This is a genomic window from Halomarina pelagica, assembly GCF_024228315.1.
In the GTDB taxonomy this organism is placed as follows: Archaea; Halobacteriota; Halobacteria; order Halobacteriales; family Haloarculaceae; genus Halomarina; species Halomarina pelagica.
Map to the genome: position 1 here is coordinate 1 of NZ_CP100459.1, position 95,860 is coordinate 95,860.

The 95,860-nt window shown below is 66.0% G+C and carries 94 protein-coding genes and 2 pseudogenes; 50 read left to right on the forward strand and 46 right to left on the reverse strand.

Annotated features, from left to right (window positions below):
- The first annotated feature begins 115 nt into the window (after positions 1–115).
- The 3 genes from NKI68_RS22930 (at position 116) to NKI68_RS22940 (ending at position 2,216) form a co-directional block, all read left to right on the forward strand.
- The gene (locus NKI68_RS22930) at positions 116–925 is read left to right on the forward strand and encodes a ParA family protein (RefSeq protein ID WP_254547436.1); all 810 of its coding nucleotides are present in this window, start codon (positions 116–118) and stop codon (positions 923–925) included.
- The gene (locus NKI68_RS22935) at positions 922–1,548 is read left to right on the forward strand and encodes a DUF8160 family protein (RefSeq protein ID WP_254547437.1); all 627 of its coding nucleotides are present in this window, start codon (positions 922–924) and stop codon (positions 1,546–1,548) included. Before NKI68_RS22930 ends, NKI68_RS22935 begins: the two co-directional genes overlap by 4 nt.
- A 458-nt stretch (positions 1,549–2,006) precedes the next feature.
- Positions 2,007–2,216, forward strand: coding sequence for a hypothetical protein (locus tag NKI68_RS22940; RefSeq protein ID WP_254547438.1), 210 nt, complete (start codon positions 2,007–2,009; stop codon positions 2,214–2,216).
- Between the two features lie 498 nt (positions 2,217–2,714).
- Here NKI68_RS22940 and NKI68_RS22945 read toward each other — a convergent pair whose 3' ends face one another.
- Positions 2,715–2,879: a hypothetical protein gene (locus tag NKI68_RS22945; protein ID WP_254547439.1), complete on the reverse strand. Its 165-nt coding sequence runs from the start codon at positions 2,877–2,879 to the stop codon at positions 2,715–2,717.
- Between the two features lie 197 nt (positions 2,880–3,076).
- Between NKI68_RS22945 and NKI68_RS22950 the strand changes: the two genes are divergently transcribed.
- From NKI68_RS22950 to NKI68_RS22975, 6 genes are all read left to right on the forward strand, one after another.
- Positions 3,077–4,276, forward strand: a complete 1,200-nt coding sequence (locus tag NKI68_RS22950; RefSeq protein WP_254547440.1) for a Cdc6/Cdc18 family protein — start codon at positions 3,077–3,079, stop codon at positions 4,274–4,276.
- 1,151 nt (positions 4,277–5,427) lie between these two features.
- A complete protein-coding gene (locus NKI68_RS22955; RefSeq protein WP_254547441.1) occupies positions 5,428–5,994 on the forward strand; it encodes a DUF7344 domain-containing protein in 567 nt (188 codons plus the stop codon).
- A gap of 377 nt (positions 5,995–6,371) precedes the next feature.
- Complete coding sequence (locus tag NKI68_RS24025; protein ID WP_254547442.1) at positions 6,372–6,563, forward strand: DUF7563 family protein; 192 nt, start codon at positions 6,372–6,374, stop codon at positions 6,561–6,563.
- Between the two features lie 210 nt (positions 6,564–6,773).
- Entirely contained in the window at positions 6,774–7,037 is a 264-nt protein-coding gene (locus NKI68_RS22965; RefSeq protein ID WP_254547443.1) for a hypothetical protein, read from the forward strand.
- A gap of 819 nt (positions 7,038–7,856) precedes the next feature.
- Entirely contained in the window at positions 7,857–8,144 is a 288-nt protein-coding gene (locus NKI68_RS22970) for a HalOD1 output domain-containing protein (RefSeq protein WP_254547444.1), read from the forward strand.
- Positions 8,145–8,290: 146 nt separating this feature from the next.
- Positions 8,291–8,512 (forward strand): DUF7511 domain-containing protein, encoded by a 222-nt coding sequence (locus tag NKI68_RS22975; RefSeq protein WP_254547445.1) that lies wholly within the window; start codon positions 8,291–8,293, stop codon positions 8,510–8,512.
- 71 nt (positions 8,513–8,583) lie between these two features.
- Here the strand turns inward: NKI68_RS22975 and NKI68_RS22980 are convergent, their stop codons facing one another.
- On the reverse strand, positions 8,584–9,132 hold the full coding sequence (locus NKI68_RS22980; RefSeq protein ID WP_254547446.1) for a DUF7344 domain-containing protein: 549 nt from the start codon (positions 9,130–9,132) through the stop codon (positions 8,584–8,586).
- 350 nt (positions 9,133–9,482) lie between these two features.
- On the opposite strand from NKI68_RS22980, the gene NKI68_RS22985 reads away from it, so the two are divergent.
- The 5 genes from NKI68_RS22985 to NKI68_RS23005 all read left to right on the forward strand — a co-directional run bounded on the left by NKI68_RS22985 (position 9,483) and on the right by NKI68_RS23005 (position 15,531).
- The gene (locus NKI68_RS22985; protein ID WP_254547478.1) at positions 9,483–9,758 is read left to right on the forward strand and encodes a PadR family transcriptional regulator; all 276 of its coding nucleotides are present in this window, start codon (positions 9,483–9,485) and stop codon (positions 9,756–9,758) included.
- Between the two features lie 139 nt (positions 9,759–9,897).
- Positions 9,898–11,019, forward strand: a complete 1,122-nt coding sequence (locus NKI68_RS22990) for a DUF1616 domain-containing protein (RefSeq protein WP_254547447.1) — start codon at positions 9,898–9,900, stop codon at positions 11,017–11,019.
- A gap of 1 nt (position 11,020) precedes the next feature.
- Positions 11,021–11,599, forward strand: a complete 579-nt coding sequence (locus tag NKI68_RS22995) for a metal-dependent hydrolase (protein ID WP_254547448.1) — start codon at positions 11,021–11,023, stop codon at positions 11,597–11,599.
- A 417-nt stretch (positions 11,600–12,016) separates the two neighbouring features.
- Positions 12,017–13,018, forward strand: coding sequence for a glycosyltransferase family 2 protein (locus NKI68_RS23000; RefSeq protein ID WP_254547449.1), 1,002 nt, complete (start codon positions 12,017–12,019; stop codon positions 13,016–13,018).
- Between the two features lie 131 nt (positions 13,019–13,149).
- Complete coding sequence (locus tag NKI68_RS23005; RefSeq protein ID WP_254547450.1) at positions 13,150–15,531, forward strand: hypothetical protein; 2,382 nt, start codon at positions 13,150–13,152, stop codon at positions 15,529–15,531.
- Between the two features lie 221 nt (positions 15,532–15,752).
- Here NKI68_RS23005 and NKI68_RS23010 read toward each other — a convergent pair whose 3' ends face one another.
- The gene (locus NKI68_RS23010) at positions 15,753–16,658 is read right to left on the reverse strand and encodes an alkaline phosphatase family protein (protein ID WP_254547451.1); all 906 of its coding nucleotides are present in this window, start codon (positions 16,656–16,658) and stop codon (positions 15,753–15,755) included.
- Between the two features lie 538 nt (positions 16,659–17,196).
- Here NKI68_RS23010 and NKI68_RS23015 point away from each other — a divergent pair.
- From NKI68_RS23015 to NKI68_RS23050, 8 genes are all read left to right on the forward strand, one after another.
- Positions 17,197–19,602 carry a right-handed parallel beta-helix repeat-containing protein gene (locus tag NKI68_RS23015; protein WP_254547452.1) on the forward strand — a complete coding sequence of 802 codons (2,406 nt, stop codon included), beginning with the start codon at positions 17,197–17,199 and terminating at the stop codon, positions 19,600–19,602.
- A gap of 563 nt (positions 19,603–20,165) precedes the next feature.
- Complete coding sequence (locus tag NKI68_RS23020) at positions 20,166–21,464, forward strand: nucleotide sugar dehydrogenase (protein ID WP_254547453.1); 1,299 nt, start codon at positions 20,166–20,168, stop codon at positions 21,462–21,464.
- Positions 21,465–21,472: 8 nt separating this feature from the next.
- Complete coding sequence (locus NKI68_RS23025; protein ID WP_254547454.1) at positions 21,473–22,525, forward strand: DUF354 domain-containing protein; 1,053 nt, start codon at positions 21,473–21,475, stop codon at positions 22,523–22,525.
- Between the two features lie 341 nt (positions 22,526–22,866).
- Positions 22,867–24,066, forward strand: coding sequence for a prenyltransferase/squalene oxidase repeat-containing protein (locus NKI68_RS23030; RefSeq protein WP_254547455.1), 1,200 nt, complete (start codon positions 22,867–22,869; stop codon positions 24,064–24,066).
- 161 nt (positions 24,067–24,227) lie between these two features.
- Positions 24,228–25,454, forward strand: coding sequence for a glycoside hydrolase family protein (locus tag NKI68_RS23035; protein ID WP_254547456.1), 1,227 nt, complete (start codon positions 24,228–24,230; stop codon positions 25,452–25,454).
- Position 25,455: 1 nt separating this feature from the next.
- Entirely contained in the window at positions 25,456–26,430 is a 975-nt protein-coding gene (locus NKI68_RS23040; protein ID WP_254547457.1) for a hypothetical protein, read from the forward strand.
- Positions 26,431–26,542: 112 nt separating this feature from the next.
- The gene (locus tag NKI68_RS23045; protein ID WP_254547458.1) at positions 26,543–26,815 is read left to right on the forward strand and encodes a toxin-antitoxin system TumE family protein; all 273 of its coding nucleotides are present in this window, start codon (positions 26,543–26,545) and stop codon (positions 26,813–26,815) included.
- Between the two features lie 7 nt (positions 26,816–26,822).
- The gene (locus NKI68_RS23050) at positions 26,823–27,263 is read left to right on the forward strand and encodes an HVO_A0114 family putative DNA-binding protein (protein WP_254547459.1); all 441 of its coding nucleotides are present in this window, start codon (positions 26,823–26,825) and stop codon (positions 27,261–27,263) included.
- 374 nt (positions 27,264–27,637) lie between these two features.
- On the opposite strand, the gene NKI68_RS23055 is transcribed toward NKI68_RS23050, so the two are convergent.
- The 3 genes from NKI68_RS23055 to NKI68_RS23065 all read right to left on the reverse strand — a co-directional run bounded on the left by NKI68_RS23055 (position 27,638) and on the right by NKI68_RS23065 (position 30,647).
- Positions 27,638–28,768 (reverse strand): glycosyltransferase, encoded by a 1,131-nt coding sequence (locus NKI68_RS23055; RefSeq protein ID WP_254547460.1) that lies wholly within the window; start codon positions 28,766–28,768, stop codon positions 27,638–27,640.
- Positions 28,769–28,886: 118 nt separating this feature from the next.
- Positions 28,887–29,639 carry a UTP--glucose-1-phosphate uridylyltransferase AglF gene (gene aglF / locus NKI68_RS23060; protein ID WP_254547461.1) on the reverse strand — a complete coding sequence of 251 codons (753 nt, stop codon included), beginning with the start codon at positions 29,637–29,639 and terminating at the stop codon, positions 28,887–28,889.
- Between the two features lie 54 nt (positions 29,640–29,693).
- Positions 29,694–30,647 carry a glycosyltransferase family 2 protein gene (locus NKI68_RS23065; protein ID WP_254547462.1) on the reverse strand — a complete coding sequence of 318 codons (954 nt, stop codon included), beginning with the start codon at positions 30,645–30,647 and terminating at the stop codon, positions 29,694–29,696.
- Positions 30,648–30,866: 219 nt separating this feature from the next.
- Here NKI68_RS23065 and NKI68_RS23070 point away from each other — a divergent pair, with 219 nt between their 5' ends.
- Positions 30,867–32,423 carry a lipopolysaccharide biosynthesis protein gene (locus NKI68_RS23070; protein WP_254547463.1) on the forward strand — a complete coding sequence of 519 codons (1,557 nt, stop codon included), beginning with the start codon at positions 30,867–30,869 and terminating at the stop codon, positions 32,421–32,423.
- A gap of 51 nt (positions 32,424–32,474) precedes the next feature.
- On the opposite strand, the gene NKI68_RS23075 is transcribed toward NKI68_RS23070, so the two are convergent.
- The gene (locus tag NKI68_RS23075; RefSeq protein ID WP_254547464.1) at positions 32,475–32,705 is read right to left on the reverse strand and encodes a hypothetical protein; all 231 of its coding nucleotides are present in this window, start codon (positions 32,703–32,705) and stop codon (positions 32,475–32,477) included.
- Between the two features lie 292 nt (positions 32,706–32,997).
- On the opposite strand from NKI68_RS23075, the gene NKI68_RS23080 reads away from it, so the two are divergent.
- The 6 genes from NKI68_RS23080 (at position 32,998) to NKI68_RS23105 (ending at position 39,813) form a co-directional block, all read left to right on the forward strand.
- Complete coding sequence (locus tag NKI68_RS23080; protein WP_254547465.1) at positions 32,998–33,915, forward strand: sugar phosphate isomerase/epimerase family protein; 918 nt, start codon at positions 32,998–33,000, stop codon at positions 33,913–33,915.
- Positions 33,916–34,044: 129 nt separating this feature from the next.
- Positions 34,045–35,565: a glycosyltransferase family 39 protein gene (locus tag NKI68_RS23085; RefSeq protein ID WP_254547466.1), complete on the forward strand. Its 1,521-nt coding sequence runs from the start codon at positions 34,045–34,047 to the stop codon at positions 35,563–35,565.
- A gap of 255 nt (positions 35,566–35,820) precedes the next feature.
- Entirely contained in the window at positions 35,821–36,774 is a 954-nt protein-coding gene (locus NKI68_RS23090) for a glycosyltransferase family 2 protein (RefSeq protein WP_254547467.1), read from the forward strand.
- A 147-nt stretch (positions 36,775–36,921) separates the two neighbouring features.
- Positions 36,922–37,980 carry a Gfo/Idh/MocA family protein gene (locus NKI68_RS23095; protein WP_254547468.1) on the forward strand — a complete coding sequence of 353 codons (1,059 nt, stop codon included), beginning with the start codon at positions 36,922–36,924 and terminating at the stop codon, positions 37,978–37,980.
- Positions 37,977–38,855, forward strand: coding sequence for a DUF362 domain-containing protein (locus tag NKI68_RS23100; protein WP_254547469.1), 879 nt, complete (start codon positions 37,977–37,979; stop codon positions 38,853–38,855). Before NKI68_RS23095 ends, NKI68_RS23100 begins: the two co-directional genes overlap by 4 nt.
- The gene (locus tag NKI68_RS23105; RefSeq protein ID WP_254547470.1) at positions 38,848–39,813 is read left to right on the forward strand and encodes an NAD-dependent epimerase/dehydratase family protein; all 966 of its coding nucleotides are present in this window, start codon (positions 38,848–38,850) and stop codon (positions 39,811–39,813) included. Before NKI68_RS23100 ends, NKI68_RS23105 begins: the two co-directional genes overlap by 8 nt.
- Before the next feature lie 233 nt (positions 39,814–40,046).
- Here NKI68_RS23105 and NKI68_RS23110 read toward each other — a convergent pair whose 3' ends face one another.
- The 5 genes from NKI68_RS23110 to NKI68_RS23130 all read right to left on the reverse strand — a co-directional run bounded on the left by NKI68_RS23110 (position 40,047) and on the right by NKI68_RS23130 (position 45,728).
- Positions 40,047–40,364: a hypothetical protein gene (locus tag NKI68_RS23110; RefSeq protein ID WP_254547471.1), complete on the reverse strand. Its 318-nt coding sequence runs from the start codon at positions 40,362–40,364 to the stop codon at positions 40,047–40,049.
- A 37-nt stretch (positions 40,365–40,401) separates the two neighbouring features.
- Positions 40,402–40,956 carry an ArsR/SmtB family transcription factor gene (locus NKI68_RS23115; RefSeq protein ID WP_254547472.1) on the reverse strand — a complete coding sequence of 185 codons (555 nt, stop codon included), beginning with the start codon at positions 40,954–40,956 and terminating at the stop codon, positions 40,402–40,404.
- Positions 40,957–41,426: 470 nt separating this feature from the next.
- A complete protein-coding gene (gene glmS / locus NKI68_RS23120; protein WP_254547473.1) occupies positions 41,427–43,244 on the reverse strand; it encodes a glutamine--fructose-6-phosphate transaminase (isomerizing) in 1,818 nt (605 codons plus the stop codon).
- Between the two features lie 356 nt (positions 43,245–43,600).
- Entirely contained in the window at positions 43,601–44,221 is a 621-nt protein-coding gene (locus tag NKI68_RS23125; protein WP_254547474.1) for a DUF7344 domain-containing protein, read from the reverse strand.
- 565 nt (positions 44,222–44,786) lie between these two features.
- Positions 44,787–45,728, reverse strand: coding sequence for an NAD-dependent epimerase/dehydratase family protein (locus NKI68_RS23130; RefSeq protein ID WP_254547475.1), 942 nt, complete (start codon positions 45,726–45,728; stop codon positions 44,787–44,789).
- 312 nt (positions 45,729–46,040) lie between these two features.
- On the opposite strand from NKI68_RS23130, the gene NKI68_RS23135 reads away from it, so the two are divergent.
- Positions 46,041–47,186: an FG-GAP repeat domain-containing protein gene (locus NKI68_RS23135; protein ID WP_254547476.1), complete on the forward strand. Its 1,146-nt coding sequence runs from the start codon at positions 46,041–46,043 to the stop codon at positions 47,184–47,186.
- 209 nt (positions 47,187–47,395) lie between these two features.
- On the opposite strand, the gene NKI68_RS23140 is transcribed toward NKI68_RS23135, so the two are convergent.
- Positions 47,396–47,704 (reverse strand): hypothetical protein, encoded by a 309-nt coding sequence (locus NKI68_RS23140; RefSeq protein WP_254547477.1) that lies wholly within the window; start codon positions 47,702–47,704, stop codon positions 47,396–47,398.
- Between the two features lie 253 nt (positions 47,705–47,957).
- Between NKI68_RS23140 and NKI68_RS23145 the strand changes: the two genes are divergently transcribed.
- The 4 genes from NKI68_RS23145 (at position 47,958) to NKI68_RS23160 (ending at position 51,288) form a co-directional block, all read left to right on the forward strand.
- Complete coding sequence (locus NKI68_RS23145; protein ID WP_254547388.1) at positions 47,958–48,893, forward strand: ArsA family ATPase; 936 nt, start codon at positions 47,958–47,960, stop codon at positions 48,891–48,893.
- A 64-nt stretch (positions 48,894–48,957) separates the two neighbouring features.
- Positions 48,958–50,310: an MFS transporter gene (locus NKI68_RS23150; protein WP_254547389.1), complete on the forward strand. Its 1,353-nt coding sequence runs from the start codon at positions 48,958–48,960 to the stop codon at positions 50,308–50,310.
- 334 nt (positions 50,311–50,644) lie between these two features.
- Positions 50,645–51,013, forward strand: coding sequence for a winged helix-turn-helix domain-containing protein (locus NKI68_RS23155; RefSeq protein WP_254547390.1), 369 nt, complete (start codon positions 50,645–50,647; stop codon positions 51,011–51,013).
- Positions 51,010–51,288: a DUF7521 family protein gene (locus tag NKI68_RS23160; protein ID WP_254547391.1), complete on the forward strand. Its 279-nt coding sequence runs from the start codon at positions 51,010–51,012 to the stop codon at positions 51,286–51,288. The genes NKI68_RS23155 and NKI68_RS23160 overlap by 4 nt, the downstream gene beginning before the upstream one ends.
- Positions 51,289–51,303: 15 nt before the next feature.
- On the opposite strand, the gene NKI68_RS23165 is transcribed toward NKI68_RS23160, so the two are convergent.
- Positions 51,304–51,714, reverse strand: a complete 411-nt coding sequence (locus tag NKI68_RS23165) for a universal stress protein (protein ID WP_254547392.1) — start codon at positions 51,712–51,714, stop codon at positions 51,304–51,306.
- Between the two features lie 47 nt (positions 51,715–51,761).
- Positions 51,762–51,956, reverse strand: a complete 195-nt coding sequence (locus tag NKI68_RS23170; RefSeq protein WP_254547393.1) for a DUF7501 family protein — start codon at positions 51,954–51,956, stop codon at positions 51,762–51,764.
- Positions 51,957–52,141: 185 nt separating this feature from the next.
- Here NKI68_RS23170 and NKI68_RS23175 point away from each other — a divergent pair, with 185 nt between their 5' ends.
- The gene (locus NKI68_RS23175; RefSeq protein WP_254547394.1) at positions 52,142–52,582 is read left to right on the forward strand and encodes a universal stress protein; all 441 of its coding nucleotides are present in this window, start codon (positions 52,142–52,144) and stop codon (positions 52,580–52,582) included.
- Between the two features lie 38 nt (positions 52,583–52,620).
- Here NKI68_RS23175 and NKI68_RS23180 read toward each other — a convergent pair whose 3' ends face one another.
- The 6 genes from NKI68_RS23180 to NKI68_RS23205 form a co-directional block, all read right to left on the reverse strand.
- Positions 52,621–52,905 carry a HalOD1 output domain-containing protein gene (locus tag NKI68_RS23180; protein ID WP_254547395.1) on the reverse strand — a complete coding sequence of 95 codons (285 nt, stop codon included), beginning with the start codon at positions 52,903–52,905 and terminating at the stop codon, positions 52,621–52,623.
- Between the two features lie 154 nt (positions 52,906–53,059).
- The gene (locus NKI68_RS23185) at positions 53,060–53,389 is read right to left on the reverse strand and encodes a hypothetical protein (RefSeq protein WP_254547396.1); all 330 of its coding nucleotides are present in this window, start codon (positions 53,387–53,389) and stop codon (positions 53,060–53,062) included.
- A 66-nt stretch (positions 53,390–53,455) separates the two neighbouring features.
- Positions 53,456–53,869 carry a PIN domain-containing protein gene (locus NKI68_RS23190; RefSeq protein ID WP_254547397.1) on the reverse strand — a complete coding sequence of 138 codons (414 nt, stop codon included), beginning with the start codon at positions 53,867–53,869 and terminating at the stop codon, positions 53,456–53,458.
- A complete protein-coding gene (locus NKI68_RS23195; protein WP_254547398.1) occupies positions 53,859–54,083 on the reverse strand; it encodes a ribbon-helix-helix domain-containing protein in 225 nt (74 codons plus the stop codon). Before NKI68_RS23195 ends, NKI68_RS23190 begins: the two co-directional genes overlap by 11 nt.
- 265 nt (positions 54,084–54,348) lie before the next feature.
- Complete coding sequence (locus tag NKI68_RS23200) at positions 54,349–55,485, reverse strand: S1C family serine protease (RefSeq protein WP_254547399.1); 1,137 nt, start codon at positions 55,483–55,485, stop codon at positions 54,349–54,351.
- 137 nt (positions 55,486–55,622) lie between these two features.
- Positions 55,623–56,423 (reverse strand): enoyl-CoA hydratase/isomerase family protein, encoded by an 801-nt coding sequence (locus NKI68_RS23205; RefSeq protein ID WP_254547400.1) that lies wholly within the window; start codon positions 56,421–56,423, stop codon positions 55,623–55,625.
- A gap of 148 nt (positions 56,424–56,571) precedes the next feature.
- Here NKI68_RS23205 and NKI68_RS23210 point away from each other — a divergent pair, with 148 nt between their 5' ends.
- Together NKI68_RS23210 and NKI68_RS23215 are read left to right on the forward strand one after the other, a co-directional pair.
- A complete protein-coding gene (locus NKI68_RS23210) occupies positions 56,572–56,793 on the forward strand; it encodes an AbrB/MazE/SpoVT family DNA-binding domain-containing protein (protein ID WP_254547401.1) in 222 nt (73 codons plus the stop codon).
- Positions 56,790–57,275, forward strand: coding sequence for a PIN domain-containing protein (locus NKI68_RS23215; protein WP_254547402.1), 486 nt, complete (start codon positions 56,790–56,792; stop codon positions 57,273–57,275). Before NKI68_RS23210 ends, NKI68_RS23215 begins: the two co-directional genes overlap by 4 nt.
- 6 nt (positions 57,276–57,281) lie before the next feature.
- Here the strand turns inward: NKI68_RS23215 and NKI68_RS23220 are convergent, their stop codons facing one another.
- Positions 57,282–58,922 (reverse strand): class I adenylate-forming enzyme family protein, encoded by a 1,641-nt coding sequence (locus tag NKI68_RS23220; RefSeq protein ID WP_254547403.1) that lies wholly within the window; start codon positions 58,920–58,922, stop codon positions 57,282–57,284.
- A gap of 174 nt (positions 58,923–59,096) precedes the next feature.
- Here NKI68_RS23220 and NKI68_RS23225 point away from each other — a divergent pair, with 174 nt between their 5' ends.
- A complete protein-coding gene (locus tag NKI68_RS23225; protein WP_254547404.1) occupies positions 59,097–60,044 on the forward strand; it encodes a ferritin family protein in 948 nt (315 codons plus the stop codon).
- Positions 60,045–60,130: 86 nt separating this feature from the next.
- Here the strand turns inward: NKI68_RS23225 and NKI68_RS23230 are convergent, their stop codons facing one another.
- Both NKI68_RS23230 and NKI68_RS23235 read right to left on the reverse strand, forming a co-directional pair.
- Positions 60,131–60,580: a MaoC family dehydratase gene (locus NKI68_RS23230; protein WP_254547405.1), complete on the reverse strand. Its 450-nt coding sequence runs from the start codon at positions 60,578–60,580 to the stop codon at positions 60,131–60,133.
- A gap of 112 nt (positions 60,581–60,692) precedes the next feature.
- Entirely contained in the window at positions 60,693–62,081 is a 1,389-nt protein-coding gene (locus NKI68_RS23235; RefSeq protein ID WP_254547406.1) for an ATP-binding protein, read from the reverse strand.
- 346 nt (positions 62,082–62,427) lie between these two features.
- Here NKI68_RS23235 and NKI68_RS23240 point away from each other — a divergent pair, with 346 nt between their 5' ends.
- The 5 genes from NKI68_RS23240 (at position 62,428) to NKI68_RS23260 (ending at position 66,120) form a co-directional block, all read left to right on the forward strand.
- Positions 62,428–62,790 carry an antitoxin VapB family protein gene (locus tag NKI68_RS23240; protein ID WP_254547407.1) on the forward strand — a complete coding sequence of 121 codons (363 nt, stop codon included), beginning with the start codon at positions 62,428–62,430 and terminating at the stop codon, positions 62,788–62,790.
- Positions 62,787–63,170, forward strand: coding sequence for a PIN domain-containing protein (locus NKI68_RS23245; RefSeq protein WP_254547408.1), 384 nt, complete (start codon positions 62,787–62,789; stop codon positions 63,168–63,170). Before NKI68_RS23240 ends, NKI68_RS23245 begins: the two co-directional genes overlap by 4 nt.
- Before the next feature lie 183 nt (positions 63,171–63,353).
- Positions 63,354–64,436 carry a hypothetical protein gene (locus NKI68_RS23250; protein ID WP_254547409.1) on the forward strand — a complete coding sequence of 361 codons (1,083 nt, stop codon included), beginning with the start codon at positions 63,354–63,356 and terminating at the stop codon, positions 64,434–64,436.
- The gene (locus NKI68_RS23255) at positions 64,433–64,963 is read left to right on the forward strand and encodes a Zn-ribbon domain-containing OB-fold protein (protein WP_254547410.1); all 531 of its coding nucleotides are present in this window, start codon (positions 64,433–64,435) and stop codon (positions 64,961–64,963) included. Before NKI68_RS23250 ends, NKI68_RS23255 begins: the two co-directional genes overlap by 4 nt.
- Positions 64,960–66,120, forward strand: coding sequence for a thiolase C-terminal domain-containing protein (locus tag NKI68_RS23260; protein ID WP_254547411.1), 1,161 nt, complete (start codon positions 64,960–64,962; stop codon positions 66,118–66,120). The genes NKI68_RS23255 and NKI68_RS23260 overlap by 4 nt, the downstream gene beginning before the upstream one ends.
- Before the next feature lie 56 nt (positions 66,121–66,176).
- On the opposite strand, the gene NKI68_RS23265 is transcribed toward NKI68_RS23260, so the two are convergent.
- The 9 genes and pseudogenes from NKI68_RS23265 to NKI68_RS23665 all read right to left on the reverse strand — a co-directional run bounded on the left by NKI68_RS23265 (position 66,177) and on the right by NKI68_RS23665 (position 75,109).
- On the reverse strand, positions 66,177–66,713 hold the full coding sequence (locus NKI68_RS23265) for a DUF7344 domain-containing protein (protein ID WP_254547412.1): 537 nt from the start codon (positions 66,711–66,713) through the stop codon (positions 66,177–66,179).
- 308 nt (positions 66,714–67,021) lie between these two features.
- Positions 67,022–67,426 (reverse strand): hypothetical protein, encoded by a 405-nt coding sequence (locus NKI68_RS23270; protein ID WP_254547413.1) that lies wholly within the window; start codon positions 67,424–67,426, stop codon positions 67,022–67,024.
- Between the two features lie 39 nt (positions 67,427–67,465).
- Positions 67,466–67,690 carry a hypothetical protein gene (locus tag NKI68_RS23275; protein ID WP_254547414.1) on the reverse strand — a complete coding sequence of 75 codons (225 nt, stop codon included), beginning with the start codon at positions 67,688–67,690 and terminating at the stop codon, positions 67,466–67,468.
- A 756-nt stretch (positions 67,691–68,446) separates the two neighbouring features.
- Positions 68,447–68,614 (reverse strand): hypothetical protein, encoded by a 168-nt coding sequence (locus tag NKI68_RS23280; RefSeq protein WP_254547415.1) that lies wholly within the window; start codon positions 68,612–68,614, stop codon positions 68,447–68,449.
- Between the two features lie 20 nt (positions 68,615–68,634).
- A pseudogene (locus NKI68_RS23285) lies at positions 68,635–69,171 on the reverse strand (AAA family ATPase); the annotation flags it as partial.
- A 914-nt stretch (positions 69,172–70,085) separates the two neighbouring features.
- Positions 70,086–71,129: a lipid II:glycine glycyltransferase FemX gene (locus NKI68_RS23290; RefSeq protein ID WP_254547417.1), complete on the reverse strand. Its 1,044-nt coding sequence runs from the start codon at positions 71,127–71,129 to the stop codon at positions 70,086–70,088.
- Between the two features lie 26 nt (positions 71,130–71,155).
- Positions 71,156–72,802 (reverse strand): alkaline phosphatase family protein, encoded by a 1,647-nt coding sequence (locus tag NKI68_RS23295; RefSeq protein WP_254547418.1) that lies wholly within the window; start codon positions 72,800–72,802, stop codon positions 71,156–71,158.
- Complete coding sequence (locus NKI68_RS23300) at positions 72,799–74,769, reverse strand: asparagine synthase-related protein (protein WP_254547419.1); 1,971 nt, start codon at positions 74,767–74,769, stop codon at positions 72,799–72,801. Before NKI68_RS23300 ends, NKI68_RS23295 begins: the two co-directional genes overlap by 4 nt.
- Before the next feature lie 208 nt (positions 74,770–74,977).
- Entirely contained in the window at positions 74,978–75,109 is a 132-nt protein-coding gene (locus tag NKI68_RS23665) for a hypothetical protein (RefSeq protein ID WP_256562737.1), read from the reverse strand.
- Between the two features lie 819 nt (positions 75,110–75,928).
- Between NKI68_RS23665 and NKI68_RS23305 the strand changes: the two genes are divergently transcribed.
- On the forward strand, positions 75,929–77,170 hold the full coding sequence (locus tag NKI68_RS23305) for an orc1/cdc6 family replication initiation protein (protein WP_254547420.1): 1,242 nt from the start codon (positions 75,929–75,931) through the stop codon (positions 77,168–77,170).
- 468 nt (positions 77,171–77,638) lie between these two features.
- Positions 77,639–78,001: an Ig-like domain-containing protein gene (locus NKI68_RS23310; RefSeq protein WP_254547421.1), complete on the forward strand. Its 363-nt coding sequence runs from the start codon at positions 77,639–77,641 to the stop codon at positions 77,999–78,001.
- Positions 78,002–78,007: 6 nt separating this feature from the next.
- Here NKI68_RS23310 and NKI68_RS23315 read toward each other — a convergent pair whose 3' ends face one another.
- The 4 genes from NKI68_RS23315 to NKI68_RS23330 all read right to left on the reverse strand — a co-directional run bounded on the left by NKI68_RS23315 (position 78,008) and on the right by NKI68_RS23330 (position 83,163).
- Positions 78,008–78,805, reverse strand: a complete 798-nt coding sequence (locus NKI68_RS23315) for a hypothetical protein (protein ID WP_254547422.1) — start codon at positions 78,803–78,805, stop codon at positions 78,008–78,010.
- Positions 78,806–79,085: 280 nt separating this feature from the next.
- Positions 79,086–80,513, reverse strand: coding sequence for an oligosaccharide flippase family protein (locus NKI68_RS23320; protein ID WP_254547423.1), 1,428 nt, complete (start codon positions 80,511–80,513; stop codon positions 79,086–79,088).
- A 27-nt stretch (positions 80,514–80,540) separates the two neighbouring features.
- The gene (locus NKI68_RS23325; protein WP_254547424.1) at positions 80,541–81,656 is read right to left on the reverse strand and encodes a DegT/DnrJ/EryC1/StrS family aminotransferase; all 1,116 of its coding nucleotides are present in this window, start codon (positions 81,654–81,656) and stop codon (positions 80,541–80,543) included.
- A 202-nt stretch (positions 81,657–81,858) separates the two neighbouring features.
- Positions 81,859–83,163 (reverse strand): MFS transporter, encoded by a 1,305-nt coding sequence (locus NKI68_RS23330; RefSeq protein ID WP_254547425.1) that lies wholly within the window; start codon positions 83,161–83,163, stop codon positions 81,859–81,861.
- 189 nt (positions 83,164–83,352) lie between these two features.
- Between NKI68_RS23330 and NKI68_RS23335 the strand changes: the two genes are divergently transcribed.
- Entirely contained in the window at positions 83,353–84,219 is an 867-nt protein-coding gene (locus NKI68_RS23335; protein ID WP_254547426.1) for a helix-turn-helix transcriptional regulator, read from the forward strand.
- A gap of 448 nt (positions 84,220–84,667) precedes the next feature.
- Here NKI68_RS23335 and NKI68_RS23340 read toward each other — a convergent pair whose 3' ends face one another.
- From NKI68_RS23340 to NKI68_RS23375, 9 genes are all read right to left on the reverse strand, one after another.
- Complete coding sequence (locus tag NKI68_RS23340) at positions 84,668–86,002, reverse strand: Cdc6/Cdc18 family protein (RefSeq protein WP_254547427.1); 1,335 nt, start codon at positions 86,000–86,002, stop codon at positions 84,668–84,670.
- Between the two features lie 673 nt (positions 86,003–86,675).
- Positions 86,676–86,942, reverse strand: a complete 267-nt coding sequence (locus NKI68_RS23345; protein ID WP_497007294.1) for a DUF8121 family protein — start codon at positions 86,940–86,942, stop codon at positions 86,676–86,678.
- On the reverse strand, positions 86,873–87,244 hold the full coding sequence (locus NKI68_RS24065; RefSeq protein ID WP_497007295.1) for a DUF8121 family protein: 372 nt from the start codon (positions 87,242–87,244) through the stop codon (positions 86,873–86,875). The genes NKI68_RS23345 and NKI68_RS24065 overlap by 70 nt, the downstream gene beginning before the upstream one ends.
- Before the next feature lie 297 nt (positions 87,245–87,541).
- Positions 87,542–87,958, reverse strand: coding sequence for a hypothetical protein (locus tag NKI68_RS23350; RefSeq protein ID WP_254547429.1), 417 nt, complete (start codon positions 87,956–87,958; stop codon positions 87,542–87,544).
- Positions 87,955–88,245: a hypothetical protein gene (locus NKI68_RS23355; RefSeq protein WP_254547430.1), complete on the reverse strand. Its 291-nt coding sequence runs from the start codon at positions 88,243–88,245 to the stop codon at positions 87,955–87,957. Before NKI68_RS23355 ends, NKI68_RS23350 begins: the two co-directional genes overlap by 4 nt.
- 129 nt (positions 88,246–88,374) lie before the next feature.
- The gene (gene msrA, locus NKI68_RS23360; RefSeq protein ID WP_254547431.1) at positions 88,375–88,920 is read right to left on the reverse strand and encodes a peptide-methionine (S)-S-oxide reductase MsrA; all 546 of its coding nucleotides are present in this window, start codon (positions 88,918–88,920) and stop codon (positions 88,375–88,377) included.
- Between the two features lie 319 nt (positions 88,921–89,239).
- Positions 89,240–90,046: an arsenite methyltransferase gene (locus tag NKI68_RS23365; protein ID WP_254547432.1), complete on the reverse strand. Its 807-nt coding sequence runs from the start codon at positions 90,044–90,046 to the stop codon at positions 89,240–89,242.
- On the reverse strand, positions 90,039–90,425 hold the full coding sequence (locus tag NKI68_RS23370) for an ArsR/SmtB family transcription factor (RefSeq protein ID WP_254547433.1): 387 nt from the start codon (positions 90,423–90,425) through the stop codon (positions 90,039–90,041). Before NKI68_RS23370 ends, NKI68_RS23365 begins: the two co-directional genes overlap by 8 nt.
- 504 nt (positions 90,426–90,929) lie before the next feature.
- On the reverse strand, positions 90,930–91,757 hold the full coding sequence (locus NKI68_RS23375) for a TrmB family transcriptional regulator (protein ID WP_256562738.1): 828 nt from the start codon (positions 91,755–91,757) through the stop codon (positions 90,930–90,932).
- 236 nt (positions 91,758–91,993) lie between these two features.
- Between NKI68_RS23375 and NKI68_RS23385 the strand changes: the two genes are divergently transcribed.
- The 4 genes and pseudogenes from NKI68_RS23385 to NKI68_RS23670 all read left to right on the forward strand — a co-directional run bounded on the left by NKI68_RS23385 (position 91,994) and on the right by NKI68_RS23670 (position 95,588).
- A complete protein-coding gene (locus tag NKI68_RS23385; RefSeq protein WP_254547434.1) occupies positions 91,994–92,701 on the forward strand; it encodes a GAP family protein in 708 nt (235 codons plus the stop codon).
- A 173-nt stretch (positions 92,702–92,874) separates the two neighbouring features.
- Positions 92,875–93,749: pseudogene (locus tag NKI68_RS23390) on the forward strand (transposase); the annotation flags it as partial.
- A gap of 364 nt (positions 93,750–94,113) precedes the next feature.
- Positions 94,114–95,304: a tyrosine-type recombinase/integrase gene (locus NKI68_RS23395; RefSeq protein ID WP_254547435.1), complete on the forward strand. Its 1,191-nt coding sequence runs from the start codon at positions 94,114–94,116 to the stop codon at positions 95,302–95,304.
- A 149-nt stretch (positions 95,305–95,453) separates the two neighbouring features.
- Entirely contained in the window at positions 95,454–95,588 is a 135-nt protein-coding gene (locus NKI68_RS23670; RefSeq protein ID WP_256562739.1) for a hypothetical protein, read from the forward strand.
- Positions 95,589–95,860: the final 272 nt, after the last annotated feature.

Consider the following 95,860-nt stretch of genomic DNA (forward strand, 5'->3'; position numbering starts at 1 on the left):
GTCCGTCCGACCCACGTCTGACGTACCATTAAGATCGGCGCTCCGAACAGGTAACTATGACCGTGAGAGGAGAGCGAACGGGGTCGCGGACGGCCGGGCGGCCGGGAGGTCGGTGATGCCAGCGCGACTGGCCGTGTCGAACCAGAAGGGCGGCGTGGGGAAGACGACCGTCGCGATCAACGTCGCCGGGGCGCTCAACGCCCGCGGCCGCGACGTGCTGTTCGTCGACCTCGACCCGCAGGGGAACGCGAGCGAGGGGCTCGGCTTCCGGGACGCGTACGACGCCGAGCCGCCGAGCCTGTTCGACGTGCTGACCGACTCGGAAGCGCGCGAGGACATTCGCGACCTCGTCCGCGAACACCCCGCGATGGACGTCATCCCGAGCAACATCGACATGACCGCCGCCGAGCCGGAGTTGACGCTCTCGCGACGCGGCGGGGAGCAGCTCGCGCTCGCGCTGGAGCACGTCGAGGACGACTACGACTACGTGATCGTCGACTGCCCGCCCCACCTCGGCTACCTCACCGACAACGCGCTCCATGCGACGCGGAACGTGCTGATCCCGGCACTGGCGGAGTCGACGAGCAAGCGCGCCCTCGAACTGCTGTTCGATCACATAGAGGCGCTCGAACTGGACTACGACATCACCGTCCACGAGCGCGGCGTCGTCGCGAACCGCGTCGAGACGACCAACGAGGCGCGATCGATGCTCGAGTGGTTCGACGACGCGTTCCCCGACATCCCGGTCTGGGAGATCAGAAAACGCGTCGCGCTCCAGCGGGCGTTCAGCGCCGGGGTCTCGCTGTTCGAGTACGAGCAGGAGGTGGACATGGCGGCGGAGTTCCTCGCGATCGCGGCGGACCTCGACGAGCAGTTCGACGTGTCGACGCGGGACGGGGGAGACGGCGTAGAGGTGGCGCGATGAGCGACGGGGAGAGCCGCGCCGATCGACTCCGTAACCGGCGAGGACGAGCGCGGCGACGGGTCGAACGCGCGGAGGAAGCGTCCGAGTCCGATCGAGCGAACGAGGGGACCGAGCGAGCGGACGAGAGGACCGAGCGAGCGGACGACCGGGTCGGAGGGAACGATCCGGACGAGGACCGAGGGAGCGACGGGAGCGACGACGAGGGGGAGAGCGAACCCGGAGAGGCGAGTGAACGCGAAGAGCAGGACGGAGGTGAAGGGGAAAACGAAGGCGGAGAGCAGGACGGAGGCGAAGGGGAAAACGAAGCTGAGTCGACCGAGGCGGATCCCGACGACCGGGGGATGGGAGGCTCCAGTGGAGTAGAGAAAGAGGGACGCGGCGGTGAGAGCGACGAGCGATCGAGCGTCAAGGCCGAGCGGGTCGGCACCTACATGTACCTTCCGGAGGCACAGAAGCGCGAACTCGATCGCGTCTACGGGACGCTCAAAGTGGCGTACGAATACGAGTTCGACGAGGAGTTCGAGAAGAACCGACACTTCTTCCCGCTCGTCGTGAAACACGGCTTCGAGACGCTCGACGCGGCGGATCCGCAGACGGTCGACTCGCTCCTGGACGAACTGTGACCGGGCGACGGAGCGACGGGGCGAGATCCTGGCGGCCGGCACACCGCGTTTCCGGTGGAAATCGGATCGCGTCCTCAATCGCGGCATCGGCGTCCTCAGTCGCGGCATCGACCGCACCGACCGTTCTGATCGCGCTCGATCGTACGGATCAGTCGGCGGGCTCGTCGAGGACGCTCGTCGACGAGTCCGCCGATGAGGAGAGGGCATCGTCACCTACTGTACGACCGATCACCCCGTGTGCGGGGACACCGTGTTTCCGGTGAATTGAGACGAGTTGCTGAACAGGGGTGGGTCGACCGATGGACGGACAGACCCGACGGATGGGGGACGGAGCACAGATCGACGGACAGACGGACGGACGGACGGACCGACAGGTGGCGACACCGCGTTTCCGGTGAAACAGGACGGAGGGACGATACCGGGAACGACGAGGCGAGACACACCACGTTTCCGGTGAAATGACCGAGCACGTTGAAACGACGAGCGGCGGACACGAAGAGCCGGGAGGCTCGCGCGGACTCGGTGGTCGAGACGAACACCCGCAGGAGAAGGAGAAGGAGAAGGAGAAGGAGAAGGAGCGAGGGCGAAAGGAGGAGGAGGAGGAGGAAAAAGAGGGGGAGGAAAAAGAGGAGGGGAAAACGGACAGGGACACACCGCGTTTCCGGTGAAACAGTCGGCGGAACGAGTGGATGAACTGGGTTGCACCCGAAGCACTGGAAACGGACCTTTGTGGATGCCAGATCGCTCGAGACACACACACCGCGTTTCCGGTGAAACGGGGTGAGAGAGGGGGGTAGCGGGGAAGGATCCGGCGTATATTGCCGAAGGTGGTACCGCCGATTTTTAATTCATAACTCGGTTAGGATAGCGTAACGATATATCTAGAGATGGTAAAACTCTACATACGACGTACACGTCTAGTACTCCACTCTAATTAGAATTATTTATATGGTATAGCTGAGAATAGTCCATTAACTTACTCGCTGAGATGGCAGAAAGAGCGAGATATCGCTCTTGAAAGCGTTCGTTCGAGGTGAACTGGACGTTGCTTCGACCGCGTTTGCTTTAATTGTGTTTGGTGGAGTGTGGCGTGGTGTGGCGTGGTGTGGTGTGGTCTTGGTCTAGTGGGGTCGGTCTGTTCCGATCTAGTCTGGTATTGTCACGCTTCACGTCCTCTCTCTCTCTGCCTCTCCCTCTCCCTCTCCCTCTCCCTCTCCCTCTCCCTCTCCCTCTCCCTCTCCCTCTTTCTCCCCTGCGTTCGGTCGGATGCGTCCTCCGACCGCGTCGAGATCGAGTCTCGCTCCCGAACCCAACCCCCGCTTCAACTCCACCCCACCCCCCTTCGCACCCCGTTTCACCGGAAACGCGGTGTGTGTGTCTCGACTGTTGATCTACGTAACTTACTCATCTAAATCTGGCTGTTTGCCGCCAATCTACTCCCTTCCCAACGAATATCTAATATTATTACTTTCACCGGGCTGTATGGGAAACAGTCAAGCGGTTTCACCGGAAACGTGGTGTCCAACGAATGACCGACGCGGACGACCTCTTCATTCGCGAGGATCCTATCTTCGTGAACAAGGAACTTCTCGAGATCAACCACCTGCCCGACGAGGGTCGCATCGTCGGTCGGGACGAGGAAATCGGCCAGCTCGCGAACGCGGTGAACCCCGCCATCTTCGGCCAGAGTCCGAGTAACGTGCTCATCTACGGCAAGACGGGGACCGGCAAGTCCCTCTGCGCGAAGTACGTCTCCGGTCGCCTCATCCAGACCGCCGAGGAGGAGGGGATCACGACGGCGTACGCCTACGTCGACTGCGCGCAGGACTCGACGGAGACCCAGGCGGTCCAGACCATCGCGAGCGCGCTGAACGATCCCGATTTGACAGACATCAACATCCCGGACAAGGGGATCAGTACGGCGACCTACTACAAGCGCCTCTGGAAGATCCTCGACATGCGCTACGACGTCGTGCTCGTCATCCTCGACGAGATCGACAAGCTCGACAGCGACGACATCCTGATGCAACTCTCGCGTGCGGGCGAGGCGGGGAAACTCACCGAGTGCAAGGTAGGCGTCATCGGCATCAGTAACAAGATCAAGTACAAGGACCGGATGGACGAGCGCGTCAAGTCGAGCCTCTGCGAACGCGAGTTCGTCTTCCCCCCGTACGACGCCCAGCAGCTGGGCGACATCATGCAGGCGCGCAGCGACGCCTTCCGCGAGGGCGTGCTCGACGACTCCGTCATACCGCGGGCGGCCGCCCTCGCCGCCCGGGAACACGGGGACGCCCGCAAGGCGATCGACATCCTGCGTTACGCCGGCGAGATCGCCCAGTCTATCGGCGCGAACACCGTCCGGGAGGAGTTCGTCGTCCAGGCCCGCCAGCGCGCGGAGACCGATCGGTTTCGCGAACTGATACGCGGATCGACGCCGCACTCGCGGTACGTCCTCCAGGCGCTCACGGTGCTCTCGCTGAACGAGCAGGAGGACGAAGCCTTTCGCACGACCCGCATCTACGAACTCTACCAGCAGGTGTGTCGGCAGGAGGGTTCCGAGTCCCTCTCGCTCCGCCGCGTGCGCGACCTCCTGAAAGAACACGCGTTCCTGGACGTTATCGAACAGTCGCGGTACAGCGGCGGGAGCGCCGAGGGGAGCTACACCGAGCACCGCCTGCTCGAGGACCCGGAGGTCGTGCGGAGCGTCCTCGCCGACACGATCGACTGAGTCGCACTCGAGCGTGTGCGTCGCGTCCCTCCACTCCCCGTCCCCGGTCCCTCAACCCCCCGTCCCGGTTTCACCGGAAGCGCGGTGTGCCCGAACCCCTCGATGACGCACCTCCCGACGGTGACTCCCGTGGTGGGGATGACCCTGACGGCTAGCCAGCCGGGTCGGCGGGACCGTTCCGGCGTTCCGGCGTTCCTGCCGACTCCTCGGCCCCCGTCGCCGGTCGACTCCGGGGAACCGATTCACCGGAAACGCGGTGTCCGGTCCCCCGGCCGACCGCCGCCCCATCCCCGGTCGACCGCCGCCCATCCCCGGCCGACGATCGTCGACCGCCGCGGTACCTCCTTTAGCCCGGCATGTGTTACTAGGTGCCATACTGGTCGAAGTTTTTGACTTATAGATGTCCGAGTCAAAACATTTGGCCGTGTAGTCTTTTAACCCCGACCTCCATTAGGCGGACGATATGGCGCAGCACGTAGCCGAGACCACTCGTCGACTCATCGACGCCGGAGGGACGATGGGGGGGTCTACCGACCCTGCCTCCGGATTCGCGTCGATGGACGACCCGTCAGGCGTCCCCGCAGGCGGGTGTCGACAGCGGGCTCCGGCACACTTACTGGCACGCGACGGCGTCGCGTGCGACCGTCCCCGTCGAACGAGCGAGGGGGACGCCGCGGTACGCGACGCCGGGCGGATGGCACGTACACTCAGCCGCGTTCACTCCCCGAAGCTCGACGGCGTGGGATCCGTCGAGCCCGACGCGGGGAGGGCCGGGACCGGACACAGCGGCGGAGGACACCGCGCCGGTCGCCCCCCAGCGTGGATCGAGCGATGAACCGGCGATACCTCGTGGGTGCGGGAGGCGGTAGTGCCCACTCGACGTCGGCGCAGATCGCGTCGTCGACACGGAGCGTGACGTCGGCGCGGACTGTGAGATCGACGCGGTGGATCGACGCCCCGTCGTCGATCGACGCTCTTCCGACGGTACGAGCGCCTTCGATGGCGCGCCTCCCTACGGTACGAGGTACCGATCGGGGTGTGGGCGGACGGCGACCGCGCACGTCGAGCGGCGAATCGGACCCGATTCTTCGGGCGGCAGGTTCATTAGCACTGCGAGTTTCAAACGCGATGAAGGTCAAGGTGACCTAGACATGGATGCAACGGCAGTCACGACTGGTGACGATATGGCGGTGGTCGAGAACAGCGCGGAGAGCGAAGTCGGTCCCCTACCGAAGGACGACCTCTTCCATCTCCTGCAGAACCAGCGGCGTCGGCGGGTCCTCCGCTACCTCCGAAACGAGGAGGAGAAGGTCGACATGCGGGACATCGCGGAACACATCGCGGCGCTCGAGAACGACGTCGAGGTGTCTGCGCTCTCCTCGGCGCAGCGCAAGCGCGTCTACGTCGGGCTCTATCAGTGCCACCTCCCGAAACTCGACGAGGTCGGCGTCATCAAGTACGATCAGAGTCGGGGGTTCGTCGAACGTACCGGACTCACCGAACAGCTCTTTCCCTATCTCGAAGTCGACGGAGGAGAGGAGGCCGCCGGCGAGGACATCACCGCGCTCGTCCTCCGCTACCACGGGGTCGCGACGGTCCTCGGCGTGGTGCTGACGCTCGCGGCGTGGGCGAGCGTCATCCCGGTCGCCGGTCTCTGGCTGGCGACGTTCGTGACGGCGCTCTTCGCTACGGCGACGCTCGCGGTCGTCTACCGCTAGCGCGTCACCTTCTCTCGACCGTACGCCCGTCTGGTCGGTAGCGGGGCCACTGCCGGCCAAACTACCGACGGAGGGATCACCGACGGAGGGATCACCGACGGAGGGACCACCGACGGACGAGGTCGCGCGCCGGACCGTCCGGCGCGCCGAACGGGATCGACGTATCGCAGATCCGGTTCGCCCGTCGTGAGGCCGAAGTCTCGGCCGGGCGAGCCGGCGGTAGGGTCCGTCGCTCCGTCTATCCTCGAGAAATGCACGAATTCCTCGACGGTGGGTGCGTGTGAAAATCCCCCGCCGGGGGATAAGAGCCACATAACGGCGATTATGAGGGGGATAGCAAAGCACACTCCTTCGTATTGACCAATCGGTGTCGAGCAATGGACTGGGTCAATAGTGCACATTCGGCCGACTCACAGCGCCGGTGTAGTGCGTGCGGAGCGTTCGTCACACAGCAGTTCGTTCGGGTCTTCGGCGACAACCACGACGAAGTCCACGGCTGCTTGAGCTGCCTCACCGCGAGGGACCTCCGCGACGGCAAGCACATTCAGGACCCACGATCGGCACCGTAGCGGGCTCTCCCGCGTTCGCGGGAGACCTCACGCGTGTACCTGTCACCCCTTGTGTCCGGTGGCCGGCCGTCACACCCCGGCCGCCGGACGATACCCTCGATCGACGCGGAGCGCCGTCTCGGTTCGCGCCCGTCGGGGGGTTCTCCGGCCGCCTCCCCTGATCTCACGGTCGCGACCGAGAGTTAACCGCGTCTATCCCCTGTGACCGATATGGATCGCGTAGACGACCACTCCGACGATCCCGGCGACGTCGACGAACTCGTACGGACGGTGGTTCGGACGGTCGCCTCGGACACGACCGAGCCACGACCGGGCGTGATGGAGCCGCGCGACGTGCGCTCGGTCCTGTGCGACGACGGCGATCAGGACGTCGATGCGGTGAACCGAGCGATCGAACGCACGATCGACCGCGGCCTCCTGGTGACGGCGACGGGGGGCGGCCTCGCCCCGGCGGACGCCGCCGAACGCCCCTGAAGCCCGGGCCCCCTCTCCTCTCGATCTGGCTCCCTTCGCTGCGTCGCGCGCGCACGCGAGAAGCACAAACATTCGTCCGACGGACCGAAGGATTTCGCACGCGACCGTCAATCATGTCTCCGTGAAATAATTTTGTGCCGACGGTAGGCACTGCTAACGCGCCTGTAATCCCGACGTTATCCACCCTCCGAGTGTTTAGAAGGCTGATAACTAAGGTCACGTGACTACCATTTAGACCTGCGCCCCCTCCCATCGGGGGGTGTCGAGCCGCATGGGCCGAGTCGGGGGTCCCACGTGCCATCGTCACTGCCAGCCATATCCCACCCCCGTCCGCTCCCACGCGCGTTCCTTTATAAAAAAACCGGACGCTACTTTCTTCTACTTCGAAGAGCGTTCGAAACGAACGAGCAGAGCGAGGGAGAGCCACGATCGACGTACGGTCGGCAGTACGCGCCGTCGAGATCCGTTTCGGTACGCAATAATACCTGGATACCCTGAACTGTGACCCATGGAGGGATTTGCGTGAGTGTACTCGGTGCCCTCGTCCGTCGGTTCGGAGATACCCCCGTGCGAATCTACGAGTGCCGCCGGTGCAGCACCACGCTCGATGCGGACGACGACGCCTGCCCGCACTGTGAGAGCACGTCGATCGTCTGCTACGAACTTTGAGCGCCGACCCTCCGAGACGGCGCTCTCTCGCGAAACGGCCGATCGGCGATCGAACGGGACCGTATCGGTCGATCGCCGATCGGTACACGTCGAAGAGCGCTACATCTAACAGTCACGCTTATGCCTTCCCTGTTCGACGGTGCTACAGTGATGGTTACGAGTGACGGGGGAACGCACGAGACCTCACTCAGCACCGTGATCGTCGAGGCGATCGCCTCGGAGTTGCGGACCGACCCGGTCCGGCTCGACCCGCCGTTACACGACGTCGTCGACCCGGACGCGCTCGACGCACTCTTCTCCGGGCCGATCTCCGCGTCGGGATTCGTCGCCTTCGAGTACGAGGGCTACTGGATCGAAGCCTACAGCGACGGCCGCGTCACGGTCTCTCCGACCAGCGAGTCGGCGGAGGCGACGACGGCGGTCTCGTCCGAAAACTGACTGGTTTCTCGCCGTTCCGTCCGTTTCACTGCCGTCTCCCCCATTCTCCATACGTGAGAGCGACGAAATCTGGTCGAGCAGTGTATTAATCGATTTGTAACTATACATCCGTCAGGCGATCCTCGATACACCCTTCGGGGCTGACCATGAGCAAGAACGTCGATACGCCGCGGACGTACGAACCCGAGCAGACCCAAGGCTCGCTGTTCGCGTGGCCGCAGTTCGATATCGAGTACACCGTCGAACCGTACGAGGACACCCCCGACCTCTACACGTTTTACCCGTGCGGAGCGACGGACGAGGAGATCATCACGAGCTGGGTGTCCGCGACCGAGAACGCCGTCGTGGACGTGACGTCCATCCGATAGCACGACGGACTTCCTTCGATACCGCGACGCGCGGTTTTCTCCGCCGGACGGCGGCGCGGCCGACGTGTCGTTCACTCGAGGTCTTCGAGTTTCATGAGGTCACCCTCCTCGGCCTGGCGGGTGACCGCGTACTGGTAGACGACGAGCGCGACGAGCGCGACGGCGAAGACGAGGGCGATGATCGTGCCCGAGACGGCGTCGAACGGGGGGAGGCTGAAGGCGGTGGCGAGGAGCGCGACGATCGCCGCGGCGCTCAACGCGACGTAATACCAGCTGAACTGCGGCGTCTCGCGCTCCTCGACGGGGAGGTAGCGGACGATCTCCTCGGCCTTCTCCGTCAGCTCGACGGTCCCCTCGTCGCGATCGTAGACGGCGATGCCGAAGTCGTCGAGTTTCGGGAGGTGCGTCTGATAGAGCGAGACGTAGACGCGGCGACGGGCGGTATCGTCGAGTTCGTCGACGGGAATGTCGTTCTCCCAGGCGGCGATCTGGCTCGCCAACTCCTCGATGGTCGCCGGTTCGTCCTGCATGTACAGGTAGTAGAGGATGTACCGGCGACGTGAGTTACTGAGGATGTTGAACGCGTCGTCGAGCGCCAACTCTGACGATTCCTTAGACATTAACTGGTCCTGTTGCATTTATATTGGGTCGAACATCGAGATGCCAGCGGCTCTGCGGAGGGTTCACGCCCGAATCACCGCAAACTCCGAGCACCCGTGACGATACCAACATCAACATGAACATTACTCCATCACACGCTATCTTTGTTACCGTGTGGCTATCACGTCTCAACAGTGCTGATGAATGGTAGCCGGCGTCCCCGCGCTTCCGGCAGAGCGCCCCGATACGTGTCAAACGCGCGTGCGCTTTACGGTGTTCTCGCCCCGAATCGTCCCCGAACCTCAGATTACTGACCGGTTACACGGCAACTAACAAAATCGATTATCCGATGAGTTCACGTGTCATGCAGATATTCGACCTGACGGGGTTCCAACGCGATCTCCTGTACGTCATCGCAGGACTGGATCGCGCGTCGGGGCAATCGGTGAAAGAGGAGCTTGAAGCACATACCGGTCGAGAAATCACGCATGGCCGGCTCTATCCGAACCTCGACGTCCTCGTGAATCGCGGTCTCGTCGAGAAGGGACAGATCGACCGCCGAACGAACTACTACGTCGTCGCCGACGAGGGAATCGAGGCGCTCCGGCAGCGTCGGGAGTGGGAAGACCAGTACGTCCCGTTCTGATCGACGGATTCTGCCCTGTTAGGGGCTTCCACGGTAATAGCCGTATAACAATGCCCGCACGTCGCTTCCCCCGACCCAGTAGCATGCAGACTACCGTCGCGTCGAGCCGCGCCCTCCGTTCTGACCAGGAGGGCCGGTCATGAGCAGTCCTCGCGGGCGTTCGGCGGGACCCGTTCCGCTCGATCTCGTGGTGGCGCTCGTCTACCTCGGTGTCGTCGACTTCCTCCTCGTCACCGGAGCGATCGTCGGGTCGGGGAACCCCAACCCGTTACGCATCCTCCTCACCCTCCCGGTCATGCTGTTCCTGCCGGGATACGCGCTGGCCGCCGCGGCGTTCCCGCGTCGTATCCTGCGAAAGCGGGATCGGCGCTCGCGCGCCCGCGGATCGCTCCTGGGGCGGATCTCGGGGCGCTCACAGGCGGGGATCGACAACGTCGAGCGGCTCGGGCTCGCCTTCGGACTCAGCGTCGCGTTGATGCCGATGCTGGGTCTCGTCGTCGCCGCCGACCCCGGCCCGATGACGGCGACGACCGCCGCCGTCGTCATCACCGTGCTGGTCGCCGTGCTGTCCCTCGTGGCCGCGCTCCGCCGACTGCGCGTCGCGCCCGAGGAGCGATACGGCCTCCCGATCGGCGCGTGGGCCGCCGCCGTCGACGACGCGACCGCCGGGTCGGGGCTGGACACGGCCCTCTCGGTCGCGCTCGCGCTGTCCGTCCTGCTCGCCGCGGGCGCGTTCGCCGTCGGCCTCGCCGCGCCGAAGGACGGGACGCACTACACCGACTTCACCGTCGGAGCCGAGACCGAAGACGGTACCCTCGTCCACGCCGGATACCCGACCGACATGGCCCCCGGCGACTCCGCGGAACTCTCGTTCCTCGTCGACAACAACGAGAACCGCACGGTCGAGTACACCGTGGTCGTAGAGCAGCAGGCGATCGACGCGAACGGCGAGGTGACGCGATCGGTCGAACTCGACCGCTTCAGCGAGACCGTCGGACCTGAGGAGTCGTGGCAGCAGCGTCACGTGCTCACCTCGCAGTTCGGCGGCGAGCGCGTCCAGATCGCCTACCTCCTCTACAGGGGCGACGTCCCGGGCAACCCGACGCGGGCGAACGCGGACGAGGTCGTCTACGTCGAGGTGCAGAGCCCGCCGCCGCAGACGGGCAGCGGCGGTAGCGGTTCTAACGGTTCCGGCGGTGGGTCCGGCGGTGGACCGTCGGGCAACGGTTCTGCGGCGCTCCTCGCGCCGGGGATCCCCTGAGATGTGGCCCTGGGAACACCTCGCCGTCGGCTACATCGCCGCGTCGTTGGTCGTCCACCTCGTCTGGCGGCGGTCGCCGGACGCCGCCACGGCGGTCGCCATCGCCATCGGGTCGCAGTTTCCCGACCTGATCGACAAGCCCCTGGCGTGGGAGTTCGGCGTCCTGTCGAGCGGGATCTCGCTCGCGCACTCGGTGTTCACCGTCGCCGTCCTGTGCGTCGCCGTCGCGTCGCTCGCGTGGTGGCGCGGCTACCCCAGGGTTGGCGTCGGTTTCGCCGTCGCCTACGCGCTGCACCCGCCGATGGACGCCGTCTATCCGATCGTCTACGGCGAGTCGCCGAGCTTCGAGGTGCTGCTCTGGCCGCTCGTCACGCACGTGAACGACTCCGGGACGGGGTTCTTCGAGAACTTCACGTACTTCCTCTCCCGGACGGTCGAACTCGCGTCGAGTCCGCAGGGGCAGGCCTACGTGGCCTTCGAGGTCCTCCTCCTCGGTGTCGCGTTCGCCCTGTGGCTCTACGACGGCGCTCCGGGACTCCCGCGACCGCATCGACGGACGTACCTCCTCGACGACCCATGAACGGAGTCGGTGAACGGTTTTAGATCGTTCATATCCTCTCTCGGGTTCGCTCTGCGGCGTTCCGGCGGCCCTCGCGGCGAGGACGGATCCGGCGGTAATTATACATTTCCAGTCACTTTCTTGATTGTCCTGAGGTGGCCACCGACCGTTTGGCACTGCCTGAATTCTTCCCGCTAAAGCGTTCTCGAACCGAAGGTACAGCATAACAAAGCACGACTGACTACATTTCTTTCATAATTGAGTGCACCTGGCAGCCGCCGGGGCATCGACCGTCAACCAATGTACGTACCGATACCATCGACGAACGTGAGAACGAGTCGCCACTGCGTAGGCCGGTACAACCGCCTTCGGGTCGGAGGGACCCGATGACGCGGCTGTCCGGACAGCGACCCCCCCGAACGGACGGGGTGCGGTGAGATGTACCGGAACCACTCCGTCGGCGTCGTCGTTCCCGCGTACAACGAACAGGGTCTCATCGGTCGCGTCATCGACACCGTACCGGGGTTCGTCGATCACGTCTACGTCATCGACGACGGATCGACCGACGGTACCTGGGAGGAGATCCAGGCGCACGCGACCGCCGTGAATCGTCAGCGTGAGGTCGAGCAGGTGCTCGCCGACGGTGGTCACCAGGCGATCGTCCTCCCGTTCCGAAACGAGGAGAACCTCGGCCGCGGCGGGAGCGTCAAGTTCGGCTACCGCGAGGCGCTCGAGGACGGGATGGACATCGTCGCGGTGATGGACGGCGACGGGCAGATGGACCCGTCGATCCTGGACCGGATGCTCGATCCGATCGTCGAGGGCCGCGCGGACTACGTGAAGGGAAACCGCCTGTCGAGTCGCAAGTCCTGGCAGGGGATGTCCCGCTTTCGCCTGTTCGGGAACGTCATGCTGACGTTCCTGACCAAGATCTCGACCGGGTACTGGGGGGTGTCGGACTCGCAGAACGGGTACACCGCCATCTCGCGGCAGGCGCTCGAACGCATCCCCATCGACGAACTCTACGACGACTACGGCTTCCTCAACGACATCCTCTCTAAGTGTAACCTCAAGGACCTGCGCGTCGCCGACGTTCCTCATTCCGCGATCTACGGCGAAGAGCAGAGCACGATCCGCTACGGGTCGTTCATCCCGCGGGTGTCGCTCCTGCTCCTGCGTAACTTCCGGGATCGAATCAAGTTCAAGTACCTCCTACTCGACTTCCATCCGGTCGTCTTCTGTTACGTACTGGCGCTCGTCGCCATGCTCGTCGGTCTGTTCGGCGGTGCCTACACCGTCGCCACGTGGACGCAGGGTGCGTTCGTCCGCGGCATGCTCTCGACGCTCGTGTTCCTCGTCGGCGCGCTCTTTCTCGTCCTCGCGCTGGCGTACGACGTCGAACTCAACGCCCACCTGATGGCGGACGCGGAGCGCAACTGATACCCGCAACGGACGGGAACGACCGGCGACGGACAGTAATACCACCGTAACAAAGGCCCACTGAACTCGTATGGATCGATGACTGATGTCAGAGGCTGTAACGGGGCAGAACGCACCCGGTTCGAGGGGCAATGTTAGTTGACGACGACCGCGGTCAGCGCGCCGTCAAGGCGGCGCTGACCGTCGGCTTCCTCGCGCTCGCCTACGCGATCCTCCGCGCTCGCGCGGCCCCCGCGAGTAACTACGAACTCTCGATCTACGGGGCGACGCCGGCCACCGTCTGGGTCGGTATCGGCGTCGCGTTCCTCGTCGCGGTCGGCGTGGTGACCTGGGGCGGCTCCAGGCAACGCGGGTGGCTGGTCCCGGCGGCGCTCTCGCTCGTCACCGGCGGGATCGTCGTCATCGTCGCGCTGCCGCTCATCCGCAGCTATCGCGCCTACGGCGTCGCCGACGCGCTGACCCACCTCGGGTGGGCGCGCGGCATCGCCAACGGCACGCAGAGCGTCCTCCTGCTCGTCTACCCGGGGACCCACGCCTTCGCCGGCACGATCAGCGCCCTGACCGGGATGACCGTCTCGCGGTCGATGCTCCTCATCATCCTGCTCTGCGTGACTATCTTCCTCGTGTTCATCCCGCTGTGCGTCCGGACGCTCGTCGGCGACCGGATGGCGACGGTCATCGCCACCTTCTCGGCGGCGTTTCTCCTGCCGATCACCAACATCTCGACGTTCATCGACTTTCACCCCTACACGCTGACGACGTTCTTCTTCCCGCTCGTGCTGTTCCTGCTGTTCAAGTACCTCGCCGACGCGCGGCGCGGATCGGGCCTCCGGAACGCCACCTCCGCGACCGGCCTGATTCTCATCGTCGCCATCATGACCTCCATCCTGTTTCACCCGCAGGTGGCGCTCAACGTGCTCATCTTCTTCTCCACCATCGTGGTCGTCCAGCGGACGTACCGCTGGCTGCCGAGCGGGAGCGTCATCAGCGAGGCGCGCTCCGCGCTCGCGCCGACGCTCGCCGGGTTTGCCTTCTTCGCGATCTGGATCCTCCGGCAGCCGAAGGTGTACGTGTTCCTCGGGAACCTCGCCACGTCGGTCGCCGGGTTCGTGGGTATCGGTCCGGCGGCCACCGGGAGCGGTGCCGCACAGGCCGTCACCAGCCAGACCGGCTCTATCAGCGGGATCGGCGCGAGCCTCCCGGAACTGTTCGCCAAGTTGTTCCTCGTGCACGCGGTGTTCGCGGCGCTGGCCGCGGTGCTCGTCCTCGTGGCGCTCTCGGGCCGCCTGGGCGAGCGCAATCCCGACCGCAACGCGGCGGTCACGTACTTCGCCTACAGCGGCCTGACGCTGACGCCGTTCTTCCTCATCCAGTTCGTCGGGAGCATCTCGTCGTACTTCTTCCGCCACTTCGGCTTCGGGATGGTCATCGTGACGATCCTCGGAGCCATCACGCTCCACGCGATCTACACCGCGACCCGGGGCGGTCGGAGTTCGGGCGTCCTGAAGACGCTCGCGGTGGCGGGCGTGCTCGTCGCGCTGCTGCTCTCGACGCTCGTCATCTTCCCGTCGCCGTACATCTACAAACCGACCCAGCACGTCTCCGACCAGATGATGAGCGGCCACGAGATGGCGTTCGAGCACCGGGCCGCGGACGTCCCGTTCGCGGGTATTCGCAAGGGACCGAACCGATTCGCCGACGCAGAGCAGGTGTCGGTCCCGACCCTCGCGTCCCCGAAGAACGGCTGGTTGATGAACGAGAGCCTCAGGACGTATCACAACCAGTCGTACTACCTGATAGTGACCGAGTACAACAAAAAACTCGAGATGGGTGCGTACAACGGGTTACGCTACAACGAGTCCGGCTTCGAGGGCATCAAGACCGCGCCGGGCGTCAGCCTCGTCCAGGCGAGCAACGGCATGAACGTCTACTACGTCGAGGGCGTCGGCGACAGGGTGGCACCCGGCGGGGCCGTCACCGAGCCGGACGACGGCACCTTCGTCGGCGGTCCGCCGACCCCGAACGCGAGCGACAACGCCACCGGCAGCGCCCCGACGAGCGGTAACTTCGGTGGCGGCGGTGGCGGCGGTGCGCCCGCCAACGGGAGCGGCGACGCCCCGTCGAGCGGTAACTTCGGCGGTGGCGGCGGTGCCGGTACCGGGGACGGGGGTGTCGGTACCGGTGGCGGCGGTGCGGCCACCAACGGAACCGGTGACAACGCGACCGGCGGCGCTCCCTCCGGCAGTGACTTCGGTGGCGGTGGCGGTGCCGGCGACGGTGCCGGTACCGGCGGCGGTAACGGTACCGGGGGCACCGGGGGCGCTGGTACGGCCGACAACACCACCGCGGGCGGTGGCGGCGGTGGAACTACCGGCGGTACCGGGGGCACCGGTGGCGACAACACCACCGGCGGTGGCGGTGGTGACAACGACACGCTCTTCGGCGGCGGCGGTGGCGGCGGAAACGAGACCGGCGGCGGGAACTCGTCGGACGACGACGGGTTCTTCTTCTAACCGCCCTCGACGCTCTCCGTCCTTCTCTCTGTACCCGCCCCGAATCCGTCCGCCGGTCGCCAGGCGCTCCTGACGCTCCCTCAGGCCGTTACCGCCGAGCCGACGGCGATCGCCGTGACCGGGTCGAACCGTCGCGTCCGTCGAGCGCCTCGCACGCGCATCAAAAAGAGTGTCCGTCCGCGCTCGCCGTCCGAAGTTGCGCCCGCCCGCGCCGCCCCCGATTACTTGTAGCCGAGTTGTTCGAGTCGCTCGGCGACGACGCCGTAGTCGATGTCGTCGTCGGTCTCCCGCGGCGCTTCGCTCGTGATGGTGCGTCGCTCGCCGCTGTCGTAGACCAGCCACGGCACGCGCACCAGCTCGTCCATGTAGATGCCGATGGGGTGGCCGTACTCCCGGACGGGGATCGGATAGCAGCGCTCGCCGATGACCTGTCCGTGGTCGGACGTGACGACCGTCCGCCCCCGTAGCACGTCCATCAGTTCCTCGACGTGCGGGAGGGCTACGTCGAGGTTCTCGCGGAACGCACGCCAGAGGATCTCGTCGGGGATCTCGAGGTCGCCCTCCTTGATGTCGTTCCACAGCGCGAGCGTGTCGAGCGAGAAGTGCTCCTCACCGGTCGGGCCGAGGAACGGATAGTGCGGCTGGAGGTAGTGGACGAGGAGTCGTTTGTTCGGGTACTGCTCCGCGGCCCGCTTGGCGTACTCGGTCGTCGTCTCCGGCAGGACGGTGCGGTACCGCTCGTCCCACCCTTCCTCCCGCCAGACGTTCACCACGGCGTGCAGCCGGGTGTTGAGCGCGTCGGCGTTCCGGTGTAGCATCGGACTCGCCGTCACGTAGACCGTGTCCTCGAGGGCGCGGTTCGCGAAGTTCGCCTGCAGGAACTCCCAGGTGGCAGAGCCACGAGAGATGCGCGACTCGAGCCGCCCCGGCAGGTAGTGCTGCTCTGCGAACATGTCGTAGCGGCAGGCGTCGAGGATGACCAGGTTGTCCCAGTCCTCGGCGAAGATGTCCGTTCCTCGTTCGTTGTACGACCACCGCTTGAACCGCCGGTGAGCGACCCGATTCGCCTCCTCGGCGAAGAGCGTCGGCGTCTCGAGGGCGCGTTTCAATTGCGCGAGCGTGTACATGGTAGATTACACCGGCCGACATCCGTATTGTTACGAATCACGTATCTAGGTACTGTCGTCCCGACAGTTATTCTCCCCTTTCGAGCAAATAGTTAGCGGCCCCAGTCACCGTTCGACTGCCGTCACCGTCACGCTATCGTGCCGCTTTATCGCTACCCTCTCCTCCGTGCCGCTTCGACGATAGACACCGTTTCGAGACCGTCCGTGAGAGGCGTCGCTCTCCGTCCTGCCCCTCCTCCACGACTCACTGTTCGTGATGACTCTCACTATGTAAGAAATCATAAATTAACGGCACGATTCGTGGTCGGTTTTTTGCACGTACGCGGTTCCGAGTACGTTAGGGAACCGTGAGGGATCGAACGGTATCGCCGGTATATGGTCTCTGGAGCCCGAAAAGACGGTTTAATGTGATCGTTATCGGACCAGTGCGGTTCCCTGACGTTCAACCGCACTCTGGTAATGGACTCAGACAGTCATGTATCTGTACTTATGTAAGACACACAACACTTATTAGCTCGAGACGGAAGCTACGAGATGCATGGCACACGATTCGGCACGCGACCCGGATAGTCATCCGGAAGCGTTGACGGACTCGACAGCGAACGACGAACGTAAATCCCTGCTTAACCGGCGGCAGTACCTGAAGCTCGGTGCCGCCACCGCGGCGACCGTCGCCGTCGGGAGCGCGACGGCGGGCGCGGCGACCGAGCGCCACGGCATCTCGTTCGACCGCGTGCTGAACGCGGTCGACGACCTCGGCATGGATCCGAACGGCGGACGACCGATCGACGACGCGTTCTACGGGGCGATGGAGAATGGCACGCTCATCGAGTTCCCCGAGGGCACGTACGCGTTCGACGGCGACAAGCCGCAGAACGGCCTGCGGCGCTTCGGCGTCCGCGGTCTCGGCGACAGCAAGGGCGACGTGGTGTTCCGCACGTCCAACGGGCAGTCGGCGTTCTTCCTGTCGATGCGCGGCGGGAGCGACATCCTCCTCGAGAACGTCACGTTCGACCAGGGCACCGACTGGAACGGCGGCGACATCGGGAACCTTTTCGTCATCGAGGGCGGCCTCCAGGTCCACGACATCGAGGTCACGGGTTACAACTCCCGGAACGACGACCGTCCCTCGATCATGCCGAAGATGACCGACCCGAACGGCGAGGCGGTCATCGATGGCTTCGTCCAGACCGGCCCCTCGGTGTTCATCGGCCACGGCGCGAACGACGGCGCGGGCGGCGTCTACAGCGGCCACAAGGGGACGAACACGTTCAGGAATTGCCACATCGAGAACGCGGCGGGCGACGGCGGTCTCTACACGGGGAAGCACGAGGGTTCGACGAACTTCGAGAACTGCTTCTTCAAGAACAACGACATGGCGATCATCCGCATGGGCGCGGGGTCCTACATCCGGGACTCGACGATCGTCGCCGACTTCGATAACGCCCACCCGAAGAACCGCGGCGAACCCGGCGGCACGATCGGGATCTACTTCTCCAGCGCCCAGCACGGCAAGTCCGGCGGCGGCGTCTACAACTGCGACGTCATCGTCAAGTCCATGTCCGGGGGGAGCCAGGGTGCGATCTCCATCAACTCCTCCGACGGCGACGTGACGATCAAGGACACGCGCATCCGCTGTGACGTGGACATGCCCGCGATCCGGGCCTGGGAACCGGGGAGCCGCTTCCCGAACCAGCACGAGACGCCGGAGCGAGTGAACGTCACCATCGAGAACGTCTCGATCACCGGGTCGGGGAGCCCCCGCCAGGGGGCCATCTGGCTCGACTCGCGGCCGGGTTCGGTCATCAAGAACTCGTGCGTCCACATGACCGGCGACACGGACGGTATCGTCCTCGACGACTCCTCGAACAGCGAGATCGTCAACACCAACGTCAGCGTGCCCGGTCGGGCGACCGTCTTCAACGGGTCGCGGGTCGCGACGAGCGGCATCACGAGCAAGGCTTCCTGTCCCGCCCCGAACGCGACGTGGAACAAGAGCGGCGGCGGCAAACAGGGATCAACGGAGCCGTCAACGGGCGATCGGACGGCGACGGACGACGCGTCCGCCGACGGCAGCGCCGCGGCCTCGTCCGACGAGGCGGCGAACGAGACGGACTCGGCGGGCGAGGAGACGGAGACGGAGACGGAGGACGAGTCGCGACCGAAGCCGAAGGCGGAGGGGGGACACGTCCTCACCGTCCGCGGTACCGGTCAGCGCGCGGACTACGAGTTCAGCGTCTCGGGCTCGATCGAGGCTAACGACGCGGACGGAACGATCGACGAGGAGGAGAGCCTCACGAAGACCACGGCCACGGGCGCCGTCGCCGCGGACGGCTCCGACAGCTACCGATTCACCGGCGGCATCACGGACTTCGCGCTCGACGGCGACGCCGACGTCCTCCTCGACGGCGAGACGGTCGCCCCCGAGGAACTGCTCCCGACGGACGTCATCGAGGTCGTCGGGAGCGACGACGCCACGGTCGCCTCCTACAGCTTCACCGTCGACGGGGCCATCGCCCCCGATCCGGACGGGACGGTCGACAGCGAGGACAACATCTCCGGCGGGAGCGCCGAGGGTGCCGTCTCCGGCGGCGTCGACCGGTACCGCTTCTCGGGGACCGTGACGAGCCTCGACATCGAGGGCGACGCGACGGTCCGCGTCAACGGGACCGAGGTCACCCCCGACCAGTTCGGCGACGACCCCCTGCCCAACCTCGTGGTCGTCACGGGCGACGGCGAGAAGAGTACCTACCGCTTCGAGACCGACGGGACGGTCCAGAAGTACGCCGACGTGGGAACGGTCGACCCCGACGACAGCGTCGAGGGCGGCGCGGTCTCCGGGACCGTCTCCGACGGGTCCGACGCCTACCGCTTCTCGGGCGACCTGACGAGTTTCTACGTCGACGGCACGGCGAACGTCACCTTCGGCGAGCGCGCCGACTGACCCCCTCGAACCGTACTCCGACCGCACCCGATCCGATTTTTTGCGGCGTTTCACCCGAACGACGCGCGATACTGTCGACACCGTCGGTACCGTCCTTGAGTAATGTCCTGATTTCGTCGTCCGCCGACGCTGTCGGCCGACACCGCGGTCCCGCGCTCCGACTCGCGGAACGTGTCTCTGACGTTGCCTCCGGGGCTCTCTCGAACCGAATTCTCGTCGCTTCGTCCCCGCTACCGCCGGTTACGATCCGCATAACGCGCGTCGGGTCTCGGGTAGCGACCCCTGCGGACGCTCCCCCCTGCGCGCACGTCTCCGGCTACGTTTCGAACCGTTTCGATGACATAGATCGGTGGATATACGGCTTCTACCTCGAGAATACGGCGAATTCGCTGGCCGACAGGCGACTCATAACAAAGGGCCTGGCTGTCCGTTTTCCGATAGCGACTCAGTATGATGGCATCAGGAGGCTGTATCGCGCAGCGTGGTTTCGCTGGCGTGACTCGATCTGCAGGAGGGGTAGTACCGGCCGCGGCTGAGCGATCCGCGGCGGAGGGACAGCGTTGATGGCGACGGTCTGCGTCCACGGTCTCGGGTACGTCGGACTCCCGACCGCGGCGCTGCTGGCCCACAACGGCCACGAGGTCACCGGCTACGACGTCGACGAGGCGGTCATCGACCGGTTGACCCGCGGCGAGGTCCGGACCGGCGAGGCGGAACTCCGCGAGTACATCGCGGCCGTCATCGACGACGGCGCGCTCGTGCCCTCGAACGAGATCGAGCCGGCGTCGTATCACCTCATCTGCGTCCCGACGCCGCTCGACGCCGAGGCCGAGCGGGCGGAACTCGCCTACGTGTCGAGCGCCGCCGAGGGCATCGCGGGCGTCCTCCGGGAGGGCGACACAGTGATCCTCGAATCGACCGTCCCCCCGGGAACGACGGAGGGACCGCTCCGCGAGACGCTGGAGGAGGAGTCGGGCCTGCGCGCCGGCGAGGACTTCCACCTCGCGCACAGCCCCGAGACCGTCCTCCCCGGGAACATCCTCTACGAACTCCGCGCCAACGACCGCTTCGTCGGCGGCGTCGATCGCGACTCGACCGAGATCGCGGCCAGCCTCTACGAGCCGTGCATCGACGGGACGGTCCACCGCGCCCCCGACGCGAGCACCGCGGAGTTCGTGAAGCTCGTCCAGAACGCCTACCGCGACACGAACATCGGCTTCGCGAACGAACTCGCCAGGGTCGCCCGCGACTACGGCATCGACACCCGCGAGGCGATCGAACTGGCGAACCGCCACGCCCGCGTCGACATCCTCCAGCCGGGACCGGGTGTCGGCGGCCACTGCCTGCCGGTCGATCCGCTGTTTCTCGCTCACGGCTCCGACGCCGTCGATCTCATCCGACACGCCCGCCGGGTGAACGACAGCATGGCGGGCTACGTCGTCGATCTCGTCTCCCACTACTTCGGCGGTCTGGACGGCAAGCGCCTCGCCGTCCTCGGCGTCGCCTACAAGGGCAACGTCGACGACACGCGCAACAGCCCCGGCCTCCGCGTCGCGCAGATGCTCCGGGCGGCCGAGCAGGAGCGCCCCGCCGTCGCCGACGGCGGCGAGCACCAGGGCGTCGAGACGCGCCTGCACGACCCGCACGTCTCCGACGACGACGGGTCGCTGGGACTCGTCTCGCTCGAGACGGCGCTCGACGGCGCGGACGCGATCGTCGTCACGACCGACCACGACGAGTTCCGATCTCTCTCCCCGGCGAAGGCGGCCGAGCGGATGCGGGGTCGCCTGCTGGTCGACACGAAGGGGCTACTCGACGAGAACGCGTGGCGCGACGCCGGCTTCGACGTACTCACGCTATGAAAGCCCCCATGCGAAGCACTCTCGCCCAGCCGACGGTCTGGATCGACCTCGCCAGCCCGTCGCACCCGTTCTTCTTCAAGGCCATCGCGGACGGCCTCGACCTGCCGACGGTCGTGACGGCCCGCGAGAAGACCGAGACGGTACCGCTCGCTCGCGAGGCGGGGTTCGACTGCTCGGTCGTCGGCAAGGACTTCGACAACCAGCTCGCCCGCACGTTCGGCGTCCCGCTCCGGACCGTCCAGCTGTCGCTCAAGGCCCCGAAGGCGGACGTCTCGCTGTCGGCGCGCAACGCCATGTGCGTGCTCGCCTCGAAGGTCCACGGCATCCCCTCGATCCACTACACCGACAACGACATCACCTACTATCAGGACGCGCCGCTCGTCGAGGAGGCGTTCAACTACTTCCGGGCGATGGCGACCCACCACGTCGTCCCGGCGGCCTTCCAGACGGCCGAACTCACCGACTACGGCGCGGCCCCCGAGACCGTCCACACGTACGACGGCTACAAGGAGGACGTCGCGATCGCCTACTTCGAGCCCGACGACGACTTCACCGACAGGCTCCCGTTCGAGGACTTCATCGTCGTCCGTCCGGAGGCGATGGGCGCGGCCTACATCGACATCGAGGAGTCGCTCGTCCCGGGCCTGCTCGAACGGGCGGTCGACGCCGGGTTCAACGTCGTCTACCTGCCCCGCCGCCCGCGCGACCGCCGGTACGCCGCCGAGTACCCCGACGATCGGGTGTACGCTCCCGAGCGACCCCTCCAGGGCCTCCAGCTGGCGTGGCACGCCCAGTGCGTGCTCACCGGCTCGGGCACCATGGCCCGCGAGGCGGCCTCGATGGGCAAACCCGCGGTGTCGTTCTTCCCGCACACGATGCTCTCGGTCGACCAGCAACTGGTGAAGGAGGGGCGCGTGTTCCACTCGCGCGACGTCGGCGAGATCGTCGACTACCTCACCGGTCTCGACGGCGGCGACGTCGAACCGGACCTCGCCAGGGCGCGCGAGGTGCACGCCGAGGTCGTCGAGATCACCGACTCGATCATCGAGGGGTGCACGTGACGGTGACACCGACCGGCGCGCGTCGGCCGCCGGCGGCCGCGATCGATCCCGGCCCCCCCCGGTAGAAGCCGAGCGCCGTCGCCACCGCCGCGAGTCGCGCGCGTGCTCGATCGGTCACACGATGCTGGAACGACCAGTCTGGGACACGGACGGTGTTTTATATATGTCAGTGTGGGATTAACGTATCGTCCCCGGTCGTCCATCGGCGACTCGGGACGGTACGTAGGATCTAGCTACGACGTCCGGTACCTCACTCTTCGACGACACTACCCCGTCGACGACAGTGGGAGGCCGCGGAAGCTACCTACTACTGAAGTGTTCGCGACCGCTCACGGAGGACGATGCAAACGCAGCGGCTCCAGCGGACCCCCTCTCACGACATCGACCGCGAGCGGGTCCGCGACCGCCTCGACGACGCGCTCCGGTACGCCCGCGAGCGCGACTACGCGGGGTGGGATCCGTACGACGGCCTGAACAGTCCCGTGCTCGAACCGGTCGCGCGCAACTGGTTCCTGCGCCTCGTCTGCATGCACGGCGTCCACAAGGCCCCGGTGAACCTCCGGCCGCTCCTTCGAATTCCGAAGGAGCGCAACGCCAAGGGGATCGCGCTGTTCGCCACGGCGTCCCTCGACGCCTACGAGCGGACGGGCGACCGCGAGTACCTCGCGGAGGCGGAGGACCTCCTGACGTGGCTCCGGGAGAACCAGTCTGCCGAGTCCGCCCGGGCGGCGTGGGGGTACAACTTCGACTGGCAGAACTCGAACAAGTTCTTCCTCCCGGCGGAGTACCCCTCGATCGTCGCGAGCGTCTTCTGCGCGCAGGCGTTCGTCCGACACTACGAGGTCACGGGCGAGGAGTCCTCGCTGGCGGTCGCCGAGGACACCTGCCGGTTCATCAGGGAGGAGATCAACACCGTCGAGTGCGGCGAGCACGACGCCCTCGCCTACACCCCCTACGACGAGTACGTGGTCGTGAACGCGAACGCCCTCGGCGCGAGCCTGCTGGCCGTCGTCGGCGACGCGACCGACGACGAGGCGTCCCTCGAGCGGGCCGACGAGATCGTCGACCTCGTGCTCGACGTGCAGGACGAGAAGGGCGCGTGGTACTACTCGGTGCCGTCGAACGGCTCGCACCTCTCGCACGACAACTTCCACACGGGGTTCGTCCTCGAGTCGCTCCACGACTACCTGGCGGTGCGTCCCGACGAGCGCGTCCGCGAGGCGTACGAGAAGGGCCTCGACTTCTACCGCCGCCGCCTCTTCGAGGACGACGGCGCGCCGAAGTTCGAACACGACTCCTCGTATCCCCGGGACGTCCACGCCTCCGCGCAGGCCATCCGCACGTTCGTGAAGGACGGCTCGGCGGCCAGCCTGGACCGCGCGGCGCAGGTCCTCGAGTGGACGACCGACAACCTCTACGACGACGACGGGTACTTCTACCGGCGGCGGGGCCGGGTGCTGAGCGACACCACGCCGTACATGCGCTGGAACCAGGCGTGGATGTGCTACGCCCTCGGTTCGGTCCTCCGACACGTTCCCTAGTTCCGTAGTCGGATCGTCGGCACCGCTCCGCACCGCCCTCCGTGCCGTCTCGTCTTCGTGCCGCCCTCCGTGCCCCCGCTCCACGGCTCTCGTTTCGGCGTTCGACGGCGTAGTAGTAACCTAACTTAGTGCTCGGGTGTCGAATCGACACCGAGACTGCGATGACCAAAGGTAGACTTGACTCGACTGGGAACGATACCGGTCGCGTTTCGAGTACGAGACCGGCCGGGCGGGATTTCCTGACGGGCCTACTCGAGGACACGCTCCGGTACGCTCGCGAACGCGACTACACTGGCTGGGATTACTTCGACGGGATGAGCAGCCGACTGCTCCGCGCCGCGCCCGTGGACAACAAGTGGCTCAACATCGCCGTACAGGAGGGCATCAAGCGCGCGCCGATCAACCTGCGCCCGCTGTTCCTCGTCGAGAAGCGCCGGAACTTCAAGGGGACGGCGCTGTTCTCGATGGCGAACGACACCGCCTACGACCTCACGGGCGACGACCTGTACCGCGCTGAGGCGCGTCAGCTCGCCGACTGGCTCATCGAGAACGCGCCCGAAGGCTACAGCGGGTTCTGCGGGGGGCACACCCACGAGATGCAACTGCTCGACGAGCGCCGCGGGGCCTACGTCCCGAACGCCATCCCGACCTCCTACGCGGTGAAGGCGCTGCTCCGCGCCGCCGAATCGACCGGCGAGGAGCGCTACGCCGACGTCGCCCGCACGGCGACGAACTTCGTCTACGACGAACTGGAGTACCGGGAACTCGAGGGCGGCGCGCGGATCAAGTACCAGCCCGAGTACACCGGCGAGTTCTACACGCTCAACTGCGGCGCGATCGCCGCCCGGATGCTCGTCGACCTCTACGAGTACTTCGGGGACGAGGAGCTACTCGAGCGCTCGACCAAACTGCTCGACTACCTCGCGACGAAACAACAACCGATCGGTGGGTGGACCTACCGCGACCCGCCCTCCGCCTCGCACCTCTCGATGGACAACCACCACAACGGGTTCATCATCGAGGGGTTCCTGCGCTACCGCGAGGTGACGGGCGACGATCGCCACGAGGAGACCATCGAGCGCGCGCTCGAATTCTACCGGGACACGCTGTTCGAGCCGAACGGCGCGCCCAACTGGGACGAAGAGTCGCGGTTCCCGAAGGACATCCACGCCGCGACCCAGGGCATCATCGTCTTCTCGATGGCCGGCGACGGCGAGTTCGCCCGGCGCATCGTGGACTGGGTGCTCGGTACCCTCTACGCGGGCGACGGGCGGTTCTACTACCAGAAGCGCCGCTTCTACACCAAGCGGTTCACCCTGATGCGCTGGTGCGAGGCGTGGATGGCCTACGCGCTGGCGGAACACCTGCGCTACGCGGAGGGCGAGTGACGTGGACCTGGAGGTGTACCTCAACAGCGTCCGAAAGAACTGGACCGACGCCAACTGGTGGCGTCGCGTCGTCGGGCAGTTCGTGGTCGAGAAGACGCTCGTGAAGCCGTACTTCGAGTACGTCGCCGGCGACGACGGGATCGACGTCATGGCCGAGGACTGGGACAACCTGGTCATCCTCGACGCCTGCCGCTACGACATGTTCGCCGACCTCAACACGATCCAGGGGCGGCTCGAGTCGCGCCGGTCGCGCGGGTCGAACACCCCGGAGTTCCTCCGCGAGAACTTCGCCGGACGGCGACTGGAGGACACGGTCTACGTCACGGCCAACCCCCAGGTCGACGTTCGGCTCCCCGCCGATACGTTCCACGCGGTCGTCTCCGTCTGGCAGGACCACTGGGACGACGACCTCAACACGGTCCACCCCGAGGCGATGGCCGAGGAGACGGTGAAGGCGGCCGAGCGCTACCCGGAGAAACGCCTCATCGCGCACTTCGTCCAGCCACACTACCCGTTCATCGGGCCGACCGGCCGCGACCTCATCGGGAAGCAGGCCGGCATGGAACTCTCGAAGCGACTGGCCGACGGCGCGGACGCCGAACAGGACTACGAACACGTCTGGGACATGCTCAAGCGCGGCGCGATCGATCGGGAGACCGTCTGGCGGGCCTACCGCGAGAACCTCGAGATCGCGCTCCCGCACGTCGAGACGCTGCTCGATCACCTCCCGGGCACCACCGTCGTCACGTCGGACCACGGCAACCTGCTCGGCGAGCGCCCCACCCCCTGTCCCGTCCCGATGCGGATGTACGGCCACCCCGAGGGCATCCATACCGAGCACCTCGTGAAGGTGCCCTGGCTCGTGGTCGAGGGGGAGACACGGAAGACGATCGTCGCCGAGGCCGGCGTCGAGTCCGACCGGGCGGCGACCGCCGAGGAGACCCAGAAGCGACTCGAGGATCTGGGCTACCTGTAGCGTCGGGTCCCGCGGGGGAGGTAAACGCTCACGTCCACTATGTACGGGTGTTTGCCTTACACCCTAACGTTTATCCTCGTCTCCGCTCTATCGGCGTACGGGTGCGAGTACGTTGGCGACGTTGCTCTACCGGGCGGACAACGAGTTTCCCGACGGGAGTCGGTACGAAATGCGCGCGTGGAACGTTCCGGAAAGCGACGACTACCCCGAGGGGATCAAGTACCGCTTTCAGTACACCGCCGCCGACGGGGCGACGATCCTGCGCTACGACAACTCGCACTATCGAGAGGGAGTAGGAATGCACCACCGACACACACCCGAGGGCGTCGAAGGGATCGAGTTCGAGGATTGGCGTCGCACGTTCGGGCGTTCAAACGCGAGGTGAACGAACGATGATCGATCCGGAAGATACGGCTGCTCCGGGACCAGAGAGCGCGGAGTACCCCTCGAAACTGCTGATCACGGCGGACTCGCAGGAAGCGGCGACCGAACGAGAGATCGCGCTCGCCGCGCGCTTCGAGGCTGGAGAGCAGGTGCCACACCTCCTCAACTTCGGTAACCCCGAGGATCTGCGTAAGCTACTCACGCAGCGACGCGTCGAGTTACTGCGGAGCGTCAAGAACGATCCACCGGAGAGTATCCGGAAGCTCGCCGACCGTCTCGGCCGGAACCCGAGCGACGTCACGGCCGACGTGAACCTGCTCGCCGACTACGGAATCGTCTACTTCCGCGAGGAGGGACGGGCGAAAGCCCCGTTCGTCCCCTACGACGAGGTGACGATCGAGGTGGACATGCTCTCGGGAGCCGGAAGCCGGTCGTCCGCGAGCGCGTAGATCGCCGCTGGCTCCCCGAGAAGCCCCGACCTCCGGAGATCCCTGAGCCCTCAGAGCGGTGAGCCACCGCGTCGTCGAGACGTGGCCGTCACGGCAGCGGTAATCTTAGCGGGTACGTTTGAAATCCGGTTTCGGTCGTAGCCGGTCAGGAGCGTGGCCGAACCGGCAACCCAGCCGACGGTTTCCACGATCTCGACTGTCTCACCGATCTGGTTTCAGCAGAAACGCGGTGTCCGAAGACCGCAAACGTGTCTCTAAACGTGACTTATCAGCGCCCCCCACCCCCCACATTTCACGAGAGTTGGCCCAAACGATCTCCCTCACCGACTGGATGGCTACCGCGTGCCTCCTCTAACCGGCTAGTTTGGGCCCGCTCATCTGACGCCCAGCGTCTCCAGGATCCGCACCCAGTCCTCGGCGGCGGCCTCGTACGAGTAGCGGTCGGCCACGCCCGCCGCGTTCTCCCCGAGGCGGGCGCACAGGTCGTCGTCGGCCAGCAGTCGGTCGAGCGCGTCCGCGAGCGTCCCCGCGGTCATCTCCTCGAGCACGAGCGCCGTCTCGCCGTCGCGCGCCACGTCGGGGACGTTCCCGACGGCCGGGACGACGCAGCCCAGGCCGGTCGCCATCGCCTCCACGAGCGTCAGGGGGAGCGCGTCGCGCTCGGAGGTGAGCACGAACGCCCGCGAGCGCCAGTAGTACTCGACGGGGTCGTCGACCCACCCGGGGAGGTCGAGGGTCCCCCCGAGGCCGCGCTCGCGCGCGCGTCGCTCCGCGGCGTCCTGGAGCGGCCCGTCGCCGAGCATCACCGCGTCGACCGCCCGCCCGCGCTCGCGGAGTTCCCCGAGCGCGTCGACGAACAGGAGCGGGTCCTTCTCCGCGTCGAACCGACCGACCCAGATGAGGTCGTAGTCGACCTCGGCGTCGGGGTTCGGGCGGTAGGTCCCCACGTCGATGGGGTTGGCGAGGACCTCGACCCGCTCGCGCGGGACGCCCATTGCGACGAGCTGGTCGCGGAAGGCCGTTCCGGGCACCGAGATCGCGTCGAAGCGGCGGATGAGCCAGCGCACGGCGGGCCCGTAGCGCGAGCGCGCGTGGACGTCGAGGTCGATGCCGATGATGCCGAGGTGAGCCGGGATCCCGAAGGCGGTCCCGACGGCCAGCGCGATGCAGCCGTGGGGGAGCAGCGAGAAGGAGGCGACGGCGTCGTAGTCGTCGCGCCACGCCTCGTAGAGGGCGGCGACGAGCATCAGCGCGAGGCCGAGCGGCCGCACGCCGAGGGAGGGGACGGTCCGGTAGTCGATGCCGTCGAGTCCGTCGTCGCCGGTGATGCAGACCATCGTCACGTCCGCGGTCTCGGCCAGCGGCCCGACGTGGCGCTCGATCTTCGAGAGGTTCCGCGTGAAGTCGGTGACGACGAGCACCGACGACGCGTGCTCGCGGTCGTCGCTCGCGGATCGAGCGCGTCCGGCGGCGCGTGAGTCGAGACTGGCGGCGCGTTGCGACACGGCTACCCGACGTATTCCCCGGACGGGCTATTGTTAGCCGCGCGCTACTCCGGCCACGCCGGTTCACGAGGTAGCGGACCGGAAGACGGCGTCCGGTCGCGGGCCGGGCCGTCCGGGTTCAGTCGCCCGCGGACTCGGCGACTTCCTCCTCGGCACCGCGGGCGGCCCGCAGTCGGCGCTCGGCCTCGTCGCGGTCCTCGGGGTAGCCCACGTCGATCCGCCAGCCGTCGAGCGGGATCGCGTCGATGGTGCGCCCGCTCCGGATGAGGAGGTCGACCGCGTCGCTGAGTTCGTACTCGCCGCGGTTCGACGGCTGGACGAGGTGACACGCGTGGAAGATAGCCGGGGAGAACGTGTAGAACCCGGTCATCACGAGGTTGGACGGCGGGTCCTCGGGCTTCTCGACGACCTCCGTTATCTCGCCGTAGTCGTTCGTGTTACAGACGCCGAAGCGGGAAGCCTCCTCGTAGGGCACCTCCTCGACGAGGAAGGCGGCGTCCGCGCGGTCCTCGGACTGGCGGCGCACCACGTCCGCGAGGTTCGCCTCGAAGATGTTGTCCCCGAGGATGAGCATGAAGTCGTCGTCGATGTACTCCTCTGCGGTCAGCAGCGCGTGGGCCAGCCCCTTGGTCTCGCGCTGATGACAGTAGGTGATCGGGACGCCGTCGAAGCTGTCCCCGTAGTGGTCGATGATGTCCTCCTTGCGGTATCCGACCACGACGACGAACTCGTCCGCGCCGAGGTCGACGAGCCGCTCGAAGCAGTGGGTGAGGATCGGCTCCCCGTCGACCTCGACCAGGCCCTTCGGTCTGTCGTCGGTGAGCGGGCGGAGGCGGGTCCCCTTCCCCGCGGCGAGTACGACTGCCTGCATTGGCCCTCACGAATCACCGTGCGGGTATTGTTATGCGGCGGCTATCTCACCGATTCACCGAAAGTGCCTGACGACGGACCGTTTGGTCCGCTGGACGGTGCTGAACGCGCGGGGGCCGCCGAGCGACAGCGCGAGGAGGAGATACGGCGCGAGCGAGAGCGGCCACGCCCGTATCGCGCGGAGGGCGAACCGCCGCGCGTCCCCGTAGTGACCCGTCTTGAGCGCGGTCGAGGCGACGACAGCGGCGCGAGAGGCGATCATCTCTCGGACCGTCGTCGGGCCGTACTCGGCCGCGAGGGGGCGGAAGGTCTCCACGAACAGGGGGTAGGCGACGTCGCGTTTTACCTCCAGGTTGTCGCTGATCTGCTCGTGATCCGCCATGCGGTGGTCGACGAGCGGCTCGTCGACCGCCTCGACGCGGCAGGCGGTCGAGAGGCGGATCGGCCACTCCCGGTCCTGCCAGCAGGGGAACCGCTCGTCGAGCAGGCCGACGCGGTCGATCACCGACGCGCGAACCATCAGCGTGGAGAACGTGCCGAACGGCGCACCGCGGAGCAGTTCCTCGGTGACGTCGCCGCGGACCGTCGGTCGGAGGACGTGGTTCACCTCGTCGCCGGTGACGTAGCGCTGTCCGGTGTAGACGAGACCGACCGCCGGGTCGTCGAACCGTTCGAGCTGGCGTTCGAGCTTCGTCTCGTGCCAGTGATCGTCGTCGTCGATGAACGCGACGAACTCGCCGCTGGCGGTGCGGATCCCCGTGTTCCGGGCGGCGTTCGCGCCCCGGTTGCGCTCGTGGCGGACGCACGTCACCGACGCCTCCGGGCCGACGTCGAGGTCGGCGAGCACCGGGCCGACCGGCTCCGGCGAGTGGTCGTCGACGATGACGAGTTCCACGCGCTCGTGGGTCTGGTCGAGGACGCTCTGGGCCGCCTCCGGGAGGAACGTCGGACGACCGTACGTCGGGACGACGACGCTCACCAGCGGTTCGTGATCGCCGGCCGATTCCATTTCCCACTCGTTTCCGTCCCTAACGCTTGGTTAAGCACATCCTTTCGCCCCGGTCGTTCACGCTCATCGATACGTTTTCACACGCTCGTTGCGGGCTTAGTCGAGTCATAACAATGCCCGTCTCTCCCCGAGGGTGTCCAGAATGACTAGAGTGCGCGGGTCGGCCCTCCAGCCGGGAGCGGCGGCCGCGGCGGTGCGCCGGGCGGGCGCGTGGTTGCGATGAGCGGTCGCGGGTTGCTCTCACGTCTCAAGCGACTGGTGACGCCGAGCGGCGACGGCGTCGGCGAGCGGATGGTCAAGGGCGGCATGTGGGTCGGCGCGCTCAACGTCACCGACCGGCTGCTGCAGATCATCCTGCTCATCGTGATGGGTCGGTTGCTCGGGCCGCGGGCGCTGGGGTTGATGGGGATCGCCCTCCTCGCGGTCAGCGCGCTGCGGCAGTTCTCGAACCTCGGGCTGAGTTCGTCGCTCATCTACAACAAGGACGAGAACGTCGACGACATGCTCAACACGGCGTGGACGCTCCAGATCGCGCGCGGGGTCCTCCTCGCCGGCATCCTCTACTTCGCCGCACCGTACATCGGCATGCTGTTCGACACGGAGGCGGCGGTCCCGCTACTCCGGGTGATCGGCCTCTCGCAGGTGTTCGTCGGGCTTCGCAACCCGGCGACCGTCTACTTCCAGAAGGACCTCGAGTTCGACAAGCAGTTCGTCTACACCCTCAGCGGCTCGGTCATCCAGTTCGTCTTCGCCATCTGGTACGCCTACACCTACCAGACGGTGTGGGCGCTCGTGCTCGGGTACGTGATCTCCGACTTCGTTCGCATGGCCGTCTCGTATCTCATGCACGGCTACCGCCCGCGACCCGAGTTCGACCTCGGCCACGCCAAGGAGATCACGAACTACGGCAAGTGGATCACGGCGACGTCGATCCTCTACTTCCTCTACAACGAGGGCGACGACGTGGTCGTCGGGGCGCTCGTCTCCACGACCGCGCTCGGCTTCTACCGCTACGCCTACCAGCTCTCGAACGCGCCCGCGACGGAGGTCACCCACGTCATCTCGAACGTGACGTTCCCCGCGTACTCGAAACTCCAGGACGACGCTCGCCTGCTGCGCGACGCCTACTTCCGCACCCTGCAGGTGACGACCGTCCTCTCCTTTCCCATGTCGCTCGGCATCATCGCCGTGACGCCCGCGTTCATCGCCGCCTTCCTCGGGGAGGACTGGCTTCCGATGGTCCGCACGATGCAGATCCTCGCCATCTACGGGCTGATGCGCTCGATGATGGCGACAATGGGACCCGTCTTCAAGGCCCAGGGCCGCCCCGACATCATCGCGAAGTTCTCGTTCCTCCGCGTCGTGCTGCTCGCGGTGCTCGTGCCCGGATCGATCCTCTACGGCCCGGAACTCGCGATGGCCGTGTTCGGCGTCGAACTCCGCGGTATCGAACTCGTCTCGCTCGCCATCGTCGCCGTGCAGTTCTTCCCGATGATGCCCCTCGACATCTACTACCTCATCGGCATCATCGACACGTCGTACGGGCGCATCGCCCGGGAGGTCGTCTTCCCCCTCGTGGCGAGCCTCGCCATGTTCGTGGTCGTGGTCGCGGCCGGCGTGGCCGCGGACGCCGTCCTCCCGGCGCTCGGCGTCTTCGCCGTCCAGATCATCGCCGGGGCCGTCTCGTACGCCCTCGCGGTGCTGGTGCTCGACCGGGGCTTCGGCTGGGGGCTGGAGCGGAACTTCCGGAGCGTCGTCTCCGCCGTCAGCGGGTGACCCGCGGCTTCGGCTCCGCTCGCGCCGTCGAACCCGTCCGGCCCGTCGATCTCACTCCTCGCCGACGACCGCGGCGGCGTCGGTCCGCTCGACCGTCCAGGTCGTCGCGAGGTACGACGACGTCAGACCGAGCGCACCCGCCAGGACCGCGCTCGAGGCGTCGCTCGGCGAAAGTGCCAGCAGGGGTGCCACGACCACGCAGAGCAGGAGCAGCACCGTCACCAGCCCCCACCTCCCGTCCGCCGACTCGTCCGTTCGCGCCCCGGACCTTCGCGGTATCACGACGGGTGTGAGCACGTATCTCGGTAAGTACTTGCTGGTCTCTCCCGCTCCGAGGTAGTCGCTGACTGCGGTCCGCGGCCCGGGCGCTTCGAGTCGTCCCCCCTCTCGCGGTACGACCGCCGTCGGGCGACGATATGTAACAGTTAATCTACATTCGTGCCGACGGCCCGACGCGAGATCCCCGACTCCCGGCCGTAGGTGCGTTATTACAATACCGTCGAACGTGGTGACCTGTGGACATGGAACCGTCGTTCGCCGTCCGTTGCGTACACCGGGCACGAGGGTGGTCGCCGTGACGCGTCCCGCGATCCAGCTGTACACCGTGCGGGACATCGACGAATCGCTGCCGGAACTGATCCGCCGGGTCGCGGCGGTCGGCTTCGAGGGCGTCGAGTTCGCCACGCGCGTCGCCGAGGCCGACCCCGAAGCGGTTCGGGACGCGCTCGCCGAGACGGGCGTCGAACCCGTGGGCGCGCACGTCGACCTCCGCGCGATCGAGGCCGACTTCGACGGGGTCGCGGAGCGGTACCGGACGCTCGGCGTCTCCCGCCTCGCGATCCCGCACCTGCCCCCGACGCACTACCGGACGCCGGGACGCGTCGACGAGCTGGCCGCCCGGCTGAACGCCGTCGGGTCGGCGCTCGCGAACCGGGGGCTCTCGCTCGTCTACCACAACCAGGTCCACGACTTCCTGCCGGTCGAGCGGCCGTCTTTCCTCGACCGACTCTTCACCGCCGTCCACCCCCACTCGCCCGGCGCGAGCAAGGTCCAGACCGGCCTCGGACTGCTCGGCGACCGTGCGCTGCGCGCGACGGCCTCCCCGCCCACCCCGGCCGCGTCCGTCGAATCGACCGCCTACGGCAGGCTCGTCCGGCGGACCAGCCCGGAGGCCGTCTCCTTCGAGGTCGACGTCGGCGGCGTCACCGCCGCGGGGTACGATCCGGCCGACGTCATCGACTTCGTCGGCGATCGCGCCTCGCTCGTCCACATGAAGGACGTCGTCGTCGACGACGACCCCGGGCCGCTGGCGTCCGCCCGCTCGACGAACCCCGGCCGGGGACTCGTCGACTTCCCCGGCGCGGCGCGGGCCGCGGAGCGCAACGGGATCGACTGGCTCGTCTTCGAACACGACCACCCCGAGGACCCGGTCGCCACGCTCCGGGCCGGGATCGACTCGCTGACTGAGGCGACGGACACCGTTCACCTCTGACGTGACGGTTCGTCGCGGCGGCGTACGAATACACGCTGCCGACACTGTCTTTATTTCAGTTCTATACGCCAAGAGAGTGACCCCGCGTCGGCCAGTATGATTATCTGCGGGTCCTGATTAGCTCCACCAATGTCAGAGCGGGTCGTTCGCGCGAGCAGGACGCAGGTGGCGCTCGCGCTCGTCGTCCTCGTCGGCGCGGCTGTGCGGTTGTACGGTCTCGGGATCGAGAGCCTCTGGACGGACGAACTCATCACGCTCGAGTACATCAGGCGCTACGGCGCGCTCGAACTGTTCGTGGTCATCCCGCTCAACCAGCCGCACCTGCCGCTCTACTACGTCCTGCTCGACCTGTGGGCGTCGGTCTTCGGGCTGTCCGCGGTCGCCCTGCGCTCGTTCTCCGCGCTGTTCGGCATCGCGACGATCCCCCTGTTCTACCTCGTCGGTCGCGAGCTGTTCGACGACGTGGCGGGCCTCGTCGCCGCGCTCGTCTACGCGCTGGCACAGGTGCAGGTCTACCACGCCCAGGAGGTCCGGATGTACACGCTGCTGGCGTTCCTCGCGCTCTCCTCGCTCTACCTCTTCGTCCGCTACCTCCGGACCGAGTCGCGGGCCACGGCGGCCGCCTACGCGCTCGTTACGATCCTGCTCGTCTACACCCATCCCTTCGCCCTGTTCGTCGTCGCCGGCGAGAGCGCGTTCCTCGGCTTCGAGTTCCTGCGGGGGCGAATCGGCGACCTCCGCCGGGCGGTCGGCACGCAGGCCGCGCTCGGGCTCGCGGTACTCCCGCTCGTCGCCGGGTTCGTCCTGCGCTTCGGCGGCGGGGTGACCCTCGACTACATCCCGCTTCCGACGCCCCTGCTCGTCTTCACGGTCCTGACGGGCTACTTCGCGCGGACGGGGATCCTCCCGGCGCTGGCGTACGTCTCGGCGCTGATCGGCGGGCTGCTCGTCCTCGCGGTCACCGACGGGTGCTTCTCGGCCGCGATCGACGTCCGTCGCCCGGCGCGGACCGTCCGGGACCTCGGCGAGCGTATCGAGTTCACCGACGCGTGGGGCGTCCACCTCCTGCTGTTCTGGATCGCCGGGACGTTCCTCCTCCCGCTCGTCGTCTCGTACGTGGTCACGCCCGTCTTCTGGCCGCGCTACACCCTCGCCGCCTCCTTCGCGCTCTATCTCCTCGTGGGCCACGGCCTCTCGCGGGCGAAGCGCTCGCACGTCCGGATCGCGCTCGTCGCGCTCCTCGTCGTCGCGCTCCTCCCGCCGACCGTCTTCGACCTCACCACCGACACGCGCGAGCAGTGGGACGAGGCGGTCGCCGACATCGAGCAACGCGCCGATCAGGGCGCGCTGGTCGTCGTCGCCGATCAGGTCACCGAGCGCGCAGTCGAGTACTACGGGACCCGCGGGGACCTCGTCGTCACGCCCGTCAACGCGGACAACGCGCCCAACGGGACCGAGCGAACCAGCAACGCGGAGATCAGACGGAAGATGGCCGGTCACGAGGAGGTGTGGCTGGTTCTCTCTCACACGGGCGACGAGGACGACGCGCGCCTCAAGGCGATCGCGAGCGACGGTCGCCAGCGGACGTGGCACGAGGAGTACGTCGGCATCGAGGTGTACCGCTACGAGGCGTCCCCCGACGGAGGGTGAACGTGGGGGAACGTGACGCCGCGCGTATTTATTACGCACCACTTATCGTCGGCACAATCAGGTGCAACGGTCCGCGACCGCCGGGAGAATCAGATACAACTAAAAGTACGATCGATGTATTGCCGTCGAGTGCGAGCGGGTACGTTCTCCCGCTCGGCCCGACGGGCCGCGGCCGATCGCACCGGACACGGCGGTCGGTCGCCGGTCGCTCGGGACGACCGGTCGCTCGCGACCGGCGTCAGAGGTTCGCACATCATGACGGAGCAATCTACTACCGCAGCGGGGACGACGGCCGTGGCCGCTAGGGCGACCGTGCCGTTCGTGTCCGTCATCGTTCCGGTCTACAACGACCCCGAGGGGCTTCGCGCGACCCTCGATACGCTCATCGATCAGACGTATCCCGAGGACCACTACGAGATCCTGGTCGTCGACAACCGGTCCAACGACGGCACGCGGGCGGTCGCACAGGAGTACGCGGAGCGGTTCGACCACCTGACGGCGCTCGACGAACGTCGCCGGCAGAGTTCGTACGCGGCGCGTACGCGTGCGCTTCACTGCGCGTCGGGCGACGTCGTGGCGTTCATCGACGCGGACATGACCGTCGACCCCGACTGGCTCGAGCGCGTCGTCGAGACGATGGAGGAGGACGAGATCGACTACCTCGCGTGCAACGTCAGACTGTACTCCGTCGGCGAGGAGTCGCTCGCGGCGAAGTTCAACCGGCTGAGTGGCTTCCCCATCGAGGACTACGTCTCCGAGTTTCACTACGCGCCGACGTGTTGTCTCGTCGTTCGCCGCGAGGTCGTCGATGACGTGGGGCCGTTCGACGTGCGGTTCACGTCGAGCGGCGATCGCGAGTTCGGCCACCGCGTCTATCAGGCGGGGTGGACCCTCGGGTACGCCCCCGACATCGACATGTACCACCCGACGCGGACGACGCTGAAGGCGCTCGTGAAGAAGTCGATCCGCATCGGCCGCGGCAAGAACCAGCTCCGGCGCATCTACCCCGAGCGCTACGGGAGTTCGGCGCAGCTCATCTTCAACCCCGCCATCTACCTCCCGGCGACCCCGGGGCAGGTGCGGAACGCGCTCCGCGGCTGGGACGACCTCTCGCTCTCGGAGAAACTCCTGTTTTACGCCCTCACCTACCTGCTCAAACTGACCAACGCGTACGGTGCGATCCGCGACGCGGTGGAGTCCCGACGATGACATCCTCCCCGGCGTGAACGCCGGGACTCTCTCCTCGAATCAGGTAGCCGGTGTATAACAAGATGGCGCAGTGTGGTGGTGTTTCGGTAATGACGATCACGACGCCGCCGAGTAGCATCGGTAGACGGTCGGCCGGGGGGGACGCCGATGCCGCGTGAACTGGCCGTCGGTCTCCTCGGCGTCGGCCACATTGGGACGGTGCACCTCCAGACCGCGAGCACGCTCGAGGGGGTCGACGTCGTCGCGGCCGCCGACGCGATCGAGGGGAACCGCGCCCGCGCCGAGCGCCTCGGCGTCCGCCGCACCTACGACGACTACGCCGACCTCCTCGCGTCCGAATCGCTCGACGCGGTCGTGGTCGCGCTCCCGCCGTTCCTCCACGCCGACGCCACGGTCGCCGCCGCCGAGGCGGGCTGTGACGTCTTCGTCGAGAAGCCATTCGCCCGAACCCCGGAGGAGGGTCGCCGGATGCTCGACGCGGCCGAGGCGGCGGGCGTCTCGATCGGCGTCGACCACACGATCCGCTACCAGCCGGAGATGCGACGCCTGAAGGAACTGTTCGACGAGGGGCGACTCGGCCACGTCCCCGTCGCGTCGATCTCGCGGATCAACAACGGCCCGTTCGACGCGCCGCCCGCCCGATCGACGGTGCCGACCTGGCAGCTCGACCCCGGGGCGACCGGCGGCGGGGCGCTGATGGACCTCGGCATCCACCTGCTCGACGTGCTCGAGTGGTTCTTCGGCGACCTCACCGTCGAGCACGCAGTCACCGACCGACAGCTGAACCTCCCCTACGAGGACGCCGCCACGGTCGTCGTCAGGGGCGAGCGCGGAACGACGGCGACGCTCTCCTGTGGGTTCTTCCAGTGGGAGACGCCGCCGGACGTGACGAGCTACCTCCGCCTCGACGGCATCGCGGACTCCGTGGTCAGCACCGACTACGTCCCCGAGCGGTTCACCTCCTACGCGGCCCGGTCCGCGCTCGAGAACCTCGGCCGCCGCCTGCGCGGCGACGAACCGGAGTACTTCAAGCCGACGTACTACTACCAGGCCCACTACTGGGCGCTGCGTGACTTCCTCGCCGCCGCGCGCGACGGCGAGGAGCCGCCCGTCGGCGGCGAGACGGGCCTGCGGATGGTCGAACACGTCAGAGAGGCCTACCGCATCGCGGACGCCGACGCGGCGCTCGTGGAGGTGACCGAGTGAGCGCTCGCGTCGCGGGCCGGGCGCTCGACGGGACGCCGGCGTCGCTCGCGGACGCCGTGATGGACCTCCTCGACGGCGCGGCGTCGGACGACCGCGTCCTCGTCCTGCCCGATATGCACTACCCCTACCACCCGAGCACGGGACTCGTCACTAACCCTGACGTGATCGAGGTCCTGATCGAGTTCCTGCAGGGACGCGGGACGGAGGCGCTCCTCTGTCTCCCCGACTCGCCCTGGATCGAGGGCGACCGCTGCGCCCGGTTCCTCGGCTACGACGAGGTGGTAGACCGCCTCGACGTGGACGTGGTCGACCTCGGCGCGGCCGGATCGGTCGACCGGACCGTCACGATCGGCGAGCGCCGCCGGCGGGTGACGGTGCCGGAGCCGCTCGACTCGGAGACGCTCGTGACCGTCCCGACGCTGCGGACGGACCCCGACTTCGGGTTCGTCGCGGGGATGGCGGCGACCGCCTTCGGCGCGCTCGGCCGCGAAGCCGCCGACGCGACGGCGGCCGACGTCGTCGCCGCGGCCGCGGTGTGCGACCCCGAGGCCGTCCTGCTCGACGGCACGTACACGTACACCGGCGCGCCCCACCGATCGGGGTTCCTGCTCGCGAGTTCGGACGCGCCGACGCTCGACGCGGCCGCCGCTCGGCTCGTGAACGAGGACCCCGAGGACGTGCCCTACCTCGCGCCCCACGGCGTCCGGACGCCCCCCGTCAGCGACCTCGATCTCGACGAGATCGCGGACCGCCTCCCGAACGAGCGCGGCGAGACCGGAGAGACCTCCCCGGTCATGCAGACGGGTTATCGGCTGTACACCCGCGTCACCGGCGACCTGCTACCGCCGCAGTTCATGGGTGATTCCGATGCCTGATCGGGCGCTCGTCACCGGCGCGACGGGCTTCCTCGGCTCGCACCTCTGTGCGGCGCTCGCCGAGGGAGACTGGGAGGTCACCGGGACGCGCCGGCCGACCTCGGACGTCTCCGCGCTCGACGACGTCGACGTGTCGTGGGCCACGATGGACGTGCTCGACCCCGACGCCGTCAGCGCGGCCGTCGAGGGCCACGACTACGTCTTCCACCTCGCCGGCATCGGCCTGCAGGCCGGCGACGCGGAGACGGTCGAGCGGGTGAACCGCGACGGGACCGACCACGTGCTCGACGCCGCGCGGGAACACGGCGTCGAGCGCGTCCTGTTCACCAGCACCGCGGGCACCCGTCGCGCCCGGGGGACCGCGACCGAGGACGACGTCGCCGAACCCGTCGGCGCGTACCAGCGCGGGAAGGCGGCCGCCGAGGCGCTGTGCGACGAGTACGGCGAGGCGGGCCTCGACGTGGTCACCGTCCACCCGACCTCGATCTTCGGTCCGCGCGACGAGAACTTCACGGGACGGATGTTCGCGCTCGTGGACAACCCGCTCGCCGTCGTCCACCCGCCCGGCGGCGCGAGTTTCGTCGGCGTCGACGACGTGGTCGACGGGATCGTCGCCGCCACGGAGCGGGGAGCGGCGGGCGAACACTACGTCCTTGGCGGCGAGAACCTCACCTACTCGGAGGCGCTCACCGTCATCGCCACGCTCGTCGGCGGGCAGAAACCGGCGGTCGAACTCCCGCCAGTGCTCATCCACGCCGCCGGACCGATCGTCGGTCGGGTGAACGAACGTCTCGGAACGCGGATGTTCCCCTTCGACGGGGAGATGGCGCGGCTCTCGACGAAGCGACTCTTCTACAGCAGTCGGAAGGCGCGGGAGGAACTCGGCTACACGTACCGGCCGCTCAGGGATCTGGTTCCCGACGCGTGGGCGTGGTATCGGAACGCCGAGGGACGATAACCGGCTGGCACACGATTCGCCGGCTCGTGTCGGGCGTCGAGTAGCTTCCCTGGCCCGCAGCACGATTGTTGGCACACGAACTGGCACGCGAACCGGGGAAGCCACCTGAAAATCCAGCACCAGCTATAATAAACCTTCGGCAACTCCGAGACGGCGACAGACGCGGCCTCGGCCGGTCCTCCCGGCGCTGTTCGAACTCACATCGCTGAAAATCTTCCTATTCTGACCTATTTCTAGGCGGGGTCGTCGTTCTCGTCGTGACTGTCGACTTCGTCCGTCCGATCGTCCGTCGCCCCCTCTTCGTCCTCGTGGTCCCTCCCGTTCCCCTCGTCCGCGAACGCCTCGGGACCGGGGAGCGCCTCAACGCCCTCGTGGATCCCGAGGTACCGCGCGTCGGCGACGGCGCGCTCGAACGCCTCCGGGCTGTCGTACTCGCGGAGGGTGAGCACGCGCCCCTCCGCGACGGCGTAGACGACCTCCACGCAGTCCGGGTGCTGGTAGTGGTCGGCTGTACGCGGCTCGTCGGACGGGGGTGCGTCGTCGAAATTCATCGTCGGCGGGACTTCCGTTCGCTAGTCGGCGACGATACTACTGTCCATCGGCCGGGCCGTCCCGGTTTGGGTCGTCCTCGTTCGGATCGCCCTCGCGTAGGTCGCCCTCGCTCCGAGCGCCTTCGGCGTTCGCCTCTGCGCGCTTGTTCAACTCCGCCCAGACGGTGAGGAACTCGCTGAAGAGGTGTTCGGGGAGCTTCAGCTGGATGTCGACGACTCGCGTCCCGTCGTCCGCACGCTCGTCCGGGTCGAACACCGTGAAGGTGGGCAGCGGCTCCTCCCCTCCGTCGAGACCGTCCGTCCGGACGGTGATCCCCTCCTCGCCGAGCAGGATCTCGAGGTGGTGCACCGCCGTCCGGTACTCCTTGCCGCCCGAGACGGAACTCGACCCGATCCGCGTCCGCTCTTCCAGCAGTCCGGCATCGATGAGACGGTTCAACCGCCGGTAGATCGTCGCCTCGGAGACCTCACACATCGTGGCGAGTTCGCCGACGCTCCGCGTCTCGCTCGCGCAGGCCGCGAGGACCGACCGCGACACGCCGTCGCCGAGGTGATCGAGCAGTTCCGCCAACTGCGGATCCGGATCGGACACGTCAGCGCACCCCCTGACGGCCCCGCTTTCCCCGCGGAGACCCGTCGCCCGTCTCGTCGTTTCTCCACGATGAACGCCTGCTCATGCCCGTGTCAGCTATCATTTCCCCGATCTATTAGTGTAGCGCCTCGTCCAACTCACACGATCGATCACGGAGGAACGCCTTAAGCGCAGTGGACCGCCGGGCCACGATTCATCGCCGCGTCCGGGTCGAGATCGGCGGCCCCGACCGCGGCCGACCGTGGGAGGAACCGAGTGTCAGCGGGCAGACTCGTGGTCCTCCCCGCCTCCGATGTGCACCGTCACGAGCGACGGCGCGTGTCGGCGGGGAGATCCGTAGCCCTCCCCGCCTCCGGTGATCCCTCGCGCCGAGACGCTCGGGAGCGTCGGCGGGGAGATCCGTGGCCCTCCCCGCCTCCGGCGTACGTCCGCCACGGGAGGCGGACGGTGGTCGGCGGGGAGATCCGCGCTCACTCCACGGTGACGCTCTTCGCCAGGTTGCGCGGCTTGTCGATCGGTCGCCCGAGGAGGTCTGCGGCGTGGTAGGCGACGAGCTGGAGCTGGACGTTCGCGAGGATGCCGGCGGCCTCCGGCTCCGTCTCCGGGATCTCGAGGACGTAGTCGGCGAACGAGGCCGCGGCCGCGTGGCGCGGCGTGGCGACGACGATGACGGGCGCGCCGCGCGCCTGGACCTCCTTCAGGTTGTTCAGCGTCTTCGTCTCGTCGTCGTCGGTCAGGATCCCGAAGATCGGCGTCTCGGGCGTGACGAGCGCGAGCGGCCCGTGTTTCAGCTCCGACGCGGCGAAGCCCTCCGCGTGCTCGTAGCTGATCTCCTTCATCTTCAGGGCCCCCTCAAGCGCCACGGCGTAGGCGGGTCCGCGGCCGATGAAGAAGTACCCGTCACAGCCGTAGAGCGCCTCCGCGACCTCGCGGGCGGCCGTGTCGTCGAGCAGGTGCTGAACGTTACCCGGGAGTTCCGAGAGCGCGGACAGCACGTCGCGCGCACCGGCGCTCGCCACGCCCGTCATGTCGCTCGCGATGCGTTCGCTCAACAGCGTCAGCGCGGCGACCTGCGAACTGAACGTCTTGGTGGCGGCGACGCCGATCTCCGGCCCCGCGCGGATGAACAGTTCGTCGTCGCACTCGCGGGTGACGCTCGACCCGACGACGTTCGTGACCGCGAGCGTCCGCGCCCCCGCGTCGCGGGCGCGACGGAGCGCGTTGAGCGTGTCTGCGGTCTCACCGCTCTGGGTGACCGCGACCACCAGCGTGCGCTCGTCGGCGGGCGGCGGACAGTCCGCGTACTCCCCCGCCATGTACGCGTTCGCCGGGACGCCGTGAGCGGTGAGCACCGACGCGGCGTACATCCCGGCGTGGTGGGAGGTCCCCATGGCGATGAACTGCACCTGCCGGACGTCGTCGAACGTCCCGGGCGGGAACTCGGGGAGGTCGACCTTCCCCGCGAGCGCGTCGATGCGACCGTGGAGGGTCTGACGGAGCGATTCGGGCTGTTCGTTGATCTCCTTCAGCATGTAGTGTGGGTACCCCGACTTCCCCGCCGCCTCGGGCTCCCAGTCGACGGTCTCGACCGACCGGTTCACCGGCACCCCGTTCGGGTCGGTGATCTCGTACCCCTCGGGACGGACGACGACGACGTCCGTATCCTCAAGGTAGACGACCTCGTCCGTGTACTCTCGGAACGCGGGGACGTCGCTCGCCAGGAAGTAGCGACCGTCGGCCCGCCCGAGCACGAGCGGCGAACCGTTGCGCGTCGCGTAGACGACGTCCTCGCCGTCGATCAAACAGGCGACGGCGTAGCTCCCGTCTAAGCGGTCGATGGCCGCCCGGAAGGCGTCGATCGGCGACCGGCCGCCCTCGAGTTCCGACTCGATGAGATGCGGGACGACCTCCGTGTCGGTGTCGCTCTCGAACTCGTGGCCCTCGGCCGCGAGTTCCGCGCGGAGCCGGTCGTAGTTGTCGATGATGCCGTTGTGGACGACCGCGATGCGCCCCGAACAGTCCGTGTGGGGGTGGGCGTTCTCGTCGGTCGGCGGGCCGTGGGTCGACCAGCGGGTGTGCCCGATCCCGATAGTCCCGGTCGGCCGCTCGCTCCCGACCGCCTCGCGCAGTTGCGCGAGTTCGCCCTCGCGCTTGATGACCTCCAGACCGCGCCCGTTCTTGATCGCGATACCCGCGGAATCGTATCCCCGATATTCGAGGTTCGACAACCCAGTCAGGAGACCGCCGACGGCGTCGTCGGTCCCGACGTACGCGGTGATCCCGCACATCAGCAGTTCACCTCTCGGAGGTCTACGACGGACTTCACCACGCACCGATGGTCGATAGCACGAGTGCTCACGCTTGATTCTTGCATATGTCTGTTTATTATTTTTGTTGTTTACTATTTTGTATTAAAAATCGGCGAAACGACGTTCGTGGCCGCGACCTCCCGTGATCGTCGACGTTCTCCACCGCCTGACAGCCATATGTCCACGGCACATTGTCTGGTTGTAGCAGACGGGCGACTGCCTTTGTTAAAAACAGGTTGTCGACGAACCGACGGGTACGCGGATCGAGTTAGGTACGTACTACGTCAGGTGTTCGAGGGTCGTTGACGGAGAGAAGACGTTGGTGCGAGGCCGATTCAGGAGGCCGACGGGTCGGCGTCGAGTCGTTCGAGGGCCGAAGCCAGCCGCGAATCGTCGTCCCCTTCGACGTTCGCCCGGAACTGGTTCGCCGTAACGAGGAGGAGCGCCGCCGTGCTCACGAAGGTCCACACGAGCGGCTCGACGCCGCCGAGTACGGGGGCACCGAGGGTGGCCCCCGAGACGAGCACGCCGATCGCCAGTCCGAGGTAGAGATTGCCCTTCGGTGCCGAGGCCGGGGAGGTCGTCCGCTCCGTGAGGTATGGCGTCAACTCGTCTGCCACCTCGCGGAGTTCGATGGTTCCCCGGTGCTTGTCGAAGTCGACGATCTCCGCGTCGTCCATCTTCGGGAGGTGACACTGGTAGAGTCCGATGTACACGCGCTTGCGCTGCGCCGAGGAGAGGGCGTTCACCTCGATTCCGTTCTCCATCGCCGCGATGTGCTCCGCGAGTTCGCCGATGTTGGCGGAGCCGTCGTGGTCCCAGAGGTACTTGAGGATGTCACGTCGGCGTCTGTTTTTGAGGATCTCGAAGACTGTATCGAGCGAGAGCTGTTCCACCTCGGCGTCGTCCGTCGCCGTCGACGGCGCGTCCGGCGTCTGCAGTTGAGTTTGGCTCATTGGATACCACCTGTGGCTGGTCGCAGCGCTGGCTGCACCTACCGGTCGTGTCGCGTGCCGAAACGGCAGCGACGAGATCGGAGAGATGTCCGCCGTATCCGAGCGTCCCGGATCCCTGTGGTCGGCGGACACGCGTGCATCCCCACGATGCTGCGTCAGCGCTTCCAGTGTAATCTGTGAATGGCTTAATAAGTAACTGATTTATGCAGCCACTGCAAAACCGAGCGGATGCTTTGCAAAACGTGCGAAAACCGATACGGGGGTCTAGAGGTTTGGCTCGGCCGATCACGGATTGTTTTCCAGGCCGTATCGCCGAATTATAGGCGTGTCAGCGGTCCTCAGGCGTCATGCGTTCGTCAGACGTTATATACCCTCGACCAGGCGAGTGCCGGAGGTAGGCCGTTCTTCACGACGTGAGGGGGGGCGTTAGCGTGCAATTTTTGCGACTCGCTGTACGCCACCGTTTTCGGGACCCTCCCCGGGAAAAATCGCGCCACTGGCGAGCGATCGTTAATCGGCTGCTTCTTCCCCGACGAAGACGCCGGGACGTTCTCCGGCTCCATCATCAGGGCCGGAACCCGTCCGCGTCGCCGTCGATGAGCGCCGCGAGTCCGTCCTGAAGCCCGACCGACGGCTCGTAGCCGAGTTCCCGTCGCGCCTTCGAGATGTCGGCCCTGCTCGCTTCGATGTCCCCCGGCCGGGGATCGACGTGAGTGACGTCGCTCTCCCCGTCGGTGAGGTCGGCGACGAGTCGGGCGAGGTCCAGGATGCTCACGCTACGCCCCGTCCCGACGTTGTACGCCTCGCCCACGCGATCGGTCGTCGCGGCCAGCACGTTCGCGCGCACGACGTCGCTGACGTGAACGAAGTCCCGGATCTGTGAGCCGTCGCCCTCGACGGTGATCGGCTGTCCGCTACAGGCCTGTTCGAGGAACACGGTGATGACGCTGCTGTAGTCCGCGCAGGCCTGTCGGGGTCCGTAGACGTTGAAGTACCGCAGCGCGACGGTGTCCAGCCCGTAGAGGTCGTGGTACAGCCGCGCGTAGTGGTCGACGGCGAGTTTCTCGACGCCGTAGGGCGACGTCGGCGTCGTCGGCTCCTCCTCGGTGACGGGGATCGTCGTCGGGTTCCCGTAGATGGCGGTGCTCGAGGCGACGACCACCCGCGCGTCGGCTCGACGCGCCCGTTCGAGCAGGGTGAGCGCCCCCGTCGCGTTCACCCGGTGGCTCGCAACGGGGTCGTCCACCGAGCGCGTGACGCTCGCGTTCGCCGCCTCGTGAAAGACGAGGTCGACGTCGGCCATCGCCTCCGCGACGGTCGCCGGATCGCGGATGTCACCCTCTATCACCGTCGCGTCGGGGTGGACGTGAGCGCGCCGACCCGTCGAGAAGTCGTCGAGGACGCGCACCTCGTTGTCCTCGACGAGCGCGTCGACGAGGTGACTGCCGATGAACCCCGCTCCCCCCGTGACCAGCACGCGCCGACCGTCGACCGTCGCGGATGCCATACCACCGCTTTGGGTTCCGACCACGTATGGTTATTCGTGTACTATCGTGACATACCCCGCGCTCGGCGGCGTGACCGTCACGCGCGACGGCCGGTGTTCGAACCGGGTACACTCCGCTCGAACGCGCCGACGGCGACGGCTCGGCGGTCGTTACGGGACTCCTACCGACGGCGTCAGTCGCGTTCGTCGACCTCCCGACGACGCTGACCGATCGCGCCGTCCCGCGGACCGCCGCGCGACCGGTCGGCCGAACGGACGGTCACGTGCCGGTAGGCGAGTCATTACAACGGACGAGGGAGTCGATCGACGGGTATGCACTTCCGGCACGAGCGAATCGACTCGCGCCCTCCCTGTGGCCGGTTGAGTACCTGCTTCACCACCGATCTGACCGGAAACGGCCGGCCCGACGTCATCGTCAGCGGGATGGGCCGCTACCCGACGGTCTCGCTCAACGGCACCGAGATCAAACTCCGGCTCCTGCCGGGGATCGGCTCGCTCCTCCCCCGCTTCGAGACGGACGTCTTCTGGTACGAGAACCCCGGCTGGGAGCGCCACACCCTCGCCGCGGAGAAGGACCTCCACCTCGACGTCGGCGGTACCCTCCACGACGTGGACGGCGACGGCCGCGTCGACCTGATCGTCGGCCAGGGGTACGGCCACGGCGACGTCTACTGGTACCGCCAGCCGGAGGACCCCCGCGATCCGTGGGAGCAGCACCTGCTCACCGACCGCTTCCAGAAGTACCACGACTTCGCGGTCGGCGACGTGGACGACGACGGCGAGCCCGAGATCGTCGGCCTCTCCCAGGAGGCCGCCACCGTCTTCTACTTCGACGTCCCCGCGGACCCGACCGTCGAGCCGTGGCCCGACCGGTACTGCCACGTCGTCGACCGCGACCGCTCGGTCGAGGGCGTCCACGTCGGCGACGTGGACGGCGACGGCCGCACCGAGATCGTCGCCGGAACGGGCATCTACCACCGCGGCGACGACGGCTCGTGGGACCGCGAGTCCGTCGTCGAGGGATGGGACGACGTGCGCGTGGCGGTGGCCGACCTCGACGGCGACGGCGAGGACGAGATCGTCCTCGCGGAGGGCGACTCGCCCATCTACGGCACCCACCCCGCCCAGATCGCGTGGTTCGACGGGCCGGACTGGACGCCGCACGTCCTCCGCGACGACATGTACTGCCCGCACAGCCTCCAGGTCGGCGACCTGACGGGCGACGGACGACCGGACATCTACGTCGGGGAGATGGGTCTGGGCGAGAACGGCGATCCCGAACACGTCGTGTTCAGGAACCGCGGCGACGGCGCGTTCGAGGAGGTCGTCGTCGAGCGCGGCGTGCCGACCCACGAGGCGAAACTCGCCGATATGAACGGCGACGGCCGACTCGACGTCGTCGGGAAGTCCTACGGACCGACCCACCACGTCGACGTCTGGTACAACGAAATCGAGTGACGGCACGCGGGCGAACGCCGATCGGACGAATCTGGCATCAAAACTGTACGAACCAGCCAAAACGTACTACTTGTCAAAACCATCTGAACTATACAGGCCATCAGAAACATACGAACTCCCACCGTCACGTCGCTCTCTCCCCGTCGACGGGGTCGGCTGCGTGTCGAGACGAAGGCCTGACGCGTCTTGGAAGGCTGACGCTGAGGTCCTCACACGAGAACGCTCGCCGCTTTTCGGAGGAAGACGGCGAATAGAACCGCTGCGAGGTAAAACAGTACCGCCGCAGCGACGTACAGCGCTGGATGTGTCGCGGGGAGCTGTAGCGTATAGTGATTAACGAGGTTGACAGCCACGAGTAGTAGATATCCGGGGATTGCGAGGGTCTGAATGACGCTCAGGAGGATGGACTCACGCGGGATATCGAACGCAATGACGACCCAAACGGGGCTCAGGAGAGCGAGCGCCACCCACACTGTCCGGTGAGTGAACGTCCGCCTTACGCGGGCAGTAGTCGTCATGCCTGTTCGGACAACTATTCTCATCCAACGATAATGAGTTTTGTGTAAACAGAGTCCTATCGGATAGAATACGCCACGACGACCGTACTGCGATAACTGATCGACGCTCGTAGCGGTAGGCCATCGGCGGCGGTGACGGAGACGCCACGCTCGATCTCCCCTAACCGTCGCGCGCGGAACCTTCGATTCGGCGATCCCCCACCCCGCGCCCGCGCGCCGCACGCCTTTGCGGCCGCGGGACCAAGGTCGGGCGATGACCGAGTACGTCTTCTACGGCGGGAAGGGCGGCGTGGGAAAGACCTCGTGCGCCGCCGCGACGGGGCTCGACCTCGCCGGCGGCGGGGCGCGCACGCTGGTCGTCTCGACGGACCCCGCCCACTCCCTCGGGGACAGCCTGGAGACCGAGTTGAGCGGCGAGCCGACGCGCGTGGCGGAGAACCTCTGGGCCGTCGAGGCCGACCCCGAGGCGGGCCAGGAGACCTACCGCGGGATCGTCTCGGTACTCGCGGCGGAGTTCCGGGAGGCGGGCGTCAGGCTCGACGACGAGGACGTCGAGCGGCTGTTCGCGGCCGGGTTCGTGCCGGGGAGCGACGAGATCGCCGCCCTCGAGTTCATCGGGGAGTACGCGGACGCCGAGGGGTGGGACTACGTGGTGTTCGACACCGCGCCGACGGGCCACACCCTCCGGTTGCTGGCCCTGCCCGACGTGCTGCGCGAGTCGCTCTCGACCGTCGGGAAGGTGCGGGGACAGCTCCGACGGCTGGTCGCCTCGGCGCGGAGCGTGGTGTTCGGTCCGGCGGCGCTCCTCCGTCCCGACCGCGAGCCGGACGAGGTCGACGCGCTGCGCGAGCGGATGGAGCGCGTCGCCGCGCTCCTCCGCGACCCGGAGCGGACTGACTTCCGGGTCGTGTTGCTCCCCGAGACGCTCGCCATCGAGGAGACCCGACGGCTCGTAGAGCGCCTCCGCGAGTTCGACGTCCCGGTCGACACGCTCCTCGTGAACCGCGTGCTGGAGGACGTAGACGAGGACTGCGACCGGTGCGCGGCGCGGAGGGCGCGCCACGAGCGACGGCTCGAACGCGTCCGGGAGACCTTCCCCGACTGCTCCGTCCAGGTGGTACCCGAACTCGACGGCGAGGCCTACGGCCGGGACGCGCTCTCCCGCCTCGCGGGGCGGATCGACGCCTGATTGCCCGATCGTCCGCGACCGCCGATTGCACAACCGTTAGGTCGTTCTCGCCGCTCTAGATGGTATGAGCGCGCCGCGCGCGGCGACGGCCACGGGTGCGATCCGATCCCCCCGCCGCGCCGTCGCGACCGTCGTCGCCATCGTCTTCGTCGACCTGCTCGGGTTCGGCGTCGTCATCCCCATCCTCCCGTTCTACGTCCGGAGCTTCGGCGTGAGCGACGTCTTCATCGGCCTGCTCGCGGCCTCCTACTCGCTCATGCAGTTCGGTTTCGCGCCCGTCCTCGGTCGCGTCTCCGACGAGCGCGGGCGGCGGCCGGTGATTCTGCTCTCGCTCGCGGGGAGCGCCGTCGCGTGGACGGTCTTCGGCCTCGCGGGCGAGGCGGAGGCGGTCCTCGGCGTCGCCGGGGCCGTCGCCACGCTGTTCTGCTCGCGCATGCTCGCCGGGGCGATGGGCGGGAACATCGCCGCCGCGCAGGCGTACGTCGCCGACGTCACCCCCCGCGAGCGGCGGGCGGGGGCGCTGGGACTGATCGGCGCGTCGTTCGCCCTCGGGTTCATCTTCGGTCCCGCGATCGGCGGCGCGTTCGCCAGCGACCCCGTCGTCGCGGCCGCGGACCGCCTCCTCCCGGCGTTCGTCCCCACGACGCGCTTCTCGCTGCCGAGCTTCGCCGCCGCCGGTCTGAGCCTCACCAGCCTCGTCCTCGCGGTCCTCTTCCTCGAGGAAACGGAACGCACGCGGACGGCGACCCGCGGCGGGACGTTCGTCGCGCAGTTCCGCGAGGCGCTCTCGACGTCCGGTCTCCGGGACCTCGTGGTCGCGTTCTTCCTCGTCTCCCTCGCCTTCTCGGGCGTCCAGGTGATGTTCATCCCCTTCGTCGCGGACGTCTACGGCTACGACGCCTCGCAGGCGGCCGCGCTGCTGACGTACGTCGGCGTCCTCGGCGTCGTCAACCAGGGCGTGCTCGTGGGTCGGCTCTCGCGGCGCTACGACGACCGGTCGCTCGCGCTCGTCGGCGCGGGCGTCCTCGCGCTCGCGCTGGCGGGCATCCCGAGCGCGCCCGCCCTCGGTCGCGCGCTCTTCGGCGGACTCACACCGGAGGGACTGGTGTCGCTGACGCCCGAACTGGTGGCGCTCCTGGTCGTCCTCGCCTGCCTCTCGTTCGGTAACGGCCTGCTCAACGTCTCGCTCGCCACGCTCGTCTCGACGAGTACGGGAGAGGAGTCACAGGGCAGCGCCTTCGGCGTGACCCAGGGCGCGGCGAGCCTCGGCCGGACGGTCGGACCGCCCGCGATGGCGCTGCTGTACGCCGCCGTCGCCGTCTGGTCGCCGTTCGTCGTCGGGGCCGCGCTGGTCGTTCCGACCGTGGCCCTCCTGGTACGAGTAGCGAGAGGACCGACGACGACCACCACGGGCTGATCGGAGGAGGGCCGAAGCGGGGCGAATCCCCCCGGTGCGAACGATGGGACGCGCCGGGGTCGGACTCGTCGTCAGCGGTGGGCGACGGTCGGGTCGGTAGGGCCGTCTCGGTCGACCACCGACGCCTGCTATAACTGTCGTTATCCTCCTACTAACAGTTTTCCGTCGGCGCTCGTCGACGGAAACGGTGCGTTATCCGTCACGATCGGCGTTCGGCGGCCGCTCGTCGATCCACGGGAACCGGAACGACCGCGGTGAGGGACGTCGGCGGCGGTCCGAGGGGACCGGCGGAGAGACAGGTCTATACGTCTCCTTCGAGGACTGTCGACCGGAGATGGTGCGGCCACAGGACGACGGCCCGGAGATGCAGGCGGTCCTCGACGCCCTCGACGACCCGACCTGCCAGCGCATCATCGCGAAGCTGGACCAACCCATGACGGCAAGCGAACTCTCGGAGACGTGCGACGTCCCACTCTCGACGACCTACCGGAAGCTGGACGACCTGAGCACGGCCTCGCTGGTGGCCGAGGAGACGGAGATCCGACAGGACGGCCACCACACCACGCGCTACCGGCGCGACTTCGAGGAGGTCGTCATCCGGCTGAGCGACGAGCAGTTGCTGGCCGTGACGATCGAACGGCCCGCGACGCCCGACGAGCGCCTGGAGCGGTTGTGGGGCGAGGTCCGGAGGGGGGTGCGATGACCGCCGAGTTCACCACGCTCGTGGTCGTGTTCAAGACGCTGACGCTGGTGCTCGGCGGCGTCATCACCTACTTCGCGTTCAAGGCCTACCGCCGCACCCGCGCGCGGGCGCTGGCGGCGCTCTCGGTCGGCTTCGCGATCGTCACCTTCGGGTCGCTCCTCGCCGGGGCCGCCCACCAGGGGTTCGGACTCGACTCCGACACCGTCCTGCTCATCGAGAGCGTCCTCACGGCCGTCGGATTCGGCGTCATCACCTACTCGCTGTACGCGGATTGATCCGCCGAACGCGCGTCACGGCCGCCGGACCGTCAGTACGGGGACCGCCGCGAACCGGACCACCCGCGCCGCGACGCTCCCCATGAACAGCCGATCCAGCCCCGTTCTGCCGCGGGTCCCCATCACGATGAGGTCGATCCGCGCGTCGTCGGCGTAGTCGAGGATCTCCGCCGACGGCCGGCCCTCGACGACCGCCCGCGTCACCGACAGCCCCGCCGCGCTGACCTGCGAGGCGGCCTCCTTCGTGATCCGCTCTCCCTCCTGTCTGAGGAGGTCCAGCATCGGCCCGCCCCGGGCGACGGTCACGTCCGCGACGTAGACGACGTGGACCACGGCGTCGGCGTGCGAGGCGAGGTCGATCGCGTGGACGAGCGCGGCCTCCGCCGTCGGGCTACCGTCCGTCGGGACGAGGACGTTGGTGAACATGGCTCACCCGGGAGTTCGTCGCCCGAGGTAATCAAGGCGCGCCGGGCTTATCCGGACCACTCGCCGCCGATGTCGTCGGTCACGCGCTCGCGCCACTCGTCGAACCGCGCTCGACACGGGGGACTGTCACCGATGTGATCGATGAACCCCGGACCGCCGTCGACCAACCGCGCGCCGCAGAACGCACAGCGCTCGGGATCCCCCCACCGCGGATACGCCGCGACCACGTCGCTCGATGCCATGGCTCTGATCGATCGGACACGTACTAATCTGTTTCGGGAGTTATGGTTCGTTTCGAACCCTATAACCCAGTTTAGTGTACGATTACACCGTATATCAGCGTATAACGTGACGGTCTCGATCCTTCGTGACGCTCTCTGCCGACTGCGGCCGACAGTATATCCCTCGCGGGGACGATGTGGTCGGTATGTACGAGCGCATCCTCGTGCCGACCGACGACAGCGCCGGGGCGATGGCCGCCGCGGAACTCGCCGTCGACCTCGCCAGTCAGTACGACGCGACGATACACGTGCTGTTCGTCGTCGATACGACCTCGCTCCCAGCGGACGTGACGGCGACGTACGTGGACGAGGCGCTGGAGGAGGTCGGCGAGCGCGCGACGAGGGGCGTCGTCGAACTGGCCGACGAGGCGGGCGTCGAGACCGCTCCCGTCGAGATCGCCTCCGGCGCGCCCCACCGCGAGATCCTGGCGTACGCCGACGAACACGACGTCGACCTCATCGTCATGGGAACCCACGGACGACGGGGGCTGGACCGCCTCCTGGTCGGGAGCGTCACCGAGAAGGTCGTTCGACTGTCCGACGTCCCCGTGCTGACGACGCGCGCGCCGAAGGAAGAGACGGAGTAGCGCGTAGTTCCGACGCTGTCGGTCCCGAAACCGAGCGTTCAGGCGGAGGGTGCCGGTGCGTCGTCGGGCGGGGTACTCGAGGCGGCGTCGCTGACGGTCACCGTCCGATCCGCCCCGACGGAGACGGTCAGGTCCCGGTACGTCAGTTCGACCCGCGTCGTTCCCGAGGGGTCCGCCCCCACGAGTTCGTCGAGCGCGTCCGGATCGACGACGTCGTGCAGCGGCGGGTCGAGTCGGACCGGGTCGACGCCCTCGAACTCGCCGACGAGTTCGGCCACGACGGCCACGAGGGGAGCGTCGACCGCTCGGCGGGTCAGTCGCATACGACGGGGTAGTCGATCCCGGTTAGTAAGCGTGGTGAAACGCCGCACAACCCGTTTCCAGGGCGATCATTCGGACGATCTCTCCCATCGGTGGGACGTCGTTCGAGGCGGCGACGACGGGAGCGTCGGGGAGCGTCGCGACCGCGTGCGGCCGTCAGAGCAGGTATCCCTGCGTGACCGCGAGCGCGACGACCAGCAGGACGAATCCGCCGTAGAGGAGCAGGTTCACCCGGATCAGACCGAGGGCGGCGGTCACCGTCCCGTCGTTCGTGACGGCGCTCGGGTTCTCGGCGGCGATGCGGCGGTGGAGCGTGACGTGGCCGACGACGTACCCGACGAGGGCGACCACGAACAGCCCGAGCGTCGCCAGCACCAGCGCCGGCTCGCCGAGCGCGACGCCGGCGACCACGGCGAGGATCGCCACGAGCAGTGCGACGTTCATCCCGAGGGTGAGTCGTCGGGCGGTCGCGATGTCCGAATCCATCGTTCTTGAATGGCAGAACGCCGATTATAACGGTTTACATTCGCGCACCGCTCGGGCGCGGTACGCTCATGCACGCCAGGGGTCGATACAGGACGATGAACCACAGAGCATGAGACGCGACCGAACCGCCCGCGGCGACGGGTAGAGCGTGTCCGTCGAGACGATCGGCTCGCCGAGCGCCCGCGCGGTGCCCAGGTGAATCGCGTCGAAGAGGTTGAGTCGATCGTGCGACCGCCGGAGTTCGCCCCCGGCCGCGACGTGCTCGGTCCGGAGCGGAACGAGTTCGATCCCCTCGTCTGCGATCGCCTCGTGCGTCGTCGTCAGGCGCTCTCGCTCCCAGCGGTCCTGCATCGCGTACTGGACTTCGATGCACGTCGCGGCGGACGTCTTCGGCGCGTCGAGGGCGCGAACGTCGACGCTCGATTTGAGCCAGTCGTCGCGCTTGAGCGCGGCGAGGACCACGTCCGTATCAAGATACACGTTTTCGCTCCAGGCGCTCCTCGATGTCCCGCTCCGCCCCGGCCGCGGTCAGTTCGTGAAGCCGCTTCAGGTGCGCCTCGCGGGTGACGAGGCGCGCGCCGTACCGGAGGGCCTCGGACCGGGAGCCGAACGCCCCCTCCTCGACGAGTTCGTCGAGTTCGCGGACGAGATCCTCCGGGAGCGAGACCGGAATCGATCGTCGATCGGCGCTCATATCCGGATTACGTATAGGATAGGTATAAACCCTCGTCCCGCGGAGGCAGCGCTTTGCCGCCTCGACGCCTACGGACGCCGTGAACCTCGGGAAGCTCTTCGAGCGTAACTGGCGTTGCAACCGCTGTCGGAAGCGCTACTGGCGCGCCCCGCGGCGCTGCCGGCGCTGTGGCAACACCGTCTACTCCCCGATCTGAGGGCGGTTCGTCGGGGACGACGGAGCCTACGAACCGCGGTGACGCCCGCTTCCGTCCCCTCTCATCCACTCACCGCGACGGGCGCGCGCCGACCGTCACCTCGACCGTCCGCTCCTCGCCGCCGCGGAGGACCGCGAGCGACGCCCGCTCCCCCGGACTGGTCTCCAGCGCGAGGTACGACCGCAACGTCGCGACCGACGAGACGGGCCGACCGTCGACGCCGACGATCACGTCCCCGCCGACGGGGACGGGGACCCCGCGGACGGTCACCCGGCGGTCGCTCTCGCGAAGCCGACCGGCCGCCGGACTCCCGCGGAACGTGGCGATCACGAGGACGCCCCGCGGTTCGGCGAGGTCGTTCGCCCGGGCGGTCGGCGGGCCGACCTCCGCCAGCCGCACGCCGAGGTACGGGTTCCGATAGCGACCGTCCTCGATCAGCGCGGGGACGACCCGCCGGACCAGCGGCGCGGAGATGCCGAAGGCGATGTTCTCGCCGCCGCCGGCGTAGACGACGGCGACGACGCGCCCGTCGAGCGCGACGAGCGGACCGCCGCTGTTTCCCGGATTGATCGGCGCGTCGGTCTGGATGGCCGCCGGCACCGACACCCCCGTCCGCGCCGGCAGGTAGCGGTTCGTCCCGCTGACGATGCCCGCGGAGATCGCCCCCTCCAGGCCGTACGGGTTGCCGAGCGCGACCACCTCCAGGCCGATGGGGGGCATCGAGTCGGCCATCGGGAGCGGCTTCGCGTACGCCGGCGAGTCCTCGACGGCGACGACCGCGAGGTCGGTGAAGCGGTCGCGGCCGAGGACCCGCCCGGCGCGCCAGTCGTCGCGGCTGAACTGCACGTTCACCGCCGAGGCGCGCCCGACGACGTGGGCGTTCGTGACGACGTGACCCGCCCCGTCGTAGACGAAGCCGCTCCCCTGTCCCCCGCCCCGCTGGACGAGCACGACGCCCTCGACGCTCCCGCGGTAGACGCGGGCGTAGGGGTTATCGACGGATCGGCCCGTCGCGTTCACGTCGGCCGACCCGTTCGTTCGATTCGTCGCGTTCGTTCCATTCGTCCCGTTCGTGTCGCTCGGGCCGTCCTGCCCGCCGGACGGCCCGGGGAGGACGCTCGAACAACCGGCGAGACCGACGCTCGACGCGGTTCCCAGCGCGGCGAGGAACCGTCGTCGCGTCGACGGGCGCGGGGGGTCGGCCATGGTCGCCGTGACGCGCCCCGGTCGAATAGACGTTGGGCCGTCGAGCCGGCTCGTGGGGGCCCGTTCGCCGCGGGCGCTCGTTCGGGGTGCGGAGGAGCGCGAGCGCGCACGCGTGAAGGGGTTTCTCCGTTCTCCGCCTACCGCCCGACGAACTCGGGTTCGTACCCGTCCTCGCGGAAGGCGCGCGCGCCCTCGGCGTGGTCCTCGGTGGCGAGCAGGCGGGGGAAGCGCGCCCGGTCGTACCGCCGGCCCTCCGCCAGCCCGACCTGCGTCGAGAGGAGCGCGGACTCCTTGATCGCCCGCAGCGAGAGCGGCGGCTTCGAGGCGAGTGTTTCGACGACCGCCTCCACCGCCGCCTCGAAGTCGTCGTCCGCGAAGGCGTCGTTCACCAGCCCCAGATCGGCGGCCTCGGCCGCGGGGACGTGTTCGCCCGTCATGGCGAGTTCGCGGGCGACCGCCGGTCCCGCGAGGCGGGCGACGTACTGGACGCCGCCCGCGCCGGGGATGATGCCGAGGTCGACCTCCGGGAGGCCGAGGCGGCTCGACTCGCTCGCGTAGCGCAGGTCGCAGGCCAGCGCGAGTTCGAACCCGCCGCCGAGACAGTAGCCGTCGATCTTCGCCACGACCGGGGCCGGGAAGTCCTCGACGATCTCCTGGACCGGTCGGGAGGCGTTCGTCGCCGGGCCGTCCCCCGAGAACTCGTTCACGTCAGCGCCCGCGCAGAACGCCCGGTCGCCCGCCCCCTCGATCACGACGACGCGCACCGCCGCGCCGTCGGCCTCGTCGTCCACCTCCCGGAAGCGTTCGAACGCCGTCTCGACGTCGGCGCGCAACTGCCCGTTGAGCGCGTTCAGCGCGTCCGGTCGGTTCAGCGTGATCCGGGCGACGCCGGTCTCCCCGTCGAACGCGGCGATGGCCGCGTCGAGTTCCTCGCGCATACCCGTCGAACCGGCGCGGGAGGTAAATAGCTCACCGTCGAACCTGCGACGGCGAACGACGCCACCGTTCGCCGACGGCGCTACCGACGAGCGAACGGAACGTGGCAGAGTGGTAAGAATTATTTCGTAGTACCAAGTAGGTATTACCATGAGTCGGGTCACGAGCAAGGGACAGGTCACGATCCCGAAGGAGATCCGCGAGCGGCTCGGGATCCGGGCGGGCGACGAGGTCGCCTTCGAGGAGACCGACGAGGGGTACGTCATCCGCAAGGAGGTGGACGAGAGCCGCTTCGAGCGGTGGCGGGGTGCGGCCGACACCGAAGCGACGGTGGAGGAGCGTATGCGCGAACTCCGCGGAGAACGTCCGTGACGCGGACCGTCGTGGACACCAGCGCGCTGATCGCCCTCCTCTCGCCCGACGACGAGCACAACCGATCAGCGGCGACGCTCCTGCGGGAAGCTGCCGAGGAGGGGGCACTCCTGATAAACCCCGTCGTCTACGCGGAACTGGCCGCCGATCCGTTCTTCGGATCGCGATCGGACCTCGACGACTTCCTCGACGACACGGGCATCGCCGTCGAAGGACTCCCGCGAGCCGCCCAGTTCGAGGCCGGGGAGGCGTTCCGGCGCTACCTCAACCGCCGAGGGGAGGAACTCCAGTGCAGCGAGTGCGGGCACGAGACCACGTTTCCGTGTCCCGACTGCGACGCATCGATCACCGCTCGTCAGCACGTCGCCGCGGACTTCCTCATCGGCGCGCACGCCGCGACGGTCGACGCGCTCCTCACCTTCGACCGGGGGTTCTACCGCGACTACTTCGACGTGACGTGCCGGGCGGTACGGGGGCGGTGATCCGGGTCAGACCTCGCCCGACCCACCCGCAGCGGCGTCGTCGCGCCCCTCCAGCTTGAACTTCTGGACCTTCCCGCTCGCCGTCCGGGGGAGGTCGTCGAGGAAGATCACCCGGCGTGGGTGCTTGTACGCCGCGATGGCGTCGAGGCAGTACCGCTTCAGGTCCTCGGCGGTCACGTCCGCGCCCGGTTCGACGCCGGGGCGGGGGACGACGTAGGCGATCGGCACCTCGTTGCGTCGCTCGTCGGGGACGCCCACGACGGCGGCGTCCGCCACCGCGTCGTGCTCGTGGAGGAGTTCCTCGACCTCGCTCGGGTAGACGTTGTACCCGGCGGAGACGATCACGTGCGTCTTCCGGTCGACGATCTCGTAGTAGTTCTCCGGGTCGCGCCGGGCGACGTCGCCGGTGCGGAAGTAGCCCGTCTCGGTGAACGCGGCGTCGGTCGCCTCGGGCATACCGTGGTAGCCGCGCATCACCTGCGGGCCGCGCACGAGCAGTTCGCCCGCCTCGCCGACCGCCACCTCCTCGCCGTCGTCGTCCACCAGCTTGCAGTCGGTCATCCGAAGCGGCTGGCCGACGGTGCCGTGTCTGAGGCCGTAGGTCGACCCCTGCTGGGAGTGAGTCGCGCCGGTCGTCTCGGTGAGGCCGTATCCCTCCGCCATCTCGACGCCCGCCATCGCCTCGAACTCTCGCTGGACCGAGACGGACATCTTCGCGCCGCCCTCGGCCGCGAGCACCAGGCTGCCCAGGTCGTGCTCGCCGAAGGAGTCCGCGTTCACCATGTCCACGTACATCGCGGTGACGCCGACGAAGTGCGTGACGCCCGCCGCCTCGATCAGCACCATCGCCGCGTCCGGATCCCAGCTCGCCGGGCTGCGGAGGTAGAGCGCCCCGCCGCGGATCAGCGGCTGCCAGGCGGTGTGGGTGAATCCCGTGATGTGATAGAGCGGGAGCCAGACGAGGCTCCGCACCTCCTCGCCCGCGAGGTCGTCGGCTCCCCCCGCCAGCTGGGCGACCGTCTGCGCGCGGAGGTTCCGGTGGGTGAGTTCGACGCCCTTCGGCCGGCCGGTCGTCCCGCTCGTGTACGGCAGGAGGGCCACGTCGTCGTCGTCGCGCTCGACCAGCGTCGGCTCGCCCGCCACCTCGTCGAACCGAACGTCCCCCTCGAACGCATCCCCCTCGGGCACGTCCTCATCGTCGCCGGCGGCGGTCCCCGTCCCCCCGGCGACGGTGATCACGACCGGCTCCCGGCCCGTCTCCGACAGCGCCTCCGTCACCGTCTCGCCGAGCGCGGGGTGGGTCACGACGGCCCGCGCGTCGGCGTCCTCGAGCTGGTAGCTCAGTTCGCGGACCCTGTACTGCGGGTTGACCGGCGAGACGACCACCCCGGCGCGGAACGCCCCGAGCGAGGCCAGCAGGTACTGGGGACAGTTCGGGAGGTAGAGCAGGAGCGCGTCCCCCGGCTCCAGCCCGAGGTCGCGGAGGCCGCCGGCGAACCGCGCCGCGGCGGTCCCCACCGCCGCGTGCGTCAGCGTCCGCCCGTGCATCTCGACCGCGAGCGCGTCGCCGTGGCGGGCGACCGTCTCGTCGTGCAGTCGCGCGACGTTCCCGTGCCGAGCGTCGTCGCCGACGTCCTCGAGTCGCATGGAACCTGTTACCGAAACGCAGAGATTAAGTGTTGCCCCGGAGCGCGGCGGCGTCGGTCGTTCGGAACCGAGACCGGAGATCGAGACGCGGATACGGCTACCGGACCACTCGATGAAAGTTGTCAGTAGTTGCGATAGAGCTATCCATTCGGTAGGCAAAAACTAACACGAACTATGACGCAGATTCGGGACGCCAGCCGAGAGATGCGCCTCGATCCGGACTCGTTCGCGGGCGGCTACTTCCGCAACGCGGTCTACCGTCACTGGGACCCCTACGAGGACGTTCCGCAGGCGCTGCTCGAGCAGGACCGAGAGCGGCTGATCGCCCGCGAGCAGACCGAGGGGCAGTTCGACGGGTTGCGCCGGACGCTCGCGCTGTTCGGCGCGGGCGAGGAGGCCGTCACCGAGGACCTCGCGCCGCTTCTCATTGTGACGACGGACGTCGACAAGCAGATGTTCCTCACCTCGCAGCTCTACGAGGAGGCCAAGCACACCCAGTTCTTCGACCGCTACTGGCGCGAGGTGATCGACCCCGTCGCCGAGGCGTGCGGCTTCGAGGTGACGCACCCGACCGACCAGCGCTACTTCAACGAGGACTACGTCGCGCTATTCGACAAGACGGCAGAGGCGATGGAGCGCCTGCTCACCGACGACACGCCCGAGAACCGCGTGCGGGCGTACTGTCACTACCACCTCGTCGTCGAGAGCGTCCTCGCCCAGACCGGCTACTACGGCATCCAGTCCTCCTGGTCGCCGACCGGCGCGGATCTCGACGTCGCGGGCGAACCCGTCCACCTGGAGGGCCTCATCGAGGGCGTCACCCGCGTCCGCAGCGACGAGGGGCGACACGTCGGCTTCGGCATGCGCGAGGTGCGCCGACTCGTCCAGGAGGAGGGCGTCGACCCCGACGTCGTCCAGACCACCCTTCGGGACCTCATGGGCCACGTCGCCGGGACGGTCCAGTACGAGGAGAGCGAGGTCGACTCGACGCCGCTCGTCGAGTACGCGGCGGAGAAGCTGACCCGCCGCATCGAGATCATCACCGACGCCGAGACGGAACTCCCGCCGGTCGAGGAACTGGTCCACGTCGAGGGCGGGCGGGACATCTCGGCGGCGGACTGACCGTCGACACTCTCCCGTCCGGTTCGAGCGAGACGCGTTCGGCGAGCGCCTCGTGGGAAATCAGCACTTTTCGACGACTCAGCGCCTCAATCGTCGGCTTCGCGTCGCGCCACGAGTCCCAGCCCGACCCACGAGATGACCTCCTCGCCGTCCTGGTTGTAGCCCGTCACCCGGCTCTTGACGTGGCCCCGCGAGGGGTCGCTCTCGGAGGGGCGCTTCTCCAGCACCTCCGTCTCGATCGAGAGCGTGTCGCCGGGGCGGACGGGGCGGTACCACCGGAGTTCGTCCACCCCGAGCGCGCCCATGCCCGCCTGCTCGCCGAGCACGCCGTCGACGAGCATCCGCATGCACAGCGACGCGGTGTGCCACCCGCTCGCGATGAGTCCGCCGTAGGGCGACTCGGCGGCCGCCTCCTCGTCCACGTGGAACGACTGGGGGTCGTACTGCGTGGCGAACTCGATGATCTCCGCCTTCGTCACCGTCCGGCTCCCGTGCTCGGTCACGTCGCCGACCTCGATGTCCTCGTAGTACTCCATCGACGCGGTAGGTCGGCGGAGGAGGACAAGTGGGCTTCGGTCCGCGGTAGCGTCTCGCGCGGCCGGATGCGGTGCGTGATCGCGTCCGTCCGCGCGACCGGGACGGCCCCTCCTACGGCGAGAGCAGTCGGTCGAGTTCGTCGAGTCCGAAGAGGTGCCAGTTATCGTCGAGTTCGTCGGCCAGTCCGTCGACGAACCCACTCTTCGAGAAGAGCGCGAAGCGTTCCGTGCGCGTCTCGGGTCCCCACCGAACGCGCTCCGCTTTCTCCCGGAGATCCTCGACGAGCGAGTAGCCCACCGGTTCGCTCGTCCACTTGCACTCGGCGAGGAGGATGCGATCGTCCTTCGCCGCGAGTCCGACGATGTCGATCTCGTCACCGCCGAACCACCACCGACCGACCGTAGAGTAGCGGTCGAGCACGCCACTACGAACCCCTGCCCACACCGCCTCCGTACAGATCTCCTCGAAGGACATCCCGATGTGGGTCGGGAGATCCGGCTCGATGGTGTCCTCGTAGACGAGTTCGGGTGCCTCTTCGATGCTAGAGCGATGCGGTTCGACGTATCGGAACCAGAACCGGAGGAACTCGTCGGCGACGCGGTAGAGCGACCGCTTCGACTTCTTGCTCGACGCGGTGACCGGCACCTCGCGGTCGACGAGTCGGAGTCGCCTGAGCGTCTGTAGGTACTTCGACAGCGGTCCTGGGTCGATGTTCGTCGCGCCCGATATCTCGTTCGGCGTCGTGTGGCCGGTCGCGATCGCCTCGAGGATGCTCATGTATCGAGCGGGGCTCCGTAACTCGGTCCGCAGGAGGAACTCCGGTTCGTTGTACAGGACGGCCGTCGGTGAGAGAACCCGCGTGCGGATGTTGTCGGCGAGCGACTCGTCGTAGTCGAAGAGCAGGAGGTACATCGGCGTTCCCCCGGTAACCGCGTACGACCGAATCGCGGTCTCGAAGCCGTAGTCGATCACCTCGCGTGCTTGCGCGAACGAGAACGGCTGGAGGTCGATCTGCCCGGTTCGCCGGCCGTACAGCGGACTCTTGTGAGCGAGCACCTCGGACTCCATGACGCTCACGCTCGACCCGCACAACACGAGCATCGAATTCGTCGCCTGGAGTCGCTCGTCGACGAAGGCCTGGACGTACGACGGAAGCGAATCGTTCTCTTCCACGAGATAGGGGAACTCGTCGACGACGACGATCGCGTCCTCGGCGGCGAGTTTCTCGCCGAGGTAATCGAACGCGTCGGGCCAGTCCTCGATGCGCGGTAAGCGGTCGTCGAACCGGTCGGCGATCCGCTCGACGAATTTCTCGCGCTGTCGCGTTTCGGCCTCCTGGGCCACGAGGTAGTAGACGTGTGGGCGATCGGTGCAGAACTCCTTGAGTAACGCCGTTTTCCCCACGCGGCGACGTCCGTAGACGACGAAGAAGTCGTGCCCCGGCGCTTCGAACGCCGTCCTGAGTGCGTCGAGTTCCTCGGTCCGGTCGTAAAAGGTCATTATCGAGGTAATGATTACTGCGATAATGACTTATACGCTACGGGCATCTCCGACTCCGAGGAGCGAGTTGCTCTCGCGGCCGCCATCGCGTTCACCTGCAGGGGACGGCGCTATCGCCCCTCGAACTCCGGCTCTCGGCCCTCGCCGAACGAGCGCAGGCCCTCGGGGAAGTCCGCCGTCCGGGCGGTGCGGGCGATCGTGTCCGTCTCCGCCGTCAGCTGCGCCTCGACCCCGGTCGAGGACGTTCGTCTCGACGGTCAGGGCCTCACCTCGCCGAGGGGTGGCATAGCCGGCCGGCCGACGACGAACTTATGCACGGTACGAACGTACGTCTACGTGTACACCTATGGCGACCAAATCGCTGACCATTCGCGAAGACGCGTACGAACGCCTGCGGGCGCTGAAGCGCGACGACGAGAGTTTCAGCGATCTCGTCGATCGACTGACCGCCGAGAAGAACGCCGACTGGCGGACCCACATCGGGTTCGCCGAGCAGGAGGGATTCGCCGAGGAGTACGACGCCGTCGTGCGCCGCCGCCGCGAGGAGATGGAGACGACCGACTCGTTGTTCGAGGACGTGCTCGAACCGCTGGGACGCGAAGGGGCCGACGACGAGCGAGTGACCGACGACGAACGGGAAGGTGACGACGAACGGGAGGGCGACGACGAATCGGGGATCGACGACGAATCGGGGATCGACGACGCATGAGATGCGTCGACACGTCGTTTCTGATCGACTTCGCGAAGGGCCACCCCGCCGCCCGCGCGTTCTTCGAGGACGACGGGGCGGACGTCTACTACGCGCCGACGCCCGCGCTGGCGGAGGCCTACACGGGACTGTTCTATCTCGGGGATTACACCACCGAGGAGGCCGTCGCCCGGTTCGGTTGGACGACCCCGCAGCCGATCACCCACGGGATATCGATCGAGGTCGCTCGACTCCAGGCCGACCTCATGCGCGCAGGGACGTCGGTCAAGACCGCCGACGCGTACATCGCTGCGACCGCACGTTCCCTCGACGTCCCGTTGATCGCCCACGACGACCACTTCGAACGGATCGACGGACTGGACGTACTGGCGTATCGGTGACGTCCTCCGCGGCGCGAACACCGGGACCTCTCACGCGGGAGGTACCCGACCCGGCGGACTCCAAACCGGGCCGAGACGGCGTCGGCCCGGAGTGAACTGCCATCACCAGAAGCTATTACTGACCCGCTGGTAAGCTACCAGTGGTATGTCATCACGACGCAAGATAGTGGACGGAGGTGGAACGTGGTCGTAATCGCCGGGTGCGGCGGCTACGTCCCCCTCTACCGCATCGAGCGCGAGACGATCGCGGCCCAGCACGGCGGGTCCGGCCGCGGCGAGAGCGCCGTCCCCGCGCGCGACGAGAACCACGTCACGATGGCCTGCGAGGCCGCCGGGACGGCGCTCGCGCGGGCAGGTATCGAAGGGGGAGACCTCGGCGCGGTCTTCGCCGCGAGCGTCACCGACCCGCTCGCGGAGCACGGGATCGCCGCGCACGTCGCCTACCGCTTCGACGCGACCGGCGACGTGCGCACGGGCGACTTCCGGGCGACCCCGCGGGCGGCCGCGGACGCGTTGTTCGCCGCCCGCGCGTTCGTCGAGGCGACCGGCGAGCGCGCGATCGTCGTCGCGAGCGACGTCCTCCCGGCGGAATCGGGGGATGGCGGCGAGGCGTACGCCGGGGCGGGCGCGGGGGCAGTCGTCGTCGCGCCCGACGCCGGTCGCGGAAACGTCGCCGGCGAGAGTGCGAACGTCGACGCGACGGACGCCGACGCGACGGACGCCGACGCAACGGACGCCGGGGACGCGCCCGCCGCGACGCTCACCGGGTGGGGCCAGGAGACCACGGGGTTCGTCGAGCGCCACCGCGAGCACGGCGAGCCCGCGATCGGGGGCGACGCGCGCTTCGAACGGCGGTACGGCGCTCGCCCGGCGGCCGAGGCCGCCGTCGAGCGCGCGCTGGCGTCGGCGGAGATCGATGCGCCCGCGCGGGCCGTCGCCTGCGCCCCCGACGCCCGGCTGGCGCGAACCGTCCTCGGCGGCGTCGAAGCCGAGCACGTGAGCACGTTCGACGCCGTCGGCTCGGCCGGAACGGCCTCCCTCCTTCTCGACCTCGCGCACCTGCTCGAGACCTCGGAGCCGGGGACGCCCGCGCTCGCGGTCTGCTACGGCGCGGGCGGGGCTGACGCCGTCGCGTTCGAGGTCGGCGAGGCGGGTAAGCGAGGCGAGACCGTCGCCGACCTGCTCGACGCCAAGGAGTACGTCACTTACGCGAAGCACCTGGAGTACCGCGAGCCCGTCGAGTATCAGGGGGTGAACCGCGCGTGAGCGGTCCGCGCTATCAGCGCACGAAGCGACAGGACCAGCGCCTCGTCGGCTTCGAGTGCCAGGACTGCGGCTGGGTGTCGTTCCCGGAGGAGAAACGCACGTGCAAACGCTGTGGCAGCGCGCCCGCGGACTTCGAGGAGGTGGGACTGGCCGAGCGCGGCGAGATCAAGACCTTCGTCGTCCAGCAGTACCTCCCCGACGACATCGAGACGCCACAGCCCGTCGCCATCGTCGACCTCCCGCAGGTCGACGGGAACGGCGAGGCGGCCCGGGCGTACGGCCTGCTGACCGAGACGCATTTAGCGGAGATCGACGTGGGCACCGAGGTCGAGGCGCGCTTCCGGGAACTGTTCGCCGACGGCTCCCGGCCGATCAACTCCTTCAAGTTCGGCGTCCCGCGCGCGACGAAGGGCGATAGCGACAGGACGGACGACAATAGCGGCGACGGGACCGGCGACAGCGGAACCGGCGACGGCGAAAGAGCGGGTGCCGACCCCGGTGGGAGGGACGGAGGTGACGGGCGATGACCCGGGACGCCTACGTCGTCGGCTCGGGGATCATCGAGTTCGGGGAGCTGTACGAGAAGTCCTTCGACGACATGCTGGAGGAGGCGTACCTGAACCTCCTCGACGGCGTGGACGGGGGGGTCGCTCCGAGCGACATCGACGCCGCGTGGTACGGCACCATCGACATCGCGGGCGAGGGCTCGTCCGGATCGGCGCTCGCGCACGCGACCGGGCTGTTCGAGACGCCGATCACGCGCGTCGAGAACGCCTGCGCGACCGGCAGCGACGCCTTCCGCAACGCCTCGCTGGCCGTCCAGTCCGGCGCGGCGGACGTCGCGCTCGTCATCGGCGCGGAGAAGATGCTCGACGACACCGCCGGACTCATCGGGAGCGCCGCGCTCGAGCGCCTCTGGCGCGGGCGGGGCGTCACGATGCCCGCGTACTTCGGCATGCGCGCGACCCGCCACATGGACCAGTACGGCACGACGCGCGAGCAGATCGCCGAGGTGTCGGTGAAGAACCACGCCAACGGCGTGAAGTACCCCTACGCCCACCAGCAGTTCGAGTGCTCCGTCGAGGACGTCCGCGAATCGCCGACCGTGAGCTATCCGCTCAACCTCTACGACTGCTGTCCGGTCACCGACGGGGCGTGCGCGGTGCTCCTCGCGAGCGAGGACCGCGCACGCGAGTTCACCGACGACCCGATCCGCCACGCCGGGTGGGGCCTCTCTGCCGACTCGTTCCAGCGCGGCGACGACCTCGCGCTGTCGAACTTCCCGGCGACCCGGCAAGCTTCCAGTCAGGCCTACGAACGGGCGGGGATCGGCCCCGACGACGTCGACGTCGCAGAGGTCCACGACTGCTTCTCCATCACGGAACTCATCACCTACGAGGACCTCGGCCTCTGCGCCGACGGAGAGGGCGGGCGGTTCGTCGAGGAGGGCCACCCCCACCTCGACGGCGACACGCCCGTGAACCCCTCCGGCGGACTGCTCTCGAAGGGCCACCCCATCGGCGCGACGGGCGTCGCGCAGATCGCCGAGATCTTCGAACAGCTCCGCGGCGAGGCGGGCGACGTGCAGGTCGACGCACCCGAGGTCGGCCTCCAGCACAACATCGGCATCGGTCGCAACGCCACCGGCGCGGTCAGCTGCGTGAACGTCCTCGCCCGCGACTGACCCGTCGCTCCCGGTTCGATCTCGACACCCCAGGTTCGGTCGCGGGAGCACCGCGATCAGAGGCGGGCGGAGACGACGCCCGTCCGTCGGTCCGCCTCCTGGAGGAGACGGACGCCGACGAGGAGCGCGAAGAAGAGGCCGGACCACGCGACTGCGGGGACGGCAGCGATCCCCGGCAGCCCGAGGGCGGCACCGGTCACGACGCCGAACCCGACGAGCCCACAGAGCAGGTAGAGCAGGTCCCACGGCACCTCGGGAGCCTGATCGAGTCCCATGTACCGCTCGACCGCCGCCGCCCGCTCGGTGAGCGTCACGATCTTCCGCTCGCGATCGTACTCGACGACGCCGCACCGATCGAGGCGGGGGAGGTGCGACTGGTGCAGCGAGTTGTAGACGCTCTGGCGGACGTTCCGCGGGGGCGGCGCCTCGCCCGTCTCCGCCGCGGCGACCGCCTCCGCGAGGGCCGCGATCTCGACGCTCGGGCCGTGACGGCGCAACTGCTCGATCGTGTGCCGACGACGCCCGTTCTGCAGGATGTCGTACACCTCGCTCTCCGCGAGGGACGGTTTCTCGGTGACTGCGTTCGTACTCATGCGTGGTGGAAGGCGACGAGGTGGGGCGATCGCCGAGCGGGATGTTGTCCCCCGACGACTGACAGGCCGACGCGTCGGTAGTCACGCAGGATCGACGGAAGAAAAAACTATCTGTTTATCTTGATAGTACCCATTTGAAATAATAATTCGTAGAAAAGTTCTCGTCGAGTGTATGTTGTTCGTAGAGAGTCAGAGGGGGAAATTAGCCCGAACGCGCGTCGATCGACGACCGACTGGACCGACTTCACGTTCGGCTCGGTGGTCGACCGGACGTCCCCGTTCCGCCCGGTTCTGCGTTCGCCGGGGGCTCAGAACGGGACTGCCGGGACGAACGCGACCGGCTCGTCCCGGAGTTGCCGACGGAGGCTGTCCCGCGGGATCCAGAACTGCCGGTCGTCGGGCATCCGCACGCGGACGGTGCGCGTCGTCGCCGCGACGACGTGCCACGTCCGGCCGTCGTCGTGCTCGATCCGGTCGCCCGGCCTGAGGCCGTCGACGGCTAGCTCCCGGTCGCGCCGTCTCCAGGTGTCGTGGTCGTCGTACTCGTTGTGACGGTCGCTAGCGTCGCTAGCATCGTTAGCATCGTTAGCATCGCTAGCGTCGCCGTCGTCGTCGCCGTCGTCGTGATCGTCGTGATCGTCGTGATCGTCCGACGGCGGCCGATCCGCTCGAACGGCACGAGAGAAGTCGATCTCCGCGTCTCCTGTAGTCATTGGCTCGATGGGTCAACTCCGCCGTGGTGTCGCCCGTCCCTACCGGATCGAGCTACCCACCAGACGGCCGCGAAGCTCGTCGGTGAGCGCCTGGACCCGGGTCGAGAACTCGGCGGCGTCGTCGTCGGTGACGACCCCGCGCGTCTGCAGGCCCGACACGATGCCCGCCAGGTGTTCCTCGGCGAAGTTGAGTTCGATGATTTCGGCGTTCGCAACGTCGTCGGTTCGTTCTTCGGTGCGTTCCTCGGTTCGTGTGCCTGTCATGCCCACGAGGTCTGCTATGGGTGGCGGCCCCATACCCGTTACAGCTAGGCGCATGCGCTCGCCACGCCGCCCGGGCTAAGTGTGTAACGCAGTCACAGTGTTCGGGAGAGTGACAGCACGCGACTGGTCGCCGAGGGCGAATCGCTCCGAGCGCGGATAGTCGCGGGGGGAGGATCGAATACGTCGACTGGGGCGGGCGTGCGGACGCCTCCGTCGTCCCGTCCGGTTTCCCCGACGCAGGTCGCAGGTATCCGTACGAGCGTTTTCGGAAGCGGGGATCGTTCCGCCGGCCAGAGCGACGGAGAACGACGGAGGACACACCTCGTACCGAGTGAGATGTGGGGCTGTTAGTACCCTCAGGTAGGGAGTCACCGACCGACGAGATCCACGACGGACACCTCGTACCGAGTGAGTACTGGGCGCAATACCCTAATCTGGAACCGAGAGTAGTCGATTAGTCACTGACTTTCTAGTTTAGTATGATATGTGTAGAAAGAGACGTTCGACTTCGGTAACTGGCAGTCGTGGAGTGGGTACTGGCGAAACTGGCAGAGGAGGTCGTTTCGTCACGGGGGATCACGATAGACAGTTATCGTAAGATCAGAGCGACGCCAGACACTCTACTTTTGCCAGTGGAAACCGAGAGACGATAGCCAGGTTCGGATCTACTGGAAAGGACGGTTGCGTTCGCTCGACAGTTCTGCTAAGGGGTGAACGAGTGAGGGGAGGAGATGGGTAAAGCAGGTAGCACGGACGTTAATAGTCGGACAGTTTTTCGTTATACTTCGCTTTTTCCCGCAGTACGTCGAGTTCTCCGAACTCGGATTCCAGGGCATCGATGGCGGATCCCAACGAGACGTCGAGTTCGTAGGCGTTGAAGTTCCCTCGGCCGCCCGTCTCGACGAGACAGATGATCGATTTCATGTTGAGTTTCGAAAGGTGATCGTGTGCGCCCGCGGAAGTTCATAGAGCAGAGCATCGTCATCTCCGATGCTATCTATTTCGTCGAGGACGATCAGAATCGTTCCGCCGATGTCGTTGAGGTCCTTGTATAACTCGTTGAAGACCCGCTTTGCTTGATACCCAGTCTCGCTCATCGGCTCACGTCTCGTCGTAACCGTGGTAAGCGGCTCTTTCTCGTCTTCGGGTTTTCGAATCTCGTTCACGAGATGAATGGCGACCTGATACGAGGACGTCGTGTTCGTACAGTTCAACTCGATGATATTGAGGCCGAGATCGTCGTACTGTTCGGATGCCTCATAGAGATCCTTGAGAATGGCGTGTGTCGTGACAGTTTTACCGATGCCAGTGTCCCCGTAGACGAAGATGTTGTTCGGGTTCCACCCCTTGATGACGGGACGGAGAGCGTTCGCGTACGCATCAAGTTCGTCATCCCGTTCCTCTAACTCCTCAGGTTCGTACCCCGTATCAAGTACGTCTTGATCTCTGAAAATGTAATCATCCCGATCAAATCGACTCATACTATGCTCGATTCACGAACACTAATAAAACCAAGTGTTCCAGTAACACCAGTAACGCCAATTACGGACCGTTCCTTCCAGTACTCCATCCACATATATACCACACACACTCCACTCATGCCAGTAAACTACTCGTGAAAGTCAGACTCCGAATACCCCGTCCGATCTACGATCAGCCCGAGGCTGATTTCCTTCCTAAAACATCCCCAGTACGGACCCATTTCGACTATTCCATACTAAACATTTTGTTTCTAAAGAGACTTTCTCAGGACGGTGAACGGATCCGTGCGTTTTACTGGCAGAGGTGGAGTGTGTGTGGTATATAAATAACACCATCACTGGCAAAACTGGAAGTGGCGGTTGCATCCGACCAGTAGATGGGGGTCACTGTAGCGAAGAACCACCGCCGATCGAAGGCGGAGACACCCCACCACTTCGAGTGAAGCGCCACGGTAGTAGTATAGAGACGTTCGACTCGGTTCGACATCGTCCGCTCGTATCGTTGATAGTAATGATCGACATTCTGCGGGTATCGGAGGTTGATCCCACACCCCTCGTTTTCAGTGAAACGTTTGGGATCGTGTCTCGGTTCTAACCTCCAGAGAGCGGTTAGTACATGGATGGAAAGCGCCTGTACCACCTCCTAACCCTAATCCGTTGACTTAAGGCCTCTTTGCGTAGGTATACGCTACCATACTACATTCATTGCCTATACAGTTGATTATATAATAATCGAGAGCTGTTGGCGGCTAGTGAGGGACACTCTTTTACTTGCTTTCACTGAAAACGAGGGGCGTCCGACATCGGGCTGACGTCGCCGAGGATTAGCGCATACAGCCGCCGTACCGCCGTCGTTCACGTGAAGCGGTGGGGTGTCCGACCCGGGTCGGAGGGTCGTCAACCCCGCGGACAGGTCACTTCACCCGCTCTCGCAGTTCCGCCGTCCGCCCGATCACGTCCGAGGCGAGCGCGCGGGCACCCTCCGTGAACGAGTCGAGGGAGGCCTTCTTCTCGACGTTGTAGTACACCTCGGGTTCGGGGCCGAACTTCGCCTTGTACTTGCAGAGGCGGGGCATGTTCGCGCCGACGAGGTCGTAGCGCGCGAGGCCGCGGTCCATCGCGTCGGACATGATGCGCCAGTCGAGCAGGTCCGCGGCGGGGATGTCGCCGCCGTACTTCGCGCCGCCCTCCCAGCGGTAGATGGTGTCGCCGTACTCGAGGGTGATCATCCCGGAGACGATCTCGCCCTCGTACTCGCAGACGTAGGGGCGGACCTGCCCCTCCGGCAGCGTCTCGTAGAGGTCGATGACGAACCCCGGGTAGATCCGGTACTCCTTGTCCTGCTCGTCGTGGCGCTCCCGGATCTGGCGGACGATCGTCCGGATCTCCTCGACGCCGCCCTCGTAGATCTCGAAGTCGGCCTCCGTGTTGCGGATGTTGCTCCGGGCGTCGCGGCTGAACTCCGCCATGACCGCCTCCTCGCCGGGCGTGAGGTCGACGACGTAGGTGTAGTACGGCGTGGCGTCGTAGCCGCTCCAGACGAACGGCCGCACGTCGGTGAAGCGCCCGCCGAGGCGGATGTACGTCGCGTCGGGGTCGATCACCTCCTCGGTCCACTCCAGACAGCCTTCGACGAACTGCCGCAGGTAGCGCTCTGCGCGCCGGCGCTTCATCTTCTCGAGGTTCAACACCGCCGGGCCGAGCGGGACGCTCTCTAAGATGTACGGCGGGCACTTCACGATCGAGCGGCGGCCGCGCTCGACCTCGAAGACCGGCATGATCCCCACCGGCTCCTGGCCGTTGTAGCCGACGAGGGGCGTCAGGTCCGCCCCCGAGTGGGCGACGAGGAGTTCGAGCGCCTCGTACTGGTGAAAGAGGTTGGTCTGGTTCGACTGCTCAGCGCAGCGGTTCCACGTCTCGCGGTCCGATTCGTCGATGCGGGTGATTTCGATGCTCATGGTCGGATCTGATAGTGCTGTCTCGCTCAGTCGAGGTAGCCGAGGTCTGCGAGGCGGTTTTCGACGCTGTACTCCGAGTCGCTCCCGGCGCGGTCGCGGGCGACCGATCGGGGATACTCCCGCACGCCGACGGGCGAGACCGGATCGAGCACCCGGCCGTCCATGCGGTCGCTGGCGGGGATCCCGAGGGTGGCGAGCACCGTCGGCGCGACGTCGAGGAGGTGCGCGCCGGCGACGCTCGCGGTCGCGTCGACGCCCGCCCCCGCGGCGACGAAGATCCCGTCGCGCTTGTGGTTCCACGGCTCGTTCGGCGGGCCGAAGACGTCGGCCCCGAGGCGCGCGGAGGGGAACTGGTCGTAGTCCGCCGGGATCGTGACGACGTCGACGGCGTCCTCGATCTCCGGGCCGCTGAACACCTCCTCCCGGCGGACGACGCGCTCGAAGACGGGGGCACCGTCGGGCGTCGTCACCCCGCTCAGCAGCGAGATGAGTTCGTCCCGGAGCGACTCGTAGCGCTCCGGCGGGACGATCCCGTTCGGCTCGCGCCCCTCCAGGTTGATGCGGACCCCGAGTTCGACCGGCAGGCGCATGTACGCCCGCGAGTCGGCGAAGTCGACCTGCTCCTCACCGGCGGCGGCCTGCAGGAGGCCCGCGGGGACGACGCGCGCGACGTGGTCGTCGAGGCCGACTCGCTTCAGGACCGTCGCGAGACGATCCGGCGTGAGGCCGACGCGACCGGCGAGCGCCATCCCCCGATCGAGCGCCCGCGTCGCGACCGACGACCCGCCGTCGTCGTCGCCCCCGTCGCTGAGCTGGTCGTGGAAGATGGGCACCCACGACGGCCGACCCTGCCCGGACCGCGTCGTCGTCAGGTACCCCCGATCGCGCAGGAAGGCGTTCACGCGGAACTCCATCCCCTCGTAGGGACCGATGCCGTGGTCGCTCACGACGAACACGGTGTCCGGATCGCACTCCTCCAGGACGCGACCGATCTGCACGTCGATGGCCTGGTAGACCACCTGCAGTTCGTCGAGGTCGCCGGGGAGGTCGTGGACGACGGTGTCCGACTGCTGGAACTGGAGGAACCCGAAGTCGGGGTCGAACCGCTCACAGAGGTAGCGAAACGCCTTCCCCCGCATCCGGACGAGCCGCAGGTACTCGACGTGTTTCGCGACCTTCTCGGCCCGCGAGTTGAACTCCTCCTCCGAGTAGACGCGGTAGCCGCCGATGGCCTCGCGCAGTTCCTCCAGGAGCCCCTCGGGGTGGCAGGCCGGGGACTCCGGCGCGATGAACCCGGGGACGATCGCCCCGTCGATCGCCGACGGGGGGTGGGTCACCGGCACGTTCACGACGACGCTCGACCGGCCGTGCTGATCGAGGATGTCCCACAGCGCGGGTTCGCGGAGCGCCGTCGCGTCGATGACGTCCCAGTCGTAGCCCTCGTACCGGAGGAAGCTGTACGCCCCGTGTTTGCCGGGATTCGTCCCGGTGAACAGCGACGGCCACGCGCTCGGCGTCCACGGCGGCACCTGCGATTCGAGCGGGCCGCTGACCCCCCGCTCGACGAGCGACTGCAGGTTCGGCAGGAGGTCGCGCTCGAACAGCGGATCGAGCACGCCCGAACACGCCGCGTCGATACCGACGACGAGAGTCTCGAGGTTTCGGTCGCTCATGCCAGGTCCTCGAAGGTGATGTCCACGTCGACGCCGGACGCGGCGGCCTCCCCGCCGGCTCCATCGGCTCCGTCGACCCCGTCACGTCCGCCGGTTCCGTCGGTTCCGCCGATCCCGTCGACCCCGTCGTTCCGTCGTTCCGATCCGGCGAGGCGCTCGACGCCGGGCATCCTGAGGAAGCCGACGAGCATGAACAGCTCCCAGTAGAAGTTCTCGCCGTTGACGTGACGACGGTAGCACTCGAGGACGCCCTCCCAGTCGAGAAACGGCAGCGCCTCGATCAGGTCGCGCCGCTCGAGGACCGTCTCGATGGCGAAGCGATCGTGGCGGAGCAGCTCCGGCCCGTGGACCCACGGCCGGTGGCAGTAGTACGGAACGTCCGGTTCGTTCTTCCGGCGACGTCGCCGCATAGAGGTGAGGTACTTGCCGACGTACTGCGCGGCGAACGACCGATCGAGCGACACGCCGGTGCTCGCGTGCGGAACGGCCGCGAGGGGGGGCGAGAGGCGCTCGATCGCCTCGTTGACGATGTCGCGCCGGAGCTGGTACCTGATCGGGAAGCGCAACGCGAGGTCGATCAGCCGGTTGTCGAGGAACGGCGTCCAGTGGGGCACTGACTGCGTCAGCCCGAAGTAGAACAGGTCCGGATCGTTCGACATCGGGTAGAACTCCCGCAGGGAGACGAGTTCGCGAAGCGAGGGGTAGACCACGCCGTGGTGCTCGATGCCGCGATCCGTCTCGCGGACGTTCGCCTCGAACGCCTCCTCCATCGTGGTCGAGACGTCGAGAAACGGCGGGAGCGGCTCGGCGTAGCGCTCGACGTACGCCTCGACCGAGTCGATCGACTCCTCGATCGGAAGCGTGAACGAGCCGAGCGGCCCGAGGTCGACCGCCGGCTGCGGCAGGGTCGTGGCCTTGAACAGCACGTCGGCGTAGAGACCCGTGAGGACGACGTCCACCTCCCGGGCGAGTCTGTCGTCGAACCCCGCCGTGTGCGCCTGATCGAAGCGCCCGTAGAAGGGCATCATCGGGGGGTTCTCGTCGAGGCAGCGCCGGTGGTGGTCACGCTCGCGCTTGAGCCAGACGAACGGGCACCCCGCGGCCCGTGCCGCGCGCTCCGCGACGCTCGCCTCGTCGCTCAGCCAGTCGGAGAGGTGGTACGCGACTGCGTCCCGGTCGGCCGCCCCCGCGAGCAACAGCCGCGAGTCGCTCCCGCCGCTCAACAGCAGGCCGTACCGACGGTCGTCGTCGAGGTACTCGTCCATGACCGTCCCGAACGTCTCGACGAACTCGTCGACGAACGCCGAGAACGGTCTGTCTTCCGGCCGGTACCGGGGCGTCCAGTAGCGCTCGGTCGTCACGTCCCACGTCGCGAGGTCGACGGTCAACACCGACGAGGGCGGCACCTCCTCGATGCCGACGAACGGCGTCCGGGTACCGGAGACCCGTCCCGTGGTGAAGTACTCCGGGAGGGTCTCCTCGTCGAACGCCGCGTCAACCGCGACGGCGAGCGACTGGACGTGCGAGGAGAACGCGATCCCGTCCCCCGCGTGCGCGTAGTAGAGCGGGTGCGACCCCATCCGATCGCTGAACAGGTGGACGACGCCGCGACCCGGGTCCGAGACGACGCCGGCGAAGGTGCCGTTCGCCCCGTCGAGGAACGACGTTCCGAAGCGATCGTAGAGGTCCGCGCAGTAGGCGGCGGGGCGCTCGCGTTCGTGGCGCGTCGCGGGGACGTACCCGTTCGGCCCGTCGTGACCCTGGACCTCGCCCCAGAGCCAGACGAACGCGTCCCCGGGCGCGCGAGCGGGCTGGTCGCTCGCCGCGGTCGCGTGACGGGCGACGGACACCCGGACGTCGCCCTCGTCGTAGTCGAAGGCGAGTTCCCGGTCGGACCGCTGGAGTCCGTCCCGAAGGTGGTCGATCTCGCACCCGGTCGAACCGAGCGCGCCGCACAGTCCTGGCATTCTACCCCGACGTAGACCCGGTTCGTACTTCGTTAATCAGAAGCATAACGTGAGACGTTCCGGTATATATACTGACTCGTCGAAATCCATCGACTGAGACGGTCCCCCCACGAAAACAGTCACGAAGCCGAATCGAACCCCTCCCGCGGTGCGAATCCGAGGGGAAAGCGTCGACTAGCGGGGGCACATCACACCGCGGGCCGGGACGTCACGCCGCGGGCCGGGGAACGAGGTTCGAGACGTACCCGAGCAGCAGCGACCGCAGCGGCGGGTAGAGCGTGACGACCGCGCCGTAGACGACTGCACATGACCCACTGATAGCGATTTCTACCCCACCCACACACCCCTTGTTTCCGACGTTAGCTATAGGAGGGGACCGAGGAGGTTCCAGTAGAAATGGAGGTTGTGATCGCAGGGAAGTCGCCGACACCGACAGAGTCCTCGATACCCACCGTAGGAGTGACGAAACGCGGCGAGAACAGTCGAGAGCGGAAGTGTAGCGTCTCTACTGGAGTAGAGATATCGGCGAAGTCTCCTCGTCTTCGCCTCGTCTGGCGAAGCGCATTGCGGTGACGTATGCATTGCATATACTTAACTTACTAGGATTATGTTCGGTTGTTGGAAGGATCGTTTGCGGGGCCAGTGGAGGATTGCTTGCGGATCAGTGGAGGATCGCTTGCGAGTCGGTGGGGAATCGCGGTCGTTCGATAGCGGTGTAGCGCCAAGCAACCGAGGCGGCCTCTCACTAGGGATCTACCGTCCATCTCCGGGGATTCTCTGTTCGCGACGTGACGGAACTCATCGAAGGAGGTCTGTCGTCCGGACCCTAACGTCGGAAACGAGGGGGGAGGGGGCACCGCTTCGTTACCCGCATCGCTACTGACCCGTCGATAACATGAGGCCGGAAACGACGGGAAAGGAGGAGGTATCATCAGCTACAGCGTCAGTCACTATTCCATTAATATGCGACCAACGTCGGAAACGAGGGGGGAGGGGGCAGGCGCATTAGAGCCTACAACGTCGGAAGCGAGGGGAATCGTTACTTATCGAAAGATCGTGAATCTAGCCGTAAAAAAGCATCTAGTGGGCCTTTACGTCGGAAATTGGGTCGAACAAAGGCCGTAGATTTATGTACTCATATTCACAGACCTGTGTAAGAATGGCCGGAGATCCACTCGATCCAGAGAAGCTCTTCTCGGTCCAGGACGAGATCTTTGCCAATCGGCGTCTCTTGGAGACGAGCCACGTCCCCGAGCCCGGCCGGATCGTCGGCCGAGATATGGAGATCACCACACTCGCGGGGCACCTGGAGGACGCGCTCCTCTGCTCGAGCCCGGAGAACGTAATCGTGTACGGTAAGACCGGTACCGGAAAGTCGCTCGTCTCTCGCTGGGTCTCGCAACGAATTCAGGAGAGCGCTCCGAAAGATGTTACAATTCGTGCGACACGGATCGATTGCTCGCAGGATACGACCGAGACACAGGTCGCTTCGTCTCTCGCACGAACGTTCAACGACCCCGTCGTGACGGGTTCGACGGTCCCCCTGACGGGGCTGAGCGCCTCGAACTACTGGAAGCTCCTCTGGGAAGCGCTCGACGAGCAGTACGACGTTGCGATCGTTATCCTCGACGAAGCTGACCTGCTGAGCACCCACAATCCGCTGATGCGGCTCTCGCGTGCGCGCGAAAACGCCGATACGAACGCCCGAATCGGCGTGATCGCCGTGTCGAACAAGCTCCAGTATCCCAGCCGCCTCGACGAGCGGACCGTAAGTTCGCTACGCGCGAAGGAACTACCGTTCCCGCCGTATGACGCCGACCAGCTCACCGAGATCCTCGAACGTCGGCGTGAGGCCTTCCGTGATGGGGTGCTTTCCGAGGACGTCATCCCGCTCTGTTCGGCGTTCGCCGCGCAGGAACACGGTGACGCTCGCAAGGCGATCGACATCCTCCGCCACGCCGGTAAACTCGCGCACAAGGAAGGGATAGACCGGGTCGTCGAACGACACGTTCGGGAGGCTCGACGGCTCGCCGAGCGTGACCGGTTCACGGAGACGACCCGGACGGCGACGATGCAAGCGAAGGCTGGACTCCTGGCGCTCGCTGCGCTCTCACTTCGGCACGATCGATCCGTGTTCACGACCTCGGAGATCTACGACCAGTATTTCGCCATCGCTCGAGAGATCGACCTCGATCCGTTATCCGTGCGTCGCTTCCGTGATATCCTGAAGGAACAGGCGTTCCTCGGCCTCCTCGAATCAGAGAAAGAAAACGATGGGAAAGGCGGTGGCATCCACATCGACCATCGGCTGATGGACGACCCAGAACTCGTGTACGACACGCTTTCAGAGGACGAACGATTGGGAGAGAGCACTCTCACCATCGACAGTGAGAGCGTTTGAGAACATCCGAGAGCACCGACAGGCAGAGATCGTCGTAAATAGCGTCTCGACGACAGCGACCCGCCCTGATTTTGATTCATCGAGTGACTCTATCGGAATATACTGTATTCGCCTCGTCCGACGTCACACCGTAGGCAGGGAGAGGAGGTTCGCAACGTACCCGAACAGAAGGCCGGAGCGGTGGGCAGAGCGTGACGACCGCGCTGACGGTCGTTTCTATCTCACCTCATCGCACCCCACCCACACCCCCCTCGTTTCCGACGTTAGCGACGCAAGGACAGTGAGAGGGTTCCGGTGGGGACGAGAGATACAATCGCAGGGACCGCTAAGATCGATCGTACGCGCCGATACGCGCCGCCGAAGTGACTGCTCGATCGAAATGGGTGAGGGCAATGAAGTCAGTTCGACGATAGGCCGGATAAATTGTTAGAAGAAGATATTTACCGATTTGCTATCGTGTATGTGAATATGAGAAGGAGGGCAATACTGACCCGGTCGGGGCTCGTCGGAGCAGTCTCCCTCGCAGGCTGCATCGGTTCCATCTTCGGTACGGTCCCCAAGGAGTTCAAGGTGCGAAACGACCGTGACGAGGCGGCGGAGGTACTCGTCACGATTATCGGAGACGACAGGGAGGTCTTCTCAAAGCGATACCGCCTCGCTAGCGGTCAGATCGTATCGGAGAAGTGGCCAGACGTCGGTGCAGAGACGTACACGATCGTGGCTACTGTCGACGGGTTTACCAGCGCGTTCACGTTCGACCCTGCAGATTGGTCCCGACGACACACCCCTGTTGTGAGGATATTTGAAACTGGTGTCGACGTAGAAGTGTAATTCAGCTTAGTCGTAGTAATTAGCGCCCTCGTCGACTTCCGTCGAGAGGAGCCATCGCTTTCTCTCGTTTCCGAATTGGATGGCCGGACCGCCCGAACCCCAAGAGATGCCCGTGATGTCCACTTGATCCCAGGTATGGTAGTAATTAAATATTACGTCGCGGAGAGATGACGTGCTCCCGACCGCATTCATGTACGTTCCGACGTTCGCGGTGTACGTCTTGTCCGAATTCACCGGGTCGTCCTTGTATTTGAACGTCGCCCCCTCTGGTCGGTTCTCCCAGAGTTCGACCGAATCTGATTCGTACGTGTTGTAGTCGTAGTCATTTACGTAGCTCTGCTCGTGGTCGTAGAAGTTGTCGTTCCACCCGATAGTAACCGGGTCTTTCGGCGGCTCACCGTCGCCGGGATTATAGCTGAGAACGACCCAGTCCCAGTAGAAGTCCGCAACGTGCGTTCCCTCGTATCCGTCATGCTTACTAACCGTGAGAGCACGATCGATGTGACTCTTCTCGAGGTTCTGCGTCGAGAACCCATCACTCGAGGGTTTCGGTTGTCCTGGAGTCACGTAGTCTCGAGCCAGGACCTGTCGGGTGGTGAATCCCTGGTTCGAGAGCCACTGATTCCATTTATCAATCCCAGCGTGTTCACGGACCTCGAGTCCGGCTTCCCAGAGCGCCTTGAACTGAGCTGTGTTATCGGGACGTGCAGATCCCGCGACAGGGATGGTACCAACAGCGGCGCACGTTCCCAGGGCCTTCAACACCGATCGTCGACTTCTGGACTGGTTGGTATTCCGTACCATCGTTCTATTTGATGTTACCCCTACACAATAAATTTTACTGAGCCTACAATTACGTAAAGGTTGTAAGATTGAATGGAAATTAGTGACGATACGAGGTATAATCTCGAAATGCGTTACAGCATTCATCACGTCGAACTGACTATCTTGATGATTTATTGAATAGTAGTGGGTAGACGACGTCGTTGGGATCAAACTCGTCCGCCCCTCGTCAAGACCGAAGTTCCCTGGTAACTGCCTTATCGATACCGGTGAGTTACTTCGACACGCATAGGACGACGCCTCACGCCGCGGGCCGGGGAACGAGGTTCGAGACGTACCCGAGCAGCAGCGACCGCAGCGGCGGGTAGAGCATGACGACCGCGCCGTAGACGACCGCGCCGACGGCCACGACGGCCAGCAGTCGGGGGACGGTCGTGATCGGCACCTGCGCCCGGACGACGACGATGACGACCGACATGACCAGCGACGCAAGGACGCACCACGCGAGCTTCCAGTAGGGTAACTGCAGGGTGATGAACTCGGTGAGGTAGCGCACCCGGAGGAGCATCCCGGCGGTGAACGAGAGGGTCGTCGCGAACGCCGCCCCGATGAGTCCGAACTGCGTGACGAGCGCGACGTTCAGGACGAGGTTGAGCACGAGGGCGACGACGGTGGCCCGCGCGACGAGGTTCGGCTTGTCGAGTCCGAGCAGGCATTTCCCGACGAGGAGCTGGATCGCCTCCGGGATCTTTCCCGCGACCAGCACGATCAGCGCGAGCGAGGCGACCGCGAATCCCTCGCCGAAGACGACGCCGAGGATCTCGCGGGAGAGCAGCACCGCGCCGAACACCGACGGGATGATGAGAAACAGCGACGGGACGATGCTCGACGAGACGAGCCGCTCGATGCGGCCGGTCTCCGACCGGGCGTCCCACGCGCTCGTCTGCGGGAGGACCGACATGCCGATGGCGGATGCGAGCAGCGTCGTCACGCCCGCGACGCGCCAGGCGATCTCGTACGCGCCCACGGCCGACTGCGTGAGGAACAGCCCGATGACGAGCACGTCCATCCAGTTGTGCACCTCGATGCCGACGCTCGGGATGAAGTTGTACTTCGCGTAGTTGAACAGCGAGACGGCGTCCCTCGGGTTCGGCTTGCCGACGGGCGGTCGTTCGCGGAAGAGCGCCCAGGCCGAACTGAGCGCCGAGCCGACGAGGACGCCGAGGACGAGCGCCATCACGTCCACGCCGAGCAGGATGAGCACCACCGAGGTCCCCATCTGGATGAGCGAACTCAACAGCTGGATGTCGGCGGTATCGCCGACGCGGAGGTCGCCCCGGAGCCACGCCATCACCACCCGTTTCACCTGCGTCAGCGCGATGGCGGCGATCAACCACAGCGCGAGGGACGCCCCGATGTAGTCGTTGAGCGGCCCGCGAAAGAGTACGATCCCGAAGGCGACGAACGCGACCAACCCGAGCATGAGCGCCACGGCCGAGGAGACGACGCTCCCGGCGTCCTGGCCGCCGCTGATGCGCTTTTCCATCGCCGTGACGATTCCGATGTCCGAGGCCGTGACGAGGACGCTCGACACCGCCTGAAACAGGAAGAAAACCCCCATCTGCTCGCTGCCGAGTTCGCGGGCGAAGAACGCCATCGCGACGAACGAGACGGCGTTCGTCGCGATCTGTGCGCCGAACAGCTTGACACTCGACTTCGAGATGTTCATCGACATGGTGGTGGTAGTGGGTGGGAATCAACGGACGCGCGCGGCGAGGCGATCGACGTCCGCAGGGGTCATATCCTGATGGGCCGGGAGGAGCACCAGTCGCCGCGCGCGTTCGTTCTCGGCTCGATACTCGGGGTTCCCCTCGACGCCCGACGGGAGCGTCGGCCACGCGAACGCGCTCGCCACGCCCCCGAGCGAGTCGACGAGCGCCGCCGGGTCGTCGGCGACGACCGGATAGAACCACGGACAGACGCCGGTCGGAAGGTGCTCGAAGGGCGGGGCGAACCGGTCGTCGCCCGCCAGGTGGTGGTGCCACCTGGCGAACGCCGCGCGCCGGTTCACCGTCACCGCGACGGGGTCGATGCGCGTCAGCGCCGTCGACGAGAGCTTCGACATGCGGACCTTCGATCGCTGGTACTCGCCCACGGGATCGTCGGAGGGCGGGAGGTACGGCGTATCGTCCCCGTTACAGAGGTGATCCACGAACTCGAGGGCGGCCTCCCCGACCGACCCGGTCGCGGAGAAGGCGGCCCCGGCGCAGTAGCGGTAGTCGGCGCACGTGTAGCGGTCGCGAACGCCGGTTAGCGGCAACCGTTCGGTCGGATCGACCCGCGAACTGTTGAAGTACAGCACCGCCCCGTCCGGGACGGGGAGCGTCTTGTGGAGGCTCGTGAACCCCACGTCGCCGAACGTCCCCAGGAGGCGACCGTCGCGGCGGCTGAGCGTCGAGTGGGAGTTGTTGTCGATGAGCGCGAGGTCGTGGCGGTCGGCGAGCGCCGCGATCTCGTCCAGACGGGGCTGGGGGAACCCGAAGTAGTGGACGACCACGATCGCCGACGTCTCGTCGTCGAGACGCGCCTCGGCGTCCGCCACGTCGGCGGAGAGGTCGTCCGCGACGCGGTAGAAACGCGGCTCGACGTCGAGTTCGTGGAGCGGTTCGACGACCCCCGGCGGGAGGTACGACGGCAGGAGGACGTTCGTCCCGGGGCAGTCGAGCGCGACCAGCGCGCTGCGGAGCGCGATCTTGCTGCTCGAACAGAAGCGATACGGGACCCGCGACCCGTCCACGACGGACTGGACGCTCCGGCGCGACGGCGGGAGCAGGGGCCACGGTCGCCTCCGGGGGAACGACGGGGGACTCATCGACGACGGGAGACGACGGGGACTGAAGGCGGTACCCGACGGTGCTCGCGCACGCAGTGCATCAGTGGCTACCGATCGGTCCGCGGGGCATTGTTATGAGCGGCTTATGTCGAAGCGGGCGGCGCGGCGTGCGGAGTTATACCGCGCCGCGTGTGGTGGGTATCGCCGTCACCACCCACCGGTTCTGATGCTCACCCCGATACTATCCCCCGCCCGCGTCCGGTACCGGGGCGTCCTCCGACAGCGGACGTACCGCCGCGAGCGTGACGACGGCGAGCGCCAGCGCGGCGACGGCGGCGACGCCGAGCAGGGGCCGGTACCCGGTCGCGGCCGCGACCCCGGCGAAGAAGACGGGGCCCGTCGCCCGACCGAGGAACGTGGTGCTGTTGCGGATGCTCAGTGCGCCCGCGCGGAACCGTCCCGGGACGAGGTGGCTCACCGCCGCGTCGACGGCGGGCACGCTCAGCCCCAGCCCCGCGCCGAAGACGAAGACGGCCGCCGCCACGACCGCCGGCGAGGGGGCGATCCACGCGCCCGCGAGGCCGACGCCGTAGCAGGCGTACCCCGCGGCGACGAGTTGCTGGTTCGTGAAGCGGCGCGCCAGTCGCCCGTTTCCCATCGAGACGACGATCGCGGCGATCTCGGAGGCGGTCAGCGTCAGCCCGATGAGCAGCGGCGAGAGGGCGAACTCCGCCGACAGCAGGAACGGCAGGGCGGTGATGATCGCACCGAGGGCCAGCGCCTCGGTGACGAACGCCGCCCCGTAGTACGTCAGGGCGTCGCGACCGGCCAGCGCGCGGGCGGCTCCGCGCAGGTAGGCGAGGCTCCGCGTCTCGCGCTCCGACTCCGGCTCGTCGAGCAGGACGTACGCCGCGACGGCGACGGGTAACCCGACGAGGTACGCGAGGAACGGGGCGTTCCAGGAGATCGCCGCCAGGACACCGCCGACGATGGGAAACACCGCCGCACCGGCGGCCAGCGCCGCGTTGTTCGCGCCGAAGACGGCGTTGCGCCCGACGCCGTCGAACGCGTCGGCGATGATCGTGACCGTCGTGATGAAGATGCCCGCCGAAGCGACCCCCTGGACGAGGCGGATCAGGAGCACCGTCGCGAAGTCCGGCGCGACGGCGATGGCCCCGCCCGCGACGCTGAACACGACCAGCGACGGGACGAGCACGCGCCGTCGGCCGACCCGGTCCACGACGACGCCGATGAACGGCGAGAGGACGATGCCGACCGCGAAGTACGCGCTGACGAGGAGGCTCGCCTCCGCGTCGGCGAGCGCGAACGCGTCCCGGACGACCGGCAGCGCCGGACTCACGAGCGGGACGCCGAGCGGCGCGAGCAGCGTGCTCGCCAGCACGACCTGCACCGTCGGGGAGCGCCAGGGGACGCCCGCGCTCGACTCGGGAGCGGCCGATCCGGTCGCGGACGGATCAGTGACCGCCGATCCGTCCGCGAGGTCGGGATCGCTCGCCTCGCGGCCCCGGTCGTCTCGTGTTGACATACCCCACTGTAGGCGAGACGAGTCGTTATAGTTAATTTTCGAGAGATGTTTTCCGCTGCGCGAGCGCGTTCTCGTCCGGGACCCCGGCCGCCAGACGAGAGCCGTCTCACGCCCTGAGATACGGTTATGTTCGTTCGTCGCCTGCTAGCTCTCCTGGAGGTGGCGACCGAACGGTCCGCCAGAAGACACATGGGGCGCACGGTCATCGACGAACTACGACGGGAGGCGGCGCGACTCGACGTCCGCGATCGGATGGACGACGAGGAGCGCATCGACACCGAACGGCTCTGCGAGTACGTCCGCCACGGGCCGCTGCTGGAGGCGCTGTTCGACGGACCGCTCGACAGGCGGGACATCGAGGAGTGCCTCGGCGTCTCGCGGGCGACGAGCCACCGCTTCACCCGGTGGCTCGAAACGGAGGGCCTCGCGACGAAGGTAGACGGGCAGTTCGCCCTGACGGGCCAGGGCGCGGTCATCGCCGAGGAGATCCTGCGATTCGAGTTGCACGTCGCGGCGGCCCAGCGCCTCGCGCCGCTGCTGTCGAGCATCTGTGACCACCACCGGGAGTTCGTGATCGAACCGTTCGCGGACGCGACGGTCACGACGGCCGATCCCGCGGACCCCTACAGGCCGGTCCGGCGGTTCGTCTCGCTCGTCGAGGAATCGACCACCCTCCGGGGGTTCAACACGACGGCGATGGCCCCGCTCACGATGCAGTCGTTCTACGAGCGACTCTTCGGCGAGATGGAGACGGAGATCGTCTACCTGCCGAGCGCCGTCGACGGACTCCTCGCGTCGTACCCCGAGCAGGCCGAGCGAGTGCTCGAGACGGGCCGGCTCACGCTCTTCACGCGCGAGGCGCTCCCCTACGGACTGGCCATCTTCGACGACCGGGTCGGCATCGGCGGCTACGACGAGGACACAGGCCTGCTCCGGGTGTTCGTCGACACCGACGCCGAACGCGCCCGCGAGTGGGCCGAGCGCGTCTACGAGCTGTTCAAGGAGGATTCGGACCCGCTGGAGCGGGTTCGAGAATTCGGCGCGATGACGGAGTGAGGAGCGGTACTCTTCGGCGTCGTCCGTCGTTCCCATACCGCCGTCGCGGGTGTCACACCTGTGACGGCCTTGGAATCGGGATCGAACGCGACGGCCGAGCGCTCGGCGGCGGCGTTCGAAGGAAATGACACCACTTCAGATATTCACGGTATCGACCCGTGTTTTCCGATGTTTCCGCTGTTACCGATATTTTATATAGGACACCCACCCGTCGTTTCCGCTGTTCTCAGGACTCGGTTACACAGGCATCGTTGGGATTGGGACGGGTTTGCTCCCGGTAGAGAAACGAGTAGCGGCGAACCGAGTGTCATCACGGATTTTCGAACGATCCGGTGACTATCGTGGCGTGAACGAGGAGGCATCCCGACGCGGGGCCCCTCATTTAGACCACTAATCCAGACATATTTCGTCCGGCGGTATGAAGGATGGATGCCCACGAACAGGACGATTACGACGCTGCGCGCTCGCGGAGTTCGTCTGCCGTAGCGAGGCTCGGAAGGTCATCACTGACGGCTCGAAGGGCGACATCGGGATCGACTTGAAGCCAGTGTTCGCGCGCGTTCTTCTTTTTTCCGTCCGTGAGCTGAGAGCCGACTATTTCGAGGAAGCGTTGCTCGCGAAGGAGCAGATAAACGCCGTTGTAGGTGAGTTCTTTCAGGTCAGCGACCCCACAGACGTTCTTATACCGGTCATATATCTGCGACGTCGAAAACGCCGACTCGTCGGAGGTGAGGTGTAAGCTTGCGAGCGCATAGAGGACGGCCTTCGCCTGCGGCGTGTTCCCTCGCATCAGTTCGCGTACTCGATCGACTTCCGCGTGGTCTGCTACGTGTTCAAGATGGACTTCCGTAACGGCTTGGTCACCTGCTTTTTCTGCGGCTTCCCCGGCCGCTTTTAATACGACGATGGCTTTCCGGGCATCCCCGTGTTCCTGAGCACTGAGCGCGGCACACTTTGCGATGACTCCCGCTTCGAGAACTCCCTCGTGGAAGGCATCACGTCGGTTTTTGAGGATGAGTTGCAACTGTTCCGCATCGTACGGTTTGAACACGAAGTCGACCTGATGGAAGCTACTGTCTACGCGTTCACTCAATCGTTCTTTGAAGCGAACTTTGTTACTGATCGTAACGATACCCAGGTTGCAGTCGGTAAACCGGTTCTCTTCCGCCCGTGAGAGTTTGTTGAGCACGCCTTCGGCTTCCCCCTCGGCACTGACTTCACGAAGACCGTCGACCTCATCTAGAATGATAATAGCGTGGTCGAAATTTGAGAGAATATCTTCCCAGAGATAAGCGTAATAGTCGTCTGCTCCGATACCCCGACGCGGTATCTCGAGACCGAGATCGTGTTCTTGGTTGAGTGAACGAGCGATCGTCTTCGCCGCTTTCGTCTCCGTGGTCGCCGACGAACAGTCAACGTACACCGTCGCGACATCTATTCCGCGGTGGATCGCAGTGATCTGTGCACGTTGAGTAACGTGCCGAGCGACGAGCGACTTTCCAGTCCCTGTCTTACCATAGATGCCAATATTGTTCGGCGCTTCGTTCTTGGTAACGACCCCAATCTCGTTCGCGATCCGCTGTATTTCGGTATCACGGCCAACGATACGATCCTCATCGGGCACGTGACCGATCCGTAGAAGATCTTTGTTGGCAAAGATTCTACATTCAGAACTGGGCTCATCTGGTGGAGGGAATAACGGATCGTTTGCTGGATTCGTTACGTTAGCTTGAACGGCAGACTCCGATTGCGCTGAAGGACCTTTGTTAACATCACTATCCATGATATTCATAATATCAAAGACAGACATACATAAGCATTGATCTTCGATCGAACCCCGCTTAGACCACTAACTACATTTAGACGGGGTGAAGAACCCGATTCCACGATGTGTGCTTATTTACATGAGAGGTAGATTCAGAACACAAACTGACGTACATATTGGGTCTCAGGATAAATTATCGTAGGATGAATTAGAAGATCGTGGTCCTCCTCAACCTCTTCAACTAACCCTCACCCCCCTCATTTAGACCACTCCGGTAGTGGGAGTTCTCCAGACATAGTAATTACGCCACTAATGAATCTTTCTTTGACGGAAAAAATTTCCCCATACATAGTTTTCTCTCAATGAAAAGGAGAATGATCTAAATGAGGAGGGGGGGGTTCGTCCCGGTACAGGTTGTCAGCATAGGTGGTCTAAATGAGGGGGGAGGGAGCCGACGAGAGATGTCATTGAAACGAGTGCAGATAACAGTCTGTACCCACGAAAAATCAGCGTCGCTGAAACGACGTTCCCAGCCCGCCCCACCGCATCGGCTCTCGAGAACAGCGGAAACGACGGGTGGGTGTCCTCCGAGTTACCCCGATCCCCGTGAGGACGAATCCACGTCGTACTGAACGAACGGAGAGACTCGGCGGTTCGCACAGTATTTAAAACAGAGGTGAAAAGAGAACCGTCACTGCTTTCGCAACTCCGGAAACTCCAATCTGAGTCGACCGTCGAGCGTGTAGCCACCGCCGAACCAGTCGTCGCTCGCGAGTTCGATCGTGCCGTCGACCACGAGCGTCGTGGCTGTCTCCGATCTCGGCCTGACGAGGAGGTCGAGCGTGCTGATCGTCTCGTCCGCGAGGTCGTCCAGGTCGTCCACCTCGATCACCGTCCCGGAACCGCGAAGAGGGGAGTAGAGCGAGACGGAAGGCGGCGGTGATCCGTCGCCCTCCACCGGCGTCTGACGGCGACCTGCGCGGGGGATGCCGTCTCCATCCCGGTCTCCGTCCCCGTCCCCGCACCCGCCCCCGTCTCCGTCGACGGCATCCACACCCGGAGTCGAATCGACTCCACGTCGGTTCCCGATCGGTGCCAGATCTCGGTCCGGAGGTCGATCAGGCCGGTCGATACGCCCCCCGTGACGCCCAGTTTGCCGACCTCCTCGCCGTTCGACGAGAAGATCAGACCGCGCCTCCCGCCGGTTCCGCGTGGACGGTCGGATTGGAGAGCGTCGTATCGGAGCGAACCGTTCCACATCCGGCGGTTCCAACCGCACTGCCGGCCCCGAGGGTGGCGAGAAACGTTCGTCTGTGCACGGAGACATATCACTTTCCCGGTCTTATTGCCTTTGTGTCATCCGAACGGTTAACCGGACCCGAGGGGTGTACTACGAGCACCCCGAGGGTAGCGAGAGAACGTAGCGGGGCCCGTTCATCGGGGGCTCCGCCAGTCCGCCGCTGACTCGCCGCGGAACGTCGAGGGCTTCGCCACCGAGGGCGACATACAGACGGCGCAGTCACGGCGAGCAGCGACGCTCGTGACCGGAATCGGACGTCAGTAGTCCCTCGGGTGAAGCCGTTCGTACTCGAACTCGCCCTCGTGCAGGAGATGTCTGTCCAGAGATACGATCGTGTCCCGATCGAGGACGTCGGCAACGTGTACGAGCGTTGCGTCGTCGAAGTCGAGTTCGGTGTCGCGCTGGAGATCACAGATCGCGATCTTATCACCGAGGGTGAGTCGGTAGAGCGTGAGTCCATCCGCCACCGCTATCGAGTAGACGAAGTCCTGTATCTCGTCCGGCGCGTCGTCCCCGAAGTAGGTGTTGAAGATAGCGCAGACGCCGTGGAGATGAAAGTCGGTGAGGTACCCGTCTACCGCTCCATCGTCGAGGTCGTCGAGTATCGCTTCGCACTCGTCCGCGTACTCGTCGTCGAGGTAGTACTCGAGGAAGATCCCCTGATCGAGTATCATTCCCGCTCGTCCCGGCGCTCGCGGTGCCGATCGAGAAGCGCGTCACCCACGCCGTGTTTGAGGTCCGTACTCGACCGGTCCACGTGACCGAGTGCCCCGCGCTTGTTCTTGATCGGGTTCTGCGTCGGTCTCATGTCGAGGTCGACGTCCTGGTCCGCCACCCACACGGACACCGCTTCCTCTCCCGCCTTCCCGATAGCGCCCCGCTTGTGGCCGAACCGTTTCATCGCCCACTGCCTGAACCGCGCTTCGACCTCGTCCGGCACGTCGAACTTGATCGTCCCCATGGTAGTAGTCGATACGTACCTACGTACCTAAGTCCCTTCGGGTGCGAGTGGCCGACGAAGCCGTTCGATCGTCAGACGTCTCAGCCATTGCGTCGGACGGAGCGACCGGCGTTCGGAAACCGCGAACGCCTACTCCCGGACCTTCGTGGCGAACTTCTCTCGCACCTTCTTGATCTTCGGTTCGGCGTGGAAGGTGCAGTACGCGTCGTTCGGGTTCTTGGCGTAGTAGTCCTGGTGGTACTCCTCCGCCTCGTAGAACGCCTCGAGCGGTTCGATCTCCGTCACGATGGGGTCGTCGTAGATCCCCGCGGCCTCGAGTTCCTCGACGAACGCCTCGGCGATTTCGCGCTGCTCCTCGTCGTGATAGAAGATCGCCGAACGGTACTGCGTGCCGACGTCAGGCCCCTGGCGATCGAGCTGCGTCGGGTCGTGGACCGTGAAGAAGACCTCCAGCAGTTCGTCGTACCCCACCGCGCTCGGATCGTACTCGACCTGGACGACCTCGGCGTGGCCGGTCGTCCCGGAACAGACCTCCTCGTAGGTCGGGTCCTCCGTCTCGCCGCCCGCGTAGCCGGACGTCACCGAGCGTACGCCGGCGAGTCGCTCGAGCGGAGCCTCGACGCACCAGAAACAGCCGCCTGCGAACGTCGCCCGCTCCGTATCGGATTGACTCATCACCGACCGTAGGGTGCGCAGGCAGTAATCCCCTGTGCTCTGTGGGTCGCTCCGACCCCGAAAGGCGAGCCGGCACGGTACCCGGTACGGTCACAGAGATGCAAGGAGGAAGCCCACGGCTTTAGCCGTGAGAGAGCAGACGAATCAGTGCAACTATCGGACCGATCGCCGTTGTGGAGGACGAGGAACGGGAGCCGCGTGGTCCAGACCGACCGGAGGACACCCATCGACACGGCTGTCGGATGACGGATCCCCCCGGTCGAGGTGTTCGAGACGGAATAATCAGCGGTTGCGCGTGGAGTCGAGCGGTCCGATCTCGCTACGGCTTTCGTGCTTCGATGACCGACGAGACGAGGTATTCGCTCAGGTCGCGCGTCTCGTCCCACGTCCGAATGAACGACTGACTGTCGTCCTTCGGCGTGATCGAGATCGCGTCGAAGCCCACCGCGTCGAGCCACCGTTCGAGTTCGTCGATCGTCGCCGCACCCGAGACGCAGGCCGCCAGTGCCTCGGGATCGTCGCGGACCTCGTCCGGGAAGGGAGCGGTCCGAACGACGTCCGATATCGCCAGTCGACCCCCGGGACGCAGCACGCGGAACGCTTCCTCGAACACCCGTTGTTTGTCCGGAGAGAGGTTGACGACGCAGTTCGAGATGATCGCGTCGACCGTCCCGTCCGCCATGGGGAGGTGCTCGATCTCGCCGAGGCGGAACTCGACGTGATCGACCTCGTTACGAATCGCGTTCTCCCGGGCCTTCTCGACCATCTCAGGGGTCATGTCGACGCCCACGACGAGCCCGGTCGGACCGACCGCCCGCGCCGCGAGAAAGCAATCGAAGCCAGCGCCGGAGCCGAGGTCGAGCACGGTCTCCCCGTCCGCTAATCCGGCGATCGCCGTCGGATTTCCGCACCCCAGTCCCAGGTTCGCTCCTTCGGTGACCGAATCGAGGTCGGCGTCGTCGTAGCCCAACTCGCGGGTTCGCGCGTCCAGGTTGGACGACGCACAGCAGTCGCTCTCACAGCAGTCGCTCCCGTCCGCATCGGTAGCGATCTCGGCGTACCGCTCGCGGACGATGCGACGCTGTTCGTCGGCGGTTCGAGCGGCTGTGGGCCGATCCTCAATCATCGGTCTCACCTCGGATGTCGTCGAGCGTCCGGAGCAGTCGTTCTGCGGCGGGGGTGGCGCTGTAGTAGCGCCAGCGACCATCCTTGCGTCGCGTCACGAGCCCGGCGCTGTGCAACCGCGACAGCGCCTGACTGACTGCCCCCTGACTCACGCCGAGGCTGGGCTGGAGCTGACAGACGCAGACGCCCTCCTTCGACCCGGCGATGAGTCGAAGGGCTTCGTACCGAGTGTCGTTACCCATCGCCGAGAGCAACTGTACGTCGGTCGCGACGTCCGCCTCCTCGGCCGCGACCGGTGACGCACAACACCCGGCGCTGTCTTCCGCGTCTTCCGTGTCCTTCGTGTCCTCCGTGTCCTCCGTGTCCTCCGTGTCATCCATGTCGTCCGCGTCATCCGTGTCCTTCGTGGCCGTCGTCTGAGACTCCATCTTAGCGACTACTAATATTAGCCTCTGCTAATATAGTGGTTGCGGTGCCGAAGCGGCGATCCGCCATCGACTCGTTCGATCGCTGCGACCGCACCGAGGAACGGTTCGACGAACTCGGATCCGGCCGCCGAATCCCCTGAACCCGCTCTGTCGACGAGACGCCCCCGAGCTATCGCTGAGACCTCCTGCTACGAGTGACTCGTCCGGGACACGACGCTCAGCGCTTCGGAGGACGGAGATCTGATGCGCCTGTCGGCGGGATACGGGGGATTATTCGAGTGGAGGATCAGCAGACGTGGCCCATCCGTGCGACGAACTACGAAAAGAAGGCCACGTCACCCGGCCGAACTCCGAGTTCGTGGGTGCCCCACAATCTCGGAGGATGGATTTGATGCGTGCCTTTATTTCTCCACATTCATTTTTGAAACTGAATCGTAGTCACGTGAGACCGTGAGGTCACGAGTTCCCAGAGTCTTCAATCGAAGTGATGGGCGTTGCTTGCTCCCAGTAGGATTCGAACGATGTATCGACAGTTCGGACGAACTCTTGATCGTCGATCTGGGTCACCCCGAGGATCGAATGAGGATCAAACGGATCGGCCACGTACACGCAGAGGTCGGTTTGGTCGATCAGATCAATACTGTTGTACACCCCGTCCGTAATCCGCAGTTCGAATCCCTTATGGTCAGTAATCTCACGTACTGCCACGTCTTCAAGTGATGTCGGCAGTTCGCGGAGGAGCTGCCGAGTCAAGAGGACTTTGACAGTTATACCTTGATCCAGCGCATCAACGAATTGGCCCACATTTTCCTCGTGTACCTGGTCGAGACCGAACAACCCACCGGCAACAGTCGTTCCGGTCAGCTTCCATTCGTCGGTGGCTTTTCCCACCCGTTCGGTCAACATACGAAATATTTCGCCCGGCTCACCCATCGCCGTCCAGAATCGACCATCGATCGGTTTCTTCGATCCCAGCTGCGAAGTGACCTCCGCAGCGATACTTTCGTACCTTGCTCGTTCGACCGTCAGCTCCTCTTTTCGTTCTTCAAGGAGTCGCGTCACCGCGATTTCCGGATTGATCGGTCGGTGTATTCGGGGGCGCGTGTTCGGCTGCACCCGTACGAGTCCCCGTGACTCAAGACCGTTTACTACGTCGTAGATTCTCCCTTTTGGCACCCCACTTTCCTCTGATATTTCCTCGGCGGTCGCAGCCCGAAGCGTTAACAGCGCCGTATACGCCCGTTCTTCGTAGCTTGAGAGCCCGAGATCACATAAAGAGGCCATAGTAATCGTTCTATCCCGTCAAATAAAACCCTCACGACGTTGTTCAATATTTCTTCATGATTTCGCTCATCTGGGTTTCTGTGGCTCATACCACACCATCAATTCATAATAAAACTGGTATAATGTGTTCTATTGTTCGAGAACATCTTTACCCATACCAAACGATCCATACATATGAGCAGTGAAACAGGTGATCTGAACTCAGCCGAAGTAAGTGCTTATTCGGAGGAGCAACTATGGATGCAGCATTAATCACTGCGCTCTTCGCGCTCGCCTTGATTGATAGCACGAGCCTCGGCACGCTGTTCATTCCGATCTGGTTGCTCTTACAACCGAAACGAGTCACAACCAGTCGACTGCTCACGTACTTGACGACGATCGCGGGTTTTTACTTCGTGATTGGTATCGCACTTATGATGGGTGCTGCCTCGCTGGCACAAGCCCTAACTGGTGTCCTCGACAGAACCACAACACTCTATCTCCAACTGGCTATTGGGATCGGTTTAGTTGTGCTGTCCGGTTACTTCTGGCTGAGGCAACGGCTAACAGATTCAGCCGATAAGACTGACCGGTGGCAAACGCGTGTTGCTGACCAGTCGTCATCAACGCGCGGTATCGCGGGACTCGCATTACTCGCTGGAGTGCTGGAACTGACCATGATGTTGCCGTACTTAGGGGCGATCGGGATGCTCACGACATCAGACATTGGCTGGTCGGTACGAATCCTCCTGTTGTCAGGATATGCACTTATTATGATTGTTCCTGCGTTGGTGCTTTTCGTCATCCGATCGCTTGTACATGAGCAAGTGGAACCGTGGTTGGAGCGCCTCAATAAGTGGATTGGCAAACAGGCCGATGAAGCAACCGTGTGGGTGCCAGCTGTGGTTGGGTTTCTCGTTGTATACTCTGCTGCAGGAGGATTGGGATGGGTGGAGCCACTATAGTCTGGAAGAATCATAATAACTCGGATTACCGATAAAATTTTGAAATTACACTTAGCGGAAGTGTATACGCCCGATCGATACGCACAGAATTTGACAAATATCCACGGGGGTCGTTATTCGCTCTTGGGTTCGGCAATGAGTTGGCCATCACTGTAGACTAAGCGACTAGCGAGTTCTCTGAGGAAGAGATTTACCGAACCACGCGCCTCGCTCGTAAGCATGGATTCGGTCCGTTCGACTCTGGGAGAGCTCACAACGCGACGTACGAAGACACGCGATTCTTTGAGCTTCAGACGTTCATTGGAATGGTCGGTTGTGGCACTCCGCAAGGCGCGGCTCGGTTCAAATTCCGTCGAGGCAAAGAGTACGGTCCCCACGGAGACACGCACCTCCGGGCAGTCAAACAATTTGACCCGGAGAGTCTACTCGCAGGATTTCAGCAGGCGACAGACCGACTCCTCTCGGTGATTCAATCGAAGTCCTCGTTTCGTCGTCCAGTCACCGTAGCGATTGACATCACGACTGTTCGCTAGTTTGGTGATGTGGAAGGAATGCCGATGGTCAGCGGGACAAAGGATGGCGATGGAAGAGCGTTCAAATTTGCCACACTCTCAATTGTCGGCTGGAATATTCCATTAATTCTCGCTATCGAACCCGTTCGTGAGAGTTCCTCATGGGACCACAATCCGCCGAATCGGATTCATCGCGTAGTGCGACGACTCGTTCGACGCGCACAGGAGCACGTTCCCATCGAGATGGTGCTGTGCGACAGGGAGTTTGACTCGAAAGCGGTGTATCAGACGCTCTCGAACCTCGACGTGAACTATCTCATCCCAAAACGCATCCACAATGACGAGCGAGAGGCTATTGAGACGATGGACGAAGATGGGCAGGAGATCGCTACTGAGTCAGCAACTGTCCACGTCGAGCAGGGCTCACCGATTTCCTGCTGAAGGCGGGTGTCGGTGGAGAGATGGACTACGCACCGATTCTGACGGCTGGCGAGTGTGTCGAGTTGGTTTGCTCAGCACTGATCCCGCCAGATTAACGCTCTTTGTCGATTCGGATTGCCTGTGGTGAGTGACGACGCTGTGCGAGACCTCGAATTGTGAACTACTTTTGCGTACCTAACGAGCATGAACCGAGAGGTACGACCGATTCCTTACCCGTAGAGCCCATTTGTGCCACAGCTATCGCGGAAACTACGCCGAAAAACGGTCTATCCTCCGAAACTGTGGGTGCCCACGCGTCGATAAATAGGTATAGCGCTATACAGTACATAAAGTCGGAAATCCCGTAGAAACGAATTGCTGAGCGCTCTCGCTCCCGTTTCCGGAATGAAACCGAGCACTTTGTTGTACTCCGATACAACCGAGTGTACTATGTAGGGACGAGCCGTCGGTCGACGATGAATGTCACCTCCCGACGAACGAGCGCGTTCCGGCGGGCCGTCCGAGCGGAGAGTCCCGAATTCCGAGGACGAACTCGGAACGCTCATCGAGCGCTACCTGGACTCGAAGAGCCGCGGTGCCCGCTCGGACGGGACCCCGACCGGTACCTATCGCGCTAGCGCCGCCTCGGAACTCCGGCGCTGGCGGCGGTGGATGGACGCGCGAGGGTACACCGTGGACGATCTGACGGAAGACGGCGGGCGCGTGCTGCGGCGGTACGCGACGCACCTGACACGACGGACCCGCGGCGACGACGGGATCGCCGCCTCGACGGCGCACACCTACTTCGCCTACGTCTCCGGCTGTCTCTCCTACGCCGTTCGGGACGGCACGTTACCGCTCAATCCGGCGCTCACCGAGCGGGCGCGCGAGGAACTGCCCGACGACTCCGGGGCGGACCGGACCGACCAGCAGTTCTGGTCGCGCGACCAACGCCGTCGACTGGTCCGGTTCGTCGACGAACGAGCCGTGCGAACCGCCGACGCGGGGCTCGGTGCGACCGCGGAGGTCCGCGATCGGGCGCTCGTCCGCGTGCTCGCGTACGCCGCCGTCCGCGGAGCCGAGATCCTCCGTCACCCCAAGGACGATCGACCCGGTCGGCAGGGGCTCCGCTGGCGGGACGTCGACCTCGACGGCGGGACGATGCGCGTTCTCGGAAAAGACCAACGGCGCGAGTCGGCGCTGCTCCCGCGAAAAGCGGTGCACGGACTCGAACGGTGGCATGCGGTTCACCGACCGCCGTCGGGGGAGTGGCCCGTCTTCCCGACGGACCACGGACCGAGCAAGTACCGAGCCGTCCGCGAGGCGCTCGGAGACGATGCCGACCCGATCCTCGACGAATTCGACGACGTCGACGCCGTGCTCAGGGAATACGACGTCGTACCGCCGGCGCTCACGACGGACGGGGCTCGGTCGGTCCTCCGTCGGTTGACCGCCGCCGCGGGGATCGACGTGCCCGACGAGGACGTCGAGTACCTCCGGTTACACGGCGCACGGCGCGGGATACTCGAGGAGATCTACCGGCGCGACCGCGGCGACGCGCAGGACCTCGCACGGCACAAGTCGCTCTCGACGACCAGGGAGGCGTACCAGCACATCGACGCCGAGGAGCGGACGAAGCGGATCGACGCCCACCTGGACGAACTGGAGTAGTCGAACGCCCGAGAGGCGTCGATGCGACTCTGGAGTCCGAACTGAACATATAGTACGAACGGTACGAACGGTACAAACTATACGAGGCGTTAGAGAGAGGCAAGATAGAGAGGGGGGGGGAGGCGGGAGAGGCAGGAGAGGTGGAAGAGATGGGAGAGGTAGAAGAGATGGGGGAGGGAGAAGAGATGGAGGAGGGAGAAGAGATGGAGGAGGGAGAAGAGATGGAGGAGGGAGAAGAGGCGGTCCAGCGTACCCAAACTGTCCGAGAGGTCAGAGATACATGAGAGGTACGAGAGGTACGAGAGGTACGAGAGGTACGAAAAGTACGAGAGGTACGAAAAGTACGAGAGATCAGAATGAGACGAGACGCGTGAGAGGGGTCGGACGGGCGAGTGAAACGAGATCGACGAACGCCTCGTCGGTCGGAGGGATCGGATGGGCATTCCGATTCACGCGGCCGCAGACCTTGTGTAGCGGCGGTCTTGTACGGGACGTACGGTTCGTAGAGTTTGGATAGCCGATGTAAATCGTAGAGGTTTGACGGATCTAACAGTTC

Coding starts and splice junctions, on each gene's coding strand:
- NKI68_RS22930 (WP_254547436.1), top strand. CDS start 116: ATGCCAGCGCGACTGGCCGTGTCGAACCAGAAGGGCGGCGTGGGGAAG.
- NKI68_RS22935 (WP_254547437.1), top strand. CDS start 922: ATGAGCGACGGGGAGAGCCGCGCCGATCGACTCCGTAACCGGCGAGGA.
- NKI68_RS22940 (WP_254547438.1), top strand. CDS start 2,007: ATGACCGAGCACGTTGAAACGACGAGCGGCGGACACGAAGAGCCGGGA.
- NKI68_RS22950 (WP_254547440.1), top strand. CDS start 3,077: ATGACCGACGCGGACGACCTCTTCATTCGCGAGGATCCTATCTTCGTG.
- NKI68_RS22955 (WP_254547441.1), top strand. CDS start 5,428: ATGGATGCAACGGCAGTCACGACTGGTGACGATATGGCGGTGGTCGAG.
- NKI68_RS24025 (WP_254547442.1), top strand. CDS start 6,372: ATGGACTGGGTCAATAGTGCACATTCGGCCGACTCACAGCGCCGGTGT.
- NKI68_RS22965 (WP_254547443.1), top strand. CDS start 6,774: ATGGATCGCGTAGACGACCACTCCGACGATCCCGGCGACGTCGACGAA.
- NKI68_RS22970 (WP_254547444.1), top strand. CDS start 7,857: ATGGTTACGAGTGACGGGGGAACGCACGAGACCTCACTCAGCACCGTG.
- NKI68_RS22975 (WP_254547445.1), top strand. CDS start 8,291: ATGAGCAAGAACGTCGATACGCCGCGGACGTACGAACCCGAGCAGACC.
- NKI68_RS22980 (WP_254547446.1), bottom strand. CDS start 9,132: ATGTCTAAGGAATCGTCAGAGTTGGCGCTCGACGACGCGTTCAACATC.
- NKI68_RS22990 (WP_254547447.1), top strand. CDS start 9,898: ATGAGCAGTCCTCGCGGGCGTTCGGCGGGACCCGTTCCGCTCGATCTC.
- NKI68_RS22995 (WP_254547448.1), top strand. CDS start 11,021: ATGTGGCCCTGGGAACACCTCGCCGTCGGCTACATCGCCGCGTCGTTG.
- NKI68_RS23000 (WP_254547449.1), top strand. CDS start 12,017: ATGTACCGGAACCACTCCGTCGGCGTCGTCGTTCCCGCGTACAACGAA.
- NKI68_RS23005 (WP_254547450.1), top strand. CDS start 13,150: ATGTTAGTTGACGACGACCGCGGTCAGCGCGCCGTCAAGGCGGCGCTG.
- NKI68_RS23010 (WP_254547451.1), bottom strand. CDS start 16,658: ATGTACACGCTCGCGCAATTGAAACGCGCCCTCGAGACGCCGACGCTC.
- NKI68_RS23015 (WP_254547452.1), top strand. CDS start 17,197: ATGGCACACGATTCGGCACGCGACCCGGATAGTCATCCGGAAGCGTTG.
- NKI68_RS23020 (WP_254547453.1), top strand. CDS start 20,166: ATGGCGACGGTCTGCGTCCACGGTCTCGGGTACGTCGGACTCCCGACC.
- NKI68_RS23025 (WP_254547454.1), top strand. CDS start 21,473: ATGCGAAGCACTCTCGCCCAGCCGACGGTCTGGATCGACCTCGCCAGC.
- NKI68_RS23030 (WP_254547455.1), top strand. CDS start 22,867: ATGCAAACGCAGCGGCTCCAGCGGACCCCCTCTCACGACATCGACCGC.
- NKI68_RS23035 (WP_254547456.1), top strand. CDS start 24,228: ATGACCAAAGGTAGACTTGACTCGACTGGGAACGATACCGGTCGCGTT.
- NKI68_RS23050 (WP_254547459.1), top strand. CDS start 26,823: ATGATCGATCCGGAAGATACGGCTGCTCCGGGACCAGAGAGCGCGGAG.
- aglF (WP_254547461.1), bottom strand. CDS start 29,639: ATGCAGGCAGTCGTACTCGCCGCGGGGAAGGGGACCCGCCTCCGCCCG.
- NKI68_RS23065 (WP_254547462.1), bottom strand. CDS start 30,647: ATGGAATCGGCCGGCGATCACGAACCGCTGGTGAGCGTCGTCGTCCCG.
- NKI68_RS23070 (WP_254547463.1), top strand. CDS start 30,867: ATGAGCGGTCGCGGGTTGCTCTCACGTCTCAAGCGACTGGTGACGCCG.
- NKI68_RS23085 (WP_254547466.1), top strand. CDS start 34,045: ATGTCAGAGCGGGTCGTTCGCGCGAGCAGGACGCAGGTGGCGCTCGCG.
- NKI68_RS23090 (WP_254547467.1), top strand. CDS start 35,821: ATGACGGAGCAATCTACTACCGCAGCGGGGACGACGGCCGTGGCCGCT.
- NKI68_RS23095 (WP_254547468.1), top strand. CDS start 36,922: ATGCCGCGTGAACTGGCCGTCGGTCTCCTCGGCGTCGGCCACATTGGG.
- NKI68_RS23105 (WP_254547470.1), top strand. CDS start 38,848: ATGCCTGATCGGGCGCTCGTCACCGGCGCGACGGGCTTCCTCGGCTCG.
- NKI68_RS23110 (WP_254547471.1), bottom strand. CDS start 40,364: ATGAATTTCGACGACGCACCCCCGTCCGACGAGCCGCGTACAGCCGAC.
- glmS (WP_254547473.1), bottom strand. CDS start 43,244: ATGTGCGGGATCACCGCGTACGTCGGGACCGACGACGCCGTCGGCGGT.
- NKI68_RS23125 (WP_254547474.1), bottom strand. CDS start 44,221: ATGAGCCAAACTCAACTGCAGACGCCGGACGCGCCGTCGACGGCGACG.
- NKI68_RS23130 (WP_254547475.1), bottom strand. CDS start 45,728: ATGGCATCCGCGACGGTCGACGGTCGGCGCGTGCTGGTCACGGGGGGA.
- NKI68_RS23135 (WP_254547476.1), top strand. CDS start 46,041: ATGCACTTCCGGCACGAGCGAATCGACTCGCGCCCTCCCTGTGGCCGG.
- NKI68_RS23140 (WP_254547477.1), bottom strand. CDS start 47,704: ATGACGACTACTGCCCGCGTAAGGCGGACGTTCACTCACCGGACAGTG.
- NKI68_RS23145 (WP_254547388.1), top strand. CDS start 47,958: ATGACCGAGTACGTCTTCTACGGCGGGAAGGGCGGCGTGGGAAAGACC.
- NKI68_RS23150 (WP_254547389.1), top strand. CDS start 48,958: ATGAGCGCGCCGCGCGCGGCGACGGCCACGGGTGCGATCCGATCCCCC.
- NKI68_RS23155 (WP_254547390.1), top strand. CDS start 50,645: ATGGTGCGGCCACAGGACGACGGCCCGGAGATGCAGGCGGTCCTCGAC.
- NKI68_RS23160 (WP_254547391.1), top strand. CDS start 51,010: ATGACCGCCGAGTTCACCACGCTCGTGGTCGTGTTCAAGACGCTGACG.
- NKI68_RS23165 (WP_254547392.1), bottom strand. CDS start 51,714: ATGTTCACCAACGTCCTCGTCCCGACGGACGGTAGCCCGACGGCGGAG.
- NKI68_RS23170 (WP_254547393.1), bottom strand. CDS start 51,956: ATGGCATCGAGCGACGTGGTCGCGGCGTATCCGCGGTGGGGGGATCCC.
- NKI68_RS23175 (WP_254547394.1), top strand. CDS start 52,142: ATGTACGAGCGCATCCTCGTGCCGACCGACGACAGCGCCGGGGCGATG.
- NKI68_RS23180 (WP_254547395.1), bottom strand. CDS start 52,905: ATGCGACTGACCCGCCGAGCGGTCGACGCTCCCCTCGTGGCCGTCGTG.
- NKI68_RS23185 (WP_254547396.1), bottom strand. CDS start 53,389: ATGGATTCGGACATCGCGACCGCCCGACGACTCACCCTCGGGATGAAC.
- NKI68_RS23195 (WP_254547398.1), bottom strand. CDS start 54,083: ATGAGCGCCGATCGACGATCGATTCCGGTCTCGCTCCCGGAGGATCTC.
- NKI68_RS23200 (WP_254547399.1), bottom strand. CDS start 55,485: ATGGCCGACCCCCCGCGCCCGTCGACGCGACGACGGTTCCTCGCCGCG.
- NKI68_RS23205 (WP_254547400.1), bottom strand. CDS start 56,423: ATGCGCGAGGAACTCGACGCGGCCATCGCCGCGTTCGACGGGGAGACC.
- NKI68_RS23210 (WP_254547401.1), top strand. CDS start 56,572: ATGAGTCGGGTCACGAGCAAGGGACAGGTCACGATCCCGAAGGAGATC.
- NKI68_RS23220 (WP_254547403.1), bottom strand. CDS start 58,922: ATGCGACTCGAGGACGTCGGCGACGACGCTCGGCACGGGAACGTCGCG.
- NKI68_RS23225 (WP_254547404.1), top strand. CDS start 59,097: ATGACGCAGATTCGGGACGCCAGCCGAGAGATGCGCCTCGATCCGGAC.
- NKI68_RS23230 (WP_254547405.1), bottom strand. CDS start 60,580: ATGGAGTACTACGAGGACATCGAGGTCGGCGACGTGACCGAGCACGGG.
- NKI68_RS23235 (WP_254547406.1), bottom strand. CDS start 62,081: ATGACCTTTTACGACCGGACCGAGGAACTCGACGCACTCAGGACGGCG.
- NKI68_RS23240 (WP_254547407.1), top strand. CDS start 62,428: ATGGCGACCAAATCGCTGACCATTCGCGAAGACGCGTACGAACGCCTG.
- NKI68_RS23245 (WP_254547408.1), top strand. CDS start 62,787: ATGAGATGCGTCGACACGTCGTTTCTGATCGACTTCGCGAAGGGCCAC.
- NKI68_RS23260 (WP_254547411.1), top strand. CDS start 64,960: ATGACCCGGGACGCCTACGTCGTCGGCTCGGGGATCATCGAGTTCGGG.
- NKI68_RS23265 (WP_254547412.1), bottom strand. CDS start 66,713: ATGAGTACGAACGCAGTCACCGAGAAACCGTCCCTCGCGGAGAGCGAG.
- NKI68_RS23270 (WP_254547413.1), bottom strand. CDS start 67,426: ATGACTACAGGAGACGCGGAGATCGACTTCTCTCGTGCCGTTCGAGCG.
- NKI68_RS23275 (WP_254547414.1), bottom strand. CDS start 67,690: ATGACAGGCACACGAACCGAGGAACGCACCGAAGAACGAACCGACGAC.
- NKI68_RS23280 (WP_254547415.1), bottom strand. CDS start 68,614: ATGAAATCGATCATCTGTCTCGTCGAGACGGGCGGCCGAGGGAACTTC.
- NKI68_RS23290 (WP_254547417.1), bottom strand. CDS start 71,129: ATGAGCATCGAAATCACCCGCATCGACGAATCGGACCGCGAGACGTGG.
- NKI68_RS23295 (WP_254547418.1), bottom strand. CDS start 72,802: ATGAGCGACCGAAACCTCGAGACTCTCGTCGTCGGTATCGACGCGGCG.
- NKI68_RS23300 (WP_254547419.1), bottom strand. CDS start 74,769: ATGCCAGGACTGTGCGGCGCGCTCGGTTCGACCGGGTGCGAGATCGAC.
- NKI68_RS23305 (WP_254547420.1), top strand. CDS start 75,929: ATGGCCGGAGATCCACTCGATCCAGAGAAGCTCTTCTCGGTCCAGGAC.
- NKI68_RS23310 (WP_254547421.1), top strand. CDS start 77,639: ATGAGAAGGAGGGCAATACTGACCCGGTCGGGGCTCGTCGGAGCAGTC.
- NKI68_RS23315 (WP_254547422.1), bottom strand. CDS start 78,805: ATGGTACGGAATACCAACCAGTCCAGAAGTCGACGATCGGTGTTGAAG.
- NKI68_RS23320 (WP_254547423.1), bottom strand. CDS start 80,513: ATGAACATCTCGAAGTCGAGTGTCAAGCTGTTCGGCGCACAGATCGCG.
- NKI68_RS23325 (WP_254547424.1), bottom strand. CDS start 81,656: ATGAGTCCCCCGTCGTTCCCCCGGAGGCGACCGTGGCCCCTGCTCCCG.
- NKI68_RS23330 (WP_254547425.1), bottom strand. CDS start 83,163: ATGTCAACACGAGACGACCGGGGCCGCGAGGCGAGCGATCCCGACCTC.
- NKI68_RS23335 (WP_254547426.1), top strand. CDS start 83,353: ATGGGGCGCACGGTCATCGACGAACTACGACGGGAGGCGGCGCGACTC.
- NKI68_RS23340 (WP_254547427.1), bottom strand. CDS start 86,002: ATGGATAGTGATGTTAACAAAGGTCCTTCAGCGCAATCGGAGTCTGCC.
- NKI68_RS24065 (WP_497007295.1), bottom strand. CDS start 87,244: ATGTGGAACGGTTCGCTCCGATACGACGCTCTCCAATCCGACCGTCCA.
- NKI68_RS23350 (WP_254547429.1), bottom strand. CDS start 87,958: ATGATACTCGATCAGGGGATCTTCCTCGAGTACTACCTCGACGACGAG.
- NKI68_RS23355 (WP_254547430.1), bottom strand. CDS start 88,245: ATGGGGACGATCAAGTTCGACGTGCCGGACGAGGTCGAAGCGCGGTTC.
- msrA (WP_254547431.1), bottom strand. CDS start 88,920: ATGAGTCAATCCGATACGGAGCGGGCGACGTTCGCAGGCGGCTGTTTC.
- NKI68_RS23365 (WP_254547432.1), bottom strand. CDS start 90,046: ATGATTGAGGATCGGCCCACAGCCGCTCGAACCGCCGACGAACAGCGT.
- NKI68_RS23370 (WP_254547433.1), bottom strand. CDS start 90,425: ATGGATGACACGGAGGACACGGAGGACACGGAGGACACGAAGGACACG.
- NKI68_RS23375 (WP_256562738.1), bottom strand. CDS start 91,757: ATGGCCTCTTTATGTGATCTCGGGCTCTCAAGCTACGAAGAACGGGCG.
- NKI68_RS23385 (WP_254547434.1), top strand. CDS start 91,994: ATGGATGCAGCATTAATCACTGCGCTCTTCGCGCTCGCCTTGATTGAT.
- NKI68_RS23395 (WP_254547435.1), top strand. CDS start 94,114: ATGTCACCTCCCGACGAACGAGCGCGTTCCGGCGGGCCGTCCGAGCGG.
- NKI68_RS23670 (WP_256562739.1), top strand. CDS start 95,454: ATGGGAGAGGTAGAAGAGATGGGGGAGGGAGAAGAGATGGAGGAGGGA.